Raw genomic sequence first — 87,144 nt, 5'->3', positions numbered from 1 at the left:
CACTGGGATACTTGTCCCCAGAAGAATTTGGTAGAAACTTAAATAAACAAAATATTGCCGCTTAACTAAATGTCAACTTTAATGTTGCAATTCCAGGTTGATTTCCGGATCATTTAACGCTGCCTTGATTTTTCTTACGATATTTCTAAGGATTTCTTTTTTGTCCTTAAATTCATTGAAGATTTCCTGGTCTAAGCGGCTGAAGGATTGCATTCCCTTTTGTTCCTGTGAATCATCTATGGCTAAAAAATTACTCAATTTCAAACTTACTCCATTGGCGTTCCGATACCGTTCTTGATCAGGTTTGTCCTCGAAGCTCGGTAACTTGTTTATTAGAATGGAGAGGGCTATGACCTCAGGATTACTGGAATGAATTTGTCCTGGTCTAATTCTGAAATAAAGGTCTAACGCTAAAATGATTTCATCCCGATTCCATTTAGGATTTCTCTTTGGTTTTTCGTTGGTGGGCATGAGCTTTCTTTTGGTAATTCTGGGATGTGAAACTTCGTGGGTTGTTAACTTTCAACAATACTGCGTTAAGAGCCGAATATGGTTCAAATGATTATTTAAGAACAGTGCATGGGATATTAAGAATCTTCTGAATCTTTTTTAGGTTTAACTGGATCTATCTTAATCACCTCAGTTAGTTTCTTTTTTGAAGGGGTACCATCTTTTTTTTGATTGTAAGTAATTCTTAGAGTAAGCACTATTAAATCGTGCTCTGGAAGGGGAATGGGGAATAATTCGCCAATGCTTTCTACTTTAAAAACATTCGCCAGTAATTTCAAATGACGGATGCTATACTTATCAGGCGCAGTCAATAATTCAACTTTTCCTACAAATCCAGATGATAAATTCATTTTATGACTCAACTGCACCTGCGATAGATTATGGTGATCACGAAGTTCTTTTATACGCTTGATTAAAAAATAGTCAAGCTCAGACATAGTGATATTAATAATCTCTTCCATCATTAGTTTAATGGAAAGCAAGAGAGCAAAAAATAAAATATTTAACACCTCGATATGTGGATGTAATAAATTATTTTACTTACATTTGCTTAATAAAATAACTATTTATAAACAATGAGTAATTTTTAAGGTAAAAACCTATTGTATTAGTAGGTGAATGAAATCTCTTGCACGGAAAACCGCCAGTTAGACAGCAAGAAGATAAGTGATAAGTCCATTCTCTGTGGATTCTTTTTACCTTTGCGGTATCAAGAAGAAATAGGGCTTGGACTTCACTTAAGTCTTTTGTTGTCAACTTAAATCCTTTTAGGGTTTGAGTGGTTCCTGGCGGTACCGCGTGCAAAAGCAGTGAAGTCCAAGCCCTATTATTTTGGATAATGTTGTAGAAGAGATTCATTTTTAAATTCTAACCAAATAGAAATGAGTACTAACAGAAAAGAATCACCCAAAATTTCTACAGTAAAGAATAAAGAACAGGCGCAGTATGTTCCCTCAAAATACACCTATGCCCATGTCGCGACATTCCACAGAACTGTCCTAGCTATCCTAAGCCAAAAGAAGCTAACCAAGCTTCGGGTTTCTGATATCACTACCATTTTGGACTTCATTATCATCCTAGCTGACCTAGTAGATTCTCCAATCATCCTGAATGAAAGAAGTAAGAAAAAACAAAAAAACTCAAATACAAAGTCATCTGCAGATCCTTTCCCCAAGATTAAAGGCTTGGGAGTTCTAAGCAGATCTGAGAAGTGCCTGGTTGCACTGGTCACCTGGATGCGGGAAGTAATCACCATCCAGGATCTCACTATGGAAATCGTACTGGAAGAGTATTACACCAAATTCCCGTATGCCTTAAAGCCCCCGGTGGTTTCAGATGTCGGTTATGTAATGCCGGATACTCCCAATAATACCGATAAAAAGAATTCTGGTAAACCCTAGTATACAATAACCATCATGCAAACATCAACTCTCCATTCACAAACAACCATCATTAAACCACCTGATTAAGTCAGTAGCGGGCGGTATAATTTAGGTTGGATGATGTTCCATACCGCCCGCTTTTTTCTTTTATTCAGATCTGCAACGAGGGCATCAAATATCTCGTGATGGCGGCGCTTTGTCTAACTTTTAAACTTATATCATAAATGAAAACTACTAAAGTAATCACAGTATTCCAATTAGAAACCCTATACCGCATCATGTTGCAAAGAATTGCCAAAGGCTATACTGCTGGACAGCTTTCTTTTTTAATCGGTGTGACACCTGAATATGTTGAAGAGGTTGAATCCCTTCAACGTCCATTTTATACCAGTGATGAACTTGAAAGGATAGCAGTCGCACTGGAAGAAAGTATGCTACATCGCTTCTTTCCTTCAGTAGATGATAATACGCAGTTGCTCATATCAGTACACAAAGAGAAATATAACGGAAAGTGGATTCATACTTATTACAGTGTGAACGAACAGAATGAAGAAGAAGAACTGTTTCGGTTGAGGGAGGATGTAAGCTGGGAATTTGAAGATCTTCCGGAGGGGGATGATACGCTGTCCATTGTTGAAGATACGATTGATATACTGCTGCGTTCGGGTTATTTCTACGAAGCTAAATTGCCAATGGAAGTGTTTCATGCTATCAATAAACTGCTTCCCACTCATCTAAGCCCACTATTTACTCATGTAGCTATGGAGCGCATGTGTGTAGCCAATGAAAATGAATATGGACCACTACGTTTAGTGACACACCAAAATTCTGCTTACAAATACGAAGAGCGTTAGAGTCCTTTCTTTGGCGCCTCAATTTCTAACCATTTATAAATCTGATTAACGATGAAAAATCTCGTCATCGCAGGCAGGAGGAGTTCCTATGCCTGCAAAATCCTGCTCTTATTGCAAATCACCATCCTGATGACGTGTGGATCTGCAAGGCAAGTGTATGCTTTAACTTCCAAAACGCCTCAGGCATTGAGAATAAATATAAAAGTCCGCGGAAGGATAGTAGATGAAGACGGTAACGGAATAGCAGGTGCAGTAATAAAAATAAAGGACGGTAAAACAACCGTCCTTTCCGATTTACAGGGTTATTTCTGGCTTCTTGCTGTTGATGATCATGCAGTGCTGACAATTTCCCATCTGGGTTTTCAGCAGCTTGAAATGAGGGTAAAGAAGGACCTTGGAGAAATCAGGATGAAAGAATCCTACGGGCAGCTGAATGAGGTAGGCATAGTGAGTACCGGTTATCAAAGCATTCCAAAAGAAAGAGCTACCGGCAGTTTTGTATTGATAGACAGCGCCCTTCTGAACAGGAAAGTAAGTACCAATATCCTTGATCGCCTGGATGGGGTGACCAGCGGGTTGATCTTTAACCGGAACAAAACAGGCAATACTCCTTATATCAGCGTGAGAGGACGTAGCACGATTGCTTCGGATGCGAATCCTCTGATCATCCTGGACAATTTCCCTTACGACGGTGATATTTCCAATATCAATCCGCAGGATGTAAAATCTGTCACGGTCTTAAAAGATGGTGCTGCTTCGTCCATCTGGGGTTCCCGTGCAGGTAATGGGGTAATTGTGATCACTACCTACAAAGGAGTGTTCAACCAGAAACCGATGGTAACCTTAAATTCAAATGTGACTATCGGAGGCCGGCCAGACTTATATTACAGGCCACAGCTAACCAATCAGCAGTTCATTGGAATTGAGCAATTCCTTTTTGACAAGGGCGCTTACAATACCGTGATCAACAATGGATATAGTAGCCTTTCCCCTGCGGTAGAGATCATGCTGCAGAACAGGAAAGGTACCATCACAGAGCAGCGCAAATCAGCTCTGCTTGACTCCATTGCTATGCATGACAACAGGGATGACCTGAAAAAGTATTACTACCGGCCAAGTGTAAACCAGCAATACCAGCTGAGTGTAAACGGGGGAGGGGCGAATAACAAGTATTATGTTTCGATGGGCTACGATAAAAACCAGGCGAATACGGTGATCAACAGTAACGACCGCATCAGCCTGAATGCCAGTAACACAGTATCCATGCTGAACAATAAACTTGAAGTGGTGACCGGCATTATGTTTACCGCCAGCAATGCCAATGTAGACGGAACGGCTTATACGCCGCAGTTTCCTTATGAAAACCTGGCTGACCAGAATGGGAATGCACTGGCAATTACAAAAACCCTGCGGCTCCCTTATGTAGATACAGTTGGAAAAGGAAGACTGCTGGACTGGCATTACAAACCACTGGATGAAATACGGAACCCGTCAACCACGCAACGCTCGCGGTTAACGGATTACAGGATCAATGTAGGCCTGTCATACGAGATTCTGAAATCGCTGCGCCTGTCTGGTAGTTACACCTATGATAAAGGCGTGGATGAGCAGGTCAAACGGAATACATTAGCCTCTTACTACACGAGGGATATCATCAATACCTATTCGCAGATCAACCAGGCTACTGGTGTGGTCACCTATCCGGTGCCGTTGGGTGAGATCGCTGATAATTCGTCCCGGCTGTATTACTCGCACTATGCAAGGGGACAGCTGAACTATGAGAAGCTGATTGCTGGAAAACATGCTGTAAATGCAATAGGAGGGATTGAGGTAAAGGATTACCAGAGTAAGTTCAATTCTTTTACGTTGTACGGCTTCGATAACGAAACCCTGTCCAACAAAAACAACACGATTAATCCGACAGTGCTTTATCCGGGTATTTATGGCTTTAACTCATCAAGGATTCCATTAAACATTGCCAATGCGAGCACAATAGACAGGTACCGCTCTTATTTCTTTAATGGTTCTTATACCTACAATGACAGGTACATCCTTTCTGCAAGTGCCAGGAAGGACGAATCGAATCTCTTTGGGGTAAAGACCAATCAAAAAGGTGTGCCGCTGTGGTCTGCAGGACTGGCCTGGAATATCAGCAATGAAAGTTTCTACCATTTTGACCAGCTGACGTACCTGAAGTTGCGTGCCACCTATGGTTATAGCGGAAACGTAAATAAATCGGTATCGGCTTACCTTACGGCGCAGGCGATGGGACTGAACAACCTCTGGAATGTTCCCTATGTCACAATTACGAACCCACCCAACCCTTCGCTGCGCTGGGAGCAGGTGAGGAACATCAACTTAGGCCTGGATTTTCAAACGCGCGCTAATGTATTATCCGGCAGTGTGGAATACTGGATCAAGAGTGGCTTTGATCTGATCGGGACTTCGCCCATTGCGCAACAGACAGGAGTATCTTCCTTTACTGGCAATACTGCCAGCATGAGGGGCCAGGGGGTGGATGTGACGCTGAATTCAAATAACCTGAAGGTAGGAGGTTTCAGCTGGTCTGCCCAGTTCCATTTCAACTACAATACAGACAAAATTACGGACTATAAGGTAAAAGCAGTTGATAATGGTTCAATCGTAAATAACAACTTCATGAGCCCTGTAATAGGACGTTCGTATTATGCTGTGTTTTCTTACCGCTGGAGAGGGCTGGACAACCAGGGCAATCCCCAGGCTGTGCTGAATGGTGTAACCAGCACCAATTATCCCGGAATAACCAATTCTACCAATATCAATGATCTGGAATATAACGGCACGCTTACACCAAAATATTATGGTAATATCATGAATAACATTTCATGGAAAGCGTTCCAGCTGTCATTCAATATCGTGTATAAGCTGGGATACGTGTTCAGAAGAGCTTCGCTATCCAGTTCGTCAGTATATGCAGCAACGGTGTACGGAGCTTCGCGGTATCAGCAGGAAGATTACGAACAGCGCTGGCAGAAGCCCGGGGATGAATTGCTGACCTCTGTCCCTGCATTGGTTTATCCGGTGAACAGCTCCCGCGATGCGGTATATTCTTCATCATCTGCTTTGATAGAAAAGGGAGACCATATCAGGTTGCAGGATTTGAGGCTGGGCTATTCTCCGGGGATAAGGAATACTGCGAAGGCCTGGCTAAAGCATCTGACGGTATTTGCTTATGCTTCTAACCTGGGCATCTTATGGAAAGCAACAGGACGTAAGGTGGATCCTGATTACAGCAGCGGCATACCACTGCCCAAAACTTTAGCTATTGGATTTAAAGGAAGTTTTTAATCAACAAAATTAAAATCTGTATGATGAATTATTTAATCAAATATGGAATTTTTGCAATCTGCATTCTGCTGAGCAGCAGCTGCAAAAAGTCTTTTCTGGATGCAAAACCAACATCCGCGATACTTACACCAAAAACGCTCAATGACCTGCAGGGGCTGTTGGAGAATGATGTGGAACTCACAAAATCGACACCCGCACTTTCGCAGATGGCTTCTGACGATTACATCTTCACGAGTTATGAGAACTGGCTATCGACCAATACGCCAACAGAAAGGAACTCGTACCTTTGGGCGAAGGATATTTATGAGGGTACAAAACTGATCAGAGACTGGTCCAGCGGTTACTCGGGTATTTTTTACTGCAACAACGTTTTAGAGGTGTTGTCAACAATTGAGCAAACGCCGTCCAATACCGCCCAGTATCAGATGATCAAGGGATGGGCCTTGTTTATGCGGGCTTATCTGCTTTATGACCTGGTGAGGAATTTTTCTCCTACATATGATTCCGCTACGGCTGCGCAGGATCTGGGGGTTCCTGTACCACTGAAACCTGAGGTGGATGTGCTGCTGGGCCGGGCTTCAGTGCAGGATACCTATCAGCAGATCCTGTCGGATCTGGCAAAGGCTACCAGGGCTCTTGAACCTACGCGTCCTGTAAACAGTAACAGACCCGGCAGAGCTGCTGCTTATGCGCTGGGTGCCCGCATATACTTAAGCATGAGGTTGTATAAGGAGGCAGAAGGGTATGCTGACAGCGCGCTTACCATCAGCAGCAAACTTATCGACTACAATACCATTAGTAAAACTGCTCTCAATCCCTTCGAAATCAATAACGATGAAACAATTTTCTCTACCGGTGCAATCCTGGCCGATTATACGATCATAACACCCACTTCTGCCAATACAAGAGTAACTGTTAATCCGGAACTGGTAAATCTTTATGATCCCAATGATCTGCGTCTTACCATATTTTTTCGCTTAAATGCCACCACCGGCAACTTGTATGTGAGGAGGGGATACTTTCTGCAGTCCACGCCCTACACTGGCCTTGCTACCGACGAAATGTATCTGATCAAAGCTGAATGCCTGGCAAGGCGAAACCTTATACCAGAATCTCTCGACTGGCTGAATCGACTGCTGATAAACAGATTTATTACCGGCAGCTTTAAACCAGTCAGGGGCTTAAGTCAGGACGCCGCATTACAGCGGATCTTAACAGAGAGAAGAAAAGAGCTGGTCTGGCGGACACTCAGGTGGACAGATCTGAAAAGACTGAACAAAGAGGGTGCAAATATTACGCTAACCAGAAGCCTGAACGGAGTTACCTATACACTGGCGCCAAATGATCTGCGGTATGTTTTTCCTATCCCGGATGATGAAATTGCCTTGAGCGGGATTCAACAAAACCCACGATAACCAACAAATGATATACTTAAAACCAAAAATGATGATTCACAAATTTATAACCTCATTAATTTTAGTGGCCTCTGTTTCATGCAGCGTATTTGCAGAGGGAGATGCATATATCACCCTTCATGCGACCAACAAGGAGATGATGAAGAAGTCAATGATACTGACAACTTTTAAAGACTATCTGCAAAGCAATATCAGCGGCGTTGAGCAGATTGCTGCACCAGACGGGACGGGAATATATAAGTTCCATATTTCAGGGATAAAAAAATTCCAGTTGTTTTTCCTTAACGCAGATCAGAATATGCTTATTCACAGCTATATTGAAGCAGGTGATGATATAAGGATTGACTGCTCTTCTGCGGATGCGGTTGACGTGAAGGCAGAAAATCTTCATTTTTCCGGAAAGGGCAGCACCAAGCTTATTGCGACAACCAGACTGGCTTTTGCGTCAGACAGACCATCTCCGGGAATAGCTTTGAATAAGAAATTTGACAGGGGTATTTTGGACACATTGGTACTTTGGGTTAAGGGACAGTATCAGTCCGGGATGCAGATGATCCAGCCACTAAAGAAGGATATCAGCAGTCCTGTTTATAAAATGATTCAAACTGATGTTTATGGAGTGGCTGCAAGCGGTGTTTGTGGGTATTTTGGTGGCAGAAGAAAGCAATATGCATCCCTGAAAGATCTTGTTGATCTGCTTGCAGACCTGCATCGCAATGTACCCGCAACCGATATGGAGATTTTGTCACAATCGGCAAGTTATATAGATTATCTGATTCGAAGCGGCCTCACGGTAATTGATCTTGAAGACATCGATCCCCGGGACAGGCCAATGGAAATGTGCAATGCGCTGATCAAAATGAATCAGGGTTTACTGCGTGAAAAAACTTTAATGATATATCTGTGCAGGTATGACTTTGTTACCAAAAGCAGAAATCCGGATCAGGTATATGCGAAGGCTCTTGAACATATTAAATCACCGTTTTATAGAAATTATCTAACCAAACTTGCCGAAATCAGAAAGCCGGGTGCCGAAGCATTCAATTTCAGTTTGCCTGATGATAAGGGTCATGTGGTAAGGCTTAGTGATTTTAAGAACAAGGTAGTGATGATAGACAATTGGTTCACAGGCTGTACAAATTGTGCAGAGATGGCCAAAAGAATAGCTCACGAGGTGCTTCCTGCATTTATCAATAATCCGGATGTAGTATTCCTTAATGTGTGTGCTGACAGGAACAAAGCGCAGTGGCTGGAAAGTCTGCAGGGGGGGAAGTATACCCATCCGGGAAGTATTAATCTTTTCACTGAAGGCTTAGGGGAAAGTCACCCTTTTATGAAGAAGTATAACTTTGAGAGCTTTCCCAGAGTCATCCTCATTGGCAGGGATGGGAGGATGTTTTCTTCAAACATGCCACTTAAAAGTGCTGATATGATAGCTAAAATCAATGAGGCACTGAAAAAATAGTAATATAAGGGTTCCCCGCGGGGAACCCTTATATTCACCTATTCTGATGCCGGTATCCAAATCCTGTCCAGGGGCTCGGACGGACTTAGACCAAAATTCTGAACTTCTGATTCAGTATAGGTGCGGTCTTCTGATGGAATTGAATTTTGCGCAGGAACTATATACTTACAGCGGTGGGCTGCGTTACCGTCACATTGGCCATCCCTACCAGTTGTAGTGGAAACATAAGAATAGCTATTTGCAGCCTTTTGTACAAAATAGCCTGCAGGTAAGGTTTTACCACTTCTTGTTGTAGTGTGCGACTCTACATTACTTAACGCACTGCCTCCAAGTGCCGTTCCGGCAACCAGGACACCCAAAAATAATTGGTTCATAATTGTTAGATTAAATTATAAAAAACACACGATGTTTCTTTATACAGGTCATCGCTTTGCCTGTTTCGCGCGCACGATATCTTTATCATTGTGATGAGTGTTTATTAAGGTGAAGCCTTTTATATCATTATCAAATTTCAGCGCTATCACAGATAGCATCAGGAAGAATAAGTTGAAGATGATGTGCTGCCCCCATGATAGGTGAGAGATTACGCCGCCACAATTGCAGGGCAAATCTTTTGCGTAGAATACCATAAATAGGAGGTAAGTAGAAAAGGTCAGCATCAAAAGGAATGAACTGATTAAGCCATACTTCCGTGTGCTGTTTGTTAATAACAGTACACTGGATATGATTTCAGCGGAGGGAATGGCGTACGCCAGGAGCAGATGATATTTGCCTATGACAGGCAAAGTACCCAGTACCCATTCAAAATTATGGAACTTCCAAATTTTGTTCGCTGCGGTATATAGAAACAGCAGGACAAATAGGTAGCAGGCGATGTCGGGGATGACCATTTTAATCTTTGTGTTCATGATAAATCATATTAAAGTGATCTTTTGAACAGCAGCAGGATCTGCGCAGATCAGCGTATGCAGCCTGATTAGAAAATAGATGATACCGGCGTTACCAGATAGCAGGCTTGCATCCTGATGATTTAAACCACGCATATTCCAGCTCACATGCCCTCTGTGATTGCTGATCTTCATATGATCCAGTAAGTGATAAATCCAGGAAATCCTGGTCTTCCATTTGTGGTCCCCGGTGATTCTTGCCGCCTCTGTATAAGCCACTCCTACCCCTGCGAGGCCAGATTCCAGACTGAAATCAAAACTATTTGGATGCTCATCTATCTCAGTAAGCATTTTATCTGCAGTAACTTTGTATTTCATTTCATTCAGGAGTTCATATCCATAGAGAAATATCAAAGCGATACCAGATATACCGCCCATCAGGGAAACATCAACAACTTCTTTTGATTGATTGTGGCGCCATTGAGGTACTGGTTTATTGACAGCACTGGTCAGCGCATCTAAACCTTTTCTGATAGCATGTTTTATCTTTTCATCCGGCCGGTATTTGTAATATTTTATCAGGCTGAATAATACTCCTGCACTTCCGTCGGCCAATCGCAATTGTTCAAGAGGCCAGGATCCCTCAGCTGTCTGATGGCTTAACATCAAACTGATTAGATCCTTTAATTTACTTTCTACGGAAGGGTCAAGCCCCTGTTGTAGAATGAGAATTGCTGCCAGCGCTTGTCCGGATATGCCATCGGCCAGACCCAACGTAGGTGCTGTGGATCTAAACCAATCAGCGGTGGGAGGATATACATCTTCCCTGGGAATTATCCCTGTATCGAAAGCGCAGTAAAGACCGAGCGCATTACCTGCAAGCCCACAGAACAAGCCGGGCAGGTCGGCTTCTAAGGTTGATTGATAGATCGAACAATCGTCTTCATAATCCTTTTTGAAAAAGGAATGAACGATTTGAGAGTTACTATTAACCCCATACTCAGCAAGTGTATACAGAATGCCCTGGACCGGAATGGTAAGGCCCGCATTCAAGTGCTTACGGTATAGGATATACTTGTCACTCAGGTCTTCATCAATCAGGCCTTTGAAAGCGTAATGCAGCAAATGATCTATATCATAGCAAGAAGGAAGCTGAAGTTCAGTTCGCTTAAGCATTTGACTTTTGTTTTTATTTTCTGATGTAAACAGCTTATTGATGGTCAGGTTGATCTCCGACAAATCGGGGCGTTCATTCTTATCTTCAGACAGGCAGCGCTGAATAATGTGCAGCATTTGTTTGGGCACACCCAGAAACGACATCGCTCTGCGTAGCACGTCAGGATTTTCTACATCAAATTTAAGCGGTGGAAGATTAGTGAAGGTGCTTAGCAGTAATGCGCCTAAACCGTATATATCTTCTTTAATAGTAGGAACACGGCGTAAACGTTGTTCAGGTGACATAAACCCGGGTGTTCCCAATGCAAACGGAGGAGAGGGGTGGACTTCGCCCATGGCATAGGCGAGTTCAAGATCAATCATATATACTACGTTCTTTTTGGTGATCAGGAAATTGTCAGGCGTTATATCGCGATGAAGAAAGCCAGCATCATGCATTTTTTGGATTTGATCAATTATTTCTGATTATAGTTCTAAAATTGAAATTCTGTTTTCTGCACTCAGTGCATCCCATGTTTTCTTTTCGAAAATACCGGCTACAATTTCTCTTAATGTCCTTCCTTCTATATATTCCATGATCAGATAGTCATGGCCTTTGTACCTGAAAAAATCTTTGATCTCTGGCGTGCCAACAACATTTGACAGCGATTGCTGAACATAGAGCTGCCACCTTAGTCTTTCTTTCATGCCCCTTCCAAATTCATCAGGCAACATTTGTGCTTTACCCTGTTTGATAATTACATGGTCCGTTTTTAACCAATCCTGGCAATCTTTTGCCTTGTACACATTACCCTTTTTATCCTCTTTAAGGACGCTGATAATTAAATAATCCTTGAGGAGCTTATTGATTTCAGGATCGCTGTATACTTTCTGTGATATTTGCGTTTTCATGTTTTACTTTTATTGACTTTGAGAATTTCCCCTTTGTGCTGATATAAAGTTCTTTGTTTCAGGGAAATATATCATTACACATTTGGCGGAATTAGTTTGTACGGATGGCCTGACGTATTTTGCCATAAGGTTGTTAAGAACACGCCTTATGACTATCTGCTATGAGAGAACCGTCTTTTAAGCCTGGCAAAATGCCTAAGCGACATATTGAGATAGGATGCCAGATTTTCATTATAGCTGCTGATAAAATACTGGGGATGCTGTTTAAATAAGGTAGCGTAACGGGTTTCTGGTGGTAACCTTAATAAGAGTTCGCGTTTGTTGGACTCAGTAATGCTGCGGCTGATCATGCCCAGCCAAAGTTTGCCTGCCTCCGGAAAGCGAGTAAATGTTTCGGCGAGAAATGAAGATTCTAAACCTATCAGCTGGGTTGTGCTGAGGAACTCAATGCGCTCTACAAACAAGTCTGATGATGTTAGCGGAGGTACAATAAAAGATGCCTGGTCTGCAATCCAGAGTGTATTTTTTACATTTGTAGTGCGGTTTACGCCACAAACTAAGCCATACTGAACGAAATAGATAGTTTGTGATACGGGTGGGCGATAGGGCATATGATCGCCCTTTTGAAAGATATGGCAGATGATATGTTCTGAAAGATATTCTTTAAAATCCAGACTCAAAAAGGCTATGCCTGATAATGTTTTAAATAGGAGATCGTTGTTCATGCGTATTTGTCTGTTTTTATCCCTCACATTTTGGGACCGGAATTTATCAGAGCATATAAAAACTGTATGCAATTGGATATTGCGCATTCTACTATCGGAAGAGATCAGGCCCTGGTTATCCAAAAGAAGCAAAGATTTTATAGCGAGTCAAGTGTCTGTGGGTGTCGTTACTATCAAATAATTGAAAGAAAAATGCTTTATAATTATGTATAAACGCAATTACAGGGTGTCCTTTTTGTTTTAAATTTCTTTTTGAAATAATAATAACAATTATTTAGTTTTGTGTTATTGACTGGCTTTCTTATAAGGAGAAGGTGGTTTGCCTAAATATGAACTGTATGGATACAATTTTAAATGGTCTGAAAGGCTTTCTGTCTGACTGTACCTCAGATCATCATGAAACGAGATTATTCTGTGAAACACAGGAGTTTTCTGTACTCGTTACTAATGAATGCAAGAGGATTCGTACAGCCATCAGGCAAAAGCTCTATGCACTGGATGCAGACAGCTCAGCACGTACTGATTTTATTGTGTATCTGCAGTTTGAAATCTCTTCTTTAAGCAATGATATCTGTACTTATTGCTCTCCAGATTCAGCACTGGCTATTGTAACAAATGGATTGCTTGATTTTTTAACCAGTGAATTTAAACTTTACTTTAATATTAACCTGCCTGTGCCCGCTACCCTGGTGATGGGAAAACTACAAGCACGGGTATCTCTGCTAAAAAGCTTTTTGAAATTAATGAATAGTAATGGAGCAGATCCTACCCTGGCAGAATTGATCGCAGATTATATCAAACAAAATGGGTATAGGATCCATACGTTTTCGGACCTGTACTATTACAACCAATTTTGTGACAGACTGGACGAACTTTGCTCAGAAGAGTCACAGAGGAACCTGCAGACCAGGTTGATTGAAAAATTATTCTATATTAATTTTAATTCACTCCCGTTTATAACCTACTGTTCGGACATGTATGCGATAGACGCAGAGCCCAAAAAACACTTGAGCGCTATTGAGATTGAGACTGCAGTATGTCTGCAAAATATGAGTCAGAAGCCACAACACAAGGGTTTAGCTTTTGATGACTCCGACAGGCCGTTACGCGCCATGCTTAAGGAAATGATAAATTATCAGCAGGAACGCCTTCTGGAGTTGAGGCATAGTACTGCAGATAAATTATCTGATGCACCCAAAAAACCACTTATAACGGCACATATGAACGTGAATGTATTAACTATCATTGCACGTGCGGCACATTCTTCCAATACTTTTACTACCGATAAATATGTGAATTTGTATGCCTTTATAGCTGATCATATTGTGACAAAAAATCATCCCGGCCCTCTGTCTATAACAAGCATCAAAAAGAAAACACAAAGCGCCGATACCGCAGATGCTGCAGCTGCAGTGCGGCATTTAGATAGCGTTATTAATCAGATTGTAACGAAATACGGTCTGGAGGGACGCAGAAGTACAAGCCGTTAATTAAAAAACTTAATGGATATGCTTTTAGATCTGGCTATAGGTGTTTGCTGGTATTCCTCATTGGCATGCTAATTCATAGTCCCTTTCATCATCCAACGTGCTTTTCATTTCTGTTTTCATACCCATCGGTTAGTGTTTTTTCAACAGCAAATTTACCAGATTTACCTTACATGGAATGGGACAAAAGTCCCAATATGAAGACGGGCTGTCTCTATAATCTTTTGGTTAAAGTGCAGATTAAAGATAAAATTCAATCCTGATATTGCTGGGGTCATTCAGCCAGATTTTCTCCTTTTTACTGCTCGTATCGATGTGGATGCCACTGTTTGCAATGTGACTTTCATTCAGCACCCGTTCTACTTCCTCTAAATCTGTGAGGTTTTTTAATCCAAATGCGAGGTGTTCCAAGCCGATTGCTTTAGGGTCGAATTTTGTTCTTAATGGATTTTTTTCTGTCTTCTCCATCAAAATCAGTTTTGTTGTTCCCACTGTATAGATAGAAGTCTGGGAATTCTTATACATAGGATCGCCAAAGATTTTGGTGTAAAACTTTTCAGTTTCTGCCGCATCAACTACTGTGAGGACAATATGGTGTATACTTATAGCGTGATTAAGTTCTTTACTGATCATAAATTTATTTATTAAATGTGATGCCAGAATTTTCCGGCTTTTTGTGATTCAAGTCGGTCTTCATTCAGGATTGATTAGTTTTATAGTGCTTATTTAAAGCGCAAAGTGGGTATAGCTAAACTGATTTACAAGTACGGGTAAATTTAACCATATTAAACCTTAGATTGTGATGACATATTTTTAAAGCAAGAAAGATGAACAGGGCACGACCGCTTCTTACGCTGGGATTTATTTTTTTAATTACCATTGGTTTACATGGACAGGATCTGAATCACCATCTCCATGATCTTGATTTTTTATATCAAACCTTGAAGAAAACGCCGGGTTACAAGGATCAGATTAAAGGGCAAAAGCAGAAGGATTATGTGCAGCTCTTCCAGAGATTGAAAAATGCTCAGATTGGACCGTCTGCCTTAGATACTTTCTATCATTACTCTAAATTGTTTTGGCCTATCAAAGATATGCACCTTGGATTTTGGGAAGTATTTGATAAGGATCTCAGTATAGAAAAATTAAAGGACTCTGTATATATTGCTGCTTACCACAGGAAATCTGCTTTCAAAAAGATCCCAAAAGTTAATTTAGATCTGGACTCCCTGGAACATTCGCTGCAAAGCAGGCCGGCAGATAGTATTGAGGGGATTTATTCTGCCGGAAGATTTGGCAAAATAGGGGTTTTCAGGACTAGTGTCCGCGATAGCTTAATGGGGGTGGTTCTTTCAGCGGGTTTTGGAAATTCGGAGCGTGGAGAGTTGTTTGGCATTTTCAAAGAACACGTTGCAGGGAGGTTTCGTGGAGTGTATACTGCGCTTCTTACCAAAAGCTGGGTCTACAGCCCTGATGTTGGTTTCAGACAAGGAATGTTGAACCGGCTGGATTTAAGAAAGGAAAAAGCCTTTAGCTATGCAGAATTTTGGAGTCCGAAGCCATTTTATTATAAGATTATCTCTCCAAAAGCACAGTACATTTACCTGGGAACTTTTATCTCTTCTAATAGTAACCTGAAGATTGCCAGGGAATTCTACGAGCGGATCAAAGATTCGTTAACCGCTCCTAATCTAATTGTTGATCTAAGGGGAAACCCCGGTGGCGGAGAGCGCTGTTCAGACCAATTTTTAAAGCTGATTAAAAAATATGCGTCACGAGGTAGGGTTTACGTGCTGGTTAATCGTTTTGTGGGAAGCAATGCAGAACGCTTTACCCTAGCCCTCAAAGGGCATAAAAATGTGAAAGTGTATGGTGAAATAACTGCCGGGGTCATTGCCTATGGGAAGAACTCAGGTGATGTAGTCCAGCTACCCAGTGGGAGGTTTCAAGTGTATAATACTGATATGAAAGATCCGGCTAACTACCTGCAGTATGAAGAAGTAGGGGTAGTACCGGACGTATTACTTAACAATAGATCGGATTGGATTAACCAGTTGAGTCCATTTTTTCATAATTAATGAAATTAAATATTGCGACAAATATACTGGAATTTTGTCGCGATACAGAGTATTGCGACAGTTTTCGCCCAGTTTTTGTCGGGATACTGAGTATTGCGACAAAAATAGGTCGATTTTTGTCGCGATAATGAGTATCGCGACAGATATTCGAGCAGGAGATCATATTGACAGATGGCAGAGAATTGACGTTTTGCAATAACAGCAGAGCTGGTAACGGTGCTTTAGCTTTTCAAATCATATATTCTTATTTACCAGATATTTTAAATCAATAGACACTCCGGCAAAATGATTTCAGCCGATGCCAGGTGCGCTCTTTTTTCTCAAACAATATGGTTTCACCCTGTCCGCAGCGTGGCCCGCAAACAAAGGCAGACTGCAGGATCGCAAAGTTGAAATCTTTTGAAAAGACGGGGCGGGAAAAAACGTAATATCCATTTTTATCGCCACGATTTATCAAATCCGCGGATTTAGCGGAGTTTGTCTTTTGATCATATTCAAGTAGATGCGCGCCGGGAAATTCATGCCCTGACCACATCGTTGTATCACTTTGAGATTGGGCGACAAGCTCTTCAACTGATAGATCTGATTTTTTAAATTTTACTATCTTGCTGGCACACATTTCGGTGATAAATTTTGGTGGTGCCTGCAATACGAGTATCGAATCTTTCTTTAAATCCGCTTTAATGTAGCTTTCAAGTAAATTGTAAGTTTCTTTGGCTTTTCTTGTTTCGTTCGATGTTACGTTTTCACTTCTCTGGTTACAGGAGCCTGAAAAGATTGCCCCCGATATGATGAAGAATAAGCTGAGTTTTAAATCGATTCTATCAAAATTCATTAAGTAATATAGTGCGCAAATGCCCAACAAAACTGAACTAAATAAAAGATGATTGTGCGTAAGAATTGACAACATAGAAATACAGAAGAAAAACAGGATCCACCTGAGGTAAATATCCATGTTTAACTTTACCATATATAATAATGTTAACAGGAAAAACAATCCGGCCAGACCAAATAGAAGTCCGCAAATAATTGAATATAAGTTGTACGCTGATGATATGCTCAGAAATATCCATTCTGGCAACAGGATGATTGCGAAAGTCGATAACCAGCCAAGTAACCTTTTATAAGCCGGAATGGGCAGACTTTTACTAAAATTCAGATAATCTATTTCGAATTTTAACAAGGTGAACATCAAAACCGCATGGCATAAAACAGATGTCAGCAACGCTACTAATAACACCTGCGTATTGTTGCCTGCGTCTGTGAACATCAGGAGCATTCCCTTAAAGAAAAGTAGCGACAGGACTTTGCACATCACTAACATTAATGCCTGTTCATTTAACAAATAATATAATCTCCAGCTATAGTAAGGCCTTTTGATTTTTATAAATGAAATGGATTGTTGTCTGTCTTGTTTTAAAAAACCAAACGTCACCGATCGGTAAGAAAGAAATGATAAGCCAAAAGCCAGGGCAGAAAAAACAATCACAATGCAAATCAGGCTAATGAACAAATGATGATAGGCGCTTAGGCCAATCAGCGCAAAAACATAAATGATGATCGGTAGCAGAATTACGCAATAGAAGGCCATCCACAGTTTTAACTGGGCATTCTTTTCCAGAGTACCTGTTTCATTGATAAAATTATATTGCGCCAGGGCCATCTTTTGTCTGATAAAAAAATGAGCCTTAACACCATATAGCATCCAGGAAACAAATACGATCAACATTCCCAAGGGAGAGGAAATCCCGGCTAGCAACAAAGCTGTATGGTAAGCGATTAATTGAGACGGGTCTACTACGCCAAACAAGGCATAGAATCCCAGCAGGAAAAGGCCCGCGTGCTGCTGATAAAATTCTTTTGCGATAGTGCCTGTTAATAACCTCAACATCTAAAGCCGGATAATTTGTTTATTGACAATCTGAAAAACCTGGTCTAAATGGAGCTGATCGTTGCTTACTTCCTGATGTGAGGACAAAAGAAAACTTTTTCCTTGTGATGCTTTTGCTTTTATCAGTTCGTAAAGCTTATCTGCTGATCTGACGTCAATTGTAATGAGTGGCTCATCTAAAATGTACAGATCGGCATTGCCGACAAATGCACAGATCAATGATAGTTTTTTCAGCATTCCGCTGGAATAGCTGCCGATATTATGATCAAGGAAAGGTGCCATTTCGAAATATGCTGCAAGCTCTTCAGCTTGTTTTCTTTCGGCCCTTCGGGTATCTGTATAAAAGTCGATCAATTCTTTTCCTGTAATAAACAGGGGGTACTGCGGCTCGGCCTCAGCAAAGCTAATTTTAGAGCGGAATTTTACGGACTCTTTTCTTAACTGAATCCCGTTCAGCTGCACTTCACCTTTAAACGGGATCTGCCCGGAGATCATCCGGAACAAGGTTGACTTGCCTGTACCGTTTCCTCCTTTTAACCAGTAGATTCCATTACCGACTGTCCAGTCACTGAAGTTCAGGACCTCATGACTGCCATATTTCTTATTGATGTTTGTTAGACTAAGCAAATCAGATTTTATGTTATGATCAATACGGGTGTAATTTGTTACATAATTTACGAAAACCGAAACAAATCAATAGTATATTCTTAAGAAGTTTGAGGATACGCTGAATCGGGCAGTGAGGAAGTACATTTACGGGTATCTGCAATTTGTCATCTTTCGACACATTCATACAAACATAAGCGTAATCTGAAACGAAAAAGTACCTTTGGTTTTGGGCTCATTTGAGCATTGATGACTGAAATGTTGCCTTGAAGGCACTTAAGTTATCAATTTATTATATCACATTTTCTAAAATTACACCATATGTCTAAGACAGTTTTGATTACCGGCACGAGTACCGGGTTTGGTAAAATAATAGTAAAAACACTATCTGAAGCAGGTTTTCAGGTTATCGCAACGATGCGCGGTAGTGAAGGCCGCAATCAGGGTTCAGCAACTGAACTTTCTGGATTGACTAATGTAGAAGTAGTAGAACTGGATGTTACGGATGATGCGTCGGTGCAAAAAGCGATGGTATACATCAATAGTAAATATCCGAAAATTGATGTCCTCATTAATAATGCAGGGGTGGGCGGTGTCGGAATTGCAGAAGCCTATTCTATTGATCAGTTTAAGCAAATGTTTGATGTGAACGTGTTCGGTGTGATGCGGATGTACCAGGCAGTATTACCATCTATGCGCAGTGCGGGTGCCGGACTGGTGATTAATTTTTCGAGTGTTAACGGAATGTTCTCATTCCCTTATCTGGTGCCTTATAGCTCTTCAAAATTTGCGCTCGAGGCCATCAATGAAGGTATGCAGAATGAGTTGAGCCAGTTTAATATTGACAATGTGAGTCTGGTCATCGGAGCGCATCCTACCGAGATGAACAATGGGGTAAAATCAGGACTCAATTCAGATCTTGAGGCAGTTACAAGTGCCTACGGACAGCTCGCACAGGATCGGCAAAACGCAACAGGCGACCTGGTCGGTGCAAATATGCACCGTAACGATCTGCAGCATCTTGCCGGGCAGGTTTTAAAAATCATTAATATGGAAACAGGAACAAGGCCTTCAAGGGTACCGATCGACGAAATAGCCGAAGGAACCGACCGTGCTTTTATTGAGGGGGTAAAGACACTAAAAGGTGATTGGGCCAAAAAGTATAATATTGTCCTGAAGGATTAGATAATTTATACCCCGGGCCTGGCAATCTGCCGGGCCTTTATTTCAATATACTTTTTCAGATCAACTATGAAGATTTACTTAGATATAAAATGTCTTTCTGATCTGACAAATTTAGTTAGAGGTTCGCTTCTGCTCGTCTTCATTACCAGCCTTTCCCGAACTAGCCTTTATTTTTTGATTCCCGAATTTGTAAGCTATTGAGAAGCGCACTGAGCGATTATCATAATAATTTCTGTACACTAATTTGATATCGTTAGTATAACTGGTCACAGTGTAACGTTCCCCTCCGAAGACATCACTGCCAGCGACTGTAAGCTGTAACTTCTTATCCAGAAATAAAGCCTTAAATGCGAGAGCCAGTGAATTGGCGGAACTAATCCGGTCCAATCCATCTACCCCGGGAAGACTGTACCAATAGTTTACACTAAATGTGAGCGTTTGCTTTTTATTGAGGCTAAAGTCATTATAGGATGATAAGTAGGAGCTGTAGCCCTCTCTTCGTTTTTGAGTAAGCGCATTACTTGACCTTGATACTGCATAGCTTAGATCCAAACTATTAAAACTCGACCACCAGGATATTTTATCATATGTATACGATTCAGAAATTCCAACTTTGTTAGAATTGAGAAAATTATCAACAAAAAACCTGGTTATATTGGAGTTGGGATCAGCAATTCCAAATTGTTCAAATCCATGATTTTGCTTGCTATAATAAAGTTTATTTTCCCATTCTTTGTAGGTGTGGATCAACTCTATGTTATTCGTGAAAGCAGGCTGTAGAAAGGGATTTCCTTCACTATAAGTGTATGGGCTATCATATACCTTGAAAGGATTTAACTGCTCAAATTTAGGTCTGTCTACTCTTCTGCTATAGGATAATGAGATGTTATTGTTCGCATTTGGTGCATAGGACAGATAGGCTGACGGATAAAATTGAACATAATCAAAAGATGTTTTCTGGCTTCCCAGCGCTGTGATCCCTGAACTTTGAGTAGCTTCCATTCTCAATCCTAATTTAGTTTCCCATTTATCATTTATTTTTTTGTTGCCCGAGAGGTATGCAGCATGTATTTTCTCATTGTATTTGAAATAATTTGAGGTATCTGCCACAGGATCACTTTTTGCATCATTCCTGTTGAGAAATACAATCGAATTATTTGTGACGGATGATGAATACTTATAACCATATTCAATATTTACAGTATGAAATTGCGATTCCCCATCGATTTTAGCAGAAAGGTTTGTGATTTTCTGGTCGTTGCCATTAAATCCTGAGAAGAAAGTATCTGGTAAAATATATTTATCCTTATCAAGCGAGCTTCCCCTGTAATTTCTGGAATCTGAATTTTTGTAGATAAAATAATCAAAAGCAACTAAAAGCTTTCCGCCGCTGCTGTCAGTCTTGATCGTGTTATTCCATGTAAATGAATTAAGTACCGGCTTTTTTTTAGTCTCGGATTGCGAACTTATATAAGAGCCCGTCTCGCCATTTTGATAATTAGAAATTGAGGTAAGGGGCCTGTCATCTATATTAAGTTTGGAATTGCTGCCTGAATACTGCAGCTCAGTATTCCAGCTCTTATTTATATCGTAAGCCAGACCAACCCTGCCACTGACAGACTTGCTATTAGCTTTTCTGGGGTTATTTTGTGACCAAAGGTTATCTGGATAATAAACCTTGTTCGTTTCGTCAAGTTGTTTACTTCCATCACTTAAACTATAGTTGGTAAAAAAAGAAAGACGTTCCTTGTTGTAAGTTAAATTTCCGGTAGTTGATTGAGTACCGTATGTTCTCTGTGTATATGCTGCGCCAATCGTTGCATTCCAAAAATTTAAGGTTTTTTTCTTTAAAACGATATTCAAAATGCCGCTGTTACCTTCTGCATCATATTTAGCCGGCGGAGTAGTGATAACTTCTATACTTTTGATGTTATCAGATGATATAGAGCGTAGAAAATCGGTTAAGTTTTCACCCGACAAGTTCACGATCTTGCCGTCAATCATTACTTGTAAGCGATCTTTTCCTACTAAAGAAATTTCATCACCTTTCATCCTTATACCAGGCGTAATTTTAAAAGCATCAATTGCATCGCCACCAGCTGATAAACTCGTTCCTTCCAGATTAAAGACTAAGCGGTCTATTTTTCTTTCGATCTTTTTGTGCTTACTTACAATGTCAACCTGCGCTAAACTCAGGGTCTTTTGAGATTTCAGCGTACCCAATTCCATATTTTCACCTATTGATATATCCCGTTGAAACACAGTACTGCCAATAAAGTATACTTTCAATACATAGTGGGCAGCATCAGCCATTAATGAAAAACCGCCATCCTTCGCGCTGAATGTCTCTTGTTTTATACTATCATTGACTGATAGGACTATTCTTGCAAATTCAATTGGCTTATCCTCTTCATCAGTAATTCTACCGCTAATCTTAAATTGTGAAAATCCAGTCAAAGAGGTTACTAATAATATTAAAATTAATGTTAATTTCTTCGTGTCTATCAAAAATAATATTTTAAGTAAACCAATGTCCCTAATATATTTATCTTTTAAAAATCTTTGGGCCCTAAAGGGTTACCGCATTGTTTTTACAGTGAAAATAATTTCTAGTTTTATCCCTGGTTTCTTGAGATTAACCACGGAGATAGCGTAGTTGCCGTAAAAAAAGGCTTACTAATATTTTATTTCAAAATGGCATGAGGTATCTTGTTATTTTTTGTTTCTTAAAGTTTTAAGAAATTTGATGCAATCGAGAATAAATTAGCACAGGCAGGTGCGAGGCCTGGATTCATTAATCGCGTTAAAAATTCAGGCGGACAACTAAAACTTAGCTATTTTTTACAAATTGCAATTGTTACAGCCCAAATATATGAGAACTGACCTGAAGAATGAACTGGCCACCAAACCACACTATCCCATATTAGACGGCCTTCGCGGTGTTGCAGCCATAATCGTTGTCACATTTCACCTGGCTGAGCCCTTAGCTACCGGCCATTTAGATAATCTGGTCAATCATGGTTACCTGGCTGTGGACTTTTTCTTTTTATTGTCAGGTTTTGTGATAGGCTATGCTTATGACGATCGCTGGCATAAAATGACCGTTAGCAATTTTTTCAAACGCCGTATCATACGTCTTCAGCCAATGGTGGTTTTGGGAATGACCCTCGGTGCTATCGGGTTCTATTTTACAGATTCTACGCTCTGGCCGCTCATTCATACCATTCCTGTCTGGAAGATGCTGCTGGTGATGCTGATCGGCTATACTATCCTACCCGTACCATTATCGCTTGATATCAGGGGTTGGGAAGAGATGCACCCGCTGAACAGCGTGGGATGGTCATTGTTCTTTGAATACATTGCCAACATTCTTTATGCGGTCTGGATCAGGAAGTTTTCCAAAACGGCATTGAGTATCTTAGTAGGCATCGCTGCGATCGCACTCGCGCATCTGGCCATCACAAACGGTGATGTGGGTGGTGGATGGACACTGAATGTGGAACAGGTACGCATAGGGCTGACCCGTACCATGTACCCTTTCTTTGCCGGTCTGTTACTTTCACGCATAGCGAAGCCGACGAGAATAAAAAATGCCTTTTTATGGTGCAGCCTATTGGTAGCCATTGTACTTTATATGCCGCGCATTGGCGGCGCTGAACATGTTTGGATGAACGGGATCTATGAGTCTGTTTGCATTATCATCGTTTTCCCGCTTATCGTATATCTTGGCGCAAGTGGCGTGATGCAAACTCAAAGTGAGAACAGGATCTGCAAATTCCTGGGCGACATATCTTATCCGCTTTACATGGTACATTACCCGCTGGTCTATTTTTACGTGGCCTGGGTCAGCAATCATAAAGGCGTAACGATTGTGCAGGCATGGCCCTATGCCTTACTCATTTTAACAGGCGGGGTCATTCTGGCCTATGCTGCATTAAAATGGTATGATGAGCCCGTTCGCAAATGGTTGCGGAAATAAAACTTTTACAACAATTAAGAATAACAAACGGCTTGGGATCTGATAATTTGGAAAACTTAAAATAGTGACACGTGTTAGGGAAATAATCTACGTAAACTATGAAAAACAAACGATTATTTCCCCTCTCCGTATTTGCCATGCTCCTCAGTGCAGGAGCGGCAAATGCACAGCGTGGCCTTCCTGTAAAGGACGTCACCAAATTTGTATCTGTGATAAAATATGCACAGGTCATGGATTTTAAACTTGAAATGGTTAAACTCCTGAAAGTTCCGCCAGGCTTCGAAGTTTCTGTTGCTGCCTCAGGACTTGGTAAACCAAGAATGCTCTATACCAGCCCCGAAGGAAATGTATATGTGACCCGCCGTGACGGGGGCGATGTACTGCTGCTGCAGGATAAAGATGGTGACAGCAAGTTTGAAAACCTGGTCACCGTAGTGGCAAACTTTAAGGGCGTACACGGTATTACCATGAAAGATGGCTGGATGTACCTCTGTAACAGTAATGAAGTGCGCAGATACCCGGTCAAACCTGATGGGACACTCCATACAGAAGCAGCTGAGTTACTGATCAAAGACCTCCCCGATGGAGGACAGCACCCAAACCGGACGATGGATTTCGGACCGGACGGAATGCTTTATATCAGTGTGGGCTCACTTTGCAACGATTGTAAAGAAAGCGACAAAGAAACTGCGGTGATGCTGCAGGTAGATCCCAAAACATGGGGCCGCACAGTGTATGCCAGCGGCCTGCGTAATACGATTGGGTTCGACTGGCAACCACAGACAAAGGAAATGTGGGGAATAGACAACGGAGGAGATACCAAAGGGAGCGAATGGCCGCCGGAAGAAGTGAACCATATTATCAAAGGTGCTGATTACGGATTCCCGTATGCTTATGGTAAAAGGGAGATCGACAAAAGCCGCGAGGACCCGGCAGGCAACAGCAAAGAAGCCGTAGTTAAAGGCACACAGCCCTCTGTTTTGGAATTAACCGCACATATGGCACCAATTGCCTTTACCTTTTTTGACGGGGCGGCAAACATTCCCAAAGACTGGTCTGGCGACGGACTGGTAGCATGGCACGGCTCCTGGAATGCGGAGCAGCCCGTTGGATATAAAGTTCAGCGCATACATTTTGAAAACGGAACGGCAGTAAAAGCCGAAGACTTCCTTACCGGCTTTCTTCAGGACGAATATCGTTTCGGAAGGCCTGCAGGAATAACTATCACTAAAAACGGTACTGTATACATCTCAGATGATGCGGCAGGAAATATTTATGCTGTTAAAAAAAAGAATTGATATGAAAGCACTGACATATATAACATTAGGAATTATTGGCGCCGCTACTATAGCCGCTACAAAGCCCGAAACCCCAACCAGACTTGAATTTGATGCGCCGGGAAGTTATCCTGAAGGGATTGTTTTTAACATGGCTGCAAACGTATATTATGTATCCTCGGCAAGGCTTGGAAGCATCGGAAAAGTCACTCTCCGGGGAGCATATACTGTACTACATGCAGATACTACGCTAAAATCTACCTACGGACTAAAAATTCATCCCGATGGGAAAAGTTTATTCGCCTGCGTGTCTGACGCGAACTATAGTAAATATACCAATCCGGCTACCCGGATGAAAATGGCCAGACTGATCAGCATAGACCTGAAAACAGGTAAGAAAAATTCTGATACCGATCTTTCTATGCTGGTACCAGGTAAGCATTTTGCCAATGACCTTGCATTCGATAATATGAAGAATGCCTATGTCACAGACAGCTTTGCAGGGGCTATTTATAAGGTTACACCCGATGGCAAAGCTTCTGTATTTGCTAAGGATGAAATGTTTAAGACCCAGGGAGTAGGCCTTAACGGCATCGTATTCCATCCGGATGGATTCCTGATTGTGGATAACAGTGCAAAAGGCCAGCTGTATAAAGTTGACCTGAAGAACCCAACGAATGTGAAAAAGATCATGACAGACCAATTCTTTCTTGGAGCAGACGGTTTGCTGCTTACAGACAGGAATACGCTGACGATGGTAGTTAACGGAGGAGTTGATAAGATCTTTAAGCTCAGCAGTACCGACAATTGGGCAACTGCTAAAATTATAGCATCTACACAAGTGGAAGACAGGTTTACCTATCCTTCTACAGCAACACAGAACGGTAACGACATTTGGGTAATGAATGCACAGTTTAGCCAGCTGCTGGATAGTAATGCTGTGCCCGTAAAAACATTTGCCCTGCAAAAGGTGAACTATAAACCTCTCTGAAGCCAGGGGGGGGGCAAAACCACCTTTCGTCACATTTTTTAGCCATCCCGTCACATTTATCAGCAGGAGGATTCCAGCTGGCGTATCATTGTTTTATTTAAGATCATAACTTATCACCGGGAACAAATTCCCTTAAATTAAAAACAATGAAACCGTATTTACTTCTTCTGCTTTGCTGCTTCAGTTCAGGCTTGTTTGGACAAACTGTACCTGAGCCTGCCTCGCGACAGGACTTCATCATGGAAAATGTTGAGTTCGAAAGTGCCGGGATAACTCTGGCGGGTACTATCTATAAACCAGGGCATCCGTATGCAGCGTTAGTCATCGTACATGGTTCTGGCCAGGAAACAAGAATGCTGAAGATGGCGTCACTTTTGGCAGAGAAAGGCATCGCAGTATTGACCTATGATAAACGCGGAGTAGGAAAATCAGGAGGGCTGTATGCCGGGCCGGAAGTTGGAACCAACAACGTTGATTCTTCCAATCTAAACCTATTGGCTTTAGATGCAAGCGCCGCTTCTAAAGTACTGTTGACACATATGCCGTCCAGGCATCTCCCATTAGGATTAATGGGTTTTAGCCAGGCTGGATGGGTAATTCCACTGGCCGCAAAAAAGAATCATAAGATAAGCTTTATGATATTGTTTAGCGGACCAGTGGTTACAACGCTGGAGCAGCTTCGGTTTCAATTTTATACGGATGGAAATTCTAAATTTTGGGATACGCACACTGAAGCTGAGGCAAGGGCGCACATACAGAACGATGCTGACCGGTATCAATTTACCGGCACTGATCCGCGTGATGCACTCAGTACATTATCGATGCATGGACTCTGGATTTTTGGAGGAAAAGACATCCAGGCCCCGGTGGGTTTGTCAATAGAACACCTTAATGAATTCAAAGCAAAAGGCAAGCCCTATGAGTACCTTTTGTTTCCGGAGTTAGGGCATAACACTGCCTTTTCGAAATCGCAGCAACCGGTTAATATTGCTATAGAATGGATAAAAAATATTGGTATAGATAGCGGCAAGAAACACAGATATTAATGTGAATTTATGTATTTGTGAGCCTGTTTAAATGAGTATGGCGATCAAATAAGCAGGGTAGGGCAGTGCTTTATTGTTAGATGTATATAAATATTTTCGGTACTAATAAAGGTGTATAGTTCGTTAAAAAGGCAAAAATAAGCAAAATATACAAGTGATATTAATTGATTATTATATTGTAAATCAGTATATTTATAGTTTTTATATTAATCGATTATTTAGTTATTGATATTTTGTTGTAAATATGTATAAACTTATCTTTTAACTGGATATATTCAGATCTAAAGTATGGTTAACTTTAGATATAAATATGAAAGAATATATCTTACTATAGACAATATATATCAGTTATTCCTTAACTAGAGTAAACAAATCCTTTCTTCCATCTTTGTTCGCAATCAATAACCCTTTGCTCTTCAAAGAAGAAAGTACGCCTCCGATTTGTGTAGCAACTTTAGTAGCATCAGTATCATCATAAACTGCAATAACTTCTGCTATATCTTCCTTCGAATATTCTTTTTCTGCTTCATTCAGTACAAAAGATATCTTCTCATTCAGTGTTAAGTTAGCATGATATTCCGCAGGTACGACTAATAAAGGATGTTGTTTTGCTGTGGATTTTGGTTTCTCTGTTTTAACGCCTAGTGCTACTAAAGCAGCGCTGAGGCTCTCCATAGTTTTCAGGTCATTGTCCACATCTTTCTGAGATTCTTTCCTAACTTTATTGGCTTGTTGTATCGCTTCTTTATATGCTGATTCCATTTCATTTTGCTTAACAGCAACTGAACTTTGTAATGCAAGTATTTCACTTTTGATGATTTCGGCAATTTTGTTTGTAGGTTCCATGGTATCTGAATTTTGCTTCAAGTATAGCAAATATTTATCATACTCAGCTCATCTTTTGCCTCGGAAGGTTAATATCCTGTGCCTGCGGATAAGGGGCCCTGTTGGTCATACTTATATCCTCCTTAATATTCTGATGTGCCCTAAACTGCCGTTCATCGGAATTGGAAAATCTGGGATCAGGAATGAAAGGCATCTTCGCCATCTTTACAACCGTGACCGTGGGAAAGTGATAATCTACCTCCACATTGCCCAGCAACAAATAGCATCCGCCACCCTGAAAAGGATATTGCTTTAGACTGTTGGTGAAATGTGCAGTGTCAAACAATTCCCCTTCTGCATCTATCCAGGTTCCAAAAAACATGGCGCCCATTTTGGTGGGTACGTGTTTCCTGGAGATGAGGTAAGCGATCATTTTTACCTGTTTCTTTTGATAGCTCACGAGGTCCTTCGCCATTACATCACCGCGAAACTTCGTTTGCAGCAAATCAAAAGGAGAGCAGGAGACAGGGAAGGAGAGCAACTCAATCTCATCAAATGCATCTTCAAACATGGACCGTTCCAGTACCGGCAGCTTATAATCCTTGACGGGCTCCCGGATCAGCATCAGCCCCCGGTTCTCCGGTTTAAAGTTCAGCAGGATCAGACGGGCGATCACCAGCAACTGGTTCTTCGTTTTCCCGGTAAACCTGAATGCCCCGATAAAAATCAGGATCTGGATACCCTCAATCCCTATCGGCACGCGGTTAATAAAATCCTCCAGGGAGATGTATAGCCCGTCCAGTTCCCTTTCCTCAATAATCTGCTGCGCCAGTTTAGACTGCAGGCCGTCAAGGTGCATAAAACCAAGGTAAACATCGATCCCATACAAGGTAGCGGTGTATTCACTTTTGTTAACACATGGATTCAGGATTACCGCACCACACATCCTTGCCTCATGTACATATACCTCAGTGCGGTAAAAACCGCCCTGATTATTGATCACGGCTACCATGAACTCAATAGGAAAATGTACCTTAAGGTACAAGCTCTGGTAACTTTCTACAGCATATGATGCAGAATGCGCTTTACAGAAAGAGTATCCTGCAAAGGATTCAATCTGACGATAGATCTCAGCGCTTAGCTTTTGCGGATGGCCCTGCTGCTCACAGGAGGCAAAGAAATTGTCCTTCACCTTTTGCAGTGCCGCTTTGGATCTTCCCTTGCCGCTCATGGCCCTGCGCAAAATATCCCCGTCTGCTGCGGGCAGGCCGCCATAGTACAGGGCAATCTTGATCACATCTTCCTGGTAAACCATAATCCCGTAAGTTTCACCCAGCTGTTCCTTAAATACCGGATGGAAGTACTCAAACTGATCAGGGTAGTTATGCCTGAAAATGTATTCCTTCATCATACCACTCTGCGCAACGCCGGGACGGATAATAGACGAGGCCGCTACAAGTATTTTGTAGTCATTACATTTCAGCCGGCGCAGTAATCCCCGCATGGCAGGGCTTTCAATATAGAAACAGCCGATGGTTTTGCCCCTTTCCAGATAAGTATTGCACCTGGCCTCGTTGAGAGAAATTGCGTTGTTCCTGATGTCTACCCTTAGGCCCTGGTTTTTCTCAATCAGCCTTACGCTCTCATCAATATGACCTATGCCGCGCTGGCTGAGAATGTCAAACTTCTCAAAGCCAATTTCTTCGGCCATATGCATATCAAATTGAACGATAGGAAAACCCTTTGGAGGCATCTCCAGCGTGCTGAAGTTGGTGATCGGTTCTTCTGAAATAATGATCCCGCAGGAGTGCATGCTGCGCTGGTTGGGGTACTTCTCCATCATCTGCCCATATTTATGTACCTGATCTACCACAGAGTTCGTATCATGCAGGTGCATGGGATTGATGGCCAGAGCATCCAGTTCTTCCTTGGGCAGGCCAAAAACTTTTCCTACCTCTCTCAGGATAGACCGGTACTTAAATTCTACATTGGTGCCGCAGAAAGCCACATGATCCTTACCATAGCGGTTAAAGATGTACTCCAGGATCGTGTCACGCTCCTTCCAGCTCCAGTCAATATCAAAGTCAGGCGGGCTTTTCCGGTTCAGGTTGAGGAACCGCTCAAAATACAGATCCAGTTCCAGCGGGCAAATTGCGGTAATGCCCAGACAGTAACTTACAATACTGTTGGCCCCGCTGCCCCGGCCAATATGCAGGAACCCCATGCTGTTGCTGTACCGGATAATATCCCAGGTGATGAGAAAGTAACCGCTGAATTCCAGCTCGCCAATGACCTTCAGTTCTTTTTCTACCCTCGCCTTTGCTTCAGCATTGGTACCATATTTCTGTTTCAGGCCATGATAAGACAGGCTGCTGAGCAAATCCATATCGCTCTGCTTGTCACGTGTGTAAAACTTTCTGTTCCTGGGTGTGTCAAAATCAAATTTGAAATTGCATTCTTCAACAACCTTTTGGGTATTCGCCAGAATCTGGGGATAGTCTTTGTAACGATCCAGAAGGCTGTCCTGTGGCTGCATAAACTCGTTCGTTTTACAGTAATCATCTTCGGTAAGTTTTGAAAGGATCACATTCATATCTATCGCCCGGAGGATTCTGTGCAGGTTATACTCCTTTTTAGTACGGAAAGTAACGGGCTGAAGGACCACCATCTGATCAAACAAGGCAGACCATTTAGCATGGTACAGCAGCAATAACTGCTCAGGCCGGATGCCCACATATTCATTTTCCTTCAAAACAGCAGGTACATTTTCTATTGGATAGATCACCGTTACCTGTTCAAATGAAGGCGCAGAAAGCGGAAGGGGAGTACCGTCAAAGTTATGCCCGGTGAGAAAGCGGTTCATCTCGCCAAGGCCGTCTTTGTTTTTTGCCAGGCCGATATAGCGAAGCCGGTGATTATCTCTGAATTCAATTCCAACCAGGGGTTTAATGGGAAGATCTCCTGGTTCAAGCTGCAGATCAGAGCAGGCTTTGATAAACTCATAGATTCCGGTAACCGTATTCACGTCTGTTAAAGCCATGGCAGTAACTTTGTTGGCGACAGCCTGTTCGATTAATTCTGGCAGGGGAATAGTGCCATAGCGCAGGCTATGGAAGGAGTGGCAGTTCAGGTACATGCTATTTCGATTTAGGTTTGGTATCCAGACCAGCGCAACGCACAACGGCATCGGCACCAAACCTGACTTTCATTTTGTCCATTGCCTGATACAAGGCCATCATCTCTACGGTGTCTTCAAATATGTTGATCTGATACGTTCCCCGGACCAGCCCGCTCAGCTGAATGCCCACTAACCGCAGGCGCATCCGCCGTTTATAGAGATTCCGGAACAAGTCCATGACCACTCTGCTAAGTGCATGATCTGCCGATGTGTAAGGCACCCTGCATTGCCTGGTTTCAGTATCAAAGTTTGCATATCTTATTTTTACAGTTATCGTAGAGGTAAGCCATTGCTCGGAGCGCAGCTGGAAAGCCAGCTTTTCTACCATCCCTAACATCAGCGATTTCAGCCTGGGGATATCTATCGTATCCTGATCAAAAGTGTGCTCCTTTGATATAGATTTCCGTTCCCTGTAGGGTTCTACGGGATTATTGTCTATCCCATTGGCCTTTTTCCATAGCTCCAGCCCATTTTTTCCGATCATCTGCTGCAGCACATCCGCAGGCATTTCAGAAAGCGTCCGGATGTTCCTGATCCCGATGCGGGACAGCAGGTTAAAGGTTACATCGCCCAGCATGGGGATCTTGCGGATAGAGAGCGGGTTGAGAAACTCACGGACCATGAGTTCAGGGATTTGCAGGTTCCCGTTAGGCTTGCCCTCCCCGGTAGCAATTTTAGATACGGTTTTGTTTACTGACAGCGCAAAGCTGATGGGCAAGCCTGTTTCTTTGGTGACAGACTGTGATAGCTCATTTGTCCATGAATAGGCCCCATAAAATTTGTCCATCCCGGAGATGTCCAGATAAAACTCATCAATACTCGCTTTTTCCATCACCGGGGCCTTTTCCTCGATTACTTTAGTCACATCATGGGATAATTTTGAATACAGTTCCATATCTCCCTTGATTACTTTTGCCTGCGGGCAAAGCATCATGGCCATCTTGATGGGCATTGCCGATCTCACACCAAAATACCTTGCCTCATAGGAGCATGAGGCCACTACGCCGCGGTCGCCACCACCAATGATTAGCGGTACACCTGTTAATTGTGAATTAGTTAGCCTCTCACAGGATACGAAAAACGTATCCAGGTCCATATGTACAATCGCCCTCTCCATAGTATCAAATTATATTTTATTTGACAAAATTGCTATTATATTTAGTATTTATGTATATTTTTGATGCTATAAATATTAGCAATGTCTATCCTGTCAGAAAATTTACGGTATTTGAGGGCGCAGAAAAAATGCTCCCAGCAGCATGTGGCTAACGGACTGATTATTAGCCGCGGGCGGTATGCCAAGTATGAGGATGGAAAGTCTGAACCTCCGCTGGATATCCTGAAGCTGATTTCCATTTACTTTAAGGTAAGTATTGACTTTCTCATCTCTGCAGATCTTAGAAATGTGCCGGAAGGGGACCGGGAGCTTGTTTATTGCTATCCGGGACGAATATCCAACATTACTTAGCTCTCCTTTGCCAATTTATTTACAGTATAGGACAGCTTAGGTTGTGCTTTGGATTGCTGCCTTGTTTCGGGCGTGTTCCGGGGGTGTCAAAGGGGTATTGCTTCGGCATTTACCCGAACCAACCCCCCATCAACACCCTATTAAAAACGAACCAGAACCGGACCAGCGTAAACCACAATTTGTGTAACAACCAAAGCCGGCCTGTGTCCAATTCTTAAATTAAAAGATATAGTTAATTTAAAATTCAAGATCATGGCAAGAGCTAAAAAGGGTACCGAAGGCTTTCGGGGAAAAATAGGAAACACAGTTATTTATGATTTAAAAGGACAACTGGTTAAACGTTTGATTGGAGTTAATTTAAATGAGCCTACTGATAAACAGATGGTGGGCAGACAGCGGACATCTCTTGTTACCGCCTTATTGAGGCCGGTTAAGGAATTTATACGAATTGGATTCGATGTGGAAACCAGAAATACGCTCTTAAGTCCTTATAACAAGGCTACATCGGTTAACAGATTCAATGCAGTTAAAGGTGTATATCCGGATCAGCAGATCGATTTCAGCAAGGTTGAATTCAGCAGGGGCAATATGATGGTAGATCCGGAGATAGGTGTGAGAATCATAGAAACTGGATTGGAATTTTACTGGAATAAAGATTTTGCTGCCCGGGGAATAAAATGGAATGACGGTGTCATGGTAATGGCCTACATACCTGAAAAGAGAGATGCCTACTTTCAAATTAACGGAGCCAGGAGGAATGAAGGAGTAGAAAAGCTAGTGTTGCCCAGGTTCAATGAGACTGTCAGGATAGAAACATATGTGAATTTTATTTCTGCTGACCACCAAAGTATTTCAAACTGTACCTATACGGGGCAGGTGATGTGGTAACTTTCAGTTACATATCAAAATTTAGAGATTAATACCATTTTACTTAAATATTAAACAATATTTGTATTAATATTATTGTTTATCGATATTATGATTGTATTATTTCTGATATTATTGAAAATATTTTTCTTTAAGTAGAGGTTTAATGGTATATTAAATGTGTGAACGGCGCAGGCGATTGGGATATAACAGGTTAATGTCTCTGTACAATGCTTAGAAAAATATTGGAAAAAATTGAATCCCTTATTCAATTGTTAACAACTGTCGCAGAATTGCTTAATCAGCTAACTGTTAATACTTCTAACCTTCAAACCATCCCATCACCGGGGGGATTGCATCCGCCCAGGTTTCTGTCCATACAGGAGGCGGCCAGTAGGTACTGCTTTTCTACCAAAACATTCAGAAGATGGATACAATCTGGCAAGATCATCCCAACCACTATTGGCGGTAGGGATTATTTTGAAGAAAATGCCCTGCGTGAATACATTGTCAGCAATGGCTTTGCAAAACACAAAGGCTGCGGGTGCAACTAATATTTTGCTTCATGCTACGATTTGTAATTTTCCCGGAACCGGTGATTATCGGCCGACTTTTGCACTGAATTTTGGCCGTATATGTCCATTTGCTGGACAAACGATAGACACGTTTGGACACGTTTAGACATTTGGCTCAATCTGTTATGTAATTGTTATTTAGTGTATTACATTCGTTTAACAAGTCCAGTACTACCGGTAGAAAAGACTTGAATTAATCAATTTTTTAACAATTTAAATTTTAAAGTTATGGCAATTGTAAAGCCCGGAATCGTCGGAAATTTCAACGGAAAAATCGGCGAAGTAGTTCTTTCCAGATGGAAAGATGTTAATGTGGGAAAAAGTACTCCCAGAAAATCCACAAAGCTGGCGTCACTTAATCAGCTTGATCAGCGTTTACGCTTTGGACTGGTGACCAAATTTTTTCGTGGTTTATCTAAAGTAATTTCAATTGGTTTTCAGAATGAATCCACAAACCAAACGAAAATGAACGCCGCAGTGAAGTACCACCTGGACAATGCCGTTACGGGTATGTATCCTGATTATGCATTGGATTATACCAAGGTCATCTTTAGCGATCCTAACCCAATAAGCAACATTAGTACTGGCATCACAACAACTGTTGTTTCTCAGGCAGATGCCACGTTTAAAGTTAGCTGGCTAAATATAGACCGTGCTTACGGAAATACACTGCCAACGGACCTTGCCCATTTTGTGTTCTACAGCATCACCAGGAAAAAATATATCCTTTATTCAGGTGCTGCAAGAAGAAGTGATCTCACTTATTCGGTAGAGTTCCCCCGGATTTTTACTGGTGACACTATTCAGGGCTATCTGTTTTTTGTTTCAGAAGATGGTAAGTCAGTATCCTATACTGACAATTTGGGGCAGAATAAATTACTGCCTTAAAACCCAAAACACCCGGCGGAGCACATCGCCCGCCGGGTAATTAATCAATCTGTTTAAATCTTTTAAAATATTACTATATGACAATTTTATCAAAAAGGGTGATTCCTGATCGGATCAGGAATTTGCCGAAAGTACCCTCCGTGCCCATTCGCCGTGGTCTGAAATTTATTCAATGGCAGCCGGCAATTATTTTAATACTGCTGTTATTGGTCTGGTTTCTTGCACCTGGCTGGTTACATATGATGGATGAAACTGCAGGTATGGTAGACCAGAGCATCTGGCTGCTGATCATGCTCAGTCTGATCTGTTTCTTAATGATTGCCGGTTTATGCTGGTGGCTGTTGCAGCAGTATTGGCTTTTTGCGGGCCTTCCCTCTTTATCGTCCATGGTTTCACAGTTTAAATCTTTAATGTTATGGCAACAACTCGTCTTTTACTGGGCATCCTTTGCTCTTCTTTTATTGGCGGCTTTGGTGTGCTTAAGTGCCATCTGTTAGTACAAAACAAGACTGCGATTCATGTAGTAGTTAGAGAACAGAGCTGCCGTATAAGGTTGGTAGACCTCGCCATCGCAGAAATTGGAATACGAGAAAAAACCGGTAAGAATGACGGTAAAAGGGTAGAGGCCTATCTGTCTGTTGTAAACCTGAAAAAAGGCCAGCCTTACTGTAGCGCCTTTATCAGTTGGCTGTTTGCACAGGAGGGCTTTGCCAGACCCCGTTCCGGCTGGTCTCCGGATCTTTTCCCCTCATCCCGGCTTTCCAGGTATGCGTTGCCAGCGAATATTATCGGAATTTATTTTCCAGACCTGAAACGGATAGCTCATGTGGGTATTATTGAGAGATTAAATGACCAGTGGTGTTACAGCATTGAAGCCAACACCAATTTGGACGGCGGCAGGAACGGAGATGGGGTGTACCGCAGGGTAAGGCATTTAAAAACCATTTACAGGATTTCAGATTGGGTAAGTCCGGAAAGGAGAGTACCATGAGAACCTCTCTGTATGGATTGCCACTGGTAATCTTATCTAGCGGATGCAGCTTATTTAAAAATACCAGTACAGCTATTGAGAATTCACATCAGCTGTCATCAACAGAGAAAGAGCTGAAGGTTATACAACAGAAAGATTGGTTGAGTAAGTCTGAGGGCGTTGCTTTTTATCAGGATACCGGCTCCCGGAACTATGCCATTCAAATCTGGCCTAAAGGCAATTTTACTTTTTCCCCTGGAGCGGGATTCAGCGGCGAAGCAGAGAAGATCCTGGTTGAAGGTAATATCAAAAAGGCAACGTTGGCAGCTGGAATGTACAACATTGAGCAGCAGGACAAAGGAAAAGCAGAAAGCCGGGTGTCTGAAAAGAAAAAGCAAATTTCAGATGAGCACCTAAAAAGCAAACGAAGTTTACCGTCCTGGAAATGGATGTTGACAGGTGTGGCGATGTTGGCTGTCCTGTGCTGGTTTACCTATCGGAAAATAACAGAAAAATTCAATTATTAGATTTTAAGAACATGAAAAGAAAAAATAAAAAGAAGGCATATGGATGGTCTTTGATTGGTTTTCCGTTAGGAAAAAAAAGAATAAGAAAGCCTTTGCTGAAAGACCCAACTGAGGTGCAGGCCCTGCACAGGGCTAAATTTGGGCTGGCAACTTCATTTGCGTCTAAAATAAAAGAGGCGGCACAAATTGGGTTTACACAAGGTTCAAAAAAGAAACCGTACACCTGTTTAAACATGCTTACCGCTATTATTTTAAAATATGCAATTGTCGGCAGCATGGTGGAAGATGTCAGTCTTTATTATCCAACGGTAGCGGTAAGCTCAGGTTGCAGGGATCATGTATTACGCCCGTTGTTAAGGCTTGAACCCACAGGAACAGGCGAATTAGAATGGGAAATTTATGTCCCCGACCCGCAATTTGCTGACTCAGCTGATCAAATTTATCTACTGATTTACAACGAAACTAAAGATGAAGTGATTCATTCTGGCTATGCAGGCCAGCGTTCAGATCTAAAAGTAAAGTTCGAAATGGTGCCATTTGAATACAACGACGCTTTGCATTGCTGGGTTTTTGTAAAGTCATGCACTAATGACGATGTATCGAACAGTAGTTATGTGCACAACGTAATAATTGCATTGTCTTAATTAACCTCCCGGGAGCGTAAACAGATGCTTCCGGGATTTCAGCCACTCTTCATTAAACCTTTGTCCGCCATAGAAAGATAACCTCGTTTGGTCATTATAATATGATCATACAGGTATATATCCAGTAAATGAGCACCATCCTGTATTTTTTTAGTAAGTCTGATATCCTCCTCGGAGGCTACAAGTTTGCCACTGGGATGGTTATGTGCCATTACTATTCCGAAGGTGCCTGCTTTCAGTGCAGTTGCAAAAATGAGCTTTGAATCGGCAATAGTGCTTGAAATCCCGCCTGAAGAGATATCCGCCAGTCCAATGACCTGAGAACATCCATTCAGCAGTAAAATTTTGAACTGCTCCTGTAATTCTATCGTATTTGGGTCCCAGTTTTTCTTCAGTATTTTGTATACGTCTTCAGAACCGTGAACCGTAACCCGATCTGAAGCCTTTACTCTTGGGCGGTAGCTTAATGTAATCTGAGGTATTTTTGACAATGGAGAGGCGATTGATTTCATTTTTCTTTGATGGCTTGACGGATGCATAAATACATGATCATTTATTCCGGATGATTTACCTTTTGAAAGTAAAGGCATTTGCCGGTCGCTTTGTAATATTGGTCTTTCGCTGTGTAGTAATTCTATCTTCTGCTTCATTTTGATTTAATTTATTTCCTCAAAGTGACTAGTTTTACCATTTCTAAACCATTCTTGAACTGACTATTTCATCTATAAAAAGGAATATTTAAGAGTTTAAAATAATTTAAACGATTATATGTTAATATTATATTTATTTTATTTCTCATATTAGGTAATTGTGTTACATTTGGAAACTTAATTGAATCAATATGGACACAACTAAAAACATCAAAACTATGATACATGAAGGTAAAAATGTGCGCCGTTTCCGCGAAATGTTAGGTTATAATCAACAAGCCCTTGCTTACGGCCTGGGCGAGGAATGGAGCCAAAAAAAGGTTTCACTTTTGGAGTCGAAAGAAAAGATAGAAGAAGAGGTTTTGGCTGAAATAGCAACATTTTTAAAAGTTCCTGAAGACGCAATCAGAAATTTTGACGAACAAGCTGCTATTTATAATATTCAGCACAATTATGAAGGTTCAAATCAAGGTGCAGGGCAAATTAACTCCGGGCATTCTAATTCCGGTTCTTATTATGAATGTACTTTCAATCCTCTGGATAAGTTGCTTGAAACTGTTGATGAACTGAAATCACTTTATGAGGCAAACAAACTGCTTTACGAACGATTATTGCAAAGTGAACGAGACAAGGTAGAGCTATCGAAATCAAAAGATTGAGCATTCTATGGAGATCAGCAAGGCATACGATGCAATAGTTAAGCTCCGGTTCTATCCGGGCTTAACTCCATGTGAAATTTACTATCCGCACAAATATTCAAAATTATTTAAGCTTAGGCTTAACCGGTGAGGTACTCTTAAGCGCCCAATAAACCAGTACCGGTTGGAAAAATAGGCGGAAAAACCTTTTTTTATCTGTATTCAGACCGAATGCATTTCTTCTGTGCGTCATCTGCGAAACATTACCCGGAAGAACAGCAGTAAAGAAGCTTGCCGCTATCTGGCCTACTCTTTCGGCATATTTGTCGGGAGTGAATATAAGTGCGGTCCCCATGGCAATTTCAACAAAGCCTGAATAGACTACGGTGTCATCCTTTTTAAGCGGTACAAAGTCAGGTACCTGTGCCCTGAAGGCTCTTCTTGCAAATGTAAGGTGACTTATTCCGGCGAATACCAGGTTTGCCCCCAAGGCAATTCTGGCAGCTTTTTTTATATTTTTTTCTTTCACTGTCTTTGAGTTTGAATTTCATTGATTGTTATGACAACCTATATGTTAGCAAATGGGTTGCATTTTTTTATCAGCTTAAATTCCTTTCCACATCCTATTGGCTACTGATAATTTGTAGGATTAAACATTTCCAGCATCTTTTTCAAGCCCTCAGGAGAATGCATCCAGGAGGTATTATCCAATGTAATACCCGCAACTTCAGTGAATCTTTTCAGCATCTGCTGTTCGTAATGGGCAATGGCCGGCAATGTATCTGTAAACGAATTTCCTGTCAGCACTTCACTCAGTTCCAGTGCATCCAGCATAGCCATATTCACGCCTTCACCTGCATAAGGAGGCATTAAGTGTGCGGCATCTCCGAGCATGGTAATGTTGTGTTGCGCCGGCCAGGCCTGATCAAGGGGCATACAATACAAAGGCCGTACTGTAAAAGAAGTTCCCGGATGTTCAAATAGCTCATTCCAGACAGTATCCCAGCTATGGTACTCCTCCTTAAACCATTCCAGGACCTGCAGGTGCTCTTTGATGTTTATGGCAGATGCTTTTGCTGCAGCGGTACCTGTATTAAAACCGGTATAAAACGCGATGCTGCCATCCCCCTTGGAACTCAGGATGATAGTCCTGGAATTACCAAAGGCAAATATTTTACCACCCTTTAGTAAGACCGCCAGGTGTGGTGCATTCCTGTCAGCATCATAGATGTTCCCCTCAACAACAGTAATTCCGGAATAGAAAGGCTTAATGGGCGTGATCAGCGGCCTGATTTTAGAGTTTGCCCCATCTGCGGCGATCACGATATCCGCTTCTGCTGAATTACCGTTATGAAAGTTCAGGATCCATCCTTCGCCATTTTTTTCCATACCAGTAATATAGCTGTCCCAGATGACCGTGCCTGGCTGTAAAGAATCCAGTAAAAGCTCCCGCAGTGGCCCGCGGTCAATCTCTGGCCTGAACCATGGATCACCGAAATCATCATTAGATTCCTCTCCATGCTGATCGAAATAAACTCTCGCATGTTCATCCGTTACACGGATCCGATCTGCTCCGGGGCGGTAAGCAAGCTTAAAGGTCTCCATCAGACCGGCTTCCCGCAGGGCTTTCAGGCCTGACTCATAATGAAGGTCCAGCGTGGCACCCTGCACGCGCACCTGACGGTTTACATCCCGTTCATATACTTTCACATTTGCACCTTTCAGCTGTAAAAGTCTTGCCAGCGTGAGCCCTCCCGGGCCGCCACCTGCAATTGCAACCTTTTTATCCTGTAATAACATAATTCAATGTTTAAAATGATCATGCAATATTACTCCTTCGGCATTGCCGAAAATTGTATAAATCGGTCGTTTTTATTTTTGCTGAGTTCTTTTGGTGTTACACCGGAAAGCTTTTTTATGGATTTGATAAAATGGGCCTGGTCGGCAAAGTTCTCTTCCGGGAACAACCGGCCTTCCTTAAGATGCAGAAAGGAAGCACGGAACCTTAATATACCGCAGTATTCTTTTAGTGAGATCCCTACACGTTCATTAAAGTAGCGGTTGATCTGCCGGGCAGACCAGCATGATTGTTCAGACAAGGCTGCCACGGTCATGGAACCCTTTGTGTCGTAAATTAGATCGAATAGTTTTTTCTTTCTCGAATCTATCTTTTTTGTTTGCAATGTGGCAAGCATTGCCGTTGATATACGATCTACAAAGCTGTCAAAGTCATCCAAATCAGCTGCGCTGACACCCCAGAAGTGATCAGGCAGGGGGATAGGCTGTTCCGGGGTCATACTTAGCGTATCCAGAATATATTCCAGCGCGGGCAGCTTTAAACTTACCGCAAACATCATGATTCCTGCAGGCAGGGTTTCATAAGAGGCTTTCAGATCCAGAGACATCAGCATCACATGAAGTGGCTCTCTGTCAGACCAGGAGAAAATCACATCGATACGCCCGTCCGGTAATATAACAATATCTTTATCCTGCTCATTATCTGCTGACAGCATCCAGAAGCTTTCCACAAAATCGGAAAGTGAAGGGCCGGGGTTTATTGCCTTATACTCCATAACATCTTAAAATCCTTAAATTTGAACAAATGGAAGGTTATCCAAAGGTACCAAGGTCTTCATACAAGGGCCGCGGCCAACAAAGAAAAAATCCAGCAATACAATTTTACCTTTCAGCTGTGATGAGGAGGTTTTTTTATTATCAGTATCGTATAAGGTCCAGTCAGGCGCGATGGTGCCAGGCGCCAATAAAACGGTCTGCTCATCAACAGGTTTTGCTTTAGGCGGATGAAAACCTTCAGGAATGGCAAAATAAGCTGTGTTGATATTTTCCTGATCAATCTTGTAATTGAAAAAGCTTTCCTCTGTGTAATAGTTTACCACTTCTTTGCCAAAATCAGCTGTCCTTGACCGGGTCATTCTGCTAACCGGCAACCCCGTTGCCTTATCGATAAACAGATGATTGCGTACATATAAATGATCTTTGTTAATGATTGTGTCCCTAACATTAAGGATCAAATGATAGCTATTAATTGAATTAATAATAGTATCAGCTGATTGTACAAGTTGTGCGGGATTTTTCTCTGAGATGGTTTTTATCCAGTGTAATCCACCAAGCAATGACATAGCAAAAGTCATTGCTTGTCTATTATTAGTGTAATAAGTACTATCGGCGGGGTGTAATGAGATTAAATTTTTTCCATTGTACAACTCTACCGTAGGAACTTTCATGCCATCGTATTGAAACTCATTTCTAAATAAATAACCAGTTTCCTTATTTTCTGGTGTCTTTAAAAAGACAATTTTTTTATTTATTATTAAGGTATCAGCAAATACCTCCTTCTGTTTATAGACATATTGAAAGCTAAAATTTTTATAGCTTTCAAGTTTATCAATTGTATTTTGAAGAATATCATCCTTCGCTTTCGCCTGTAAACCGGTCAGAATAAACGCAAGGCAAATAAATAGCTTAATAAGTTTACAGGTCATGATAATTGGTTCTAATTCACTGGTAAATTAAGCAATACAACTGATTATCAGTTATTAAATAACGTTAAAGCCTGGTCTCCCGGCTATAATCTCTAATGCCGGAAAGACAGGGAATACCTGAACAGCACGATTTTTAGAGAGCAGAAGATGGCGAACTGTTAAGAAAAATGAAAGAAGTAGCTTTAAAAAAAAGTCGCAAATTGCCCGTTTATTGTCGCATCTGCACCGCAGCTGTTGTGCTGTAACCCGGTATATTAGTACCAGTTTAACCACAAACGGCAGATATGAACCCGAAAAAGATATGGTCAAATTTCACGGTAAATGACCTTGACAGAACAACAAAATTTTACACCGGACTCGGATTTAAGCCTAACGGGCGATCTGAAGACCTGACAAGCTTTCTTATAGGTGAGCATAACTTTGTGATGCACTTTTTCCTTGAAGACAAGCTGAAAGCCAATCTGGAGATTGAAATCTCGGACGCACATGTTGCAAATGAAATTATATTTACCCTTTCAGCAGAAAGCAGGGATGAAGTGAACGATTGGGAAGCAGCAGTCCTGAATGCTGGTGGAAAAATAGTATCAAAACCCAAAGAGTTTGGAGAAGGGTATTACGGTTGCGTATTTGCCGACCCCGACGGGCATAAGTTTAACGTGTTTTATATGTAAATGCTGTTGACAGTAGAAATTACCAGACCTGATCGATGAGAAAGCTTATTTATGGTATCAACATTAGTTTGGATGGTTGCTGCGATCATACCAGATTCAGTGGTGCAGATGACATCCAGGACTATTTCCGGAAACTGCTGGAAGGTGTTGACACGGTCATTTACGGGCGGAAAACCTATGAACTGATGGTACCTTTCTGGCCGGAGATCGCCCTGACGCAATCCATGGATGAGACGGCAAATGCTTTTGCAAGGGTGTTTGACAACCTGAAGTGCATTGTGGTTTCAAAAACCATAGACAGCGTAGACAACGAACGAACAACCATTATTCGCGATAACCTGCGGGAAGAGATCATTAAACTGAAACAGCAGCCCGGTACAGCGATCTCCACGGGAGGCGTAGAATTACCGGTCCAATTGATTGAATGGGGATTGATTGATGAATTCCATATGGTAGTGCACCCGCTGATCGTTGGACAGGGGAGGCGTTTATTTACCGAAATGAACTTACCGGAAAATCTCGGTTTAAAACTGATTGCCTCAGAAACGCTGAGTTCCGGTTGCGTGGCACTGCGGTATTTGAGCCATCCGGCTCAGGTCTGACAGGCCTGAGCCGGGTGGCTCTATACTTTGCTACAATCTCTGGCTTTCATTCTTTAAGCCGGATTCATGATTTTCCTGTGATTTTACCCTGCTATTGCCAAACCTGTAACTGAAATTCAACCTTATCTGGCGTGATTCGCCCACATAAGTGGTATGCAGTAGTAAATTGTTCAGCTGGCTGTCAGTGTTAAACCGGTTTGCTTTGAACAAATCAGTAGCCGCCAGTTTAAGGGTGGCTTTATCATGCAGTAAATTACGCTGAATGCCCAGATCGATCTGAGAATTACCTTTTACACGTGTATTTAAACCGGCAATATATCCGGTGTTATAGATAGCGGCCGCCTCTGCAGTGATATGACCGGGCAGGGTAAAAGTTTGCTGGGCATTGATGGTCCCTGAGAAACGACTTGGTAGGTAATTGCCATATTCAACAGTCCCCACTTTGTTCGTTAAATGATAGCCTATCCCTGTGACGCTCAGGTTCCACCAGCTGGTTAAGCTGAGCTGCTGGGTAACTGTCAGGTTAAAGTTATCCTGAAAACCGATATTTCTTGGTACCATGATGATCCTGTCGTTATCTAAAAGTTCCGTTACGCCGCTGCTCAGATCACTTGTATGGGTATACCCTGCAGATATGGTGCTGTTTTTATAAGTATACAGTAAGGAAATGCTGTTCGCATACTGAGGCTTGAGGAATGGATTGCCTTTCCAGTAAGAAAGTTCATCCACAGGATAGGAAAAAGGGTTCAGGTTGTTATAAGCCGGGCGGTCAATACGACGGGCGAAACTCAGGTTAAAGGTGCCCGATTGTTCCGTCTTAAAGTTAATCCCCGCGGTTGGAAAAAGGTTTAGATAATCTCTCAGTACAGAAGTGGGAAGCTGACTGCTGCCCCCGCGTGGTTGCAGATCTCCGTCAGAATGTGTGTTTTCCAATCTTAAACCAAGATCAAAACTGATGTTGGTACTGATAGGCGCTTCATACTTCAGATACCCGGCAGTGATTTGTTCCTGGTATTTGAAGGTATTCGATAAATTGACGTCCAATATATTAACGCTGCCATTGGCATCATACTGATTAAATACATTGTTGGCATTCACATCAGAGAATTTGACGCCTGTAGAGACTCTGCCTTTTGCCAGGTTAAAACCATAGTCTGCTTTGACTGCAAATAACTTAATGTCCCTGCTGTTTGACACAAGGAAATTGTTGGAGGATTGAAATTCTCCCGCGGGCGAATAAAAAGTGTTTGTGCTCAGGTTATCTGTATTGGCGTCAAAGTATCCAAAATCGGCATCTATGGTCAGTGTGGTGCTATTGGCACCTTTGTAGCGGTAATTCAGGTTAGCGTTATAGCGGTTGGCCATTTGGATTGGGTAGCTGCTCTGGCTTTTAAGGGTTTGCAGCAGTTGCCCGGTTGGCTGATCAAAGATATTCGTCAGAGGCGTGATCAAACCACCACCGGCGGCAAAATTGCCATTGAATACGATCCCGATGATCTTTGTGGTATCAATGGTATAATCAGCCCCTACAGTTGACCCAATACGATGCTGCATGTCAACATCGTGATTGGCATTCAGATAAATCTTACCATTCGTTGTGCGGTCATTATCATAATCCATGGCATAATGACCGAAGTTGTGGTTATAACTTCCAAAAAGATTCATTTTGCCTTTACGGTAATTGAGGTTCAGATTGGTATTTTGCTTTAAGGTTTTACCATAGGCTACACCGGCATTGACGCTTCCGTTGAAACCTTCTGCGGCAGATTTTTTCAATACGATGTTGATAATGCCACCCGTTCCTGCAGCATCATATTCTGCAGAAGGATTTTTGATGATCTCTATATTTTTAACACCGGAGGATGGCATGGAGATCAGCAGCTGTGCTAATTCTTCAGCCTGAAGATAGGTTTGCCGGCCGTTTATCAAGACAAGTGTTCCGTTTGTTCCGTTTAGCGTAATGGAGTTGTCCTGGCTGACGATAATTCCGGGAGCTTTTTTTAAGGCTTCAAGTACATTTGTGCCCTGTGCTGTGATACTGCTTTCTACATTGTAGATCAGTTTCCTGCCGTCGGTTTGCAATAAAGGCTGTTTTGTTGAGCGGATAACAACTTCCTGCAGATGCTGATCGACCGGTTGCACATTTAAAATACCAAGATCTTCGTCGGCCGTTAGTCTGATAGGTTCACTTTGATAAAGCGTACTCCCCAAATAACTAATGGTAAGCTGGTAGGTTCCTTCCGCTGCAGAAAAGGTAAATGATCCATCCTGGCCTGTCAATTGCTGCTGGACAATTTGTTTGCTGCTGTCTGGCTTTCCGGCAGTAGCCGGCCCGCTATCAATAATTTTATGAATACTTACCGTAGCAAATTCCAGGGGTTTCTGATGGTTATCGATCACCCTGCCTTTAAGCGTAAGCGCATCCTGCGTAGCCGTTAATTCCAGTAAGATGTTATTTTCTATCAACCTGAAAGATATAGAGGTATGCAGCAGCAGCTCCTGTAGCGTCTGCTCCAGCGTTCTGGTGCGAACGGGCATGCTGATCACTCCCAGGTTATTTATATCCGTTTTACGGTAATAAAACCGCAACGGGCTTTGTGCCTCTATTTTTTTAAGACCGGAGGCCAAACTCTCGTTATGAAGGCCCATCGTTACTTTGTTTGTTAAAATGTCCTGCCCCTTAACCGGACCGGCTAATAGTATTTGAAAAGTGATCAGGCTGATTAAAGTTAAAACAATGCTTATACGCATCAAATGATAAGTTAGGGCTTTATTAAAAATTATTTGCATCCTTTCCCTCCAATCAGTATACTGCCATCCGGCCTGGTTTGATAGGAAGCGTTATTAAAAGCACAGATCACTTTGAGGATCTTTTCTAATTTTTCGCCATTTAACGAAGTTCCGGTAAAACGGCAGTTCTTCAGTTTTTCATTGCTGAAACTGATCTTTACATTAAAACGCTGCTGTAATTTTAAAGCAGCCTCTGCAAAACTGACATCTTCGAAATGGAGGTCACTGTGCTGCCAGGCAATAACCTGTTGCGCATCTACCACTGCTTTAACAACTTCATTTTTTGAAGTATTGAAGCTGATCTGCTGGTCAGGTATAATGATACCCAATAACTTATGCTCATCAGCTACACTTACCTTACCGCGGGTTACCGTGACCACAACAGTGTGGTTATTCTGATCTTCCCTGATATTGAAAGCAGTGCCTAACACGGTGGTTACTACTTTGCCGGTGTGAATAATAAAAGGTTTGGCGGCATTGTGGGCTATATCAAAATAAGCTTCGCCTGAAAGGTATACTTCTCTCGTTCTGCCCTCAAAGATTTCAGGGTATTTTAATTCAGAACCTTCATTGATCCAAACCTGGCTGCCGTCTGCAAGATGGACTTGCTTTTTATGTTTAGGCGGAACATGGAGTGTGTTGAACTGTACCGGTTGAAAATGCATTTTTATGGGCTGCCATTCCAGGTACAGGGCGAACGAGATCAACAATGCCGCGGCTATCGAAGCGATACGCTGCCACAATAGGCGTTTTTTGCCGGGCAATGGGAGTACCTTTGCACTCCCTTTAGGAATGGTGTTGCTGATTTCATCAAAAACACCGGAAAGCCATTTGTCCTTAGCCGGCTGATCCATGCCGGGCCATACAGCATTTGCATTGTTATTTTGTTCCAGCCAGCGTTCAACCAGCTGGTTTTCTTCGGTTGTGGTTTGGCCTTCCAGGTAACGAACCAATAAAGCTTCTATTTGATCAGGACTCATTTCTATCAGAATTTGACAGTAGTCGTTTAAGATGCATTTTGGTACTATAGAAAAATGAATATTTTTTTAGCCGGACTGCCGGCTTACCTGAACCAGTGTATAAAAGTAAAAGCAAGGATGGTAGCCAAGGACTGGCGCAAATGCTTTAAAGCGGTGGATAGCTGGTTTTTTACGGTTTGTTCTGAAAGCTGTAATTGTGAAGCGATTTCGGGAATACTCCGGTTTTCTTCCCTGCTTAACAGGTAAATCTCCTTCACTCTCGGTGATAACTCATCCAGGGATCTCTGAATATTTTGCTGCAGTTCTTTCGCTGCAATTTGCTGTTCAATAGTAGTTGCCTGCAGATCGCTTAAGCCTTGTATCATGACCGCATACTCCTTACGGGTAATATTCTTCCTTATCTTGTCAATCACACCGTAACGGATCAGGGTAAAGAGGTATGCTTTTAAATCACGGTCTACCTGCAATTGTTTTTTGTTCTCCCAGAGTTTCACAAACAGGTCATGGATAATATCCCGGGCATCTTCGAGATCAAACAATTTGGAAGTGGCAAAACCTGTTAACGCCTCTGCATAGCGTTTGTAAATTTCGGCAAAAGCATGCTCATCGTCTTTCTTAAGAAGATCGATCAGTTCAAGATCTGTAAAAAAAATGTAGGCTTTTGTTGATTTCAAAAACGAAGATACTATTAAATTAATAGATACTCAATTCATAGCGTTCGCCCTTTATTCATCCTCTGCGCCGGACGTATCAAGATCTTCGTTTCTTTGGCGTTGAGTCTGTAAAGCAGTTAAAAACCGGTTGCCCTTCTTTAACTGCTTTGCAGACTTCGCCGCCCTTTGTTATTTTACTTTCACTGCAATTTCGCCATCATTAAGTCCCTCAATGTTTCCCTTCAATTAACCTGTAACAAATGACCGGTCGCTTTGTCATAATTAAAAATGTATATGAAGAAGATCCTGAATATTATTGCCCTCACCTTGATGTGCTTTTCGGTCACAGCACAAACTTCAAAACTTCCGTCTTTTATAAAGGATTATGCTTTTAAAAAGCAGTTTAATGGTACGGTATTGATCAAAAAAGATTCGAAAATAATCTATAACAACAGTTTTGGATTAGCCAACCGCGAATTCAATGTGCCTGCTGCAAATGATACAGAATATAAAGTTTGCTCCATCACCAAATCGCTTACAGCGGTCCTTATACTTCAACTCTGTGAACAGGGTAGAATCGGCTTAAATCAAAAGATAATTACCTACCTGCCTGCTTATAAAGGAGAAGCTGGAAATAAGGTTACCATTGCTCAGTTACTGAACCATACCTCAGGGATGATGAACACCGACACCGTCAGCAGTACCGAAAGCGCAGTGAAAAATGGTATAGGATTTTACCATAAGCCATATTCGCCTGATCAGATAGTGGATATGTTTTGTTCCTATCCTTTGGCCAGTGAACCCGGCAAAAAATTCGACTATAATAATGGTGATTATATGATTCTGGGTAAAATTCTGGAAACGCTTTATAAAAAATCATACGAACAGATCGTAACTGACCAGATATTAACTCCATTGGGAATGAAAAACTCAGGATTAATGGGTCAGGACAAGCTGATAAAAAACCTTGCAAGCAGCTATTTTATGCGGGATGACATCAAACGTCTGGTACCTGATTTACCGGTATATTACCAGGATTGGTATGCAGCCGGATCGATGTATTCCTGTACAGCGGATGTGATGACGTTTTTTAACGCCCTGTTTGACTTAAAACTGATCAAAAAATCATCCCTGGACCTGATGCTTACACCGGGCCTCGATGATTATGGGTACAGCGTTTGGATCCGCGATACTAAGGGTAAAAACATTAGATACAAGCGGATGGAGCGCTATGGCAGCATAATGGGTGCAAATGCAGTGGTGTTCCACTATTTAAATGAAAATATGACTGTGGTGATATTGAGCAATACAAATCTGACGGACTTGGGCGACTTTGCATTGAATATCGGAAAACAAAGTTTTTAATGAACTGAAAACAGGGATCCTGTCATCCGAATATTTGTTTTATTTTATATTAGTAAAATATAAACCCTTAAATATACATATGATGAAGTACCAGATTGATATAAAGTCTATAATGATTGGCGTGTTAGCTGCAGCCCTTTTAATGGCAACATTTAGTTTCAAAGACGAGATCCCGGAAAAGGATGGAAGGTATCAGACAGCTGTTGGCGACAAGGGAGTAGTGATCTTAGATACGAGAACGGGCACATATATTATGAACATAGATGCAACTAATATGGGCTGGCACAAAGGAAATTTCTCCAATACGCACAAACTGGCAAAGGAAACAAAGGAAAAAAATCTTTAGGCCGCGGGTAATCAGTCCCCGGGTTTGAATTTGGCTGCTATCTGCCTTTACACCAGCAAACGGAAATTGACTTTGTGGTTGAGGATAAGGCTGACCAGGATCCATTGTGTGGCCTATTCAAAAACCGGTGTGAGTTTTCTGGAACAGCTGACAAATGTCATTTCCGGCAGATTAAGTGATTTTACGCTGGATGTAGAAATGCTTTCTAACCGAATGAATATGAGTCGGCCTACGCTATACCGGAAGATCAAAGCGCTGACAAATAGACTTTTTTGGAACACTTAATTTACGGCTTACCACAAGGGAACGGAAAAAGCATTACACCTATAGGTCTTCGATGTAGCCAGGACTTGCTTTATCCCTAAATTCTGCTTACTTTGAGTGCCCACACCGCTCTATATGAAAAAGACAATTCTGTTGATTGACAAAGATCCGGCCATCATTGAGGTGATCGCAAGTATCTTGAAAGAAGAGGGATATGAGGTAGCCATTTCAAAAAAGCCATTTCACATTGATGAAGTTCATGAGTTGAAACCCGAATTGATTTTGCTGCACAATGGGCTCAACGATATGGGCATGGAGATCTGTAAGGCGATCAAAGAAGATGTGGGACTGAAAGATATTCCGGTGTTAATGACCTCCACTCAGTCAGATCTGCCGGCAAAGGCTGCACAAAGTTGTGCCGATGCCTACCTTGCAAAGCCATTTGACATAGACAAACTTTGTGACCTTATTAAAGAAATGATTGTCACGGCTGGAAAGAAGCGGGACCCGGATCCTCTTCCTTACTGATGTTATATTCTTTCAATGCCTGGTTGTAGCCTAAGTTGTAGCTGATCTGACCCCATGCTGTCAGCATCAGTATGATGTCTTCATCTTTTAACGGGCCTGATACCTGATTCTGGCAATAAACAAGGAAATCGCTTTCTGTCATGGTGTGTTGCTTAATATTATTGGTAACTGCAAAATAACTGCTTTGGAGCGGGCAGCGCAAATTTAAATCAAATGAGTTGTTAAAGACTAAGTACATGTTTCAAATCGGAGCCTTGTGTAAAAATAACGCTCAAAGGGAAAGCCTCTGCTTTTCTGTTTGTTGGATACCAGTTTCTATGGGGTGAAACCAGAATGATTAACCCCTGCTCATCACCAAGTACAGTGAAATCATCCTGTTTTGGCTGTTTGGGATAATAGGGTAAGTTATAATCTGTCGTTAGCTTTTTCGCCTGAGCGTTAACATTCTCACATACAATTCCAATTTCACTAATATACAGGAGCTGCGCTTCATCAAAATCCAGTTTGGCGTTATTGAGTACATCCTTGCGGCTGATGAGCTCCAGCAAGTTGCCGTTGTTATCATAGAAATAGAGAGATTCAGCGTTCCAGGCCTCAAATTTTGAAAACTGCGAGGTTGCTGTTACAGGCAGTATTTCTGTTTTGTGCTTCAGCCAATCAAAGGCTTCATGAAGTTTATTGTTAGGAATATCAATTGCAAGGTGATAATTCGGGCTTTGAAGAGCGGTATACCCAAAAGATAATTTAGTGGTGCCGATAAGGAAGGAAACTTCGTCTTTGTTTTTATAAAGTACTTTGACATTTAGAACTTCCGTATAAAATTGTTCTGTGGCCGGCAAATCAGTGCTAAGCAGAAGGATTTCAATTATTTTCATAGGTAAAGTCTATCAATGAAAAGCATACTGCATAAAAAAAAGGCCGTGCATCACTGCAGGGCCTTGTATCGTATGAATAAGCATTCATTGACTGAATTTACTTTTTCTGGTTGTAAATGCAAAGATAAATTGTCAAAAAAAAATTTTGCATTTGGTTTTAAGAGTATTCCGTAGCCAATTTTTCTAAGAATCGGATGATGTAAACCTTATCTTTGGGTAAAGTATTACTTCCAAAAAAAAGGAAATATGATAGAAACTCAGAAAGACCAGAAATTAGCGGTCCTGATTGACGCAGATAATGTGCCTTATGCCAATGTGAAAGAGATGTTCGAAGAGATTGCGAAGTATGGTACACCTACGTTTAAACGAATCTATGCAGACTGGACAAAGCCTACTGTTTCCGGCTGGAAGAACGTTTTGCTGGAAAATGCCATCACACCGATCCAGCAGTACAGCTATTCCACCGGTAAAAATGCTTCAGACAGCGCGCTCATTATTGATGCGATGGATATTTTATACACGGGTAAAGTGGATGGTTTTTGCATCGTTTCCAGTGACAGCGATTTCACAAGGCTTGCTACCCGGCTGCGCGAAGCTGGAATGAAAGTGATCGGCATTGGCGAAAAGAAGACCCTAACTCCGTTTATAACGGCATGTGACAAGTTTATCTATATCGAAATATTGAAAAAGGATGCCACAATTCCTGTTGAAAGTATAAATAAATCCCGATCAAAAAAGGCGAAGCAACCTGATAATAAACCATTAAGCAGAATCGATCCGCAGGTTACGAAATTGTTAAACGCCAGTATCGTTGATCTGGCAGACGATAATGGCTGGGCCTACCTTGGTGACCTGGGTAGTCTTATGTTAAAGAAAAAACCTGACTTTGACCCGAGGAACTATGGGTTTCCCAAAATGCTGGCATTTATAAAAAGCATGGAACAGTTTGAAGTTGACGAGCGCGAAAGCGGAAAAAACAACATCAAGCATATTTATATCCGTAAAAAATAGACGGATGTTGTCTATGGTATGATTGCTAAACCTTGCAGGGCAAAACAAAACAATGCATGATCTTATCTGTTCATCATCAGGATTTATTACCTATACTGAAAGCATATGATAAACAGAGAAGATGAATTGTTCGATGAACAGGAAAATACAGAAAACCAAAGCGGGGATTTAAAAGGTTCAAATACAATTAAAGATCCTGATGAATGGACTACCGGAGACGAACCGATGACCGGAGCGCAGCATTCTTACCTGAAAACACTTTCGGATGAAGCAAAAGAAGATTTTGATGAAACACTCAGCAAATCTGAAGCCTCCAAACGTATAGATGAACTTCAGCATAAAACCGGAAGAGGGCTGGATAACAAATAGTCAAATCAAAAGGCCCTGCAATTTTCGAAAACTCCTGTTGCATTATCCCATTTTTCATAAGTTCCCTTACGGTTGGCATTCCATAAGCGCTGTCCAGATAAAATTCCGGTCTGAAGCCATCGATGGTTACCATGATGACATGTTTTGCCGGAGCTGTTTGAGCATCAGCCCGCATGGCAGCAGCTGTAACCAGCGACAGTAGTATATATTGTTTTTTGATTGTCAGATCTGTTTAGTCAGAAACCCTCCCGTCTGGAATGGGTAGTAACTAAGACAAAAATGGAAGTGTTGGGTTAAGAAGAACGATGAACTGTGTTAAGATTAGGTTACCCTTAGGTTCAGCTTCTTATAAAAACAGGCCATACTGGTAATTGCAGTATGGCCTGTTTTCACGGTTCTACAAATAACCGGCGTAGGTAATATCTGCAATCAGTCCGGTGCCTTTCGCCACCCAGCCTAAAACATCACGTGTTTTTTCGCTGGACGACGGGCAGTCTACTGAAGCGAAGTGTGCAAACCACCCGAAATGGGCGGCCACCTCATCGCCGGTTTTGCTGACTAAGGGCAGGTGCAGTCCATTGGCGATCGCTTCGGCGATCTCCCGGAACGGGACGCCCTCTTCAGCCACAGCATGAAATACTTTTTGTGATGGTTGTTGTTCAACGATCATACGGTATAATGCTGCTGCATCAGAACGGTGTACCGCAGGCCAGCGGTTATTGCCTTCAACAACATAGGCTGATTCCCCTTTTTCGCGGGTTATGCCGATGACCATCGGCACAAAGCCAGAGCTGTGGTCGCCTTCACTGTGTACGCTGAGAGGGAGGCGCACTGTATACACATTTGCACCCAGAGCTGATACTATTGCAGCGGCTTCCTCAGATGCTGCACGGGGAGCCACATCGGAAATTACAGAAATTACATCATCCTCCGTCGTCAGTCCGCTGTCGCGCAGTAAAGCCAGCACTGAAGTGATCACCAGTGGTTTACCGGAACCTGCGATTGCCTCACCCAATGCCTGGATCACCAGGCGATCGGCTTCACAACTGGCCTTAAATTTTGAAAAATCATGATTGAAGGCAGTATGAATGACCGCCTCAGAACGGGTGGCAGCCTGGCGGATGATCTCCAGGTCATTAACGTCACCCAGCAGTATTTCAGCACCGGTTTCCCTCAGCTGTTCAGTACCTTGGTTTGAACGGACAAGACCCAACACCTGATGCCCGGCCGCTAATAATTCTTTTACGATTGCGGAGCCCATATATCCTGAGGCTCCAGTTACAAATACGCGCATATCGAAATAATTTTGTTTATACAAAATTGACCAATGGCAATGCGCGAAAAGAGGTCATTTGACCATAGTTTAATGACGCTGAAGTTGCGCATGGCGGATGCGCGTCAGTGTTTTAAGTGATATACCGAGATAAGAGGCAATCATGCGGAGGGGTAACCTTAACAGGTAATTCGGAAACATCCTGACAAAACCGTCATACTTTTCTTCTGCCGTACCACTTAAGGTGGTCAGTATGCGCTCGCGGTTAAGGTAGATGTTCCGCGAAATGAGTTTGTTTGTAAAACCTCTGAATTGCGGTATTTCGGCCAGTAATGCGTCAAAATTTGATTTATGCCAGCACAGCACATCGCTGGGTTCCACTGTACCGATACTAACACGGGAGGGCACCTGCTGATCATAACTTGCAGGATCAAGCGTCCAGTTATGCTCCGGAGAGAATAACAAAATATGCTCGCTGCCGTCAGCAGAAGTGGTAAAGGTCCGCAGCATTCCTGACAGAACAAAGATCTTATGCCTGCAAATTTCGCCGGTATTTAAAATAGACTCATTGCGCCTCAGTGTTTTCTGCACCGCCAGGTCACTGATCCTTTGGATCACGTTTGGCGGAAGGCTGCCCTGTGCTTGCAGGTAAGTTTCGAATTCGGGGTGCATCACTCAAAAATAATAAATTTTACAATAGCAATTGCATATATACCTTTTGCTAACAGTGTATTTTTATTAAAGATATACGGTATATTCATTATAATTCAAATCGTATTTATATTTTGCAGCCATATTAAATATAATAAACATGGCATCAGGTTTTTTTGCGATTTTGGATGATATAGCTGCTTTAATGGATGATGTTGCGTTGACAGCAAAGATTGCAACAAAAAAAACTGCTGGTATATTAGGCGATGATTTAGCCGTCAACGCAGAAAAAGCTACCGGTTTTCTGTCTTCCAGGGAATTACCGGTGCTTTGGTCCATTACTAAGGGATCTTTAATCAACAAACTGATCATCATTCCCATCGCATTACTGCTCAATTTGTTCTTTCCGGTTGCTATTAAATTCATTTTAGTGTTGGGAGGGTTTTACCTGGCTTATGAAGGCGTTGAGAAAATAGTCGAATACTTTTTTCACGGTTCAAACGAAGTTCATCAGGTAGCTGCGGAGGTTAAACAAGAAGACAAGGATGCCGAAAAAGCAAAAATAAAATCTGCTGTAGCGACTGATTTCATTCTGTCTGTAGAGATCGTAATTATTGCATTGGGAACAGTTTTAGAAGAAAATATAATGGTACAGGTCGTAACGGTTTCGATCGTTGCACTATTAGCAACGATAGGTGTATATGGCATCGTTGCATTGATAGTCAGAATGGATGATACCGGTTACAAATTGATCAATCGTTCAGATGATAAAGGTATCTTGTCAATGCTGGGACATGTACTGGTTAAATCGCTGCCTTTGATCATCAGGGTTTTAAGTGTTGTAGGAACAATCGCGCTGATCCTGGTTTCCGGTGGAATTTTTGTTCATAACATCGAATACTTACACCACGTATTTCCAAACATACCATCGGTATTTAAAGAGTTTGCACTTGGGCTGGCTGCCGGACTACTGGCGGTAGCAATTGTAACAGAAGGTAAAAAGTTGGTTTCATTGTTCAGGAGCTAACCATGATCAGGATATAATATGTTGGCCGGATCAATATGCCTCAGGCGGGAATAAACCCTGATGACAAAATTACTTATTTTGCCCTGGGATTTGGCATGAGTTCGTCTTTAATGATCATTATTCAGTCGCTGCAGAATTTTTTACACATGCGCTTGTAGCAAACAAATGGGAGAATACGCATATGATCGACAGGTTAAGTGCGCTGGTCAATTTCAAGGCAAATTCTACCCTCTCATTTTTTGCAGGGCCATCGTTTAACCTGTATGATGTCCCAACGGAAGGCGTTCTTAATGAGCAGCAGCAGATTGTTAAAAACAAACCCGGCCTGGTGAATATAGGAAATAACAAAGGCTGGATAGGCTGGACTGTGGGAATATCGTTCCTTTAGACCTGAAAATGGCCCGTTGATAAACTGGCTAAGGTAGGAATATTAAGTTAATCACATTTATATATGTTTTGATAAGCAAAACAATCTATCTATTTTCGTTATTCATATCGATGTGTAACGATCTTGAGTTTATGAATAAATATTCACTGTTCGATAAATGAAGAAAAACTTATTATTTACAGGATTGATCGCACTGTTCCTGTGTGCAGTTTCAACTGAAGGTGTGAATGCACAAACTGCAGAAGTTAGTGTCGGCGGTGGCGTTGCCAGTCCGTATAAAATAAATCCCTCTACAATATCAGCACTGAAAAAGGTGGAGGTAACCGTGAAAGGCCACGATGGAAAGGATCATCATTATAGCGGTGTTTCCCTTTATGAAGTGATAACGAAAGCAGAAGCAGTTCCCGGGAATCTTTTAAAGGGTAAAACGATGGCGAAATATGTTCTGATTACCGCGGCCGACAATTATCAGGTTGTTGTAGCTATTCCTGAATTTGATCCGGCTTTCACAGATCAGGTTATTGTTTTAGCCGACAAAGAAGATGGGAAAGCACTTGCCGCCAATCTAGGCCCGTATCGTTTGGTGGTGCCGGGGGATAAGAAACCTGCAAGAAGTGTGATGCGTGTTATTTCAATAGAGGTGCTTGATGCGAGAAAACCTTAAAAATTTAAACCGGGTTGGATGATTTTTGCATTTAACCAGGCTTTAGAGGCAGCCTAACTCATCAGACCTTTTTTCTTCTGATCATGAACCTGCAGCTCTCAAGGAGAAGTATTGAAAAGGTTATTCCAAAGATAAAGGCCATCCCGTTTGTATAGCCTTTGACTGCCAGCTTATCACTTTTGCCGGTCAGCACCATTCCCGCCCATGAAAACGGCAGTTTATCTCCCTTTGCGATCCAGGTGAGCTGAGCCTTTTGTAATGCAAGATCTAAAGGGAGTCCTTTTTTTACGTTTTCTAAAATGAGGTTCGATAGCCCATAGGCATCCTGATCTTCTATGGCCCAGAGTGTAGTGTAAACACTTGGTACTCCGGCAGAAATAAAACCTCTGGCCAGACTGTATACCCCTTCTCCGGAGCGCAATTTGCCGATTCCCGTTTTACAGGCAGAAAGCAGGACCAGTTGGGTATTGCCGGAAGCAGTTGCCCTGATGTCTGATAACTTAAGGGCAGAATCTGCCAGATAAACCTCAGGCTCTTCCTTTAGGCTGTCTGCGGCCGCATGAGCGATGAGTTGCACAGTCTGATATCCTGACCAGCGTTGCTGAAAGTTCTTTTTGCTGGCCTCGCTGCCGAAAAGGAAATCCGGAAAACGAAAGAACTTTCCATTATTCCTGATGGCCCGTTCCGAACCGGAAAGAGGGGGCAGATGCTCAGTAACCGCAGCATTTCCTGCAGGGGCGGCATTTCCTGCAGCAGCGAAATGAACCGGGGCTATGCCCAGGTAATCACCGGCTCTTTCCAACTGGTTTTCGTGGCTGCCGGCTTTTAGCAGCATCCTGGCAGAATAACTATAACTGAAAGCATATGAATTCAGCAGGTAAGCAGGTTCTTTAACGTTGCGGCTAAGCGCAGCAAAAGGAATATCCTGGTTTTCTGCAGATACGATGATCCTGGATCGCAGGATATTCTCAAACGGACGGATCAGCGCGCTGTAAAGCTGATAGGCTATCTGCAGGTACTTTTCGAAGTGTTGGTTCTGCCCATTTTTGGAACTGCTTATCAAGGCAAAATCTTTGATGTTGCTTTGATAAGCAGTGATCTCAACCTTTCGCAGGTACTTTTTTTTCGGTGAGATGACTAAAACATAAACCGCCTTGTCTCCGGCAAAAATAGATAAAAAAGATTGTCCGTTTTTTTGTAGGTATAGCTGCAACAGGTTCAGGGCGGGAACTTTGTCGTTATACTTATGTTCATAATAAGCAGGGTATTCCCGTTCCAGTTTTTTGATGAAAGCTAGTAATTTATCCTGCATGCCGATGACCATTGCCAGGCGTTGTGGCTGCTCATTTTGCAGCCTGCGCAACTGCAGTTTTAATTGTGTTTCTTCCTGCAGTACTGATGCCGGCAGGTTGCTGGCGGCGGCAAGTTCGTTCAGCTCGTCCAGCAGCAGCACAGCCCTGCTTTTCTCCAGAAAAAAGAATGCTTTATCCTTATCCTTCAGCAAATAGCTGCATTCTATCGCCTGTTCATACATGGTCCTGATTCTGGCCCGCCAGAATAACTTTGTATAGCTACCCAAATGTTCCCTGCGCATATCATCTGAGAGGGTATCGAGGAGATCATAGGTTTTCAGGGATTGAGCAAAGTAACCTTTTTTCAGCAGCAGGCCGGCTTTATCTACCAGGACGGTAAAAGGATAATCTTTCTGCCACAAGGCTTTGATCTGTGCCGCTGACGGATTTTGAAAGGCGTCTCCGGGTTTGAAATGAATGGGCAGATCCTGCAAGGCCTGCCGCAGCGAGCCCAAAGCTTCAGCCGTTTCATTTTTACGGATATGGTCTAATGCGACGTTGTTATGAAACCTGCTCAGGTAATACGGATTACCCAGGAGCGCTGCTGCGAGTTTCGCATATTTTTGTATATCCCCGGTGTTGCAGGTAAGAACTGATACATAATGCAGGTCTGCATACATACCCGCCACTTCTTCGCTTTGGTTAGCCCTTTTGTATGCCTCTGCGGCCTGTATATAAAGGGTTGTGGTGGCAGGATACTCTTTATGGTTCAGGGCAATATCACCACGTAATTTATAATAATTTCCGCGCTCAAAATCTGTGGAAAAGTAGGAGGCAAGGCCTCTTAACTCATTCATCGTGGTTGCTGCGCGTTCAAACTCTCCCAGCTCATTTAGCTGAATGCATTTTTCATACAGGTTTCTGGCCATTGAAAGTTTATCACCTTTGCCTTGCGCATAATGATAACCCAGCTCCGCATACTGCAGCCCCCTGTAATAATCCTGTACCTGATAATAATAGTGTGAAATCGCCTGGCAGGCCAGTGCCGGGACACCCCATTTATCAATCGCTTTTTTACTGATCTCGAGGCTTGCCTGGTAATGGGACAGCGCTTTCTCATCTGATTGGGTCTGCTGGTAATAATGACCCAGGTAAAAATGATATTTGCCCAGGTATTGGCTGGGATTTATCTGCGGGTTACGGGAGGCGATGAGGACGGATTCCTCGAGCAGCCGAATGGCCTGTTCCGGACGTCCCTGTACATTTTCGGCACTTCCATAGAGGAAAAGCAAATTTGTATAGGTGCTGTCACGGGTAATCCTGTTCCGGATACAGTACTGCTGCAGCTTTTTAAAAGCTGCGCTTTGTGCTTCCGGCTGCAATTTTATAATCTCATAAAAACTTTGCCACACCCTGAAGTCAGGGGATGATTGTCCTCTGCCATAAACCGGCAACAGCAGCAGCATGCAGATGAGAAAGGTTCTTCCCATGTGATCAGCCCTTCCTGATCTTTTCAGCAGTAGTCAGGATGGAATTCTTCAGGGCGGAAAGAGTATTGATCAATGTATTCTTTAAAAACTCGGGGTAGATTGGTGGGCCCGGAACGGGCATAGGAGGTGGGTTATGCACTTTATAGGCTTCTTTTTCTCCCCAGAGGTGACTACCGGCAATCAGTACCAGGTAGTTTTTTTGCTCCTTGTCGAGCACTTTTATTTTTGAAGCCAGACCCGCGGCGGCGGTATTTCCGGTAATGTATCTGACCTGCTGTAAAACTAGCTTTTTTTCTACCGGCTGCGGATATTTCAGGATAATCTGATCCTTCATCCAGGAATGTTCTTTATTGCTCTCCAGGAAGTTTTTAGTTGAAGCGGATACTTTTGCCATAGTTGTTTTGCTTTATATGATTGAATGTAAGTTTGTTATGGCCTGTACAGCCATTCCAAAGCTTTGGCTTTTCCAGTCTGGTTTTCCCTGATAATTTCCTCCAATAACCCTTTTGCTTTCCTTTCATCGCCGGGTTGGTTCCGGAGAAGATGGCTTATGGCTGCATAAAACTTACCGGGGTTTTGGTAGAGTTCCTTTTGAACGGTAATGCGATTAAAATCTGCGATTGCTTCATCAAAATGCTTCAGCTGAAGGTTGGCGAAACCTCTGATTTTTAGCCCTTCAGGATCATTGGGATGATGCTGAAGATACGCATCCGCTGACTGCTGGGCGGCCGCGTAGCCAGACTCGTTATACTGAAGAATTGCGGCCTGAAGCTGATCGTCCCTGTTGCCCAGCTGTACAGGCAACGAAGTGAAATTCTGCGCAAGGTAGACCGATGCCTGTTGCGGAAGTCCTGGGCTCAGGTTGTTGTTTAAGAAGTATAAACCCAGAATGACCAGGATCGCAGCGGCAATACCAATTCCGGTGAATAAACCAAAACGGTCCGGTTTTGCGGCAGGAATTGAAGTCCATTCCCGGTGTTTCTCCTGTAGGGTGGTGGTGCCGGATCCGTCCTGAACGCTGATTCTGGCCTGCAGGTAAAAGGCGATTTCATCTAACAACTCGGGCGACTGATCCATATCTTTTTCGAAACGGCTCTTCTGCTGTTCATCCATCGTACTGTCAAAGTAGCTTTCAATCCTTTCATCCATGGTTATAGGCTCCTTTCAATGTGACCGAGGTATACATGGTCTTCAGCTTCCCAAGGCAGCGCAGGCGGCTCGTTTTCGCTACGGCTGCAGAAAGATATCCCATATGATCCGCGATCTCCTGATCATGATAACCCTCACCCCAGGCAATGATGATCCCTTTGCATTTCTCGTCCATAGACTGGATATATTTTTTCAGGGTTGTCACTTCATACTTCTCACTCAGCTGCTGGACGATATCCCGGTTATGTCCCGGCAGGATTTCAAGATATTTTTCCAGCGCGTCCCTGTATGCCGGAGCAGATTTTGCCGCGCTGTTTGTCCGGATCCGGTCGATGCACTTGTATTCCAGGATCCTGCTGATATAAGTTTTTAGCGAAGATCTTTGTTCAAACCGCCCGGATATGATAGTTGATATTGTGGTCATGACCGCATCAGAATAAGCCATTGACGTATCGTCTTCAGTCAGGTTATGCTTCCAGGAAGCAGTGCTGATCATAGACTTGTATTTCAGATACAGCTTGCTCTCCCAAAGCTGCCGCTGGGAATTGCCAAGTTGAATTCCAGCCGTTAACTGCTCATCTGACGGGTGTTTTCTGATGCTGAAGTTCATATCTAAGGGCTAAAAGTTCATTGTCGTAACGAATGAATTACATGAATAAATCTAGCCATATTATTAGGAAAAACAAAATTCTGTATCAGTTAAGTGTATAAAAACTAGCACTTTGAATTATTTTTTATTTTTTGTTTCCCTTTGCTGAGCGTTTCGCGACTAACTAAATGATGATCAATCAAAAATTAAATTTCAACCAATTATTAATCCTTTAATTCTTAAAACAATGTCAAACGAAACACTAACACTACGAAAAACAGCGAACAGTCTGGACCTGATTCTGGACCGGGCAATTCTGAAAAATGAGATCACTTTAGAGAACGGTTCAATTAAAGTCTCTGAAAAAGTATCTGCAGCAACAAAAAGAGCGCTGGAGTCTTCCATAGGCGTAAAGGTAATACCGGGGGGAGTTCTGGTAGGCACCCACATCGGTAAACTCACTCCTTCGTACCTGGAACTTGTTAGAAAACGGAATGCACGCAGCCTGATCAACCAGCGCTACAGCCAGTTGGGCGGTTATGGATCGCGCCTCGGACTGCCAACAGGTGACGTAGTATCTGACGGAAAAGGCGGTTATAAAATGGATTTCAGGGGTGGAACTATTGGAACTGACGGCGGTGCAAATGTCTGGGCCGACAGTACGCTGCGCGTAGAGTTGTGGATGGTAGGGCTTCATTGTGTACTCAAACAGGAAGTTGAAGACGAAGTATACGGGTCGATCACCGCATTGATGCCATCCTTCGGTGGAAGTTCTGTCAATATCATTCCAGAGTTTAAGTTCCGCCACGATGGGGAGCGGATCGTGAACCTGGGTATCAAGTTGTATGACGGACCGCCGGCAGACCTGCTGCTTACAGGAAACCTGGTAGAAAAAGACAATAGCTCTGAGATTGTTCAGTATAAGGCAAAGGTTGAACAATGGGCCAGACAGGCTGTTGCCGCATTTGGCGGAGCTGTAGGTTCAGCAGCAGAATCCATGGGGGCAGATAACGGACTGATCAAAGACATTACAGGCCTGCTTTTCAATTTAGTAGCTGGTATCTTTGGAATGAACGATGATCCATATACGCCACAAACAATTAACATTTTTGCTAACGACCTCATCTCCGGGAATTACGGACATTATACCAGATCGTACAAAAGCCGTTCGGTTAATTATACGCACGCATTTGATCTGACAGGTTTTGACGATGGTAATGACAAAGGCATTTATACCATGTTTATCGATGCAAGGGTATTCAATCAGTCACAACGACTGTAAATACTATAAACTTCCTTGTTGCCAGGAGCAATAAGGAAGTTTATTTTTTTGGTAAAGAACAGCTTAAATTGTTTCCCGGATCATCTTAGCAGTCTTTTATTCCCTGTTGCGTAAGACCATGAGCTATTTGGAGTGATGAAATAACCTTAATAAGTCTCTTTGAATACCCTATCCCGGGATTTTTGCAGTTCACGGTTCAGCGTTCCGTCAGTGTACTGGTTGACAAGTTGTTCGTAGGTGTATTTGAATGAAAATGTTTTTCCGGACTTGGTTCCGTCAATAGCCAATACAGGGCCAGTACCTTTTACGTTTTCGGGTCTTGTGTGGTAAATGTCCAGCTCATCAAAGCTGTCCTTGAAAGCAAGTTTTATAATTTCGTTAATTTTCTCTCTGTCTATCTCTATCATGATGCTGTTTTTTATGTTTTTTACCGTCGAAGCCGGAATAAGGGAGAGCATTTGGTAAGATACTCATTAATTCACAAGCATTCGGAACAGAAATACCACAATTGAAGAGGGAATAAATAAAACGGTCTCTATTCTGATGTGAGGCCGTTTTATTTGTTGAAAAGGCGGAGATCTATTTCGCTGTGGTCTCGTTCTGGTATCGGTTACCAAACCTGTCCGTTGCCACAACTTTAACTTTCTTTACAGCAGGGTCAAAAGTAGCTGAGAAAAGATGCCCTGTTTCATGTGGTTCTACAAAATGACGGCCTGCGGGTTTATCCTCGCCTTTGTACAGATCTACCGACAAGGGATCATATCCGGTTTCCTTATGGAGTGCACCATGAGGCTGATCATCCAGGAAATACTCTACTTTCCATTGCGGATCATAGTTCCAGACATTGGCAAGTATGCGCATCTGGTTGCCCTGCTTCTCTGCATAAAGACTGAGCTGGTTTTCTTTTGGCAGGCCGGTTGATTTGTAATACCACTTTAATTCCGTTCCATTTACCTCATATACGCCATAACCGCGGGGAGTGCCGTCTGTACAAACCGGGCCGGTCCACCAGGCGCCGCATACTGTGCCGTGGTTGTGCTCATACACACCATTGTCTAAATTGTTATCATGCCAGTGTGTATGGCCCGACATGATGTGAACATTGTTAAAACCCTGCAGTACCTGATAAAAATCGGCATTGTTCTTTACGCCGATGCATACCGGGATATGCAGGTTAATGATCACCAGATGATCTTTGGCTACCTGCGCCAGGTCTTTGGCCAGCCAGGACAGCTGATCCTCTGTGATATACCCATCATATTCGCGCTCCGTACCAAGGTAACGTACATCATCCAGCACGACGTAATGTGCCTTTCCGCGGTTGAATGAATAATAGGTGGGGCCGTAGAAGGTTTTAAAGGTCTGGTCTGAGGTATCATCACCGCCGATGCGGTAATCCATGTCGTGGTTACCGATAACCTGAAAGAAAGGGATACCCATTTTTGCGATGGCTTCATTATAATCCGGAAAAAGTGCATGGTTGTCCCACACCATGTCGCCCACACATATGCCATGTACCAGAGCATCCTTTCCGAGTGAGCTGATCGTTTCTATGGTATCAGGCAGGGATGTTTCCATCATCTGTTTCACATCCTTTTTATTTTTAACCTGAGGGTCAGCCCATATGATAAAATGATGATGGGTGTCGTCTGCATTCAGGGATTCCAGGCTGAAATCATAAGAAGAACTTCCGCCCAGGTTTTCGTATTGTTTGGCGATATTGTAATCGTTTTTAAAATGGTAGCCTGCCGGTGTGCTCATGAATACGCTTTTAGCTTTCTCGTTGGGCCTAAGCTTGTAGCGTCCTTTTTCATCAGTCAGCACAACCGTATATCCATCGGAAACTGCCACATTTCTGATGCCCTTTTTTCCCGCAGTTACCCTGCCTTTGATGAGTGTTGTAGTGTCTGCCAGGCCAAAAGCATTGGTATGCAAGGCGATAAATGCACTTCCGGCAATGAGGCCTGCGCTTTGAAGGAAAGATCTTCTGTTCATATTTTAAGAATTAAGGACCCTGCGTTCACCGGTCCGTCATGATTTTAGTTTTTAAGCGAAGTGAAACCTGTACCTGTTTCGATAGTACTCAGCGCAGAAGTTTGTGTCAGCGGAATACTGGTTACTGTTCTGCCCGCCACCCATTGTCCTGTAGATGCATCGTAAATACCGCCAAGCTGTGTAAAGTTTCCTGTTGCAGGTAGAGTAAGTTTAGACGTATTGGTTCCGCCTCCGTAAAAGCCCTGTGTAAGACGTGTTACCGGGTTAATGGTGCTGTAATAATCAGTATTTGTGATGCGGTAGCCGATTTCCGGTGGGCCTGGTGCATACACTGTACCATTACCCCCGTACATGATCGCATCCAGGGGAACCGTTGAAGCGTTCACCATGATACCCCGGAATACGGCTATACCGGCCACATTTCCGCTGTTGGCCAGCAGGTTGCTGGTTGCCGCGCCAAAGTCTGCACCCGGAACACTGGCGTACTGCGTACTGTTAATCCACGGTGCTGCACTGATATCGGTAGAGCCCGCTCCCCAGATATTCTTGCTGCCTCCAACATAGAAGAACTGCCCTTTGCTGACCCTGCCCGATACGAGGTTAAATTTATAACTGCGCGCTGCACCAACAGCCCATCCATTAGCGGGAGCAGGATTGGTGCCCGCATTGTTGCAGGTAACGAGCGCATAACTGGTAACGGCGAAATCCACATCCTGTGTAGCCATCAGCTGAACATATTCGTAATTGCCATCCCCACCGTTGGGATCTGTCAGGTAACCGGTGATGATCACGGGAGAAGGCTTGATCAGCGGCAGCTCGAAAACGTCGTCCAGTATACGTGGCCATAGCTGCACAACGACTTTACCGGCGCTGTTTGCAATAAAGGGAATACCGGTGAAATTGGCACTTGCCGGAATTTCCTCGCCCGCGAAGGATGCGCTGGGTTCTGTATGCAGAGTCACTTTGCCAAAACCATCATTGATGGTTTTATCTCCGCTGAAGGTGTCACCGGCCTGAGGTTCAGGCTCTGTAACTGCTTTGCTGATGGTGATCAGGGTACTTTCATATACATCTGGCGATGCACTCAGGGCTCCGGATTGAACGGACTGAACTTTTAATGTCTTCACTTCGGCTATTTTGCTGACAGCTGTTGCCGCCAGGCCTTTGAGGCGCATACTGCCGTTTACCCTGGTCAGGGTGGCACCTGTCACCTGCACTACTACGGAGTCTCCCTGTTTGTAGCCGGCCGCAGCGGCGCCCAGTTCAAGTGCAATACCCCTTAATGCATTTCTGCGGTAGTTCTGTACAACCAGAATACCGGCAGGTGTATTGGCTGATTTTGCATCGGAGATCACTATACCACCGATCTGACTGGCACCTGAAAGGTTTTCCGCGTTTAATGTAAGATCACTGCCTTTGTAGAGGTCTTTCAGATCGACCACCGCTATCACAGGGCTCAGCGTTCCTTCTGCATAGTCGTTCTTCTTGCAAGCAGAAAAGGCAGTGATGGCAATAATGTTAAGGAATAAATATATCTTCTTCATTTGATGAATGATGTGATTTTATCATTATTAATATTTGTCTTTCAATAAATTAACTATGGTTTTTGCCACCATACCTGAGTGCTGATGTCATCAGGCCCCTGCACTGCCACCGCTGCTTTATAATGCTCAGGATTAGATGACTGTACGTAAACAGGATAGTTCAGGCATGCAGGCATGATCCCGTTATTGACCAGGCCGCTGCCTTTTGGCAATATGGGATGGCCGGTGCGGCGGTACTCAAACCATTGCTCAAAGTCGGTAGCGAAGAGCGCGTAATATTTCTGCTGATGGATCAGTTCCATTTTCTGATCCAGGCTTGCGGTATTGCTAAAGGTAATATCCGCACTGGCCAGGTAGGTTTCGATGGGTGATGTAAAAGCTGGCACCCATAATGTAATGCCTGACAACACACCATTGTTATAATAACTTTGTGCATCACCTGCTATCCATCCTTTAGAGGCAGCTTCGGCCAGGATAAACTGCAGTTCCGAATAGTTCATGATATTGCCCATCAATGGTTCGTTCATCAGGGTAGTAGCGGAGGTGGTAGAGAGGAAATACGATCTGTTATCTATACCACGTCCCGGTGCATAACCGCTCGGGATACCTGCATATCCTCCCTGATAGGTAGCTATAGACAAGCGGCCTGTGATTAATCTTGGATCAGCCCAGCGGTTCAGGTTATTGATGAAAAACTCGGCAATGCCTACCGACCGCCAGTCCTGTTCGCGTACGCCACCGATAAAAGGGGAGGTTAATGCGCCAACACCCGTCCAGCGCAATATCGCGGCATCGGCATTGCCTGTCATCAGTGGATAGGCGGCAGGGTTGGTATCCACGATCTCTTTGATCTTGGCGATGCAGGCCGCTGAAATTTCGGCCTTGCCGGAAAGCCTGAGCAGCAGGCGCAGGTAGAGACTATTGCCAAACTGTCGCCATTTTAGCGCATTGCCGTTGTAAACCGGGTCGCTTCCGCCATTCACATTCCTGGCACCGATCAGTAAAGTGTCTGCTGTTTCAAGCTTTTTGAAAATATCCATATAGACGTCTTTCTGCTGATCAAACTTAGGGGCAAAGTTTCCCTCTTTGCCCATGTTAGACTCAGCGTAGGGGATATCACCATAGGTATCGGTCAGGAGCGAGTACACCCATGACTGGCAGATCAGTGAGATGCCCATATAGGTTTTGTCATAGGTGAGCGGCTGACTGGCCACTGTGTAAATATCCTTGAAGTTGGTCAGTTGCGTGTACCAGTTATTCCAGGTATTGTCAGCCCAGGTACGCCTCAGGTCGTAACGGAAAACTTTGCCCTCTCCGTCTCCCGGGTCTACAGTAACCTGCATCAGTTCATTGTTAAAATTGCGGTTGCGCAGCATGTTGGTGCTTACGGTGTTGACCAGAGCGGGTGCCAGCAGTTGCTGAGGAAGCGCGTTCGGGGTGCCATTGGGGTCTGTATTGAGCGCCACGAATCCTTTTTTACATGCTGAGAGTACAAGGGTAACTAACAGAAGGGCAGATATGATCTTTAAACTTTTCATTTTTCTAAATATTAAATACCGATAACCAGGTTAAAACCAAATGTCCGGGTGGAAGGGAACTGTGCAACTTCAAAGCCCTGTACGATGTCACTTCCGTCAAGCGTTCCGAATTCAGGATCAAAAATTGGCCATTTGGACCAGATGTAGAGATCCCGGCCATATACACCTACTGTTGCGCGCTGCAACCCCAGGCGGTGCGTAAGGTTCTTGCCGATGGTAAAATCAAACCTGGCTTCGCGGAACTTGACAAAGTTGGTGGAGAAGGTATTGCCTTCCGCATTGTCTATGCCATAGTGTGAACGGTAGTAACCGTCAATGTCTGTAGCAGTTACATCGTTTTTACGGTAGCTGCCATCTGCATTTTGTATCACTCCGTTACCAATAATGCCATTATATCGTCCTGGCAGTGTGTTGGTGGTTTTACCCTGTTCTGCCAGTTTGTAATTGGACAGGGAATAGGCAACGGCACCGAACTGGGCGTCAAATAAAAGGTGTAAACCAAATTGTTTGTACTTGAAATCGTGACCCAGGCTGGTCTTCCATTTGGCGGTAGTATTACCGAGATAAACAAGATCGTTCGACAGCCTGGCGAATCCCGTTGCTGCATCGTACACGATCTGTCCGTCAGGCGCGCGGAGATACCCGCGGCCATATAAATCGCCCATGCTTCCACCAACTTTGGCAACGATCTGGCCGCCTCCGGTTGGTCCGTTACGCAGTACTACGGCACTGTCGGCCAGCTCTTTTATTTTGTTCCTGTTGGCACTGAAAGTGGCAAAAACCGTCCAGCTGAAACCACCCGGATTTTGTATAGGCACGCCATTAAGTGAAAGCTCCAGTCCTTTGTTGTTCACGCGGCCGACGTTGATCACCGCCTGGCTGAACCCGGAAGACTGATCGATGGTACGATTGAGGATCTGGTTTTTGGTATTGCCGGAATATACGGCAAGATCGAAGCCCAGGCGGCTTTTTAAGAAGCGCATTTCGGCACCGAGTTCCAGTGTGGTGGTACGCAGCGGCTTAAGGTCCGGATTGGCCAGTATGCGTGGATTTTGTAAACCGCCGGAATAGGTACTGCCGGCACTGACATAGTTGAAAGTGGTTTGATAGGGGTTAGTGGTTCCGCTGCCTACGCCCGCCAGTGATACCCTGAGTTTGGCGTAGTTGATGGCTTCCGGTAGCTTGAAGGCTTCCGAGGCGATAAAGCTTAAACTGGCAGAAGGATAGAAGAAACCCACCTGGTCTGTCCTGTTGGCTGTGGCCAGCGTGCTTACCCAATCCTGGCGTGCGGTGATATCCATATACAGATAATCCCTGAAGCTGGTGGAAAATAAGCCGTAAAAACTATTGATGGCATACTTGGATTTGAAGGGCGATGTAACCAGTGGCCCTGCATTATTAGCCAGGGTATACACACCGGGGTATACCAGGGAATCTGCGCGTACTTCATCCCTGTTGTAATTGTTGCGCAGCATACCACCACCACCGGTTGCTGTAACCGTAAAATCTTTATTTACCTTTTTATTGTAGCGTAACAGGAAGTCTCCGCCTGCTTCCTGGGAATAGATATTCTGTGTCCGGTAAGATCCCCTGGGATACTTGGTGCCAGCATCGTAGGGGCGTTCCTGGGCGCGTTGCTCATAACCCATATCGAGTGTTGCTCTTACCTGAAGGCTCAGCTCATGGGTAATTTTATATTCTGCCTGGACGTTACCGGTTACCGAGTTGCGGTTTGATTTATTGATAAATTCCCGGGAGATTGCGTAAGGGTTTTCCGGGAAGGAGCTGAAAGGATAGAAGATGCTTTTGCCTTCCTGTCCGGTTTTCCAATAGTTCTTCAGCCAGTTCAGATCGGCACTGGGCTGCCAGAAGATATACCAGTACATCAGCGACTGGTTACCGTATCCCGCACCGGGCAGGTTGTCGCTGTTTTTATTGTTGTAATTTACTTTTGAGCTGATGGTCAGCTTATCATTTATTTTGGAGTTTACGGACAGGGCGATACTGTTGCGGGTATATCCTGTATTCGGTGTGATCCAGTGGTTGGTAACATTCGTGGCCGAAAAGCGGGCAGATGTCTGATCTGTACCGCCATCTACACTGATGGAATTGGTATAGGTACGGCCAACGTCAAAAAACTCCCGGCTCTGGTTTTTGTACGGAACCCAGGGCGTTCTCACTGTCGACTGTTTCTGGGTGAGCGGGTCAAGCTGGTAAAATAGCTGCCCGTCAAACTTTGGCCCATAGGCGGAACTGGTGGCACTGGTACTTGGGCCATCCGGGCCGGCACCAAAGGAGTAATATCTTGATCCAGCGGTTCCCTGTCCGTACTCGTATTGCAGGTCGGGCCAGCGGTTTACCGACTCCATAGAGGTATTGGAGTTGAAGGTGATTCCAAGCCCTGTCCTTTTGGTTCCGGATTTGGTAGTGATAATAATAGCTCCGTTTGCACCCCGCTGCCCGTATAATGCTGCGGCACCGGGACCTTTCAGTACCGTTACATTTTCGATATCTTCGGGGTTAATGTCGTTCAGGTTACTTCCGTAATCTGCCGGCATAATGTCGCTGCTGGTACCATAGGCAGATTCACCCGCGTTGGCAGTCCGCCTTCCGCTACCCTGGTTGATGACTACACCATCCACCACAATCAATGCTTCATTGTCGCCCGTCAGGTTGTTTTCACCGCGGAGAATAATCTTGTTGGATCCTGCAGGCCCGCTATTGGAGCGGACGAGGTTGAGACCGGCTACTTTGCCGGATAGCGCATCCGTCCAGTTTCCCGAAAGTGCGTTCGTCAGCTGTTCGCCTTTTACGTCTGTTACGGCATAACCAAGTGCTTTTTGCTCACGTTTAATACCAAGTGCGGTGACCACCACTTCATTCAGGCTATTGTCAGCCCCGGCAAGCGAAACATTCAGCGTGGTCACTCCATTGGCCCTGACGGTCACATTGGCCATTGTTCTTGTCTGGGAGGAAAGGTAGCTGAACTCAGCCGTATATACCCCTGCATCCAGGCTCATGGTGTAGCTGCCATCGTTAACCGACATTACGGCAATACCAGCTGCACGAACATTGATGGATGCACCCGGGATAGGCGCGCCTTTATCATCAAGCACTTTACCCGTTATTTTACCTTTTCCCTGCGTCTGCGGGATAATCAGGATATTCTGTCCGGCTGTTTGCCTGAAGGTATATCCTGTACCCTTCAGCAGCAGGGTAAGGGTCTCTTCCAATGAACGGGAAGCCCTGGCGATTTTTACCATCCTGTTCTCATCCAGCTGGTTATTATTATAGCTGATAGAGACATTGCAGAGTTTTTCTAAGGTTTGAAAGGCGCTTTTGAGCGGTATATTTTCAGCTTCGAAGCTGATATTTCTGTTGTTTAAAGGCTGCGCACCTGCGCTTATGACGCTAAAAGGGATGTACAGCATTAACAGCATGGTTAATAACCACAAATTTTTCATATTTTTACTTTGATTTTTTAATTCTAGTCTGAGTTTAAATGTCAATTACGGCCTGGGATTGTTACAGCAATTCCGGGCTTCATGAGCCTTAATTTAGGGTAAATACTATTTCATGATCTTTCCTCCTTTTTGGTTGTTGTTTGAAATAAACAGGTGTTTTCCATTTTGTGTATAGGCCAGGCCTGACAGCAGTGCCAGGTTATCCATGGTTTCCTGCAGTGATATATTTCTGAATTTTGCGGTCAGCCTCACTTTACTGAGTTCAGGATCCGTAAAATCTATCTCTATTCCATAGTGATGTTCCAGGGATTTGGCAATGTCTTTCAGAGAGGTATTGTGAAATACGAAATCGTGATTAATCCAGGAAACCACCTCTTCCGCATCTGTCGTGCTGAAGGTATATAAGCCGTTTTGGGTATTGATACTGATCTGTTCATCGGGAAGCAGGTACCTGACCACCTGATTGTGTCCTTTAGTTTTTGCCACTACTCCAACTTTTCCCGTTTTTACGGTTACGGCAACTTTATGTTCGTCCACATAAGCTTTTACATTGAATGAGGTGCCCAGTACTACTGTGGTAATTTCTCCGGTTGTTACTGTAAAAGGCTGGTCTGCATGGTGGGCCACATCAAAAAAGGCTTCCCCGTCCAGATCAACAGGACGTGTTTTCCCCCTGAATTTTTTTGGGTACTTTAGCCGGCTGCCTCCACCAAGATAAACTATGGAACTATCGGGCAATATGAATTTGGCCTGCTTACCGTTCAGATTGCTGACGAGCTGGTATTCTTCGCCGGCGCCGGAAACATATCTGTATGCCACCGAACTGAGGATGCAGCAGATCAGGCAGGCGGCCGCATAAGCCATCCATTTCCGCTTCGGAGCCTTTGCTGCTGCAGGTATTTCCTCCCGGAGGATATGGGCATGTATTTTTGCCCATGCTTTTTCCGGATGTACAGGCTGTTTAAAATACGACTTTGACGCTTCCAGGATCTGGATGGTTTCACTGAACTGTGTCAGGTGATCCGGGCTTGCTTCTATCCACTCCCGTAATTCGCTGAGGCCGTCATCACTGATGGTCTTCTCAAAATACTCGATAATTAATTTGTAGCTGTTATCTTCCATTATTGTCTCTATAAGGAAGACAGATTTTGGAGTGATCTTACGTATCCGCAAGCATTAACGTTATATTAACAAATCGTTAAGTTCCCAGGGTGGAATTGCGAAAGTCTTTTAACAGAAGGCGGAGTTTTCTGATAGATTTATACAGGGTCGTGTCTACGGTACGAACCGAGATGCCGAGAATGTCGGAAATCTGCCGGTTATCCAGGCTGTCGATATGGCTCATCATCAGGATCCGCCGCTGGCCAGGGGGCAAGGTGTCAATGAGGTTCAGGATGCAATTGTAGGATTCGCGGCTGGAAAGAATTTTGAATGGGTTGTTTTTGTCCTGTAAAGCCGACTGGTTGATATTCAGATCTTCAATGGAGTCTACCGGTTCTTTCTTTTTCTGATTGTAGTTGAATGCCTGATTTTTTGCAGATACAAACAGGTAACTTTTGATGTTCAGAATGGCGGCATGCTGCCTGCTGTCCCAGAGTTTAATAAAAAGATTGGCAATAATCTCTTCTGCTATCACATATTCTCTGGTATAAACCGAGCAGAACTGACATAACGGTTTATAATAGCGGCTAAAAAGAGTTTCAAGTGCTAAAGGATCGTTTTTCTTTAAGAGACCAGTTAACGCTTCATCGGTGAGTTCAGAATACATGCCAAATTCAGTGTTTCAGCAAAGTTAAAGATGTGATATTATCTTAATGTTAAATCAGCACTGAAATAGTTGTGAGGAATTCAGCGATGGACCGGCGCTGCGTGATTTATTTGGAAAGAAAAGTAGATTGTGCTTTGCCCCGCTGATAATACGATTTCAAAAAATATAAAGGAATGTTTGAGTCCTGGCCGGCCTGTTCCTGCAAAAAGGAATCGTCAAGGTTAAAGTAACCGGGAGTGTTTTCATATTCATCGATAGTAAACGATTTAAATCCCATAGTCCAGGATTCAAAGTTTCTTGCTGATAGTTCTCCCTTATCGAGTATGATCAGATCGTTATGCCTTGGATCTGTCTGAATAAAATTAAATATTCTTTCTACTTCCAGCTTTGATCCCTCCAAAACCTGCATAAAACGTCCGCTCAGTTCAGCACTTAGCTGTCGTTCTGCAAGCGCTACAAATAATCCTTCTATATAGATCAGCATTCCTGTAATCCCATGATCTGAATTCCATTTCCTGGATTGCTCCAGGATCAGCAAGAGCTCTTCATTTAACATGAGGTGTGCTGATTTGCTGGCATATATTAAATAGTATTCCATCTTTTTTTTGTAAGGTAGTCTTTGAATCTGTTAAGGGGGCTTACAATTAATTATTTTACATGTATAAATGTAGCTTCAAACAGGTATAAAGGTCTGTTTATTTGCCACAGAAGAAGACATTCTTCATAAAGATTATGCCCTCTTTTTGAGAAAGATGCTCGACGGACTTCCTGATTCATTCTGCGGCTGAGCCATGTTTTTAAACTCAACGGATGCAAAGCCGAACGGGAAGAGATCATGATGCTGGAGACAACTGCGGAAGAACTGGATTGCAAGATCAGGGATATTGTATTCATGCTTTTGCCATCAAATTATGATACGTATTGTCGAAACATTGAGACAAAACCAGTCTCTTTTTAAATTAAAAAACCTTTGTTTTGAGAAGATATCGGATTGAATATAAAACGTATTCAGGCTTTGTCCCCTCAAACAACCAAATATTTACAGATGAAAACTAAAAACTACTTTTTCGCACTGATCTTCACCTTTACCCTCGCGTCGGGATATGCTCAAAAAGCAAAAAAGCAACCGGGAACGGTATGGCCGGTAGAAAAGGCAGATACATGGTATAAAGCTCATAAATGGCTAACAGGTGCAAATTATATTCCATCTAATGCGATCAATCAGCTGGAGATGTGGCAGGCGGATACTTTTAGCCCTGATCTGATAGACAAGGAACTGGGATGGGCAGAGAACATTGGTTTCAATACCATGCGGGTCTTTTTGCATAGCCAGGCCTATAAACAGGATCCTGAAGGCTTTTTAAAGAGAATGGACCAGTTTCTGGCTATTGCGGAAAAGCACAAAATTACACCGTTGTTTGTATTCTTCGATGACTGCTGGAATAAAACCAATACGATAGGCAAGCAGCCGGCACCAAAAACCGGCGTGCATAATTCAGGATGGTTACAGGATCCGGGTGATCCGGCCTATAAAGAAGAAGCGAATTTTCCTGACCTGGAGAAATATGTGAAAGCTGTGCTAACGCGTTTTGCGCAGGATAAACGTGTGCTGTTATGGGATCTGTACAATGAGCCCGGAAATAGTGGCAAAAATGAAGGTACTATTTTATTGCTGACCAAAACTATAGCCTGGGCCAGATCTGTCAATCCGGATCAGCCCATCAGTATTGGATTATGGAGCTGGGGACTCGAAAAGTTGAATGCATTGCAGTTGAGTAATTCTGATGTGGTCACATATCATGATTATGAAGAACCACAGTGGCATGAGCGCGTGATTCAATTGTTAAAAGCTAGCGGCCGTCCGTTAATTTGCACGGAGTATATGGCAAGAGGCAGGAACAGCAGGTTCTCAAATATTTTGCCGCTGCTGAAGAAAGAAAATGTAGGTGCCATCAACTGGGGTTTTGCGGCAGGTAAAACAAATACCAAGTATGCCTGGGATACCCCTCTGGCTGATGGTTCTGAACCAGTTGAATGGTTTCATGAGATCTTTAACCCCGATGGAACTCCTTACCGCAGGGATGAAACAGAGTTGATCAGAAAGCTGAATTCAAAATAACTGCGCTATGGCGTAGTTATTAGGACGTCTATAAGAAATAAAAGCTGCAATTTAAAGCGCATTATCAGGCTATGACTTCTGCTAATGCCTATTTAGCCGATAATGGCTTTTCAGGCATAAAATATTTAGGAGCCAGGTTGAAGTATTCTGCCAGGGCATTAATGTGCTTTAAATTGTATTTAGCAGGATTGTTGTAATTTTCAACATTACCAATAAATGACGGGCTGGTATTGATAATTTTACCGAGATCACTTTGTCTCAGATTATGCTTGTGCCTGAGCGATATAGTTACATCAATTATATATTGTTCTATTTGTTCAAGTGATGTGTGTTTAGGCATGATGTTAGAAATTACGTCAAACAAATATATCATGCTGCATTCGTAACCGCAGAGAGGGTATACACGTGTTTTATACTGGTGAAATAGCATAAAAATATGCGTTAAACCACATGTCTTTTCCGCCCGAAATATTTCTATCTGAACATGTTGAAGAATGTCACATCTAAGGAGTGATTTATTCCTGCTCTTTTATTGCCGCAGGAGTGTTTGAATCGTACAGTTCCTTTTGTTTTTTCAGATTGAACCTGAAAAGCTCTTCGGTTGTGACTAATTTTCGGGTGCATTTATCGATATCTGTGCCTTCTTCAGACCATAAATAAGGGCGGAAACTATAAGATTTGCTTCCGTCCAGATCAGTGATGAACTGGTTCCAGGTAGACCATCTCAGGCCTTTGTAAAAGGCAGAAAGATCGCTGTCCAGACAAAAAAGAATAAATTCGCTGTATCCCGCGTTGAGCGGTTCCCAGTTCAGGCTATTGGGAGCGAGGTAATAGATGTTTTTCAGATCTTTGCCAAATGCACCGTAATTAATGGCGAAGAAACCCCCGACGGCGTCATCTGCAACCAAAAGATAATCTGGTTTATCACCAAATTCCTTAATCGTTTTTCCTTTATTCCAGGCTGAAACAGAACGGTTGAGTCTTGCGCTTCCCGAGCCCAGGATACGGATCCAGCCGTTGTCGATCATCATTCCGCCACTGTTATAAATGACAGCACCCAGGGTAGAGTACGTTGATACCTGCGTGTTATACAATACCTCGCTGGCTTTCACAGAGTCAAAGCCGAGAACTTCCACTTTGTTTTTGGCAGAATCGATCCATTTCTGTACAAGTGGCCATGCCGGATCAGTTTTATTGATCAGTTCATCCAGGCTTTGCATTTTGTTCTGAGCAAAGGCGGTTGACGAAAGGAAACTTACAAAGAGTATGGAAATGATCCTGGATGCGTTTTTCATCGGTATTACTTATCTGGCTCAAAGATATGACAATATGTTAGCCTATTATAATTTCATAAGCGATCTTGAAGATCTCTTTTAATTTTTCAAGATTCATTGGCTTCGAAATATATTCATCCATTCCGCCTTTCAGGTAGATATCTCTTTCCTCAGGCATTGCGTTGGCGGTCAGGGCAACGATGTAAGGCTGGTAGGAAAGGGTCTCTCTGATGACTTTTGTGGCTTCCATACCATCCATAACAGGCATTTGAATGTCCATCAGCACCATGTCATAATGATCCAGTCTCAGTTGTTCCAGTGCCTGTTTCCCGTTGTCTACCAGTTCAATCTGGTAACCCAGCTTATTGAGCACGCGCTCAATCAGTTTCTGATTGATCAGATTATCTTCGGCAACGAGGATCTTCAGGGGAAATATTTTGCTGAATCCTTCACTGAGTACCTGAATTGGTTTTTCTTCTGACGGGCCTGTGATGGGAAATATAGAAAATTGCTTTTCTATGCTTTTCCAAAGTTGCTTTTGCTTCACTGGTTTGGTAAGAATTGCCCTGAAGAGATTGGAAAAGTTCTTCATGCTCTCATCACCAATTGAGCTGAGCATAATCACGGGTAACTTACTGTGGACCGCTTTTACTTCTTTGGCGAAATCTATCCCGTTCATTTCAGGCATTTCCATATCAGTAATCACCAGTTCAATGGTGTGGTCGTCCTTCATCACCTGCAGCGCTTCCTGTCCGGATGATACGGTGATGGGTATAAATCCCCATAATTCCAGTTGTGTATTCAGGATTACCCGGTTCGTATAATTATCGTCTACCACCAGAATGTGTTTTCCTTTGATATCGGGCCTGCTTGCCTGCAGCGTATTGGTGGCAGGTTGACTACTGCTTTTAACGGTCTGGATTGTAAAATGGAAAGTAGAACCCTCGTTCGGTTTGCTCTCCACCCAGATTTTTCCGCCCATCAGTTTGACGATACGTTCACTGATCACCAGACCCAGGCCGGTACCCCCATATTTACGGGTGGTAGAAGAATCTACCTGTGAAAATGGTTTGAACAGGTCATCCAGCTTATGCGCCGGAATTCCGATTCCGGTGTCTCTGATGCTAAACTCAATGATCAGGTGCTCATTCTCGAGCCGTTTATTTAGGCTGACATTTAAAAATACCTCCCCCTTTTCGGTAAACTTAATGGCATTATTGACCAGGTTGATCAGCACTTGTTTGAGCCTCAGGCCATCACTAACGATATATTGCGGCAATTGAAATTCGATGTCGTAGAGCAGGTCGATCTTTTGCCTTGCCGATTTTTGGGAAAAAATATCCATTACCTCTTCTATGCAGTTCCTCAGGTTAAAATCCTCCTGTTCAATATCCATTTTTCCGGATTCTATTTTCGAAAAATCCAGGATATCATTGATAACGCCCAAAAGGTTCTCGCCACTTTTGATAATTGCATCGGTATATTCTTTTTGTTCTTCGCTGAGCGGTGTTTCGGTTAAAAGGGATGCCATTCCAACCACACCATTCATTGGCGTCCTGATTTCGTGGCTCATACTGGCCAGGAATATACTTTTGGCCTGGTTGGCCTTGTCGGCCTCATTGCGCGCAATGTGCTCCTGCTCCCTTTGGTATTCCAGCTCTTCCGACTGTGCCTGCAGTTCTTCTGATTGTACCTGAAGCTCCTCGTTTATTGACTGCAGCATTTTCGACTGTGTAGATAACTCGGCAGTGCGGTCTTTTACCAGTTTTTCAAGCGTTGCTTTCTGCCGGATGATCGTATTCATCCTGAACCTGTACAGAAGATAAACAACAGACAGAATCACTATTAGCATCAGTGATCTGAACCACCATGTCAGCCAGAAGGGGGGCACGATGGTAAGCTTCAGACTGATCACAGACCGTGACCATCCCTCGTCATTGTTCCGGCATCTGACCATAAAGGTATAGTTGCCGGTAGGCAAATTGGTATAGGCTGCGGAATTTTTACTGCCCACATTGTTCCAGCTTTTATCAAAGCCTTCTAACAGATAAGAGTAGGATTTTTTACCATATGATAAAAAATCAAGAAAGGCATAATCAAAAGATACTGTAGATTGCTCATAGGATAAGGTGATGGACTTCGTTTCAGAGATATCCTGCTTTAGTACAGAAGTATCTTTACTGTCCCTTGCAATATATACTTGTTTGTTAAAGAGTTGAAAACCAGTCAGCAAAAGCGGAGCTTCGGATCTTATTTCCCTGATCTGGCCGGGATAGAATTTATTGAAGCCATTTACACCACCAAAGAACATTTCGCCGGTGCTGCTTTTGAAAGCCGAATGTGGCTTAAATTCATCGCCCTGCAAGCCATCTTCTGAGGTAAAGTTTCTGAAGATCTTCGATTTTGGGTTAAACCTTGATAAACCCGTATTGGTACTAACCCAGAGGTTGTGGCGGTCATCTTCCAGAATGGCATAAGTAAAATTATTTTGCAGGCCGTCTTCTGTAGTAAAACGGCTGAAAGTTCTGGTAGAAGGATTCAAAAGATTAAGCCCATCAAAGGTACATAACCAGATATTACCGGTATGATCTTCCAGCATACTGACTACTGTATTATTACTTATGCTGTTTTTTCCGGCAGTATGTTTAAAGTGTGTAAATGTTTGTTGTTTAGGGTCAAAGAGATCAAGGCCGCCATCATTTGTACCCACCCAAAGGTTGCCCTGCCGGTCCTTTAGTAAGGAATTGATACGGTCGCTACTGATGCTTTTTGCATTGTTGATATTGTGCCGGTAATGGATAAACTTATTGGAGGCGGGATCAAACAGATCCAGGCCACCGCCAAAGGTGCCTATCCATATTTTTCCATCCGGATCGGGCAGTATGGTATATATATTATCCAGACTTAAGCTGTTATCATTCGCGGCATTGTGTCTGTAGGTCTTAAACTGGTTTGTATTCAGGTTTAAGATGCTAAGCCCGGCACCCCATGTAGCTATCCAGAGTTGCTGATGATGATCTTCTTTCACATCAAGAATGTAATTGCCGGAGATGCTGTTTTTTCCTTCCTGATGTTTAAATACGGTAAACTCTTCGGTCTGCTTATTGAATAAATTGAGTCCGCCGCCATCTGTACCTATCCAGACATGATGATCCGAGTCTTCAAAAATACTGAGTACAAAATCATTAGAGAGGCTATTTGCATTCATACTATGCTTAAACTGTGTGAAGGTGGATGAACCTTTTAAAAGTACGGGTCTTCCTGTCAAATAAATTCAGCCCCTTTTGCTGGTCGCCCGCCCAGATATTATTGCGGCTATCTTTATATACGGCAAGAATGTTATTACCACTTATACTTTTTTCATCCAGTATATTGTTGCGGTAATGAATAGCCTGGTTAAGTACCGGATTAAAGAGATCTAAACCGTCATTCTGAGTTGCTACCCAGATTTTACCCTGATCATCGAATACAATTCTGTTGATAAAGTTGCTGGCAATGCTTCTGGCATTCCCATCTTCATGATAATAATGAGAAAATCTATTGGTCTTCCGGTCGAACTTATTAAGCCCGCCGCCAAGAGTTGCCACCCAGATATTTCCCTGTTTATCTTCAGCAATATGTGAGATGTAGTTGCCGCCGATACTGGAAGAGTCATCGGGGTTATTCCTGAAGATCCTGATCCGGTATCCGTCATATCTGTTTAAACCATCGCGGGTGGCGATCCACATAAAACCCTTTTTACCCTGATATATAAAATTTACATTCCTTTCCGAAAGGCCATTTCTGGAACCAATATGTGAGAAATGTATTTGCTGATTTTGTGCGAACGCCAATGTAGAGATTGCCTGAAGCAAAATAATCAGCAAAAATTTAAAGTTGGAAATCAAGTTGATGAGGTTAATAGATTGAGTATAGCTGTACTCCGGCAAAGGTCTTTTGTACAGGATACAAGATAATATTTATTGTTGGAAGTGTCCGAAATACAAGGATAAATCTTCAATAATTAGTTTTGTTAATTTAGCGTCCGCTGAGCTGCAGGCTGATACGCCAAAGGATAGTTTTGTGACCACACTGATAACCGGCGTTCTGCTGCTGTGCCTGGCAGAAATGTTGTTTTCGGTGCCTGCACCCTGAACAGGAAAAATAGGAGTGCAGAGAAAGAACTGGCTTACCGGCCAGCCTTAACGCTTACAAACAGGATATGAGGCGTTGAAAGCGGGGAGGTTGGCCTCGACGTTGTTGAAGCAACTATCCACATCCTGGTGATAATCCCTTATTTAATGCCGGTATATTCGAATAACATCTTTTTAAAAAAATGTAAGAATGATCAGCTGGATTTGCTGATCATTTTTACAACTAATCCGGTAACTACTGCACCAAACAAATAATAACCTACGGTAAGGAACTTTACCTGATCGTTCTTTGCCACGGGTGTTTCATCAAGTCCCATTGGTTTAGGAAGTTTCACCGCTCCAATTCCTGCGCTTAATCCTACAAATAAGACCTTAGGCCATAAATATTTCGCGTTTCCGGCCCCGATTATACTATAGTATAATGTGTTCCCCACAATATCACCCGCCAGGGTTGCATTATATAAGGTTTCTTTATGATCAATGTTGCCCCCAAAGTAATTCAGCGTTCTCTGCATGGCATCTTCTCCAAGCAGATCTACTCTTGGCACATTGTCACTTTGCTTTTTTAATGTTTCGTGAAGGATATTCAATGCTACTGCGCCTGCAAGTCCTGCAATCAGATTTTTCAATTTGCTCATGTTCTTAAGATTTAGTGCCTGGCAATTCTACAGTTTTGATGAAATACTGTTAACCTGTTGTTGGGTCAAATGTCTGGGTACAACAAGCATGTGTGATGAATGTTTGTTATTAAATATGATAGGACCAATAAGTACCGGATTCTTTATTGGCTGACACTAACAGGTGACCCGATTCGTAAAAATTGTGATAAACTCCTTAAAGTAACTTAAATGAAATAATAAGTGATTTTTAAATGTTTTTGTTATTTTTTGAATTAAAAATATTCTTCTTAAGAAACTTTATCTATATTTGCCTTGAAGAACATAAGATATGAAACAAGAGCAGCCTCGTTATATTGATCCGCTGATGGACTTTAGTTTTAAGAAAATATTTGGAGATGTACAAAATAAAGATTTGCTTCTTTCATTGCTAAATGCGCTGTTCAGAGGTCGCAAACATATTGTGGATCTGGAATTTAATAAAAATGATCATCCCGGAAATTCGATAGATGAAGGCGGGGCAATTTTTGATGTGTTGTGTACCGGTGATCGTGGAGAGAAGTTTTTAATTGAAGTCCAGCGTTCAAAACAGGAGCAATTTATGAAGAGGGCATTGTTTTATACATCGCGGCAAATTAGCGGGCAGGCTCCTAAGGGCAAAAGGAAAGAATGGAAATACGCAATTTCTGAGGTGTATTTAGTTGCAATCCTCTGTGATTTTAGATCTGACATTGGGTTGAAGGACCGGTATCTGCGAAGAATCCTTTTGTGTGATGCCGATAGTGGCGAAATATTTCACGAAGAATTCGGGTTCTTATTTATTGAGTTATGTAACTTTAATAAAATGCAATTTGAATTGGATACCATTCTGGATAAGTGGCTGTTTGCATTAAAAAATATGAGCGAATTGAGGGAAAGGCCCTCAAATTTTAATGAACCTATATTTGAAAAATTATTTGATATGGCAGAATATACAAATTTTACACGCGCTGAAAGAAGTGCTTATGAAATGGAGCAAAAGCGCAGATGGGATAATTATGCAGTAATGGAATATGCTAAAAAACAGGCTTCGGAAAAAGGAATGCAGGAGGGATTCGAAAAAGGAATGAAAGAGGGAGAACAGAAAAAAGCATTAGATGTAGCCATTGAATTGAAGAAAAATGGTGTTCCCACGGAATTAATCTCTAAGGCTACTCAATTGAATATCCCGGAAATCGAAGCACTCTAAGGCATTTTGGTAGAATATGATGTCCTTTCAAACATCTGACAATAGCGCATTGCAGCGCTATTGCGGTTTGAAATTGTCACTGGCTCAAATCGTTAAACAGATCACTGAAAATATTAAACTTTCCCCTGACAGCCAGGGAGAAAGTTTAATCACTAGATTTTGCCGTATACAGATTGAAGGTATTCAGCCACAGATACTGGTTTTCGCGCAAGAACCATTTCCAGATCACCTGTTATTTGCTCAAACTCTCCCTGTGCCAGGGCCTGGCTAAACCCAGAAAAGAGACCAATATATTCTGCCGGTACACCGGCTTTTGTGAGGGTAGTGGAAAAATCATCTAAGGAAGGTGAAACATAGATGATCTCTGATCCTGTGATCTCTGAAATGATACTGGCGATCTGCCTCCAGGATATCGCTTCTGATCCCGCAAGTTCAATGGTTGTATGATCGAATTTTCCGGTCTCCTCAAGTAACACATTTGCACCGGCCTCAGCGAAGTCTTTCCTTGTTGCAAAAGCACATTTTCCTTCTCCGGCTGGCAGAAAAATAGTTTTATTGTCCAGCAGGTGTTCACCGGCGAAAAGAGGGATAAGATCTGCATACAGCCCGTGCTGCAGTAGGGTATAGGTAATGCCGCTCGCTTTAATTAACTTTTCTGTATACAAATGGCTTGCTGCTATGAATGCTATTGCTGACGTTTCCGTTTCATTTTTATGCTGGAAACTGGTGTATACAATATGTTTTACACCAGCTTCTTTAGCTGCGCTAACTGCATTTTCATGCTGGCCTGTACGGTTTGCAATATCGTTGCCGGACACCAGGTATAATTTATCTATCCCTCTAAATGCTGCTACAAGTGAATCGTAGTCGTTATAATCGCCAATTTTTGCGGTGATACCCTTCGCTTCGAAAGTTGCCGCTTTTCCCCCATCTCTTACTACGACATTAATATTGGCTGGATTTGTTTTTTTTATCAGGTTTTCCGTTACTGCGGCCCCAAGATGCCCTGTAGCACCTGTTACTAAGATCTGACTCATATCAAATGATTTAAATAAATAATAGTGTTCAACTCCAAAGCTTTAGTTACTTTTGGAGAGTTAAAGATAATTAGTAACTTAGGGTTAGACAAGAAGGCACTTTGAATTCACTAACTAACCCTTAGGTAACTATTATTGATAATCAATTTGTTATGATAAAAGAAAACTTAGAAAAATATCAAATTATTGAAGATTGTCCGGTAAGAAACGTGCTTGACCGGATAGGTGACAAATGGTCGATTCTTGTAATCTCCATTTTAGGTGAATTGGGGACATTACGTTTTAACGAGATCAACAGTATTATCGGCAATATCTCTCAAAAGATGCTGACGGTGACGCTGAAAACTCTTGAGGCGGACGGGCTGGTATCGAGAAAGATCTACCCGCAGGTACCGCCACGCGTAGAATATACCCTTACAGAACTCGGTAACAGCCTTTTGCCATCAATTGCTACACTTACACAATGGGCATTGAAGAACATGTCAACTATTAAGGCTTCAAGAGAAAGGTATTTTAAAAGCCTGTCAGTAAAGTAGATATTTAGTCTTTGTCCGCTGTAATCAGAGAAGCAGTGTGTCCGGAGAATGGCACAATTAATTTATATATTACTATTGCAATTGCTGCGGAGCCTGCTTAACGATTGTGGGGTAATTCCAAGGTAGGAGGCGATATAGTATTGCTGAAATTTCTGAAGTAGCTGGGGCTGTTCTGTTAACATTTGTTCATATCTGGCTTCGGCAGTCATTGTCAGCAATGTGAGGCTTCTTTTTTGCATAGAGTAATATGCATATTCTGCCAGGAGGCGTCCTGCATCACGGTATTTGAGATTTTTGATATATAACATTTTCATTTCTATATAACTCATTCTGATTACCTTCATATCGGTAATAGCTTCTATATAGAGTTCAGTTGGCTCCTGTGCCAGGAAACTTGAAAAGTCAAAAATAAAAAAATTTCCAAATAGTGAGTGCTGGTCATTGAAATTAAGATTCCACGTAAATTCCCTTCTATTCATATCCAGTGAATACGATCTTCCGTATCCACTTAATACAAATAAAATATGTGTACAGATCTCACCCTTCGAATAGATGACCTCGCCCTTTTTATATGTTTTTTCAGAAGTACACTCCAGTACTTCCAATTTCTCTTCTTCCGTCATGGGCACAAGCTTGTTTAGGAAATTTACATATTCATTCATTTAATTATTACGGTTTGAAACAGTACGGTATTAGTAAGAATATTTATGACATGCTATGGTCAAGGAGATCAATAGCGTGTTCTTATTTGTCATTAAATTAGTATACTGATCAAATCTATCTTTTGTTTTTAAAAGTTCAAAATTGAATATAAAAATTGATGTCCCCTGATTGTTAAAAGGGACAGATTTTTTAGCATCAGGTTTGCTTTCAGGCAACTAAGACTGCCATGATTGCTTTAACTGAAAAATGTACAGCGCATGCAAACTCATCAGTTGCTCCGTAATAAACGGTAAGCTGATCACCTGTTAGGATATCACCAATGATCAATCCAGCGACGCAGAAAAATAACTCAGCTCATAATTTTCGGGAGGAACCATACCGGCTCCGGTCTTAATTGGAGCTGCATCACTTGGTCAGCTATAATCAGAGAAGGCATGTACCCGGTTCGGCGGTGCAGTTAGTTTATATACCACTACTGCTGCGAAGCCTGCTTAATGATTGTGGAGTAATCCCAAGGTAGGAGGCGATATAGTATTGCTGAAATTTCTGAAGTAGTTGGGGTTGTTCTCTTAACATTTGTTCATATCTGGCTTCGGCAGTCATTGTCAGCAATAAAAACGTTCTTTTTTGCATAGAGCGAAATGCATTTTCTGCCATGAGGCGCCCTCCCTCCCGGTATTTGGGATTTTTAGCATATAGTGTATTCATTTTTTTATTACTCATTCTGATTACTTTCATGTCTGTAATAGCTTCCACATAAAGTTCAGATGGCTCTTGTGCCAGGAAACTTGAATAGTCAAAAATAAAAAGGTTCCTGAATTGTGAGTCCTGGTCATTGAAATTAAGGTTCCAGGTAAATTCCCTTCCGTTCATATCCAGTGCATACGATCGTCCGTATCCACTTACTACAAACAAAAGATGTGTACAAATATCGCCCTTTGAATAAATAAGCTCGCCCTTTTTGTACGTTTTTTCAGAAGTGTACTGTGCTACTTGCAATTGTTCTTCTTCCGTCATAGGCAAATGCCTATTTAGGAAATTTACATATTCATTCATTTAATATATGGTTTGAAACAGCATGTGATAAGTAAGAAGATTTTATGATAGCCTTTTGGTAAATGAGATCAATAATAGTGTTCTTATTTGTCAATAAATTAATCTATTGCTCAAATCTATCTTTTGTTTTTGAAAGTACAAAATTTAGATACATGGATACAGTCTTTAATTGTTAAAAAGAGCCTATTTATTGCGTTGATTTGATTTCAGGTAACTAATGCCGCCATAATTTCTTTTACAGAAAAATGTGCAGCGCATACAAACTCATCGGCTGCTCCATAATAAACCGTAAGCTGATCACCCGTTATGATATGGCCATTGGTAAATACAACGAAGCCAAAAAAACCGCTCAGCTCGTAGTTTTCAAGAGGGACCATGATGGGTTCGGGCGTTCTGGCAATAACTTTTGAGGGGTCTGCCAGGTCCATCAAAAATGCCCCGAGACAATACTGGTGTTTTTCGTTTGCTCCGTGATAGATCTCCAGCCAGCCGGATTCGGTTTTAATTGGAGCTGCACCGGCACCGACCCTGGCATTGTCCCAAAAGCCGGTCCTGGTTTTAACGATACATTTGTGATTGCCCCAATGTTGTCCGTCTGGTGACTCTGCGAGCCAGATGAAGTTGCCACCGAGATCCACGCTGCTGGGCCGGTGTAAAGCGTAATATTTCCCATTGATCTTTTCTTCAAATATTGCGCAATCCTTATTATGCGGCGGAAAGATCAAACCTTTAGATTCAAATGTTTTCCAGTCTTTGGTTGTTTTCAGTCCTACAGCAACGCCATTCTCAGATACTGCAGTGTAGGTTAGGTAATAGGTGTCCGCTACGAAGCTGACACGGCAATCTTCAATTCCAAACCTCTCCGTGGCTCCTTGTCCAAACAATGGCGGATATTCGTCAGACTCTTCAAAATATATGCCATCATCGCTATACACTAATCTGAGATGAGATAGGGTAGTCAGGTAATCCAGTCCTTTATAATTGAATACCCTTGCATCTGTTGCAATAAGATCAGGGTCATTCAGAGGAACTTCAATATAAGATGTATAACCTGCCGTATCCAGCACAGGAACATATACGAATCCTTCTTTCTGCGTCAAACTTTCAGCCACCCGGATCAGCAGCCAGATCTTACCCTGATAGGTAAAAGCCGCCGGATTAAGGAGACTGATGATTTGCATTTCATGGCTGCTGGATTTCAGATTTTTTGGCAGAAGCAGAGGGTTTTCCGGAAAACGTTGGGCAATGTCTGGCATAAATGATATTTAGGGCATAACAAAGACATCGCGTTATAGTTTTATGCCGCCGGATAGTGACAGGTTTTTTTTCTAAGGATTGATAATGACGGTGTGCGCTTTCGGTCATTAAGATGGTCAGAAACGAACAGTTGATGAATAGGTTATGTATAAAATTCCATTTTTAAAGGCGCATATGATGTATTTTAAAATTGGCATACCAATAGCGGATCCTGGGTATCAGAACTTATAAAAATGTTTAAACTCAACCTGAAAATTGCCTGGAGAAACCTTTGGAAAAATAAAGGCTATACGCTGATCAATATACTTGGTCTTTCCATCGGAATGGCGAGTTGTATCCTCATATTTATCTTTATCCGTTTTCAGCTGAGCTTTGACGAAGGATATCAGAATGGGGACAGAATTTACAGATTTGTAACCAACTGGAAATATAATAGTTACACTGATTATTCGCAGGGTGTTCCAATTCCGTTGATAGCTGCAGCCAGAAATGAGTTCGCTGGCTTTGAAAAAGTTGCTGCATTGCTGAGAAGAGGAAGAATCCTTCATGTGAAAGATGACCGTGGGAAGGTGATCTTAAAAACTGAAGAAGGAGTATTCTATGCTGAGCCTGATCTTTTTGAAATTATCAGTATTCCCTGGCTCTACGGTAAACCTGTACAGGCGTTGGCCGCACCCAATACCGTAGCCTTATCTGAAAGCATGGCATTGAAATTTTTTGGCGGGACGGAAAAGGCTGTTGGAAGAAGTAT

At 42.6% G+C, this 87,144-nt stretch carries 84 protein-coding genes (1 of these 84 only partly in view); 36 read left to right on the top strand and 48 right to left on the bottom strand.

Annotation, left to right across the window (positions count from 1 at the left end):
* Positions 1-78 precede the first annotated feature (78 nt).
* Positions 79-471, bottom strand: a complete 393-nt coding sequence (locus BLW16_RS08470; protein ID WP_090556105.1) for a hypothetical protein — start codon at positions 469-471, stop codon at positions 79-81.
* Positions 472-587: 116 nt separating this feature from the next.
* Positions 588-974, bottom strand: coding sequence for a helix-turn-helix domain-containing protein (locus BLW16_RS08465; protein ID WP_090556104.1), 387 nt, complete (start codon positions 972-974; stop codon positions 588-590).
* A gap of 417 nt (positions 975-1,391) precedes the next feature.
* Between BLW16_RS08465 and BLW16_RS08460 the strand changes: the two genes are divergently transcribed.
* From BLW16_RS08460 to BLW16_RS08440, 5 genes are all read left to right on the top strand, one after another.
* Positions 1,392-1,910, top strand: coding sequence for a hypothetical protein (locus tag BLW16_RS08460; protein WP_090556103.1), 519 nt, complete (start codon positions 1,392-1,394; stop codon positions 1,908-1,910).
* A gap of 206 nt (positions 1,911-2,116) precedes the next feature.
* Positions 2,117-2,746: a helix-turn-helix domain-containing protein gene (locus tag BLW16_RS08455; protein ID WP_090556102.1), complete on the top strand. Its 630-nt coding sequence runs from the start codon at positions 2,117-2,119 to the stop codon at positions 2,744-2,746.
* A 51-nt stretch (positions 2,747-2,797) separates the two neighbouring features.
* On the top strand, positions 2,798-6,073 hold the full coding sequence (locus tag BLW16_RS08450; protein WP_090556101.1) for a SusC/RagA family TonB-linked outer membrane protein: 3,276 nt from the start codon (positions 2,798-2,800) through the stop codon (positions 6,071-6,073).
* Between the two features lie 20 nt (positions 6,074-6,093).
* Complete coding sequence (locus BLW16_RS08445; RefSeq protein ID WP_090556100.1) at positions 6,094-7,488, top strand: RagB/SusD family nutrient uptake outer membrane protein; 1,395 nt, start codon at positions 6,094-6,096, stop codon at positions 7,486-7,488.
* 28 nt (positions 7,489-7,516) lie between these two features.
* A complete protein-coding gene (locus BLW16_RS08440) occupies positions 7,517-8,953 on the top strand; it encodes a TlpA family protein disulfide reductase (RefSeq protein ID WP_175470520.1) in 1,437 nt (478 codons plus the stop codon).
* Between the two features lie 38 nt (positions 8,954-8,991).
* On the opposite strand, the gene BLW16_RS08435 is transcribed toward BLW16_RS08440, so the two are convergent.
* From BLW16_RS08435 to BLW16_RS08415, 5 genes are all read right to left on the bottom strand, one after another.
* Positions 8,992-9,327: a hypothetical protein gene (locus BLW16_RS08435; protein ID WP_090556098.1), complete on the bottom strand. Its 336-nt coding sequence runs from the start codon at positions 9,325-9,327 to the stop codon at positions 8,992-8,994.
* A gap of 48 nt (positions 9,328-9,375) precedes the next feature.
* Entirely contained in the window at positions 9,376-9,861 is a 486-nt protein-coding gene (locus tag BLW16_RS08430) for a MauE/DoxX family redox-associated membrane protein (protein WP_090556097.1), read from the bottom strand.
* Positions 9,862-9,867: 6 nt separating this feature from the next.
* Positions 9,868-11,472 carry a lanthionine synthetase LanC family protein gene (locus tag BLW16_RS08425; protein ID WP_317039948.1) on the bottom strand — a complete coding sequence of 535 codons (1,605 nt, stop codon included), beginning with the start codon at positions 11,470-11,472 and terminating at the stop codon, positions 9,868-9,870.
* A gap of 9 nt (positions 11,473-11,481) precedes the next feature.
* On the bottom strand, positions 11,482-11,907 hold the full coding sequence (locus tag BLW16_RS08420; RefSeq protein WP_090556095.1) for a hypothetical protein: 426 nt from the start codon (positions 11,905-11,907) through the stop codon (positions 11,482-11,484).
* Between the two features lie 152 nt (positions 11,908-12,059).
* A complete protein-coding gene (locus tag BLW16_RS08415; protein WP_139298293.1) occupies positions 12,060-12,632 on the bottom strand; it encodes a cyclic nucleotide-binding domain-containing protein in 573 nt (190 codons plus the stop codon).
* A gap of 338 nt (positions 12,633-12,970) precedes the next feature.
* Between BLW16_RS08415 and BLW16_RS08410 the strand changes: the two genes are divergently transcribed.
* Positions 12,971-14,122, top strand: a complete 1,152-nt coding sequence (locus tag BLW16_RS08410; RefSeq protein ID WP_090556093.1) for a hypothetical protein — start codon at positions 12,971-12,973, stop codon at positions 14,120-14,122.
* Positions 14,123-14,359: 237 nt separating this feature from the next.
* Here the strand turns inward: BLW16_RS08410 and BLW16_RS08405 are convergent, their stop codons facing one another.
* Positions 14,360-14,752: a VOC family protein gene (locus BLW16_RS08405; RefSeq protein WP_090556092.1), complete on the bottom strand. Its 393-nt coding sequence runs from the start codon at positions 14,750-14,752 to the stop codon at positions 14,360-14,362.
* A gap of 194 nt (positions 14,753-14,946) precedes the next feature.
* On the opposite strand from BLW16_RS08405, the gene BLW16_RS08400 reads away from it, so the two are divergent.
* Positions 14,947-16,197: a S41 family peptidase gene (locus BLW16_RS08400; protein ID WP_090556091.1), complete on the top strand. Its 1,251-nt coding sequence runs from the start codon at positions 14,947-14,949 to the stop codon at positions 16,195-16,197.
* Between the two features lie 265 nt (positions 16,198-16,462).
* Here the strand turns inward: BLW16_RS08400 and BLW16_RS08395 are convergent, their stop codons facing one another.
* Together BLW16_RS08395 and BLW16_RS08390 are read right to left on the bottom strand one after the other, a co-directional pair.
* Positions 16,463-18,007 (bottom strand): hypothetical protein, encoded by a 1,545-nt coding sequence (locus BLW16_RS08395; RefSeq protein WP_139298292.1) that lies wholly within the window; start codon positions 18,005-18,007, stop codon positions 16,463-16,465.
* 81 nt (positions 18,008-18,088) lie between these two features.
* Complete coding sequence (locus BLW16_RS08390) at positions 18,089-18,715, bottom strand: ATP-binding cassette domain-containing protein (protein WP_175470519.1); 627 nt, start codon at positions 18,713-18,715, stop codon at positions 18,089-18,091.
* A 300-nt stretch (positions 18,716-19,015) separates the two neighbouring features.
* Between BLW16_RS08390 and BLW16_RS08385 the strand changes: the two genes are divergently transcribed.
* Positions 19,016-19,879 carry an SDR family NAD(P)-dependent oxidoreductase gene (locus BLW16_RS08385; RefSeq protein WP_090556088.1) on the top strand — a complete coding sequence of 288 codons (864 nt, stop codon included), beginning with the start codon at positions 19,016-19,018 and terminating at the stop codon, positions 19,877-19,879.
* Positions 19,880-19,990: 111 nt separating this feature from the next.
* Here BLW16_RS08385 and BLW16_RS08380 read toward each other — a convergent pair whose 3' ends face one another.
* Entirely contained in the window at positions 19,991-22,387 is a 2,397-nt protein-coding gene (locus BLW16_RS08380) for a TonB-dependent receptor (RefSeq protein WP_139298291.1), read from the bottom strand.
* A gap of 364 nt (positions 22,388-22,751) precedes the next feature.
* Here BLW16_RS08380 and BLW16_RS08375 point away from each other — a divergent pair, with 364 nt between their 5' ends.
* The 4 genes from BLW16_RS08375 (at position 22,752) to BLW16_RS08360 (ending at position 27,172) form a co-directional block, all read left to right on the top strand.
* Entirely contained in the window at positions 22,752-23,858 is a 1,107-nt protein-coding gene (locus tag BLW16_RS08375) for an acyltransferase family protein (protein WP_090556086.1), read from the top strand.
* Positions 23,859-23,956: 98 nt separating this feature from the next.
* Positions 23,957-25,156, top strand: coding sequence for a PQQ-dependent sugar dehydrogenase (locus BLW16_RS08370; protein ID WP_245735178.1), 1,200 nt, complete (start codon positions 23,957-23,959; stop codon positions 25,154-25,156).
* A 1-nt stretch (position 25,157) separates the two neighbouring features.
* A complete protein-coding gene (locus BLW16_RS08365) occupies positions 25,158-26,126 on the top strand; it encodes a gluconolaconase (RefSeq protein WP_090556164.1) in 969 nt (322 codons plus the stop codon).
* A 146-nt stretch (positions 26,127-26,272) separates the two neighbouring features.
* On the top strand, positions 26,273-27,172 hold the full coding sequence (locus BLW16_RS08360; protein ID WP_090556084.1) for an alpha/beta hydrolase family protein: 900 nt from the start codon (positions 26,273-26,275) through the stop codon (positions 27,170-27,172).
* Positions 27,173-27,520: 348 nt separating this feature from the next.
* Here BLW16_RS08360 and BLW16_RS08355 read toward each other — a convergent pair whose 3' ends face one another.
* From BLW16_RS08355 to dinB, 3 genes are read right to left on the bottom strand one after another with little or no spacing between them, the layout of a single operon-like run.
* On the bottom strand, positions 27,521-28,018 hold the full coding sequence (locus BLW16_RS08355) for a hypothetical protein (protein ID WP_090556083.1): 498 nt from the start codon (positions 28,016-28,018) through the stop codon (positions 27,521-27,523).
* Positions 28,019-28,061: 43 nt separating this feature from the next.
* On the bottom strand, positions 28,062-31,133 hold the full coding sequence (locus BLW16_RS08350; protein ID WP_090556082.1) for a DNA polymerase III subunit alpha: 3,072 nt from the start codon (positions 31,131-31,133) through the stop codon (positions 28,062-28,064).
* Position 31,134: 1 nt separating this feature from the next.
* On the bottom strand, positions 31,135-32,292 hold the full coding sequence (dinB, locus tag BLW16_RS08345; protein WP_090556081.1) for a DNA polymerase IV: 1,158 nt from the start codon (positions 32,290-32,292) through the stop codon (positions 31,135-31,137).
* A gap of 81 nt (positions 32,293-32,373) precedes the next feature.
* Between dinB and BLW16_RS08340 the strand changes: the two genes are divergently transcribed.
* The 4 genes from BLW16_RS08340 to BLW16_RS08325 all read left to right on the top strand — a co-directional run bounded on the left by BLW16_RS08340 (position 32,374) and on the right by BLW16_RS08325 (position 34,973).
* Complete coding sequence (locus tag BLW16_RS08340) at positions 32,374-32,643, top strand: helix-turn-helix domain-containing protein (RefSeq protein WP_090556080.1); 270 nt, start codon at positions 32,374-32,376, stop codon at positions 32,641-32,643.
* 252 nt (positions 32,644-32,895) lie between these two features.
* On the top strand, positions 32,896-33,531 hold the full coding sequence (locus tag BLW16_RS08335; RefSeq protein ID WP_090556079.1) for a DUF6266 family protein: 636 nt from the start codon (positions 32,896-32,898) through the stop codon (positions 33,529-33,531).
* 209 nt (positions 33,532-33,740) lie between these two features.
* Entirely contained in the window at positions 33,741-34,064 is a 324-nt protein-coding gene (locus BLW16_RS08330) for a helix-turn-helix domain-containing protein (protein WP_090556078.1), read from the top strand.
* 249 nt (positions 34,065-34,313) lie between these two features.
* Positions 34,314-34,973 (top strand): DUF6266 family protein, encoded by a 660-nt coding sequence (locus BLW16_RS08325; protein ID WP_090556077.1) that lies wholly within the window; start codon positions 34,314-34,316, stop codon positions 34,971-34,973.
* Positions 34,974-35,142: 169 nt separating this feature from the next.
* Here BLW16_RS08325 and BLW16_RS23220 read toward each other — a convergent pair whose 3' ends face one another.
* Positions 35,143-35,361, bottom strand: coding sequence for a hypothetical protein (locus BLW16_RS23220; protein ID WP_175470518.1), 219 nt, complete (start codon positions 35,359-35,361; stop codon positions 35,143-35,145).
* 27 nt (positions 35,362-35,388) lie between these two features.
* On the opposite strand from BLW16_RS23220, the gene BLW16_RS08315 reads away from it, so the two are divergent.
* Genes BLW16_RS08315 through BLW16_RS08305 form a run of 3 tightly spaced genes read left to right on the top strand, consistent with a single transcriptional unit; the run spans position 35,389 to position 37,114 of the window.
* Positions 35,389-35,964: a C40 family peptidase gene (locus BLW16_RS08315; RefSeq protein ID WP_245735177.1), complete on the top strand. Its 576-nt coding sequence runs from the start codon at positions 35,389-35,391 to the stop codon at positions 35,962-35,964.
* Positions 35,961-36,470, top strand: coding sequence for a hypothetical protein (locus tag BLW16_RS08310; RefSeq protein WP_090556076.1), 510 nt, complete (start codon positions 35,961-35,963; stop codon positions 36,468-36,470). Before BLW16_RS08315 ends, BLW16_RS08310 begins: the two co-directional genes overlap by 4 nt.
* An 11-nt stretch (positions 36,471-36,481) precedes the next feature.
* Entirely contained in the window at positions 36,482-37,114 is a 633-nt protein-coding gene (locus tag BLW16_RS08305; protein WP_090556075.1) for a DUF6266 family protein, read from the top strand.
* Between the two features lie 38 nt (positions 37,115-37,152).
* Here the strand turns inward: BLW16_RS08305 and BLW16_RS08300 are convergent, their stop codons facing one another.
* Complete coding sequence (locus BLW16_RS08300) at positions 37,153-37,764, bottom strand: JAB domain-containing protein (RefSeq protein WP_245735176.1); 612 nt, start codon at positions 37,762-37,764, stop codon at positions 37,153-37,155.
* Between the two features lie 191 nt (positions 37,765-37,955).
* On the opposite strand from BLW16_RS08300, the gene BLW16_RS08295 reads away from it, so the two are divergent.
* Complete coding sequence (locus BLW16_RS08295) at positions 37,956-38,423, top strand: helix-turn-helix domain-containing protein (protein ID WP_090556074.1); 468 nt, start codon at positions 37,956-37,958, stop codon at positions 38,421-38,423.
* A gap of 103 nt (positions 38,424-38,526) precedes the next feature.
* On the opposite strand, the gene BLW16_RS08290 is transcribed toward BLW16_RS08295, so the two are convergent.
* The 4 genes from BLW16_RS08290 to BLW16_RS08275 form a co-directional block, all read right to left on the bottom strand.
* Complete coding sequence (locus BLW16_RS08290) at positions 38,527-38,931, bottom strand: DoxX family protein (protein ID WP_090556073.1); 405 nt, start codon at positions 38,929-38,931, stop codon at positions 38,527-38,529.
* Between the two features lie 101 nt (positions 38,932-39,032).
* Positions 39,033-40,202 (bottom strand): FAD-dependent oxidoreductase, encoded by a 1,170-nt coding sequence (locus tag BLW16_RS08285; RefSeq protein ID WP_090556072.1) that lies wholly within the window; start codon positions 40,200-40,202, stop codon positions 39,033-39,035.
* 29 nt (positions 40,203-40,231) lie between these two features.
* Positions 40,232-40,975, bottom strand: a complete 744-nt coding sequence (locus tag BLW16_RS08280) for a helix-turn-helix domain-containing protein (protein ID WP_090556071.1) — start codon at positions 40,973-40,975, stop codon at positions 40,232-40,234.
* Between the two features lie 15 nt (positions 40,976-40,990).
* Positions 40,991-41,905, bottom strand: a complete 915-nt coding sequence (locus BLW16_RS08275) for a peroxiredoxin family protein (RefSeq protein ID WP_090556070.1) — start codon at positions 41,903-41,905, stop codon at positions 40,991-40,993.
* Between the two features lie 284 nt (positions 41,906-42,189).
* Here BLW16_RS08275 and BLW16_RS08270 point away from each other — a divergent pair, with 284 nt between their 5' ends.
* Positions 42,190-42,576: a VOC family protein gene (locus BLW16_RS08270; protein ID WP_090556069.1), complete on the top strand. Its 387-nt coding sequence runs from the start codon at positions 42,190-42,192 to the stop codon at positions 42,574-42,576.
* A gap of 35 nt (positions 42,577-42,611) precedes the next feature.
* Entirely contained in the window at positions 42,612-43,178 is a 567-nt protein-coding gene (locus BLW16_RS08265; RefSeq protein ID WP_090556068.1) for a dihydrofolate reductase family protein, read from the top strand.
* A 30-nt stretch (positions 43,179-43,208) separates the two neighbouring features.
* Here the strand turns inward: BLW16_RS08265 and BLW16_RS08260 are convergent, their stop codons facing one another.
* From BLW16_RS08260 to BLW16_RS08250, 3 genes are all read right to left on the bottom strand, one after another.
* Positions 43,209-45,929: an outer membrane beta-barrel protein gene (locus BLW16_RS08260; RefSeq protein ID WP_175470517.1), complete on the bottom strand. Its 2,721-nt coding sequence runs from the start codon at positions 45,927-45,929 to the stop codon at positions 43,209-43,211.
* A 29-nt stretch (positions 45,930-45,958) separates the two neighbouring features.
* The gene (locus tag BLW16_RS08255) at positions 45,959-46,948 is read right to left on the bottom strand and encodes a FecR family protein (protein ID WP_090556066.1); all 990 of its coding nucleotides are present in this window, start codon (positions 46,946-46,948) and stop codon (positions 45,959-45,961) included.
* Positions 46,949-47,031: 83 nt separating this feature from the next.
* Entirely contained in the window at positions 47,032-47,622 is a 591-nt protein-coding gene (locus BLW16_RS08250) for an RNA polymerase sigma factor (protein WP_175470516.1), read from the bottom strand.
* 273 nt (positions 47,623-47,895) lie between these two features.
* Between BLW16_RS08250 and BLW16_RS08245 the strand changes: the two genes are divergently transcribed.
* The 4 genes from BLW16_RS08245 (at position 47,896) to BLW16_RS08230 (ending at position 50,104) form a co-directional block, all read left to right on the top strand.
* Complete coding sequence (locus BLW16_RS08245) at positions 47,896-48,966, top strand: serine hydrolase domain-containing protein (RefSeq protein WP_175470515.1); 1,071 nt, start codon at positions 47,896-47,898, stop codon at positions 48,964-48,966.
* A gap of 79 nt (positions 48,967-49,045) precedes the next feature.
* A complete protein-coding gene (locus BLW16_RS08240; RefSeq protein WP_090556063.1) occupies positions 49,046-49,312 on the top strand; it encodes a hypothetical protein in 267 nt (88 codons plus the stop codon).
* A gap of 72 nt (positions 49,313-49,384) precedes the next feature.
* Positions 49,385-49,597 carry a hypothetical protein gene (locus tag BLW16_RS08235; RefSeq protein WP_139298290.1) on the top strand — a complete coding sequence of 71 codons (213 nt, stop codon included), beginning with the start codon at positions 49,385-49,387 and terminating at the stop codon, positions 49,595-49,597.
* Between the two features lie 114 nt (positions 49,598-49,711).
* The gene (locus BLW16_RS08230; protein WP_090556061.1) at positions 49,712-50,104 is read left to right on the top strand and encodes a response regulator; all 393 of its coding nucleotides are present in this window, start codon (positions 49,712-49,714) and stop codon (positions 50,102-50,104) included.
* Here BLW16_RS08230 and BLW16_RS08225 read toward each other — a convergent pair.
* Together BLW16_RS08225 and BLW16_RS08220 are read right to left on the bottom strand one after the other, a co-directional pair.
* Entirely contained in the window at positions 50,061-50,246 is a 186-nt protein-coding gene (locus BLW16_RS08225) for a hypothetical protein (RefSeq protein WP_139298289.1), read from the bottom strand. The genes BLW16_RS08230 and BLW16_RS08225 overlap by 44 nt on opposite strands.
* A gap of 79 nt (positions 50,247-50,325) precedes the next feature.
* Positions 50,326-50,979: a VOC family protein gene (locus BLW16_RS08220; RefSeq protein ID WP_090556059.1), complete on the bottom strand. Its 654-nt coding sequence runs from the start codon at positions 50,977-50,979 to the stop codon at positions 50,326-50,328.
* Between the two features lie 246 nt (positions 50,980-51,225).
* On the opposite strand from BLW16_RS08220, the gene BLW16_RS08215 reads away from it, so the two are divergent.
* The gene (locus BLW16_RS08215; protein ID WP_090556058.1) at positions 51,226-51,990 is read left to right on the top strand and encodes an NYN domain-containing protein; all 765 of its coding nucleotides are present in this window, start codon (positions 51,226-51,228) and stop codon (positions 51,988-51,990) included.
* A 105-nt stretch (positions 51,991-52,095) separates the two neighbouring features.
* Positions 52,096-52,359: a DUF3072 domain-containing protein gene (locus tag BLW16_RS08210; protein ID WP_090556057.1), complete on the top strand. Its 264-nt coding sequence runs from the start codon at positions 52,096-52,098 to the stop codon at positions 52,357-52,359.
* Between the two features lie 397 nt (positions 52,360-52,756).
* Here BLW16_RS08210 and BLW16_RS08205 read toward each other — a convergent pair whose 3' ends face one another.
* Positions 52,757-53,653, bottom strand: a complete 897-nt coding sequence (locus BLW16_RS08205; protein WP_090556056.1) for an SDR family oxidoreductase — start codon at positions 53,651-53,653, stop codon at positions 52,757-52,759.
* A gap of 69 nt (positions 53,654-53,722) precedes the next feature.
* A complete protein-coding gene (locus tag BLW16_RS08200) occupies positions 53,723-54,304 on the bottom strand; it encodes a Crp/Fnr family transcriptional regulator (RefSeq protein WP_090556055.1) in 582 nt (193 codons plus the stop codon).
* A gap of 139 nt (positions 54,305-54,443) precedes the next feature.
* Between BLW16_RS08200 and BLW16_RS08195 the strand changes: the two genes are divergently transcribed.
* The 3 genes from BLW16_RS08195 (at position 54,444) to BLW16_RS08185 (ending at position 56,362) form a co-directional block, all read left to right on the top strand.
* Positions 54,444-55,310 carry a DUF808 family protein gene (locus BLW16_RS08195; protein ID WP_090556054.1) on the top strand — a complete coding sequence of 289 codons (867 nt, stop codon included), beginning with the start codon at positions 54,444-54,446 and terminating at the stop codon, positions 55,308-55,310.
* Between the two features lie 181 nt (positions 55,311-55,491).
* Positions 55,492-55,698: a hypothetical protein gene (locus BLW16_RS08190; RefSeq protein ID WP_090556053.1), complete on the top strand. Its 207-nt coding sequence runs from the start codon at positions 55,492-55,494 to the stop codon at positions 55,696-55,698.
* Between the two features lie 157 nt (positions 55,699-55,855).
* Entirely contained in the window at positions 55,856-56,362 is a 507-nt protein-coding gene (locus BLW16_RS08185; RefSeq protein WP_090556052.1) for a molybdopterin-dependent oxidoreductase, read from the top strand.
* Positions 56,363-56,423: 61 nt separating this feature from the next.
* Here BLW16_RS08185 and BLW16_RS08180 read toward each other — a convergent pair whose 3' ends face one another.
* Genes BLW16_RS08180 through BLW16_RS08165 form a run of 4 tightly spaced genes read right to left on the bottom strand, consistent with a single transcriptional unit; the run spans position 56,424 to position 60,903 of the window.
* Entirely contained in the window at positions 56,424-59,144 is a 2,721-nt protein-coding gene (locus BLW16_RS08180) for a CHAT domain-containing protein (protein ID WP_090556051.1), read from the bottom strand.
* Between the two features lie 4 nt (positions 59,145-59,148).
* Positions 59,149-59,538 (bottom strand): hypothetical protein, encoded by a 390-nt coding sequence (locus BLW16_RS08175; RefSeq protein WP_090556050.1) that lies wholly within the window; start codon positions 59,536-59,538, stop codon positions 59,149-59,151.
* 35 nt (positions 59,539-59,573) lie between these two features.
* Positions 59,574-60,293 carry a hypothetical protein gene (locus tag BLW16_RS08170; RefSeq protein ID WP_090556049.1) on the bottom strand — a complete coding sequence of 240 codons (720 nt, stop codon included), beginning with the start codon at positions 60,291-60,293 and terminating at the stop codon, positions 59,574-59,576.
* A complete protein-coding gene (locus tag BLW16_RS08165) occupies positions 60,286-60,903 on the bottom strand; it encodes an RNA polymerase sigma factor (RefSeq protein WP_090556048.1) in 618 nt (205 codons plus the stop codon). The genes BLW16_RS08170 and BLW16_RS08165 overlap by 8 nt, the downstream gene beginning before the upstream one ends.
* A gap of 226 nt (positions 60,904-61,129) precedes the next feature.
* On the opposite strand from BLW16_RS08165, the gene BLW16_RS08160 reads away from it, so the two are divergent.
* Positions 61,130-62,164: an LGFP repeat-containing protein gene (locus BLW16_RS08160; protein ID WP_090556047.1), complete on the top strand. Its 1,035-nt coding sequence runs from the start codon at positions 61,130-61,132 to the stop codon at positions 62,162-62,164.
* Positions 62,165-62,310: 146 nt separating this feature from the next.
* Here the strand turns inward: BLW16_RS08160 and BLW16_RS08155 are convergent, their stop codons facing one another.
* The 8 genes from BLW16_RS08155 to BLW16_RS08120 form a co-directional block, all read right to left on the bottom strand.
* Complete coding sequence (locus BLW16_RS08155; RefSeq protein ID WP_139298288.1) at positions 62,311-62,571, bottom strand: hypothetical protein; 261 nt, start codon at positions 62,569-62,571, stop codon at positions 62,311-62,313.
* Between the two features lie 172 nt (positions 62,572-62,743).
* Entirely contained in the window at positions 62,744-64,159 is a 1,416-nt protein-coding gene (locus BLW16_RS08150; protein WP_090556045.1) for a calcineurin-like phosphoesterase C-terminal domain-containing protein, read from the bottom strand.
* A gap of 44 nt (positions 64,160-64,203) precedes the next feature.
* Entirely contained in the window at positions 64,204-65,703 is a 1,500-nt protein-coding gene (locus tag BLW16_RS08145) for a DUF5689 domain-containing protein (RefSeq protein WP_090556044.1), read from the bottom strand.
* Between the two features lie 53 nt (positions 65,704-65,756).
* Positions 65,757-67,241 carry a SusD/RagB family nutrient-binding outer membrane lipoprotein gene (locus tag BLW16_RS08140; RefSeq protein ID WP_090556043.1) on the bottom strand — a complete coding sequence of 495 codons (1,485 nt, stop codon included), beginning with the start codon at positions 67,239-67,241 and terminating at the stop codon, positions 65,757-65,759.
* An 11-nt stretch (positions 67,242-67,252) separates the two neighbouring features.
* Positions 67,253-70,705, bottom strand: coding sequence for a SusC/RagA family TonB-linked outer membrane protein (locus BLW16_RS08135; protein WP_245735175.1), 3,453 nt, complete (start codon positions 70,703-70,705; stop codon positions 67,253-67,255).
* A gap of 105 nt (positions 70,706-70,810) precedes the next feature.
* The gene (locus BLW16_RS08130; RefSeq protein ID WP_090556042.1) at positions 70,811-71,827 is read right to left on the bottom strand and encodes a FecR family protein; all 1,017 of its coding nucleotides are present in this window, start codon (positions 71,825-71,827) and stop codon (positions 70,811-70,813) included.
* Positions 71,828-71,903: 76 nt separating this feature from the next.
* A complete protein-coding gene (locus tag BLW16_RS08125) occupies positions 71,904-72,473 on the bottom strand; it encodes an RNA polymerase sigma factor (RefSeq protein ID WP_090556041.1) in 570 nt (189 codons plus the stop codon).
* Positions 72,474-72,579: 106 nt separating this feature from the next.
* The gene (locus BLW16_RS08120; RefSeq protein WP_090556040.1) at positions 72,580-73,071 is read right to left on the bottom strand and encodes a BLUF domain-containing protein; all 492 of its coding nucleotides are present in this window, start codon (positions 73,069-73,071) and stop codon (positions 72,580-72,582) included.
* 447 nt (positions 73,072-73,518) lie between these two features.
* Here BLW16_RS08120 and BLW16_RS08115 point away from each other — a divergent pair, with 447 nt between their 5' ends.
* Entirely contained in the window at positions 73,519-74,592 is a 1,074-nt protein-coding gene (locus BLW16_RS08115; protein WP_090556039.1) for a cellulase family glycosylhydrolase, read from the top strand.
* 88 nt (positions 74,593-74,680) lie between these two features.
* On the opposite strand, the gene BLW16_RS08110 is transcribed toward BLW16_RS08115, so the two are convergent.
* From BLW16_RS08110 to BLW16_RS08090, 5 genes are all read right to left on the bottom strand, one after another.
* On the bottom strand, positions 74,681-74,932 hold the full coding sequence (locus BLW16_RS08110) for a helix-turn-helix domain-containing protein (protein WP_090556038.1): 252 nt from the start codon (positions 74,930-74,932) through the stop codon (positions 74,681-74,683).
* Between the two features lie 175 nt (positions 74,933-75,107).
* A complete protein-coding gene (locus BLW16_RS08105) occupies positions 75,108-75,887 on the bottom strand; it encodes a DUF2625 domain-containing protein (RefSeq protein WP_175470514.1) in 780 nt (259 codons plus the stop codon).
* A 37-nt stretch (positions 75,888-75,924) separates the two neighbouring features.
* A complete protein-coding gene (locus tag BLW16_RS08100) occupies positions 75,925-79,074 on the bottom strand; it encodes a hybrid sensor histidine kinase/response regulator (RefSeq protein WP_090556037.1) in 3,150 nt (1,049 codons plus the stop codon).
* A gap of 7 nt (positions 79,075-79,081) precedes the next feature.
* Positions 79,082-79,699 carry a ligand-binding sensor domain-containing protein gene (locus BLW16_RS08095; RefSeq protein ID WP_394332012.1) on the bottom strand — a complete coding sequence of 206 codons (618 nt, stop codon included), beginning with the start codon at positions 79,697-79,699 and terminating at the stop codon, positions 79,082-79,084.
* 494 nt (positions 79,700-80,193) lie between these two features.
* Positions 80,194-80,637, bottom strand: a complete 444-nt coding sequence (locus BLW16_RS08090; protein WP_090556035.1) for a hypothetical protein — start codon at positions 80,635-80,637, stop codon at positions 80,194-80,196.
* Positions 80,638-80,947: 310 nt separating this feature from the next.
* Between BLW16_RS08090 and BLW16_RS08085 the strand changes: the two genes are divergently transcribed.
* A complete protein-coding gene (locus BLW16_RS08085) occupies positions 80,948-81,844 on the top strand; it encodes an Rpn family recombination-promoting nuclease/putative transposase (RefSeq protein ID WP_090556034.1) in 897 nt (298 codons plus the stop codon).
* 152 nt (positions 81,845-81,996) lie between these two features.
* Here BLW16_RS08085 and BLW16_RS08080 read toward each other — a convergent pair whose 3' ends face one another.
* On the bottom strand, positions 81,997-82,881 hold the full coding sequence (locus BLW16_RS08080; protein ID WP_090556033.1) for an SDR family oxidoreductase: 885 nt from the start codon (positions 82,879-82,881) through the stop codon (positions 81,997-81,999).
* Between the two features lie 152 nt (positions 82,882-83,033).
* Between BLW16_RS08080 and BLW16_RS08075 the strand changes: the two genes are divergently transcribed.
* Positions 83,034-83,417: a winged helix-turn-helix transcriptional regulator gene (locus tag BLW16_RS08075; protein ID WP_090556032.1), complete on the top strand. Its 384-nt coding sequence runs from the start codon at positions 83,034-83,036 to the stop codon at positions 83,415-83,417.
* Between the two features lie 62 nt (positions 83,418-83,479).
* Here the strand turns inward: BLW16_RS08075 and BLW16_RS08070 are convergent, their stop codons facing one another.
* From BLW16_RS08070 to BLW16_RS08060, 3 genes are all read right to left on the bottom strand, one after another.
* On the bottom strand, positions 83,480-84,079 hold the full coding sequence (locus BLW16_RS08070; RefSeq protein WP_090556031.1) for a Crp/Fnr family transcriptional regulator: 600 nt from the start codon (positions 84,077-84,079) through the stop codon (positions 83,480-83,482).
* Positions 84,080-84,542: 463 nt separating this feature from the next.
* Positions 84,543-85,097 (bottom strand): Crp/Fnr family transcriptional regulator, encoded by a 555-nt coding sequence (locus BLW16_RS08065; protein WP_175470513.1) that lies wholly within the window; start codon positions 85,095-85,097, stop codon positions 84,543-84,545.
* A 245-nt stretch (positions 85,098-85,342) separates the two neighbouring features.
* Complete coding sequence (locus tag BLW16_RS08060; protein ID WP_090556029.1) at positions 85,343-86,392, bottom strand: glycoside hydrolase family 130 protein; 1,050 nt, start codon at positions 86,390-86,392, stop codon at positions 85,343-85,345.
* 234 nt (positions 86,393-86,626) lie between these two features.
* On the opposite strand from BLW16_RS08060, the gene BLW16_RS08055 reads away from it, so the two are divergent.
* On the top strand, positions 86,627-87,144 hold the 5' end (the start) of the coding sequence (locus BLW16_RS08055; RefSeq protein ID WP_090556028.1) for an ABC transporter permease. Its footprint extends 1,876 nt past the window's final position; only the first 518 of its 2,394 coding nucleotides appear in the window; its start codon is at positions 86,627-86,629; its stop codon lies beyond the right edge, outside the window.

The sequence above is a fragment of the Pedobacter hartonius genome (genome assembly GCF_900107535.1).
Lineage (GTDB): Bacteria > Bacteroidota > Bacteroidia > Sphingobacteriales > Sphingobacteriaceae > Pedobacter > Pedobacter hartonius.
Note: the sequence above shows the minus strand (reverse complement) of the source record. Positions and strands in the feature narration are given on the sequence as shown.

Coding starts and splice junctions, on each gene's coding strand:
- BLW16_RS08470 (WP_090556105.1), bottom strand. CDS start 471: ATGCCCACCAACGAAAAACCAAAGAGAAATCCTAAATGGAATCGGGAT.
- BLW16_RS08465 (WP_090556104.1), bottom strand. CDS start 974: ATGATGGAAGAGATTATTAATATCACTATGTCTGAGCTTGACTATTTT.
- BLW16_RS08460 (WP_090556103.1), top strand. CDS start 1,392: ATGAGTACTAACAGAAAAGAATCACCCAAAATTTCTACAGTAAAGAAT.
- BLW16_RS08455 (WP_090556102.1), top strand. CDS start 2,117: ATGAAAACTACTAAAGTAATCACAGTATTCCAATTAGAAACCCTATAC.
- BLW16_RS08450 (WP_090556101.1), top strand. CDS start 2,798: ATGAAAAATCTCGTCATCGCAGGCAGGAGGAGTTCCTATGCCTGCAAA.
- BLW16_RS08445 (WP_090556100.1), top strand. CDS start 6,094: ATGATGAATTATTTAATCAAATATGGAATTTTTGCAATCTGCATTCTG.
- BLW16_RS08440 (WP_175470520.1), top strand. CDS start 7,517: ATGATGATTCACAAATTTATAACCTCATTAATTTTAGTGGCCTCTGTT.
- BLW16_RS08435 (WP_090556098.1), bottom strand. CDS start 9,327: ATGAACCAATTATTTTTGGGTGTCCTGGTTGCCGGAACGGCACTTGGA.
- BLW16_RS08430 (WP_090556097.1), bottom strand. CDS start 9,861: ATGAACACAAAGATTAAAATGGTCATCCCCGACATCGCCTGCTACCTA.
- BLW16_RS08420 (WP_090556095.1), bottom strand. CDS start 11,907: ATGAAAACGCAAATATCACAGAAAGTATACAGCGATCCTGAAATCAAT.
- BLW16_RS08415 (WP_139298293.1), bottom strand. CDS start 12,632: ATGAACAACGATCTCCTATTTAAAACATTATCAGGCATAGCCTTTTTG.
- BLW16_RS08410 (WP_090556093.1), top strand. CDS start 12,971: ATGGATACAATTTTAAATGGTCTGAAAGGCTTTCTGTCTGACTGTACC.
- BLW16_RS08405 (WP_090556092.1), bottom strand. CDS start 14,752: ATGATCAGTAAAGAACTTAATCACGCTATAAGTATACACCATATTGTC.
- BLW16_RS08400 (WP_090556091.1), top strand. CDS start 14,947: ATGAACAGGGCACGACCGCTTCTTACGCTGGGATTTATTTTTTTAATT.
- BLW16_RS08385 (WP_090556088.1), top strand. CDS start 19,016: ATGTCTAAGACAGTTTTGATTACCGGCACGAGTACCGGGTTTGGTAAA.
- BLW16_RS08375 (WP_090556086.1), top strand. CDS start 22,752: ATGAGAACTGACCTGAAGAATGAACTGGCCACCAAACCACACTATCCC.
- BLW16_RS08370 (WP_245735178.1), top strand. CDS start 23,957: ATGAAAAACAAACGATTATTTCCCCTCTCCGTATTTGCCATGCTCCTC.
- BLW16_RS08365 (WP_090556164.1), top strand. CDS start 25,158: ATGAAAGCACTGACATATATAACATTAGGAATTATTGGCGCCGCTACT.
- BLW16_RS08360 (WP_090556084.1), top strand. CDS start 26,273: ATGAAACCGTATTTACTTCTTCTGCTTTGCTGCTTCAGTTCAGGCTTG.
- BLW16_RS08355 (WP_090556083.1), bottom strand. CDS start 28,018: ATGGAACCTACAAACAAAATTGCCGAAATCATCAAAAGTGAAATACTT.
- BLW16_RS08350 (WP_090556082.1), bottom strand. CDS start 31,133: ATGTACCTGAACTGCCACTCCTTCCATAGCCTGCGCTATGGCACTATT.
- dinB (WP_090556081.1), bottom strand. CDS start 32,292: ATGGAGAGGGCGATTGTACATATGGACCTGGATACGTTTTTCGTATCC.
- BLW16_RS08340 (WP_090556080.1), top strand. CDS start 32,374: ATGTCTATCCTGTCAGAAAATTTACGGTATTTGAGGGCGCAGAAAAAA.
- BLW16_RS08335 (WP_090556079.1), top strand. CDS start 32,896: ATGGCAAGAGCTAAAAAGGGTACCGAAGGCTTTCGGGGAAAAATAGGA.
- BLW16_RS08330 (WP_090556078.1), top strand. CDS start 33,741: ATGCTTAGAAAAATATTGGAAAAAATTGAATCCCTTATTCAATTGTTA.
- BLW16_RS08325 (WP_090556077.1), top strand. CDS start 34,314: ATGGCAATTGTAAAGCCCGGAATCGTCGGAAATTTCAACGGAAAAATC.
- BLW16_RS23220 (WP_175470518.1), bottom strand. CDS start 35,361: ATGGACGATAAAGAGGGAAGGCCCGCAAAAAGCCAATACTGCTGCAAC.
- BLW16_RS08315 (WP_245735177.1), top strand. CDS start 35,389: ATGGCAACAACTCGTCTTTTACTGGGCATCCTTTGCTCTTCTTTTATT.
- BLW16_RS08310 (WP_090556076.1), top strand. CDS start 35,961: ATGAGAACCTCTCTGTATGGATTGCCACTGGTAATCTTATCTAGCGGA.
- BLW16_RS08305 (WP_090556075.1), top strand. CDS start 36,482: ATGAAAAGAAAAAATAAAAAGAAGGCATATGGATGGTCTTTGATTGGT.
- BLW16_RS08300 (WP_245735176.1), bottom strand. CDS start 37,764: ATGAAGCAGAAGATAGAATTACTACACAGCGAAAGACCAATATTACAA.
- BLW16_RS08295 (WP_090556074.1), top strand. CDS start 37,956: ATGGACACAACTAAAAACATCAAAACTATGATACATGAAGGTAAAAAT.
- BLW16_RS08285 (WP_090556072.1), bottom strand. CDS start 40,202: ATGTTATTACAGGATAAAAAGGTTGCAATTGCAGGTGGCGGCCCGGGA.
- BLW16_RS08280 (WP_090556071.1), bottom strand. CDS start 40,975: ATGGAGTATAAGGCAATAAACCCCGGCCCTTCACTTTCCGATTTTGTG.
- BLW16_RS08275 (WP_090556070.1), bottom strand. CDS start 41,905: ATGACCTGTAAACTTATTAAGCTATTTATTTGCCTTGCGTTTATTCTG.
- BLW16_RS08270 (WP_090556069.1), top strand. CDS start 42,190: ATGAACCCGAAAAAGATATGGTCAAATTTCACGGTAAATGACCTTGAC.
- BLW16_RS08265 (WP_090556068.1), top strand. CDS start 42,612: ATGAGAAAGCTTATTTATGGTATCAACATTAGTTTGGATGGTTGCTGC.
- BLW16_RS08260 (WP_175470517.1), bottom strand. CDS start 45,929: ATGCGTATAAGCATTGTTTTAACTTTAATCAGCCTGATCACTTTTCAA.
- BLW16_RS08255 (WP_090556066.1), bottom strand. CDS start 46,948: ATGAGTCCTGATCAAATAGAAGCTTTATTGGTTCGTTACCTGGAAGGC.
- BLW16_RS08245 (WP_175470515.1), top strand. CDS start 47,896: ATGAAGAAGATCCTGAATATTATTGCCCTCACCTTGATGTGCTTTTCG.
- BLW16_RS08240 (WP_090556063.1), top strand. CDS start 49,046: ATGATGAAGTACCAGATTGATATAAAGTCTATAATGATTGGCGTGTTA.
- BLW16_RS08230 (WP_090556061.1), top strand. CDS start 49,712: ATGAAAAAGACAATTCTGTTGATTGACAAAGATCCGGCCATCATTGAG.
- BLW16_RS08225 (WP_139298289.1), bottom strand. CDS start 50,246: ATGACAGAAAGCGATTTCCTTGTTTATTGCCAGAATCAGGTATCAGGC.
- BLW16_RS08220 (WP_090556059.1), bottom strand. CDS start 50,979: ATGAAAATAATTGAAATCCTTCTGCTTAGCACTGATTTGCCGGCCACA.
- BLW16_RS08215 (WP_090556058.1), top strand. CDS start 51,226: ATGATAGAAACTCAGAAAGACCAGAAATTAGCGGTCCTGATTGACGCA.
- BLW16_RS08210 (WP_090556057.1), top strand. CDS start 52,096: ATGATAAACAGAGAAGATGAATTGTTCGATGAACAGGAAAATACAGAA.
- BLW16_RS08205 (WP_090556056.1), bottom strand. CDS start 53,653: ATGCGCGTATTTGTAACTGGAGCCTCAGGATATATGGGCTCCGCAATC.
- BLW16_RS08200 (WP_090556055.1), bottom strand. CDS start 54,304: ATGCACCCCGAATTCGAAACTTACCTGCAAGCACAGGGCAGCCTTCCG.
- BLW16_RS08195 (WP_090556054.1), top strand. CDS start 54,444: ATGGCATCAGGTTTTTTTGCGATTTTGGATGATATAGCTGCTTTAATG.
- BLW16_RS08190 (WP_090556053.1), top strand. CDS start 55,492: ATGATCGACAGGTTAAGTGCGCTGGTCAATTTCAAGGCAAATTCTACC.
- BLW16_RS08185 (WP_090556052.1), top strand. CDS start 55,856: ATGAAGAAAAACTTATTATTTACAGGATTGATCGCACTGTTCCTGTGT.
- BLW16_RS08180 (WP_090556051.1), bottom strand. CDS start 59,144: ATGGGAAGAACCTTTCTCATCTGCATGCTGCTGCTGTTGCCGGTTTAT.
- BLW16_RS08175 (WP_090556050.1), bottom strand. CDS start 59,538: ATGGCAAAAGTATCCGCTTCAACTAAAAACTTCCTGGAGAGCAATAAA.
- BLW16_RS08170 (WP_090556049.1), bottom strand. CDS start 60,293: ATGGATGAAAGGATTGAAAGCTACTTTGACAGTACGATGGATGAACAG.
- BLW16_RS08165 (WP_090556048.1), bottom strand. CDS start 60,903: ATGAACTTCAGCATCAGAAAACACCCGTCAGATGAGCAGTTAACGGCT.
- BLW16_RS08160 (WP_090556047.1), top strand. CDS start 61,130: ATGTCAAACGAAACACTAACACTACGAAAAACAGCGAACAGTCTGGAC.
- BLW16_RS08155 (WP_139298288.1), bottom strand. CDS start 62,571: ATGATAGAGATAGACAGAGAGAAAATTAACGAAATTATAAAACTTGCT.
- BLW16_RS08150 (WP_090556045.1), bottom strand. CDS start 64,159: ATGAACAGAAGATCTTTCCTTCAAAGCGCAGGCCTCATTGCCGGAAGT.
- BLW16_RS08145 (WP_090556044.1), bottom strand. CDS start 65,703: ATGAAGAAGATATATTTATTCCTTAACATTATTGCCATCACTGCCTTT.
- BLW16_RS08140 (WP_090556043.1), bottom strand. CDS start 67,241: ATGAAAAGTTTAAAGATCATATCTGCCCTTCTGTTAGTTACCCTTGTA.
- BLW16_RS08135 (WP_245735175.1), bottom strand. CDS start 70,705: ATGAAAAATTTGTGGTTATTAACCATGCTGTTAATGCTGTACATCCCT.
- BLW16_RS08130 (WP_090556042.1), bottom strand. CDS start 71,827: ATGGAAGATAACAGCTACAAATTAATTATCGAGTATTTTGAGAAGACC.
- BLW16_RS08125 (WP_090556041.1), bottom strand. CDS start 72,473: ATGTATTCTGAACTCACCGATGAAGCGTTAACTGGTCTCTTAAAGAAA.
- BLW16_RS08120 (WP_090556040.1), bottom strand. CDS start 73,071: ATGGAATACTATTTAATATATGCCAGCAAATCAGCACACCTCATGTTA.
- BLW16_RS08115 (WP_090556039.1), top strand. CDS start 73,519: ATGAAAACTAAAAACTACTTTTTCGCACTGATCTTCACCTTTACCCTC.
- BLW16_RS08110 (WP_090556038.1), bottom strand. CDS start 74,932: ATGCCTAAACACACATCACTTGAACAAATAGAACAATATATAATTGAT.
- BLW16_RS08105 (WP_175470514.1), bottom strand. CDS start 75,887: ATGAAAAACGCATCCAGGATCATTTCCATACTCTTTGTAAGTTTCCTT.
- BLW16_RS08100 (WP_090556037.1), bottom strand. CDS start 79,074: ATGAATGCAAATAGCCTCTCTAATGATTTTGTACTCAGTATTTTTGAA.
- BLW16_RS08090 (WP_090556035.1), bottom strand. CDS start 80,637: ATGAGCAAATTGAAAAATCTGATTGCAGGACTTGCAGGCGCAGTAGCA.
- BLW16_RS08085 (WP_090556034.1), top strand. CDS start 80,948: ATGAAACAAGAGCAGCCTCGTTATATTGATCCGCTGATGGACTTTAGT.
- BLW16_RS08080 (WP_090556033.1), bottom strand. CDS start 82,881: ATGAGTCAGATCTTAGTAACAGGTGCTACAGGGCATCTTGGGGCCGCA.
- BLW16_RS08075 (WP_090556032.1), top strand. CDS start 83,034: ATGATAAAAGAAAACTTAGAAAAATATCAAATTATTGAAGATTGTCCG.
- BLW16_RS08070 (WP_090556031.1), bottom strand. CDS start 84,079: ATGAATGAATATGTAAATTTCCTAAACAAGCTTGTGCCCATGACGGAA.
- BLW16_RS08065 (WP_175470513.1), bottom strand. CDS start 85,097: ATGACGGAAGAAGAACAATTGCAAGTAGCACAGTACACTTCTGAAAAA.
- BLW16_RS08060 (WP_090556029.1), bottom strand. CDS start 86,392: ATGCCAGACATTGCCCAACGTTTTCCGGAAAACCCTCTGCTTCTGCCA.